Annotated in this window: 103 protein-coding genes, 1 rRNA gene and 1 other RNA gene (1 of these 105 cut by a window edge); 58 read left to right on the top strand and 47 right to left on the bottom strand. The window is 67.2% G+C overall.

Features of this window, described 5'->3' with window-relative positions:
- Nucleotides 1-1,050, bottom strand: partial view of an ABC transporter permease gene (locus tag HLA91_RS10435; RefSeq protein WP_170274613.1) — the 5' portion only. Its footprint begins 33 nt before the window's first position; only the first 1,050 of its 1,083 coding nucleotides appear in the window; the start codon lies at nt 1,048-1,050; its stop codon lies off the left edge, out of view.
- 5 nt (nt 1,051-1,055) lie between these two features.
- Nucleotides 1,056-2,612 carry an ABC transporter substrate-binding protein gene (locus HLA91_RS10430; protein ID WP_239557076.1) on the bottom strand — a complete coding sequence of 519 codons (1,557 nt, stop codon included), beginning with the start codon at nt 2,610-2,612 and terminating at the stop codon, nt 1,056-1,058.
- Nucleotides 2,613-2,841: 229 nt separating this feature from the next.
- Here HLA91_RS10430 and HLA91_RS10425 point away from each other — a divergent pair, with 229 nt between their 5' ends.
- Both HLA91_RS10425 and HLA91_RS10420 read left to right on the top strand, forming a co-directional pair.
- Nucleotides 2,842-3,021, top strand: a complete 180-nt coding sequence (locus HLA91_RS10425; protein WP_102163025.1) for a hypothetical protein — start codon at nt 2,842-2,844, stop codon at nt 3,019-3,021.
- A gap of 150 nt (nt 3,022-3,171) precedes the next feature.
- Nucleotides 3,172-3,591 carry a hypothetical protein gene (locus HLA91_RS10420; RefSeq protein ID WP_170274612.1) on the top strand — a complete coding sequence of 140 codons (420 nt, stop codon included), beginning with the start codon at nt 3,172-3,174 and terminating at the stop codon, nt 3,589-3,591.
- Here HLA91_RS10420 and HLA91_RS10415 read toward each other — a convergent pair whose 3' ends face one another.
- The 4 genes from HLA91_RS10415 to HLA91_RS10400 form a co-directional block, all read right to left on the bottom strand.
- Nucleotides 3,592-4,254: a GNAT family N-acetyltransferase gene (locus tag HLA91_RS10415; protein ID WP_102163023.1), complete on the bottom strand. Its 663-nt coding sequence runs from the start codon at nt 4,252-4,254 to the stop codon at nt 3,592-3,594.
- A 3-nt stretch (nt 4,255-4,257) separates the two neighbouring features.
- A complete protein-coding gene (locus tag HLA91_RS10410) occupies nt 4,258-6,138 on the bottom strand; it encodes an ABC transporter ATP-binding protein (protein WP_170274611.1) in 1,881 nt (626 codons plus the stop codon).
- 125 nt (nt 6,139-6,263) lie between these two features.
- On the bottom strand, nt 6,264-7,367 hold the full coding sequence (coaA, locus tag HLA91_RS10405; RefSeq protein ID WP_170274610.1) for a type I pantothenate kinase: 1,104 nt from the start codon (nt 7,365-7,367) through the stop codon (nt 6,264-6,266).
- 141 nt (nt 7,368-7,508) lie between these two features.
- A complete protein-coding gene (locus tag HLA91_RS10400) occupies nt 7,509-8,846 on the bottom strand; it encodes an APC family permease (protein WP_170274609.1) in 1,338 nt (445 codons plus the stop codon).
- 177 nt (nt 8,847-9,023) lie between these two features.
- On the opposite strand from HLA91_RS10400, the gene HLA91_RS10395 reads away from it, so the two are divergent.
- The 4 genes from HLA91_RS10395 to HLA91_RS10380 all read left to right on the top strand — a co-directional run bounded on the left by HLA91_RS10395 (nt 9,024) and on the right by HLA91_RS10380 (nt 13,571).
- Entirely contained in the window at nt 9,024-9,620 is a 597-nt protein-coding gene (locus HLA91_RS10395) for a TetR/AcrR family transcriptional regulator (RefSeq protein WP_165883470.1), read from the top strand.
- Nucleotides 9,520-11,055, top strand: a complete 1,536-nt coding sequence (locus HLA91_RS10390; RefSeq protein ID WP_275587825.1) for a flavin monoamine oxidase family protein — start codon at nt 9,520-9,522, stop codon at nt 11,053-11,055. The genes HLA91_RS10395 and HLA91_RS10390 overlap by 101 nt, the downstream gene beginning before the upstream one ends.
- A 116-nt stretch (nt 11,056-11,171) precedes the next feature.
- Nucleotides 11,172-13,043: a glutamine--fructose-6-phosphate transaminase (isomerizing) gene (gene glmS, locus HLA91_RS10385; RefSeq protein ID WP_170274608.1), complete on the top strand. Its 1,872-nt coding sequence runs from the start codon at nt 11,172-11,174 to the stop codon at nt 13,041-13,043.
- A gap of 15 nt (nt 13,044-13,058) precedes the next feature.
- Nucleotides 13,059-13,571, top strand: a complete 513-nt coding sequence (locus HLA91_RS10380; protein WP_170274607.1) for a holo-ACP synthase — start codon at nt 13,059-13,061, stop codon at nt 13,569-13,571.
- Between the two features lie 18 nt (nt 13,572-13,589).
- On the opposite strand, the gene HLA91_RS10375 is transcribed toward HLA91_RS10380, so the two are convergent.
- Nucleotides 13,590-15,494 carry an HNH endonuclease signature motif containing protein gene (locus HLA91_RS10375; RefSeq protein WP_170274606.1) on the bottom strand — a complete coding sequence of 635 codons (1,905 nt, stop codon included), beginning with the start codon at nt 15,492-15,494 and terminating at the stop codon, nt 13,590-13,592.
- 123 nt (nt 15,495-15,617) lie between these two features.
- Between HLA91_RS10375 and HLA91_RS10370 the strand changes: the two genes are divergently transcribed.
- From HLA91_RS10370 to HLA91_RS10330, 9 genes are all read left to right on the top strand, one after another.
- On the top strand, nt 15,618-16,952 hold the full coding sequence (locus HLA91_RS10370) for a M20 metallopeptidase family protein (RefSeq protein WP_170274605.1): 1,335 nt from the start codon (nt 15,618-15,620) through the stop codon (nt 16,950-16,952).
- Nucleotides 16,949-18,415 (top strand): NAD(P)H-hydrate dehydratase, encoded by a 1,467-nt coding sequence (locus HLA91_RS10365; RefSeq protein WP_170274604.1) that lies wholly within the window; start codon nt 16,949-16,951, stop codon nt 18,413-18,415. Before HLA91_RS10370 ends, HLA91_RS10365 begins: the two co-directional genes overlap by 4 nt.
- 88 nt (nt 18,416-18,503) lie before the next feature.
- Nucleotides 18,504-19,844 (top strand): alanine racemase, encoded by a 1,341-nt coding sequence (alr, locus tag HLA91_RS10360; RefSeq protein ID WP_170274603.1) that lies wholly within the window; start codon nt 18,504-18,506, stop codon nt 19,842-19,844.
- Nucleotides 19,841-20,491: a tRNA (adenosine(37)-N6)-threonylcarbamoyltransferase complex ATPase subunit type 1 TsaE gene (gene tsaE / locus HLA91_RS10355; protein ID WP_338076756.1), complete on the top strand. Its 651-nt coding sequence runs from the start codon at nt 19,841-19,843 to the stop codon at nt 20,489-20,491. The genes alr and tsaE overlap by 4 nt, the downstream gene beginning before the upstream one ends.
- Nucleotides 20,488-21,186, top strand: a complete 699-nt coding sequence (gene tsaB / locus HLA91_RS10350; RefSeq protein ID WP_170274602.1) for a tRNA (adenosine(37)-N6)-threonylcarbamoyltransferase complex dimerization subunit type 1 TsaB — start codon at nt 20,488-20,490, stop codon at nt 21,184-21,186. The genes tsaE and tsaB overlap by 4 nt, the downstream gene beginning before the upstream one ends.
- Nucleotides 21,183-21,782 (top strand): ribosomal protein S18-alanine N-acetyltransferase, encoded by a 600-nt coding sequence (gene rimI, locus HLA91_RS10345; protein WP_239557075.1) that lies wholly within the window; start codon nt 21,183-21,185, stop codon nt 21,780-21,782. The genes tsaB and rimI overlap by 4 nt, the downstream gene beginning before the upstream one ends.
- 50 nt (nt 21,783-21,832) lie before the next feature.
- The gene (locus HLA91_RS10340; RefSeq protein ID WP_170274601.1) at nt 21,833-22,357 is read left to right on the top strand and encodes an SRPBCC family protein; all 525 of its coding nucleotides are present in this window, start codon (nt 21,833-21,835) and stop codon (nt 22,355-22,357) included.
- A complete protein-coding gene (gene tsaD / locus HLA91_RS10335) occupies nt 22,354-23,499 on the top strand; it encodes a tRNA (adenosine(37)-N6)-threonylcarbamoyltransferase complex transferase subunit TsaD (RefSeq protein WP_170274600.1) in 1,146 nt (381 codons plus the stop codon). The genes HLA91_RS10340 and tsaD overlap by 4 nt, the downstream gene beginning before the upstream one ends.
- Nucleotides 23,480-24,061: an NUDIX hydrolase gene (locus HLA91_RS10330; RefSeq protein ID WP_239557074.1), complete on the top strand. Its 582-nt coding sequence runs from the start codon at nt 23,480-23,482 to the stop codon at nt 24,059-24,061. Before tsaD ends, HLA91_RS10330 begins: the two co-directional genes overlap by 20 nt.
- A gap of 84 nt (nt 24,062-24,145) precedes the next feature.
- On the opposite strand, the gene HLA91_RS10325 is transcribed toward HLA91_RS10330, so the two are convergent.
- Complete coding sequence (locus HLA91_RS10325; RefSeq protein WP_170274599.1) at nt 24,146-25,279, bottom strand: glutamate--cysteine ligase; 1,134 nt, start codon at nt 25,277-25,279, stop codon at nt 24,146-24,148.
- Nucleotides 25,280-25,362: 83 nt separating this feature from the next.
- On the opposite strand from HLA91_RS10325, the gene HLA91_RS10320 reads away from it, so the two are divergent.
- The 3 genes from HLA91_RS10320 (at nt 25,363) to HLA91_RS10310 (ending at nt 28,174) form a co-directional block, all read left to right on the top strand.
- Complete coding sequence (locus HLA91_RS10320; RefSeq protein ID WP_170274598.1) at nt 25,363-27,027, top strand: glycoside hydrolase family 3 N-terminal domain-containing protein; 1,665 nt, start codon at nt 25,363-25,365, stop codon at nt 27,025-27,027.
- Between the two features lie 152 nt (nt 27,028-27,179).
- Nucleotides 27,180-27,506, top strand: a complete 327-nt coding sequence (locus HLA91_RS10315) for a hypothetical protein (protein ID WP_170274597.1) — start codon at nt 27,180-27,182, stop codon at nt 27,504-27,506.
- A 56-nt stretch (nt 27,507-27,562) separates the two neighbouring features.
- Nucleotides 27,563-28,174, top strand: coding sequence for a mismatch-specific DNA-glycosylase (locus tag HLA91_RS10310; protein ID WP_170274596.1), 612 nt, complete (start codon nt 27,563-27,565; stop codon nt 28,172-28,174).
- Nucleotides 28,175-28,203: 29 nt separating this feature from the next.
- Here HLA91_RS10310 and HLA91_RS10305 read toward each other — a convergent pair whose 3' ends face one another.
- Both HLA91_RS10305 and HLA91_RS10300 read right to left on the bottom strand, forming a co-directional pair.
- Nucleotides 28,204-29,106 carry a sulfurtransferase gene (locus HLA91_RS10305; protein ID WP_170274595.1) on the bottom strand — a complete coding sequence of 301 codons (903 nt, stop codon included), beginning with the start codon at nt 29,104-29,106 and terminating at the stop codon, nt 28,204-28,206.
- A 93-nt stretch (nt 29,107-29,199) separates the two neighbouring features.
- Nucleotides 29,200-30,432, bottom strand: a complete 1,233-nt coding sequence (locus tag HLA91_RS10300; RefSeq protein ID WP_170274594.1) for a class I SAM-dependent methyltransferase — start codon at nt 30,430-30,432, stop codon at nt 29,200-29,202.
- Between the two features lie 71 nt (nt 30,433-30,503).
- Here HLA91_RS10300 and rsmA point away from each other — a divergent pair, with 71 nt between their 5' ends.
- The 4 genes from rsmA (at nt 30,504) to HLA91_RS10280 (ending at nt 34,688) form a co-directional block, all read left to right on the top strand.
- Nucleotides 30,504-31,454: a 16S rRNA (adenine(1518)-N(6)/adenine(1519)-N(6))-dimethyltransferase RsmA gene (gene rsmA / locus HLA91_RS10295; RefSeq protein ID WP_338076755.1), complete on the top strand. Its 951-nt coding sequence runs from the start codon at nt 30,504-30,506 to the stop codon at nt 31,452-31,454.
- Nucleotides 31,451-32,389 carry a 4-(cytidine 5'-diphospho)-2-C-methyl-D-erythritol kinase gene (locus HLA91_RS10290; protein ID WP_170274592.1) on the top strand — a complete coding sequence of 313 codons (939 nt, stop codon included), beginning with the start codon at nt 31,451-31,453 and terminating at the stop codon, nt 32,387-32,389. Before rsmA ends, HLA91_RS10290 begins: the two co-directional genes overlap by 4 nt.
- A 185-nt stretch (nt 32,390-32,574) precedes the next feature.
- Nucleotides 32,575-33,030 (top strand): DUF2871 domain-containing protein, encoded by a 456-nt coding sequence (locus tag HLA91_RS10285; protein ID WP_170274591.1) that lies wholly within the window; start codon nt 32,575-32,577, stop codon nt 33,028-33,030.
- The gene (locus HLA91_RS10280) at nt 33,030-34,688 is read left to right on the top strand and encodes an MFS transporter (RefSeq protein ID WP_170274590.1); all 1,659 of its coding nucleotides are present in this window, start codon (nt 33,030-33,032) and stop codon (nt 34,686-34,688) included. The genes HLA91_RS10285 and HLA91_RS10280 overlap by 1 nt, the downstream gene beginning before the upstream one ends.
- A 74-nt stretch (nt 34,689-34,762) precedes the next feature.
- Here HLA91_RS10280 and HLA91_RS10275 read toward each other — a convergent pair whose 3' ends face one another.
- Together HLA91_RS10275 and HLA91_RS10270 are read right to left on the bottom strand one after the other, a co-directional pair.
- Complete coding sequence (locus HLA91_RS10275; protein WP_170274589.1) at nt 34,763-36,589, bottom strand: ATP-binding cassette domain-containing protein; 1,827 nt, start codon at nt 36,587-36,589, stop codon at nt 34,763-34,765.
- A 35-nt stretch (nt 36,590-36,624) separates the two neighbouring features.
- On the bottom strand, nt 36,625-37,158 hold the full coding sequence (locus HLA91_RS10270; protein WP_170274588.1) for a MarR family transcriptional regulator: 534 nt from the start codon (nt 37,156-37,158) through the stop codon (nt 36,625-36,627).
- 351 nt (nt 37,159-37,509) lie between these two features.
- Between HLA91_RS10270 and HLA91_RS10265 the strand changes: the two genes are divergently transcribed.
- From HLA91_RS10265 to deoC, 7 genes are all read left to right on the top strand, one after another.
- Nucleotides 37,510-38,589 (top strand): BMP family lipoprotein, encoded by a 1,080-nt coding sequence (locus tag HLA91_RS10265; RefSeq protein ID WP_170274587.1) that lies wholly within the window; start codon nt 37,510-37,512, stop codon nt 38,587-38,589.
- A gap of 104 nt (nt 38,590-38,693) precedes the next feature.
- Nucleotides 38,694-40,265 (top strand): ATP-binding cassette domain-containing protein, encoded by a 1,572-nt coding sequence (locus HLA91_RS10260; RefSeq protein WP_170274586.1) that lies wholly within the window; start codon nt 38,694-38,696, stop codon nt 40,263-40,265.
- Nucleotides 40,265-41,557, top strand: coding sequence for an ABC transporter permease (locus HLA91_RS10255; RefSeq protein ID WP_170274585.1), 1,293 nt, complete (start codon nt 40,265-40,267; stop codon nt 41,555-41,557). The genes HLA91_RS10260 and HLA91_RS10255 overlap by 1 nt, the downstream gene beginning before the upstream one ends.
- Nucleotides 41,554-42,852: an ABC transporter permease gene (locus HLA91_RS10250; protein WP_170274584.1), complete on the top strand. Its 1,299-nt coding sequence runs from the start codon at nt 41,554-41,556 to the stop codon at nt 42,850-42,852. Before HLA91_RS10255 ends, HLA91_RS10250 begins: the two co-directional genes overlap by 4 nt.
- Nucleotides 42,853-42,881: 29 nt before the next feature.
- Nucleotides 42,882-43,289 (top strand): cytidine deaminase, encoded by a 408-nt coding sequence (locus HLA91_RS10245; protein ID WP_170274583.1) that lies wholly within the window; start codon nt 42,882-42,884, stop codon nt 43,287-43,289.
- 11 nt (nt 43,290-43,300) lie between these two features.
- Entirely contained in the window at nt 43,301-44,620 is a 1,320-nt protein-coding gene (locus tag HLA91_RS10240; protein WP_170274582.1) for a thymidine phosphorylase, read from the top strand.
- Nucleotides 44,621-44,685: 65 nt separating this feature from the next.
- Entirely contained in the window at nt 44,686-45,363 is a 678-nt protein-coding gene (gene deoC / locus HLA91_RS10235) for a deoxyribose-phosphate aldolase (RefSeq protein ID WP_102162993.1), read from the top strand.
- An 80-nt stretch (nt 45,364-45,443) separates the two neighbouring features.
- Here the strand turns inward: deoC and HLA91_RS10230 are convergent, their stop codons facing one another.
- Both HLA91_RS10230 and HLA91_RS10225 read right to left on the bottom strand, forming a co-directional pair.
- A complete protein-coding gene (locus tag HLA91_RS10230) occupies nt 45,444-47,243 on the bottom strand; it encodes a phospho-sugar mutase (protein WP_170274581.1) in 1,800 nt (599 codons plus the stop codon).
- Nucleotides 47,243-48,085 (bottom strand): purine-nucleoside phosphorylase, encoded by an 843-nt coding sequence (locus tag HLA91_RS10225; protein WP_170274580.1) that lies wholly within the window; start codon nt 48,083-48,085, stop codon nt 47,243-47,245. Before HLA91_RS10225 ends, HLA91_RS10230 begins: the two co-directional genes overlap by 1 nt.
- A gap of 58 nt (nt 48,086-48,143) precedes the next feature.
- Between HLA91_RS10225 and HLA91_RS10220 the strand changes: the two genes are divergently transcribed.
- Nucleotides 48,144-49,103 (top strand): GNAT family N-acetyltransferase, encoded by a 960-nt coding sequence (locus HLA91_RS10220; RefSeq protein ID WP_170274579.1) that lies wholly within the window; start codon nt 48,144-48,146, stop codon nt 49,101-49,103.
- On the opposite strand, the gene HLA91_RS10215 is transcribed toward HLA91_RS10220, so the two are convergent.
- The 10 genes from HLA91_RS10215 to HLA91_RS13910 all read right to left on the bottom strand — a co-directional run bounded on the left by HLA91_RS10215 (nt 49,079) and on the right by HLA91_RS13910 (nt 59,363).
- On the bottom strand, nt 49,079-52,972 hold the full coding sequence (locus tag HLA91_RS10215) for an FtsK/SpoIIIE domain-containing protein (protein WP_170274578.1): 3,894 nt from the start codon (nt 52,970-52,972) through the stop codon (nt 49,079-49,081). The two genes, HLA91_RS10220 and HLA91_RS10215, sit on opposite strands and share 25 nt — an antisense overlap.
- A gap of 133 nt (nt 52,973-53,105) precedes the next feature.
- The gene (locus HLA91_RS10210; protein WP_102162988.1) at nt 53,106-53,567 is read right to left on the bottom strand and encodes a pilus assembly protein TadG-related protein; all 462 of its coding nucleotides are present in this window, start codon (nt 53,565-53,567) and stop codon (nt 53,106-53,108) included.
- Entirely contained in the window at nt 53,564-54,016 is a 453-nt protein-coding gene (locus tag HLA91_RS10205; protein WP_165883441.1) for a hypothetical protein, read from the bottom strand. Before HLA91_RS10205 ends, HLA91_RS10210 begins: the two co-directional genes overlap by 4 nt.
- An 8-nt stretch (nt 54,017-54,024) precedes the next feature.
- Nucleotides 54,025-54,465, bottom strand: a complete 441-nt coding sequence (locus HLA91_RS10200; RefSeq protein ID WP_257995222.1) for a TadE family protein — start codon at nt 54,463-54,465, stop codon at nt 54,025-54,027.
- Between the two features lie 2 nt (nt 54,466-54,467).
- Nucleotides 54,468-54,764, bottom strand: coding sequence for a hypothetical protein (locus HLA91_RS14280; RefSeq protein ID WP_375544673.1), 297 nt, complete (start codon nt 54,762-54,764; stop codon nt 54,468-54,470).
- Between the two features lie 78 nt (nt 54,765-54,842).
- Nucleotides 54,843-55,820 carry a type II secretion system F family protein gene (locus HLA91_RS10190; protein WP_170274577.1) on the bottom strand — a complete coding sequence of 326 codons (978 nt, stop codon included), beginning with the start codon at nt 55,818-55,820 and terminating at the stop codon, nt 54,843-54,845.
- Between the two features lie 12 nt (nt 55,821-55,832).
- The gene (locus tag HLA91_RS10185) at nt 55,833-56,705 is read right to left on the bottom strand and encodes a type II secretion system F family protein (protein WP_170274576.1); all 873 of its coding nucleotides are present in this window, start codon (nt 56,703-56,705) and stop codon (nt 55,833-55,835) included.
- 6 nt (nt 56,706-56,711) lie between these two features.
- Entirely contained in the window at nt 56,712-57,938 is a 1,227-nt protein-coding gene (locus HLA91_RS10180; protein ID WP_102162984.1) for a TadA family conjugal transfer-associated ATPase, read from the bottom strand.
- A gap of 350 nt (nt 57,939-58,288) precedes the next feature.
- Nucleotides 58,289-58,762: a RidA family protein gene (locus HLA91_RS10175; RefSeq protein ID WP_102162983.1), complete on the bottom strand. Its 474-nt coding sequence runs from the start codon at nt 58,760-58,762 to the stop codon at nt 58,289-58,291.
- Nucleotides 58,763-58,904: 142 nt separating this feature from the next.
- Nucleotides 58,905-59,363: a GNAT family N-acetyltransferase gene (locus HLA91_RS13910; protein ID WP_170274575.1), complete on the bottom strand. Its 459-nt coding sequence runs from the start codon at nt 59,361-59,363 to the stop codon at nt 58,905-58,907.
- A gap of 138 nt (nt 59,364-59,501) precedes the next feature.
- On the opposite strand from HLA91_RS13910, the gene HLA91_RS10165 reads away from it, so the two are divergent.
- The 7 genes from HLA91_RS10165 (at nt 59,502) to HLA91_RS10135 (ending at nt 69,305) form a co-directional block, all read left to right on the top strand.
- Complete coding sequence (locus tag HLA91_RS10165; RefSeq protein WP_170274574.1) at nt 59,502-60,668, top strand: FAD-dependent oxidoreductase; 1,167 nt, start codon at nt 59,502-59,504, stop codon at nt 60,666-60,668.
- A 3-nt stretch (nt 60,669-60,671) separates the two neighbouring features.
- A complete protein-coding gene (locus HLA91_RS10160; protein ID WP_204514209.1) occupies nt 60,672-63,527 on the top strand; it encodes a DEAD/DEAH box helicase family protein in 2,856 nt (951 codons plus the stop codon).
- Between the two features lie 59 nt (nt 63,528-63,586).
- Nucleotides 63,587-64,717, top strand: a complete 1,131-nt coding sequence (gene prfB, locus HLA91_RS10155) for a peptide chain release factor 2 (protein WP_102162979.1) — start codon at nt 63,587-63,589, stop codon at nt 64,715-64,717.
- Between the two features lie 131 nt (nt 64,718-64,848).
- Nucleotides 64,849-65,538, top strand: a complete 690-nt coding sequence (gene ftsE / locus HLA91_RS10150; RefSeq protein WP_170274573.1) for a cell division ATP-binding protein FtsE — start codon at nt 64,849-64,851, stop codon at nt 65,536-65,538.
- Nucleotides 65,535-66,449 (top strand): permease-like cell division protein FtsX, encoded by a 915-nt coding sequence (gene ftsX, locus HLA91_RS10145; RefSeq protein WP_102162977.1) that lies wholly within the window; start codon nt 65,535-65,537, stop codon nt 66,447-66,449. Before ftsE ends, ftsX begins: the two co-directional genes overlap by 4 nt.
- A 44-nt stretch (nt 66,450-66,493) precedes the next feature.
- On the top strand, nt 66,494-67,702 hold the full coding sequence (locus tag HLA91_RS10140) for a peptidoglycan DD-metalloendopeptidase family protein (RefSeq protein ID WP_239557073.1): 1,209 nt from the start codon (nt 66,494-66,496) through the stop codon (nt 67,700-67,702).
- 407 nt (nt 67,703-68,109) lie between these two features.
- A protein-coding gene (locus tag HLA91_RS10135; protein WP_239557072.1) for an IS3 family transposase occupies nt 68,110-69,305 on the top strand; the annotation gives its coding sequence in 2 pieces (ribosomal slippage) (nt 68,110-68,394 and nt 68,397-69,305; 1,194 coding nt in all).
- Between the two features lie 32 nt (nt 69,306-69,337).
- Here HLA91_RS10135 and HLA91_RS10130 read toward each other — a convergent pair.
- Nucleotides 69,338-70,822, bottom strand: coding sequence for an HNH endonuclease signature motif containing protein (locus tag HLA91_RS10130; RefSeq protein WP_170274571.1), 1,485 nt, complete (start codon nt 70,820-70,822; stop codon nt 69,338-69,340).
- Between the two features lie 361 nt (nt 70,823-71,183).
- Here HLA91_RS10130 and smpB point away from each other — a divergent pair, with 361 nt between their 5' ends.
- From smpB to HLA91_RS10080, 10 genes are all read left to right on the top strand, one after another.
- Nucleotides 71,184-71,654, top strand: coding sequence for an SsrA-binding protein SmpB (smpB, locus tag HLA91_RS10125; protein WP_102162974.1), 471 nt, complete (start codon nt 71,184-71,186; stop codon nt 71,652-71,654).
- Between the two features lie 613 nt (nt 71,655-72,267).
- Nucleotides 72,268-72,644, top strand: a transfer-messenger RNA (tmRNA) gene (gene ssrA, locus HLA91_RS10120).
- 66 nt (nt 72,645-72,710) lie between these two features.
- The gene (locus HLA91_RS10115; RefSeq protein ID WP_204514208.1) at nt 72,711-73,163 is read left to right on the top strand and encodes a hypothetical protein; all 453 of its coding nucleotides are present in this window, start codon (nt 72,711-72,713) and stop codon (nt 73,161-73,163) included.
- Between the two features lie 156 nt (nt 73,164-73,319).
- On the top strand, nt 73,320-74,372 hold the full coding sequence (locus tag HLA91_RS10110; RefSeq protein ID WP_259835349.1) for an ABC transporter permease: 1,053 nt from the start codon (nt 73,320-73,322) through the stop codon (nt 74,370-74,372).
- Between the two features lies 1 nt (nt 74,373).
- Complete coding sequence (locus HLA91_RS10105) at nt 74,374-75,384, top strand: ABC transporter permease (protein WP_239557071.1); 1,011 nt, start codon at nt 74,374-74,376, stop codon at nt 75,382-75,384.
- Nucleotides 75,384-77,195, top strand: coding sequence for an ABC transporter ATP-binding protein (locus HLA91_RS10100; RefSeq protein ID WP_170274569.1), 1,812 nt, complete (start codon nt 75,384-75,386; stop codon nt 77,193-77,195). The genes HLA91_RS10105 and HLA91_RS10100 overlap by 1 nt, the downstream gene beginning before the upstream one ends.
- Nucleotides 77,192-78,178: an LD-carboxypeptidase gene (locus HLA91_RS10095; RefSeq protein WP_170274568.1), complete on the top strand. Its 987-nt coding sequence runs from the start codon at nt 77,192-77,194 to the stop codon at nt 78,176-78,178. The genes HLA91_RS10100 and HLA91_RS10095 overlap by 4 nt, the downstream gene beginning before the upstream one ends.
- Nucleotides 78,175-78,978, top strand: a complete 804-nt coding sequence (locus HLA91_RS10090) for a serine hydrolase (protein WP_170274567.1) — start codon at nt 78,175-78,177, stop codon at nt 78,976-78,978. The genes HLA91_RS10095 and HLA91_RS10090 overlap by 4 nt, the downstream gene beginning before the upstream one ends.
- 75 nt (nt 78,979-79,053) lie before the next feature.
- Nucleotides 79,054-80,103, top strand: coding sequence for a dipeptidase (locus HLA91_RS10085; protein WP_170274566.1), 1,050 nt, complete (start codon nt 79,054-79,056; stop codon nt 80,101-80,103).
- A complete protein-coding gene (locus tag HLA91_RS10080; protein ID WP_170274565.1) occupies nt 80,100-80,825 on the top strand; it encodes a type 1 glutamine amidotransferase in 726 nt (241 codons plus the stop codon). Before HLA91_RS10085 ends, HLA91_RS10080 begins: the two co-directional genes overlap by 4 nt.
- A gap of 78 nt (nt 80,826-80,903) precedes the next feature.
- Here HLA91_RS10080 and HLA91_RS10075 read toward each other — a convergent pair whose 3' ends face one another.
- The 3 genes from HLA91_RS10075 to speB form a co-directional block, all read right to left on the bottom strand.
- Nucleotides 80,904-82,367 carry a sodium:solute symporter family protein gene (locus HLA91_RS10075; RefSeq protein WP_170274564.1) on the bottom strand — a complete coding sequence of 488 codons (1,464 nt, stop codon included), beginning with the start codon at nt 82,365-82,367 and terminating at the stop codon, nt 80,904-80,906.
- Between the two features lie 202 nt (nt 82,368-82,569).
- Nucleotides 82,570-84,270: a thiamine pyrophosphate-dependent enzyme gene (locus tag HLA91_RS10070; protein WP_170274563.1), complete on the bottom strand. Its 1,701-nt coding sequence runs from the start codon at nt 84,268-84,270 to the stop codon at nt 82,570-82,572.
- Nucleotides 84,267-85,298: an agmatinase gene (speB, locus tag HLA91_RS10065; RefSeq protein ID WP_102162949.1), complete on the bottom strand. Its 1,032-nt coding sequence runs from the start codon at nt 85,296-85,298 to the stop codon at nt 84,267-84,269. Before speB ends, HLA91_RS10070 begins: the two co-directional genes overlap by 4 nt.
- 156 nt (nt 85,299-85,454) lie before the next feature.
- Between speB and HLA91_RS10060 the strand changes: the two genes are divergently transcribed.
- Nucleotides 85,455-86,969 carry a PucR family transcriptional regulator ligand-binding domain-containing protein gene (locus HLA91_RS10060; protein WP_170274562.1) on the top strand — a complete coding sequence of 505 codons (1,515 nt, stop codon included), beginning with the start codon at nt 85,455-85,457 and terminating at the stop codon, nt 86,967-86,969.
- A 43-nt stretch (nt 86,970-87,012) separates the two neighbouring features.
- Here HLA91_RS10060 and HLA91_RS10055 read toward each other — a convergent pair whose 3' ends face one another.
- From HLA91_RS10055 to HLA91_RS10030, 6 genes are read right to left on the bottom strand one after another with little or no spacing between them, the layout of a single operon-like run.
- On the bottom strand, nt 87,013-87,960 hold the full coding sequence (locus HLA91_RS10055; RefSeq protein WP_170274561.1) for a hypothetical protein: 948 nt from the start codon (nt 87,958-87,960) through the stop codon (nt 87,013-87,015).
- The gene (locus HLA91_RS10050; RefSeq protein WP_170274560.1) at nt 87,957-88,985 is read right to left on the bottom strand and encodes a vWA domain-containing protein; all 1,029 of its coding nucleotides are present in this window, start codon (nt 88,983-88,985) and stop codon (nt 87,957-87,959) included. Before HLA91_RS10050 ends, HLA91_RS10055 begins: the two co-directional genes overlap by 4 nt.
- The gene (locus HLA91_RS10045; RefSeq protein WP_170274559.1) at nt 88,982-89,968 is read right to left on the bottom strand and encodes a vWA domain-containing protein; all 987 of its coding nucleotides are present in this window, start codon (nt 89,966-89,968) and stop codon (nt 88,982-88,984) included. The genes HLA91_RS10050 and HLA91_RS10045 overlap by 4 nt, the downstream gene beginning before the upstream one ends.
- The gene (locus HLA91_RS10040) at nt 89,959-90,420 is read right to left on the bottom strand and encodes a hypothetical protein (protein ID WP_170274558.1); all 462 of its coding nucleotides are present in this window, start codon (nt 90,418-90,420) and stop codon (nt 89,959-89,961) included. Before HLA91_RS10040 ends, HLA91_RS10045 begins: the two co-directional genes overlap by 10 nt.
- Nucleotides 90,404-91,291 carry a DUF58 domain-containing protein gene (locus HLA91_RS10035; RefSeq protein ID WP_170274557.1) on the bottom strand — a complete coding sequence of 296 codons (888 nt, stop codon included), beginning with the start codon at nt 91,289-91,291 and terminating at the stop codon, nt 90,404-90,406. Before HLA91_RS10035 ends, HLA91_RS10040 begins: the two co-directional genes overlap by 17 nt.
- A complete protein-coding gene (locus HLA91_RS10030; protein WP_170274556.1) occupies nt 91,291-92,289 on the bottom strand; it encodes an AAA family ATPase in 999 nt (332 codons plus the stop codon). Before HLA91_RS10030 ends, HLA91_RS10035 begins: the two co-directional genes overlap by 1 nt.
- Nucleotides 92,290-92,913: 624 nt before the next feature.
- On the opposite strand from HLA91_RS10030, the gene nrdH reads away from it, so the two are divergent.
- From nrdH to HLA91_RS10000, 6 genes are all read left to right on the top strand, one after another.
- Nucleotides 92,914-93,165: a glutaredoxin-like protein NrdH gene (nrdH, locus tag HLA91_RS10025; protein WP_102162942.1), complete on the top strand. Its 252-nt coding sequence runs from the start codon at nt 92,914-92,916 to the stop codon at nt 93,163-93,165.
- A gap of 7 nt (nt 93,166-93,172) precedes the next feature.
- Nucleotides 93,173-93,586, top strand: a complete 414-nt coding sequence (nrdI, locus tag HLA91_RS10020) for a class Ib ribonucleoside-diphosphate reductase assembly flavoprotein NrdI (RefSeq protein WP_165883417.1) — start codon at nt 93,173-93,175, stop codon at nt 93,584-93,586.
- On the top strand, nt 93,556-95,718 hold the full coding sequence (gene nrdE / locus HLA91_RS10015) for a class 1b ribonucleoside-diphosphate reductase subunit alpha (RefSeq protein WP_170274555.1): 2,163 nt from the start codon (nt 93,556-93,558) through the stop codon (nt 95,716-95,718). The genes nrdI and nrdE overlap by 31 nt, the downstream gene beginning before the upstream one ends.
- A 48-nt stretch (nt 95,719-95,766) precedes the next feature.
- Entirely contained in the window at nt 95,767-96,741 is a 975-nt protein-coding gene (gene nrdF, locus HLA91_RS10010; RefSeq protein ID WP_102162939.1) for a class 1b ribonucleoside-diphosphate reductase subunit beta, read from the top strand.
- Between the two features lie 128 nt (nt 96,742-96,869).
- Nucleotides 96,870-98,108: a Fic family protein gene (locus HLA91_RS14090; protein WP_102162938.1), complete on the top strand. Its 1,239-nt coding sequence runs from the start codon at nt 96,870-96,872 to the stop codon at nt 98,106-98,108.
- 62 nt (nt 98,109-98,170) lie between these two features.
- Nucleotides 98,171-99,337 carry a GTP-binding protein gene (locus HLA91_RS10000; protein WP_204514207.1) on the top strand — a complete coding sequence of 389 codons (1,167 nt, stop codon included), beginning with the start codon at nt 98,171-98,173 and terminating at the stop codon, nt 99,335-99,337.
- Between the two features lie 6 nt (nt 99,338-99,343).
- On the opposite strand, the gene HLA91_RS09995 is transcribed toward HLA91_RS10000, so the two are convergent.
- The 7 genes from HLA91_RS09995 to HLA91_RS09965 form a co-directional block, all read right to left on the bottom strand.
- Nucleotides 99,344-100,216 (bottom strand): MurR/RpiR family transcriptional regulator, encoded by an 873-nt coding sequence (locus HLA91_RS09995; RefSeq protein WP_257995218.1) that lies wholly within the window; start codon nt 100,214-100,216, stop codon nt 99,344-99,346.
- On the bottom strand, nt 100,194-101,054 hold the full coding sequence (gene phnE, locus HLA91_RS09990) for a phosphonate ABC transporter, permease protein PhnE (protein WP_239557070.1): 861 nt from the start codon (nt 101,052-101,054) through the stop codon (nt 100,194-100,196). The genes HLA91_RS09995 and phnE (HLA91_RS09990) overlap by 23 nt, the downstream gene beginning before the upstream one ends.
- Entirely contained in the window at nt 101,051-101,905 is an 855-nt protein-coding gene (gene phnE / locus HLA91_RS09985; RefSeq protein WP_102162937.1) for a phosphonate ABC transporter, permease protein PhnE, read from the bottom strand. Before phnE (HLA91_RS09985) ends, phnE (HLA91_RS09990) begins: the two co-directional genes overlap by 4 nt.
- Nucleotides 101,902-102,759 carry a phosphonate ABC transporter ATP-binding protein gene (gene phnC, locus HLA91_RS09980; protein WP_102162936.1) on the bottom strand — a complete coding sequence of 286 codons (858 nt, stop codon included), beginning with the start codon at nt 102,757-102,759 and terminating at the stop codon, nt 101,902-101,904. The genes phnE (HLA91_RS09985) and phnC overlap by 4 nt, the downstream gene beginning before the upstream one ends.
- Before the next feature lie 45 nt (nt 102,760-102,804).
- Entirely contained in the window at nt 102,805-103,794 is a 990-nt protein-coding gene (locus tag HLA91_RS09975) for a PhnD/SsuA/transferrin family substrate-binding protein (RefSeq protein WP_102162935.1), read from the bottom strand.
- Nucleotides 103,791-104,495, bottom strand: coding sequence for an HAD family hydrolase (locus tag HLA91_RS09970; protein ID WP_102162934.1), 705 nt, complete (start codon nt 104,493-104,495; stop codon nt 103,791-103,793). Before HLA91_RS09970 ends, HLA91_RS09975 begins: the two co-directional genes overlap by 4 nt.
- Before the next feature lie 175 nt (nt 104,496-104,670).
- Nucleotides 104,671-105,663: an NAD-dependent epimerase/dehydratase family protein gene (locus HLA91_RS09965; protein WP_170274554.1), complete on the bottom strand. Its 993-nt coding sequence runs from the start codon at nt 105,661-105,663 to the stop codon at nt 104,671-104,673.
- Nucleotides 105,664-106,082: 419 nt separating this feature from the next.
- Between HLA91_RS09965 and HLA91_RS09960 the strand changes: the two genes are divergently transcribed.
- Complete coding sequence (locus HLA91_RS09960) at nt 106,083-106,418, top strand: hypothetical protein (protein ID WP_102162932.1); 336 nt, start codon at nt 106,083-106,085, stop codon at nt 106,416-106,418.
- A 67-nt stretch (nt 106,419-106,485) separates the two neighbouring features.
- On the opposite strand, the gene HLA91_RS09955 is transcribed toward HLA91_RS09960, so the two are convergent.
- The 5 genes from HLA91_RS09955 to HLA91_RS09935 form a co-directional block, all read right to left on the bottom strand.
- Nucleotides 106,486-107,256, bottom strand: a complete 771-nt coding sequence (locus tag HLA91_RS09955) for a crotonase/enoyl-CoA hydratase family protein (protein WP_170274553.1) — start codon at nt 107,254-107,256, stop codon at nt 106,486-106,488.
- Nucleotides 107,253-108,233, bottom strand: a complete 981-nt coding sequence (locus HLA91_RS09950; protein WP_170274552.1) for an NAD(P)H-dependent flavin oxidoreductase — start codon at nt 108,231-108,233, stop codon at nt 107,253-107,255. Before HLA91_RS09950 ends, HLA91_RS09955 begins: the two co-directional genes overlap by 4 nt.
- 147 nt (nt 108,234-108,380) lie before the next feature.
- A complete protein-coding gene (locus HLA91_RS09945; protein ID WP_102162929.1) occupies nt 108,381-109,157 on the bottom strand; it encodes an enoyl-CoA hydratase in 777 nt (258 codons plus the stop codon).
- Complete coding sequence (locus HLA91_RS09940; RefSeq protein WP_170274551.1) at nt 109,154-110,200, bottom strand: enoyl-CoA hydratase/isomerase family protein; 1,047 nt, start codon at nt 110,198-110,200, stop codon at nt 109,154-109,156. The genes HLA91_RS09945 and HLA91_RS09940 overlap by 4 nt, the downstream gene beginning before the upstream one ends.
- Nucleotides 110,201-111,367, bottom strand: coding sequence for an acyl-CoA dehydrogenase family protein (locus HLA91_RS09935; protein WP_170274550.1), 1,167 nt, complete (start codon nt 111,365-111,367; stop codon nt 110,201-110,203).
- Between the two features lie 280 nt (nt 111,368-111,647).
- Here HLA91_RS09935 and HLA91_RS09930 point away from each other — a divergent pair, with 280 nt between their 5' ends.
- On the top strand, nt 111,648-112,181 hold the full coding sequence (locus HLA91_RS09930; protein WP_170274549.1) for a putative immunity protein: 534 nt from the start codon (nt 111,648-111,650) through the stop codon (nt 112,179-112,181).
- A gap of 18 nt (nt 112,182-112,199) precedes the next feature.
- On the opposite strand, the gene HLA91_RS09925 is transcribed toward HLA91_RS09930, so the two are convergent.
- Nucleotides 112,200-112,703: a MarR family winged helix-turn-helix transcriptional regulator gene (locus HLA91_RS09925; RefSeq protein WP_170274548.1), complete on the bottom strand. Its 504-nt coding sequence runs from the start codon at nt 112,701-112,703 to the stop codon at nt 112,200-112,202.
- A gap of 72 nt (nt 112,704-112,775) precedes the next feature.
- Here HLA91_RS09925 and HLA91_RS09920 point away from each other — a divergent pair, with 72 nt between their 5' ends.
- Nucleotides 112,776-113,504 (top strand): SOS response-associated peptidase, encoded by a 729-nt coding sequence (locus tag HLA91_RS09920; RefSeq protein ID WP_170274547.1) that lies wholly within the window; start codon nt 112,776-112,778, stop codon nt 113,502-113,504.
- Nucleotides 113,505-114,142: 638 nt separating this feature from the next.
- Nucleotides 114,143-114,346, top strand: a 16S ribosomal RNA gene (locus HLA91_RS09915); the annotation flags it as partial.

The following is a 114,346-nucleotide window of genomic DNA, read 5'->3' as shown; positions in this document are numbered from 1 at the left end:
GTAGAGCACGTCGACGAGCAGGTTGATGGTGAGGAAGATGAACGCGATCAACAGGATCGCGCCCTGCAGCAGCGGGTAGTCGCGTGCGGCCACGGCGTCGTAGATGAGGCGGCCGAGGCCCGGGTAGGCGAAGACGACCTCGACGACGATGACGCCGCCGAGCAGGGTGGCCAGCTGGATGCCGGAGATCGTCAGCACCGGGATGAGGGCGTTGCGGCCGATGTGCTTGGCCAGCACCGTCCAGTACTTCAGGCCCTTCGAGGTCGCCGTGCGCACGAAGGTCGCATGCGAGACGTCGATGACGGCGGTGCGGATGAACCGGGTGAGGATCGCCGCCGAGACAACACCTGCGGTGATGGCCGGCAGCACCATGTGCTGGGCCCAGCCGATCGGGTCCTCGGTCAGCGGCGTGTACCCGGAGGAGGGCCAGCCGAAGCCGAGGGCGAAGATGCTGATGAGCATCATGCCCATCCAGAAGTCCGGGATCGAAACACCGAACTGGCTGATGACGCGGACGATCGAGTCGACCGCGCCGCCTTCGCGCAGACCGGCGATCGTGCCCAGCGGGATCGCGATGAGCAGGGCGACGAAGATGGCGCACAGAGCCAGGGAGATTGTGGCCGGGAGGCGTTCGAGCAGCAGCATCATGACCGGCTCGCCGTTGCGGAAGCTGACCCCCAGGTCGCCGATCAGCGCACTGCCGATGTAGGTGAAGAACTGGACGATGAGCGGTTTGTCGAGTCCCGATGCCTGCTGCAGGGCCTGGTAGGCCTCATCTGTGTAGCGGGTGCCCAAGGCGATGCGCACCGGGTCGCCGGGGACGAGCTGGATGAGGAAGAACACGACGACGATGACGCCGAGCAGGGTGACGAAGGTCAGCAGGATGCGCCGCAGGATGAAGGTCAGCAGCGGATGCCGGGTGAAGAAGCCCGCCTTCTGCGTCTGCTCGGTCTGGCTGGACTGGTTCGCGTCTGCAGAACGCGTGGTGTCTGCAGACCGGTCCTCCGCCTCGGGAGCGGTGCTGCTGCCATGGGTGTTCGGATCGCTCATGCCTATCAGTCCTCTGTCAGCTTCGCGTCGCGGAACCGCACGGCCCGATCCGAGCGGATCGTGTAGCCCTCCAGGCGCGAGGTGTGGGCCTGGATGACCGCCGGGTTGTACAGGTACAGGTAGGAGACGTCGTCGACGATGTGCTGGGCGGCCTGCTCGTAGAGTTCGTGCCGCTTGCCTGCGTCCATTTCGACGCGGCCGGCGTCGAGGAGCTCGTCGACCTCGGGGTTCGAGTAGCCCTGCGAGTTCGACGGGCCCTCGGAGTGGTGCTGGGCGTAGTAGTAGTCATCGGGGTCGATGTTGCCCAGCCAGCCGAGCATGAGCGCATCGAAGTCGCCCTGGCCCTGCCGGTCGAGCCAGGAGCCGAAGTCGAGGGTGGTGATCGAAACCGTGATGCCGACGTCGGAGAGGTTGTCGGCGATGACCTGGGCGGCGGTGACGGTCTCGGGGTACTCGTTGGTGACCATGAGCTCCATCGACAGATCTTCGACACCGGCCTCGTCGAGCAGCTGCTGGGCCTTGTCGGTGTCGCGTTCGAAGGGCGCGTAGTCGTAGGCCCATGGGCTCGATCCCGGGATCGCGGTCTGGTTGACCTCCGAGGTGCCGAAGCCGGTGGCCTGGGCGATCGAGTCGCGGTCGACGGCGTAGGCGATCGCCTGGCGGACCTTCGGGTCGCCGAAGGGCTCTTTCGCCTGGTTCATCGCCACATACCAGTAGTCGTTCGAGATGACCGATTCGATGTGCAGCGACTGGTCCTTGTCCAGCGTGCCGAACTGCTGGGGTGGGATCGAGTCGGTCCAATCGATCTCCCCGGAGCGCAGGGCGGCGACAGCCGTGTTGTGCTCGGTGATGTAGCGGAACTGCACGCCGGCGACCTCGGGTGCCCCGCCCCAGTAGTCCTCATTGGCTTTGAGCGTCACGGAGTCGCCGGGCCGGGCGGAGTCGACTGCGAACGGGCCGGTGCCGACCGGTTCGGTGGTGATGTCACCGGATTCGGCGTTGTCCTCCTCGACGATCGCCACGCCCTTGAACCCGCCGAGCGCTGAGAGCAGGGTGGGGCTGGGGGCGTCGACTTCGATCTCGACAGTGTGGTCGTCGACGGCGCGCACGTCTTTGAGCATCGTGAGCTTCCAGGCGTTGGCGAGTTCGCCGTCGATGATGCGCCGGTATGAGTAGACGACGTCGTCGGCGGTGAAGTCGGAGCCGTCGTGGAAGGTGACGCCCTCGCGCAGGTGGAACGTCCACGTCAGCTCGTCGTCGCTGACCTCCCAGGACTCGGCGAGTGCCGGCTGCATGTTGAACTCCTCATCGGGTTCGACGAGGGTGTCGTAGACGTTCTCGAGGACCTCGAAGGCGAAGTAGGAGGTGGTGGAGTGCGGGTCGAGCTGGTCGGGCTCACCGGAGATCGAGGCGACGATGACGTCGTCCGAGTCAGCGGTGCCGAGGTCGACGCTCTGACGCGAGCAGCCGCTGATGACAGCGAGGATCGCGACCGCCGCCGAGGCGGTCATCGCCTTGGCCAGGCGACGCAGGAGTGGTGCACGTGCTGGGGATCTCGTCATAGTCGTCATCTCTTCATCGCCGTCGATGCTGCTGTGCGTGCCATCCATTATGGGCACAGATGTGATGCATCTGCATGGAAGCTGAGCGAACAGTGGGGGATGAGACACGATCGTTACGGCCGCATCTGACGCTGTGGGCACGCTATGCAGGGCGGTTTTTCGACACCGCCCCGGTGGCTCGCGTTAGGGTGCAGGAGTCCCTGATCACTGAACTGGAGGTGTCACTGAGATGCTGCGCATCCTCATCGGCGCGGTCTTCGCCATCGTCATGCTCGTCCAGCTGCTGCCGCTGCTGCGCGGCGAATCGTGGGGTGTGCTCGAGGCGGTGCTGTTCTGCATCGGACTGGCTGGGCTCATCGCCGTCGGGCTCCTCTGGAACCGGATCAACCGGTCCGAGCGACGGCGCTGATACAGCGGCTCGCTGTGCATCACCCGGCCTGTCAGCCGCTACCGTAGAGGTATGGCTCAGACCCCTCCTGATTCTGCGTCGCCAGACCAGCCCGACCGCAGCGATCGTGCTCACGCCACTAGTGCGCCCCGGCACCTGCCTTTGCTGAATGTGGCGACCCCGCCGGTGCGTGCCGGCATCGTCGCCGCCGGATCGACTGCCGTCATCACGCTGCTGGTGACCGGCACCTCGGCGGCGGTGCAGGCCAGCCGCCCGGCTGGCGGCATCGCCTGGATCTTCGGCGAGCTGATGAACTCATTCCTGCTGCTGGGCATGGTCGCGGCACTGGCGAACTTCGCCATCGGCATCGTGCGGTGGAAGAACCCGGCTGGCGGTCTCAAGGGCACCCTCATCACCGCGGTGTTTCTCGCGCTGACCTTCCCTGTCATCGTCTACATGGTCAGCGTCGTGTGGATGCCGTCTGCGCTGTACGTGTTCATGTCGCTGCTGCTCATCTGCATCCCGGCAGGCATCCTGTTTGCGATCATCGCCCGGCTGCCCTTGGGGCCGCGTCAGCGCGACGTGCGCTGATCAGCTGCGCTTGGCCTGCCATTCGGAGGCGAGGATCGCATAGGAGTAGGCATCGACCCAGCCGTGATCGCGGTGGAGGGTCTCACCGATGTAGCTGCCTTCGCGGCGCAGGCCCAGCCGGTCGAGCAGCCGCCAGGAGGCGGTGTTGTCGGCCATGCAGAACGCCTCGATGCGCCGGATCCCGAGGTCGACGATGAGGTCGAGGACGGCGGTGACCGCTTCGCGGGCGAAGCCGTGCCCGGTGGCTTCAGGGTGGAAGGCGCACCCGATCTCAGCCTGGGTGCCACGGGCTAGGTGGGCGACCTCGGGGTGGGACCAGGCATTCTGCATCTTCACCAGCACCTCGCCGAGGATCGGGGCTGTCTCAGGGTGGCTGCTCTCATCGTCTCTGCGGCGCACGACGAGTGTGTTGCCGGCAGCCAGCCGCTCGGACATGAGCTCCTCGGCACTGGCCGGTCGCGATGACGTCCACTCCGAGGTCTCCGGCAGCTGCCAGTAGGACCACAGACCCTCAGCGTCGGATGGCGCCAGCAGGCTCAGGCTCAGCCGCTCAGTGTGCAGCGGGAACGCGACGCGCTTCGCCTCGGTCAGCTCCGCGAACGTGGCCGGGGCTGGGGCCGGCGAGGGCTCCGCGGTGCCAGTGTCGGCAGTCTCGGCGCTCATGTCTCATTCCTGGTCGGCGAACTGGGTGCGGTACAGCTCAGCGTAGCGGCCGCCTGCTGCCAGCAGCTGGCTGTGTGTGCCGCGTTCGACGATCCGGCCGTCTTCGACGACGAGGATCGCATCGGCCCCGCGCACCGTGGAGAGCCGGTGGGCGATAACAAGCGCGGTGCGTCCGCTCATCGCCTCCGACAGCGCATGCTGCACATGGGCCTCTGAAGTCGAGTCGAGGGCGGAGGTCGCCTCGTCGAGCAGCACGACCGGCGGGGCGGCCAACAGCAGCCGGGCGATCGTCAGCCGCTGGCGCTCGCCGCCGGAGAGCCGGTAGCCGCGCTCGCCGATGATCGTGTCGAGCCCGTCGGGCAGCTCGGCGAGCACGTCATCGAGCCGGGCCCGGGAGATCGCCGAGCGCAGCTCCTCTTCGGTTGCCTCCGGCTTGACGATGAGCAGGTTGTCGCGGATCGACTCGTGGAACAGGTGCCCGTCCTGGGTGACCATGCCGACAGCGGACTTGAGGTCATCGAAGCTGAGATCGCGGACGTCGACACCGCCGATGCGCACGCTGCCTTCGGTGGCGTCGTAGAGGCGCGGGACGAGCGAGGCGATCGTCGACTTACCGGCACCCGAGCTGCCGACGAGGGCGACCGTCTGCCCGGGTGAGATCTCGAAGCTGAGGTCATGCAGCACCTCGTGATCGGTGCGCTCATCGAGGATCGAGACCTCTTCAAGGCTGGCGAGGGACACCTCGGCGGCGGAGGGATAGGTGAACGAGACGCTGTCGAACTCCACGGGCAGGGGACCGGCCGGCAGGGCGCGGGGATGCTCGGTTTCGGCGATTATCGGCTTGAGGTCGAGGACTTCGAAGACGCGCTCGAAGCTCACGACGGCGCTCATGATGTCCATGCGGGCGTTGGCGAGCATGGTGAGCGGGCCGTAGAGGCGGGTGAGCAGCATCGCGAGTGTCACGACGGCGCCGGCGTTGAGGGTGCCGAGCACGGCCTGGACGCCGCCGAGGCCGTAGACAAGGGCGAGTGCGAGCGCGGAGACGAGCGTGAGGGCGGTGACGAAGCTCGTCTGCAGCATCGCGGTCTTCACACCGATGTTGCGCACCCGGGCGGCACGGGCGGCGAACTGCTCGGATTCGCGGGCAGGCCTGCCGAAGAGCTTGACGAGGGTCGCGCCTCCGGCAGCGAAGCGCTCGGTCATGCGGGTGGACATCGCGGCGTTGTAGTCGGCGGCCTCGTGCTGCAGGGCGGCAAGCCGGCCGGCGAACATGCGGGCGGGGATGAAGAAGATCGGCAGCAGCAGGATCGACAGCAGCGTGACCTGCCAGGAGACGGTCACCATGACGGCGACGGTCAGCAGCACGGAGACGAAGTTCGACACGATGCCTGAGAGCGTGTTGGAGAACGCGCGCTGGGCGCCGATGACGTCGGTGTTGAGGCGGGAGACGAGCGCGCCGGTGCGGGTGCGGTTGAAGAACGCGATCGGCATCGTCTGCACGTGGTCGAACACGGCGGTGCGCAGGTCGTAGATGAGGCCTTCGCCGGCGCGGGCGGACAGGTAGCGGCTGGCCAGGCCGAGTGCCGCGTCGGCCAGTGCCAGGCCGGCCATGATGAGGGCGATCGTGATGATCGCGGAGATGTCCTGGGTGTCGGTGATGGCGTTGACGACGCGGCCGGCGAGCACCGGGGTGATGACGCCGATGGCGGAGATGACGACGGACAGGACGATGAAGCCGATGAGCAGGTGGCGGTGGCCGGCCGCGAAGCGCCAGATCCGCTTGAGGATGTCGGCGGAGAGCCCGCCGGAGCGTGAGCCCTGGCCGTGCAGGCGCTGCGACGCCATCGTGCGGTGCATGAGCGCCAGGGGTGAGGGTGTCGTCATGGAGTCTCCTCAAGGGTGCGGGCCGGGCAGGGGTGGGCGCTGGTGCCGGCGGGGTGAAGGGGCGGCACGCCCAGTGGGTACAACTGCGGGGAGGCGCTCACGTGTTCCCGGCGGGGCTGCTCAGCTCAGAGCTTGCGCATCCGGATGCGGCGGATCGAGTGGTCGCGAGCCTTGCGCATGACGAGGTCGGCCCGGCCGCGCGAGGGCAGCACGTTCTCGGCGAGGTTCGGGGCGTTGATCGAATCCCAGATCTCGCCGGCCAGCGAGCGAGCCTCCTCGTCACCGAGCGTGGAGTAGCGGTGGAAGTAGGAGTCGGGGTCGCGGAAGGCACCGGCTTTGAGCTTCATGAACCGGCGGATGTACCAGTCGCGCACATCTGCGGTGTTGGCGTCGACGAAGACGGAGAAGTCGAAGTAGTCGCTGACGGACATGCCGACCCGGCCATCGAAGCGCGGGCGCGGGGGCTGCAGGACGTTGAGTCCTTCGACGATGAGCACGTCGGGGGAGCGGACGGTGACCTGTGCTCCGGGGACGATGTCGTAGGTGTGGTGCGAGTAGATCGGGGCCCGCACTTCGGGAGCGCCTGACTTGACCGCTGAGAGGAACCGCAGCAGGGCGCGCCGGTCGTAGGACTCGGGGAAGCCTTTGCGGCCGGAGAGTCCGCGGCGTTCGAGTTCGGCGTTGGGGAAGAGGAATCCGTCGGTGGTGATGAGCTCGACGCGCGGGGTCGAGGGCCAGCGGGCGAGAAGCTCACGCAGCACGCGCGCAGTCGTCGACTTGCCGACGGCGACCGAGCCGGCGACGCCGATCACGAATGGGGTGCGTTTGGGCGCGGGATCCTTGCCGGTGTTGCGCAGCGGGGCGAGGAACTCGCGGGTGAGCTGGTGCTTCTGGCCGCGGGCGGCGACGTAGAGGTTGAGCAGGCGTGAGAGCGGCAGGTAGATCGTCTCGACCTCGGCCAGGTCGATGGTGTCGCCGAGGCCGCGCAGCCGGTTGACATCGGCGGCAGACAGCGGCAGTTCGGAGTTCTCGGCCAGCAGCGACCAGGAGGCGCGGTCGAATTCCCAGTACGGGGTGGCGACGCTCTCAGCCTCACCGGCGCGCGCCGACGTCAGGCCGGCGAGTTCGCGTTCGGCGTCGAGGGACGATCCGGCAGGGCTGGCTGCGGTCGAGAAGTTGTCGAACCGGGTGCTGCCATCATCGTCAGGGGCGTGGGTGCCTGGGGTCATGCCGACATTGTTGCACGAGCAGCCCAGAAGCTGTGGCGCGGTTCCTCGGGTGGGCGGGTGCGAGGCTGGCAGATCTGCCGATACCAGCACAGGCACCGGTTATCGACTCGGCAACGGGGACCGACGGCCTAGCTGAAGCGGTTACTCCCGCAGGTTGAGGGATGGGGGCGGTTCGCGGAACCCGCGGGTGAGGACGGCCAAGTATCCGACGCCAAGCGCGACCCATAGCAAGCCGAAGAACAGCGTTGAACCTGAAAGGCTCGTCCACAGCCACAACGTCAGGCCGAAACCGACGACCGGCACGAGACCGTAGAGAAGGATCGACGGCGCTCCTCGGTGACGTTTCTGCACGAGGAAGATCGAGACGACGGCCAGGTTGACGACGGTGAAGGCAGTGAGCGCGCCGAAGCTCACGATGGAGGCGACGAAATCGACGCTGGCGAAGACGGCCGAGACTGAAATGACCGCGACGACGAGAATCGCTCCGACTGGAGTGCGGAACCGCTCGCTCAGGACACCGAAGATGCGACGCGGCAGCACGCCGTCGCGACCCATGCTGTAGAGGATCCGTGAGACGCTTGCCTGCGAGGCGAGGGCTGAGCCGAGGGCGCCAGTGACATACGCGGCTAGGAAGAGCGCGACGAGCAGGTTTCCGCCGATGTGCATGAGCATGGCGAGGGCTGCGGTGTCGGCGTTCTCTCCGGTGACGACGTTCGGATGGGCCACGTGTGCCAGCCAGGAGATGACGATGAAGATCCCTCCGCCTGCCAAGGTCGTGAGGATGACGGCGACGGGTACTGTCCGCCGTGGCTCCTTGGCCTCCTCCGACATCGTCGAGACTGCGTCGAACCCGAGGAATGACAGGCATAGGATCGCTGCTCCCGCCATGATGAGGGAAGCGTCGATATCCCCGCCGATGAACGGATCGAGAAGGCTGATGTTCGGGTCGAATGACCGCAGCGCCATGACAGCGAAGATGATGAAGAAGAGAACCTGCAGCGACACGAGCACAACATTGGCATGCTTGACGGCGTTGATGCCGACGATGTTGAGGACGAGGACGAGCAGGAGGGCAGCCTTTGAGAACATCCAGGCGGGTGCGGCGGGGAACTGTTCGTGGAGATAGAGGCCGATGAGCAGGTAGTTGAGCATCGGCAGGAGAATGTAGTCGACCATGATGACCCAGCCGGTCATGAAGCCGATATGGCCGCCGAAACCAGCGCGCGCATAGTCATAGGCGGCGCCAGCGGCGGGCACTTCGCGACTGAGCACGGCATAGCTGACCGCGGTGAAGACCATGGCGCTCAAGGTCACCGCATAGGCCAGTGACAGATGACCCTGAGTGATCTCGTTGACGATGCCGTATGTGGTGAAGACAGTCATCGGCACCATGTACGAAAGGCCGAACATGACAAGAGTCGGAATGCCGAGCGAGCGGCGCAGCGTCGGACTGTGGATGGTGGTGCTCTCAGGTGTCATGCGGAGAGTTCCTCTCGAGTGCGGTGCTGCGTTGCACCAGCTTCGACGTCGGTGTGAGCAGTGGTTGCCGGGTTGACGCGTCAAGCGGGAGCAGTCATATTGGTCAGGTGACCAATATGGCGTGTGTCACAACCTAGGCAACGTACAGGACGGTGTCAAGAGATGGCGGGCCCGAGAGTGCGCAAGTCTGCTGAGCAGCGTCGCGCCGAGATGCGCGAGGCTGCAGATGCCATTGCGGTGTCTGACGGTCTTGCTGCGGTCACGGTGCGCTCGCTGGCGCAGCGGATGGGTGTGGTGCCGGGGCTTATCGCCCACTACGTGGATTCGATGGACGTTCTGCGAGCCGAAACCGTCGGTCGCGTGCTGACTGCCGAGCTGGAAGATTTCCGCGAGGTGGTGGAGACAGAGACGAGCACGCGCAACCGGCTGCGACTGCTGACCGAGCTGCTCACGAGAGCGGGCCGCGAAGGGGCCTCAGCACTCTGGCTCGACGCGTGGAGTTACGGCCTACGGGTATTGCCCATCGCCGCAGAAGTACGTGCGCATATGGACGCGTGGCAAGCATTCATCCAACAGCTGATCGAAGCCGCCGTCGATGCCGGTGACGTTGAATGCAGAGATCCGGACGCCACCGCGTGGCACATCATTGCGGTGGCGGATGGCCTCAACGCGCATGGTCTCGTCCAGTACCGCGACCGCGAGGCTCTGCGACGTCAACTGGCAAAGGCAATTGGAGAGAGCCTGGGTCTCTCTCCCGAAGACCTGTGCAGCTGAGACACCTCCCCAGGACTTTCGCTCAGGGCATATGCAATGGGCATCTCAAAGATCGGAGACAGAGATTATGAAGACGCAGAACGTCGCGCCGGACCACGACGTGGTGGTCGTTGGCGCTGGGCTTTCCGGCCTCACCGCTGCGACACAGCTCGTGGAGGCTGGATACGACGTCATTGTGCTCGAGGCCCGAGACCGGGTCGCCGGCCGAAATGAGAACGGAACATTCTCAGGCGGGCTCTCGATCGAGCTCGGCGGGCAATGGGTCGGGCCGACTCAGGACGCCGTACTGGAGCTGATCGACGACCTCGGTTTGGAGACGTTCACGGTCTACGACGAAGGCAAGACGCTCCTGGCGATCGGCGGACAGATCTACTCCAGCGACGACGACGCGATCGGACTGACCGACGAACTGGCCGCTGAGTTCCAGTCCACCGTGGACATGATTGACCGCACCTGTGCTGGTATCGACATCGAGCGACCATGGCTGTCGGACAGAGCCATGGAGCTGGATCGCATGACAACACAGCAATGGCTGACGGAGAACGTCCCAACGCCTGAAGTTCGAAACGTGCTCGACGTGCTTCTCGCAACGATCTTCGCAGCCGAATCCGAAGAGTATTCCGCGTTGCACTGTCTCTTCTACCTTGCCGCTGGCGGTGGGCTGCATCGCATGATGGCGACGATCGGCGGGGCGCAGGAGGCGCGCGTGTCAGGCGGCACTCACCAGATCTCCGAGCGTCTGGCGAGCCGGCTGGGGAAACGTGTGCATCTCAGCACCGAGGTCACAGGACTGACATACGGCGACGACGGCGTCACAGTGCACACCACCACGAATGATGTGCGCGCTCGCCGGGCTGTCGTGACTTTGCCGCCGACGTTGGCAGGTCGGCTGCGGTACGACCCGCCGATGCCGCCGAACCGCGACGTTCTCACCTCCCAGATGCCCGGCGGAAACGTCATCAAGTTCCAGCTCCGGTATGCCAGGCCGTTCTGGCGCGATGCAGGCCTGCGGGGCACGGTGCTCAGCCTTGATCACGATGTAGCGCTCGTCTACGACAACTGCATTCCCGGCGAGGAGTCCGGGATCCTCGTAGCCTTCGTCGAGGGTCACCACGCGAAGGCCTTCGCCGGTGTTCCGGAGGATGAGCGCACCGCGCGAGTGCTTGAGTGCTTAGCCGACTTCTTCGGTGAAAATGCGCGCAAGCCGCTCGAAGTGCTGCAGCGTGACTGGAGTGCTGAGCCGTTCACGCGCGGTTGCTACGGCGGCCGGCTCGGAGCGGGGCTGTGGACGCACGTCGGTGAGGAGCTGCGCCGGCCCGTCGGCCCTGTGCATTGGGCCGGAGCGGAAACCGCAACCGAATGGAACGGCTACATGGACGGGGCAGTCCGCAGCGGCCGGCGGGCAGCCAACGAGGTCAGCGACGCACTCAGCTGAGCGCAATCACCGCCTCGGGAGCGGGATCGACCAGCCGGCGCAGAGTCGCAGACGTCACGCGCCGGGCGGGCGCGAAGGTGCAGGTGCTGGGCGCTGGCGGGTTTAGACTGAAATCTATGTGCGGAATTGTTGGATACGTTTCATCGTCAACCCCCGAAGCAGCGGGCCACAGCGCCCTTGACGTCGTGCTCGGCGGCCTCAAGCGGCTCGAATACCGCGGCTACGACTCAGCCGGCGTCGCGCTCGTCACCGATGAGGGCCAGGTCGCCAGTGCGAAGAAGGCCGGCAAGCTCTCGGCGCTGACCGAGGAGCTCGAAGCCCACCCGCTGCCGGCGGCGATGACCGGCATCGGCCACACCCGGTGGGCCACACACGGCGGGCCGACCGACGACAACGCGCACCCGCACCTTGCCGACGGCGGCCAGCTGGCGGTCATCCACAACGGCATCATCGAGAACTTCGCCTCCCTCAAGGCCGAGCTGCAGGCCGATGGCGTCGAGTTCCTCTCCGAGACCGACACCGAGGTCGCCGGCCACCAGCTGGCGAAGAACTACGCCACGACCAAGGACCTGACCGAGGCGATGCGCCTGACCGCCGGCGAGCTCGAAGGAGCGTTCACGCTGCTGGCCGTGCACGCCGACAAGCCGGGCACTGTCGTGGCTGCCCGCCGCAACTCGCCGCTGGTCATCGGGCTCGGCGAGGGCGAGAACTTCCTCGGCTCCGACGTCGCAGCCTTCATCGACCACACCCGCAAGGCTGTTGAGATCGGCCAGGACGAGATCGTCACCATCACCCCGGACTCCGTCGCCATCATCGACGCCGAGGGCAACCCTGTCGAGGGTACGAGCTTCAACGTCGACTGGGACACCGCCGCAGCCGAAAAGGGCGGCTTCGCCTCCTTCATGGACAAGGAGATCCACGACCAGCCGCAGGCCGTGGCCGACACCCTGCTCGGCCGGATGGATGCCGACGGCAAGCTGACCCTTGATGAGATCCACGTCGATGAGACGATCCTCAAGTCAATCGACAAGATGATCGTCATCGCCTGCGGCACCGCCGCCTACGCCGGCCAGGTCGCCAAGTACACGATCGAGCACTGGTGCCGCATCCCCGTCGAGGTCGAACTCGCCCACGAGTTCCGCTACCGTGACCCGGTCGTCAACGAGAAGACCCTTGTTGTCGCCGTATCGCAGTCCGGCGAGACGATGGACACGATCATGGCGGTGCGCCACGCCCGCCAGCAGGGTGCAAAGGTCGTCGCGATCTGCAACACCTACGGCTCGACGATCCCGCGCGAATCCGATGCGGCGCTCTACACCCATGCCGGACCCGAGGTGGCGGTCGCCTCGACGAAGGCGTTCCTGTCTCAGATCGTCGCCTGCTACCTGCTGGGCCTGTACCTGGCGCAGCTACGTGGGAACAAGTTCACCGATGAGGTGCGCGTCATCCTCGATGAGCTGCAGCAGATCCCGGAGAAGATCGAAAAGGTCCTTCAGCTCAAGGGGCAGGTCGAGCAGCTTGCCCGCAGTGTGCAGGACACCCAGTCGGTGCTGTTCCTCGGTCGGCACGTTGGCTATCCGGTTGCGCTCGAAGGTGCGCTCAAGCTCAAGGAGCTCGCCTACATCCACGCTGAGGGCTTCGCTGCCGGCGAGCTCAAGCACGGGCCGATCGCCCTCATCGAGGACGGGCAGCTCGTGTTCATCATCGTGCCGAGCAAGGAAGGCCGTGACTCCCTGCACGCGAAGGTCATCTCCAACATCCAGGAGGTCCGTGCCCGCGGAGCGAACACGATCGTCATCGCCGAAGAGGGTGACGAGGCTGTGCAGGAGTACGCCTCCGAGGTGTTCTACGTCCCGCAGACCCCGACGCTGCTCGCACCGCTGCTGACGACGATCCCGCTGCAGTTCTTCGCCATGGAACTGGCGACGATGAAGGGCCTGGACGTCGACCAGCCGCGCAACCTCGCCAAGTCCGTCACCGTCGAGTAAGACAGGCAGGCAGCTATGGGGATCATCGGAATCGGCCTCGACATCGCCGATGTGCCGCGCTTCGCTGAGCACATCGAGCGGGTGCCCGAGCTGCTCGACCGGCTGCTGACCCCTGCCGAGCAGCTCAAACGCAACGGCAAGCTGCGCACACCGGAGTCGCTGGCCGCACGGTTCTCCGCGAAGGAAGCGCTCGTCAAGGCGATGCAGTATCCGGGCATCATCGAATGGCAGCACGCCGAAGTCGTCTCCGCGCCTTCGGGTGCGCCGTCGTTCCGGCTCTCCGGGCCGGTGCTCGAGCACTTCCGGAAGATCGGCGGAGAGAACATCCACCTGTCGATCACCCATGATGCCCGGGTGACGATGACCTATGTCATCGTCGAAGGCTCCGGTGCGCCGCTGTCACCGCCGGTCGACCAGCCGCCTCCGCTGCTGCCGGGCAGCCCGGAGGCACTCGCCGCGTTGGAAGAGCGGCGGAAGCAGCGACGAGCCGAAAAAGAACGGCTAGCCGAAGAGAAGCGCCAGCGCTAAGCCGACTGAGCCTGCTGGTCAGAACGGGGGAGCGTCGTCTGACGGCGTTCCGCTGGTTCCCTCCTCTGAGGACCCGTCCTCCTGCGGTCCTTCTTCCTGCGTTTCCTCCCGCAGTGCTTCGCGCCTGGCGGCATCGCTGAGCTCGTCCGCCCGTGCCAGGCCCAGGTAATACTGGGCCAGCTCAGTGGCCGTATCGAGATACACCGCATCAGGCTCTGCCGGCGCGGTAGCAGTCTTTGCGTTGGCTGCCCGCTCGGCTTCGGCCGGTGGGCTTGTCGCCCAGTGCGAACCGGGTGTGGCGTCATCGTGCAGCAGGGTGCGCATCGGCTCCGGCAGTGCCTCACCGATGATCCGCGCCTGTCGCTGCTCGACCGGATTGCGCGGCTTGCGCGCCTCACCGGTGAGCCCGAACATCATCGTCCACCGCAGCACACCATCATCGCCCTTGACCACGCGCAGATGCCCGCGCGTCTTGAGGTCGTGATGGGTCTTGCACAGCGGCTGCATGTTCCCCACCTGCGTCAGCCCGCCAGCAGACGGGTCACGGTGGTTGAACGACTCGATGTGATCGGTCTCCGACGTCGAGGCCCGGCGGCTGCAGCCCGGTGCCGTGCACCACGACCAGGCCGCCTGCACCGTCGTGCGCACCGCCCGCGGCACCGCGTACTTCTGCGCGGGCTCATCGAGGACCTCACCGGTGAGCGGGTCGGTCAGCAACCGGTACAGCGTCGAGGACTCGGCAGCGAACTGCCGGGCCGTCACGGCTGGAATCGGATGCTGGCCCTCCAGCGAACCGGGCAGCTCGGCACGGCCGAGCAGTGTCATCACCGGCACGGTGACGTTGACGGTGGCCTGTCGGCGCAACCATTCGGCACTCGTGGGACACGACACCTCCAAAAGCTGCGTTCCGCCGTCGCCGTGTTCGACGCGCAGCTGGGTAGCTGGAGCCATCCCGGTGAGCATGTCGAACATCGTCTGCGGGATCGTGCGATCCTCCACCAGCTGCAGCTCCGCATCGTTGCCTGCCGTGTCACCGCGGTCGAGGCCGAAGGCGTCGAGCTGCTGGCGCACGACCCCGCGGGCACAGGCGAGCGTGCGCTTGTACAGCGCCGTCAGCGGAGCCAGCGGCCCGCGCAGGGTCAGCGTCGCACTGCCATCGGGCAGCGCTTCGAAGAGCACCGCCCGCTGCTCGTGGATCTGCTCAACGGCCTCGTCCTCGGGCTCGATCGTCGCCAGCTCCATGTCGACATGCCGGCGCACCTCGCGCATCGGCCGGTGTGCCGGGATCGCAGAGATAGACGCGTCCATCTCCTCCAGCTGCGCGAGCGTGAGGTCGCTGCTCTTGCGGGCGGTGTAGTCCAGCCGCTCGAAGGGCACCTGTCCACGCAGCACGAGCGCGGTCAGCCGCGGTAGGCCGACGAACGCTACAAGCGCCCGCGAGACCAGGGTGTAGGCCTTCTGCAGCGAGCAGTCGTGCATCGTCGAGACCACGACGCGTATCGCGTTCTCAGCCCGGTCATTGGCGCAGAACCACGACATGAGCGAGCCGCTGAAGCGCACCTGCCGCAGGCCTGCGGCGACGTCCGCAGGGGAGGGCAGCACCGCCTCGGGCGCCGTCACCCCGGGCATCGCGGGTACGAACCCGACCATGCGCGCGGGATCGAATGCAGGCGCGCATGCCACCGCCTCGGGGCCGGGTGGCCCGCCTGTCTCCGGTGGATCGGCCGGCCGATGCTGCAGCGGCAGGGTCGCGAGCCGGTCGTCGATGTTGAGCACCGCGAAGGCCAGCTGCGCCAGCCCGTACATCTGCACCGCCTCATAGCGGCCCAGCTGCCGGTTGTAGGCGGCCACATGATCAGCCAGCAGCGACACCGGGCTCGCCGGCACCTCGACGGCCAGCTGCGGGTCGTCATCGGGGTCCATTCCTCTCACCTCCTTGTGAGGGTGCAGCCGATCAGCGGCTGCTGATTTCGTCGTGGTTTCAGGCTATCGGGACCCACTGACATCGCTTCCGGATCGCGGGTGCGGCGGGGTTAGGCTGGGAGTATGTCAATCATCAGCGCCGCCGCAGCGGCTACCCTCCTGCCCGAACTCCAGCGCCTGCGCCGCGATCTGCATCGCGAACCCGAACTCGGCCTCGACCTGCCCAAGACCCAGGCCCGGGTCGCAGCCGGGCTCGACGGCCTCGATGTCGAGGTCACCTATGGGCAGTCGCTGAGCTCGCTGACGGTCGTGCTGCGCGGCGGGAAGCGCGACCCTGAGAAGCCGGTGGCGGTGCTGCTGCGCGGGGACATGGACGCCCTCCCGGTGACTGAGGCGACCGGCTTCGATTTCGCCTCCACCAACGGCGCGATGCACGCCTGCGGCCACGACCTGCACACCACCGGTCTGTACGGAGCGCTGCGGCTGCTCCACGATGTCCGCGACGAGCTGGCAGGCGACGTCATCTTCATGTTCCAGCCCGGCGAGGAGGGCTACGACGGTGCCGGTCACATGCTGCGCGAAGGGGTCCTCGAGGCCGCCGGAGTGCCGGTCATCGCCGCCTTCGGGGTGCACGTGTCAGCTGATCAGCCGCTCGGTAACCTGTACTGCCGGCCGGGCTCGTACATGTCGGCGTTCTCGATCATGAACATCACTGTGCGCGGCAAGGGCGGACACGCCTCCCGCCCGCACACCGGCCGCGACCCGATCCAGGCCGGCGCGATGCTGGTGGGCCAGCTGCAGGAGTATGCGACCCGCCGCTTCGATGCCTTCGACCCGGTCATCATCACCGTCGGCCAGTTCCATGCCGGCACCGCACCCAATGTCATCCCCGACACCGCCGAGCTCACCGTCGGGATCCGCTGCTTCTCCCAGGCCACCACCGCCCGCACCGAAGCTGAGCTGCCGAACCTCGTGTCCACCCTCGTATCCGCCCACGGCTTGGAGGCAGACGTCGACTACCGGTCGGTGCTGCCGCCGGTCATCAACGATGAGACCGAGACCGCGTTCTATCTCGACACCGCCGCCGAGGTGTTCGGCCCGAGCCGCACGCACCTTGTGACGGTGCCGAAACCGGGCTCCGAGGACTTCTCGCGCATCCTCCAACAGGTGCCGGGCACCTACGGCCACCTCGGCGCAGCACTTCCGGGCACAGTGGCCGAGGAACAGGATTCGAACCACTCACCGCGCGCCCGCCACACCGATGAGGGACTCGCCGACCACGCCCGCTTCCTCGCAGCGCTCGCCGCCGGCAGACTCCACCAGCATGCCGCCGCGGCACCCGCCTGGCCGGGTGCCGGTGCAGCTGTCGATGCGGGAGCAGCTGCCGGTGACGGTGCTGGGGCACGGAGCACCGATCCCGAGGCGGGGGAGACTGAGACCGAAGGGAACCTGACATGAGACTCGGGTACACCGCTGCCGCCGTCCGAGAGGCAGAGGCGCCGCTGCTGGCGGCAGGCCGCGGGGAGGCGCTCATGCGCGCCGCCGCTGCTGGGCTCGCTTCCGTGTGCCGCCGTCTGCTGAGCGAACGCGGCCAGATCCCCGGCAGCCGCGTCGTCATGCTCGTCGGTGCCGGCAACAACGGTGGAGACGCCCTCTACGCCGGCGCGAACCTCGCAGACCGCGGCGCCCACGTCACCGCCGTCGACGTGTTCGGCAAGCAGCACCCGGCCGGCAGCGCCGCCTTCATCTCAGCCGGTGGGCGGACCGAGGCCTTCAGCCCCGAAACCGCTGCCGTGATCGCTGCCCAGCTGCGGCGGGCCGATCTCGTCATCGACGGGGTGCTCGGCACCGGCGCCAAACCGGGCCTGCCCGAGGACCTCGTTTCTCTCATCCGCGACTGGCAGGGAAGTGCTGCCTCCTCCCAGTTCGTCGTCGCCGTCGACGCGCCCACCGGCGTCGACGCTTCGACCGGGGCCTGTGGGCCCACCCATGTGCGCGCTACCCACACCGTCACCTTCGGCGCCGACAAGGCCGGCCTCCTGTTGCCCGGCGGTGCCGATGCCGCCGGCGAGGTGACAATGGTCGACATCGGCCTCGACATGTCGCCCCATGTCCCGGCCGTCCACGTCCCCGACGATGCCGCCCTCGCGACCCTCTGGCCGCGCCCGCAGGCAGGCGACCACAAGTACTCCCGCGGCGTCCTCGGCCTCGTCGCCGGCTCCGCCCGCTTCCCGGGTGCCGGCGTGCTCACCGCCTCGGCGGCGGTCGCCACCGGTGTGGGCATGCTCCGGCTCCTCGCCCCGGCCGAGGTGACCGAGACCGTCCTGCAGACCTACCCGGAGGTCGTCACCGACGCCGGGCGCGTGCAGGCCTGGGCGATCGGGCCGGGTGCTCCGGACCGGCTGACGATGCAGCACGCGATCACCGCCGCCGAATCCCAGCAGCTGCCGCTCGTCATCGACGCCGGCGGCCTGTCGCTGCTCACCCGGCCGCTGGAGACGAGCTGCATCCTCACCCCGCACGCCGGTGAGCTCTCCGAGCTGCTCGCCCGGCTGGGCACCGGCGCGCCCAACCGCTGCGAAGTCGAAGCCGAACCGGTCACCCACGCCGTGCGGGCCGCCCAGGTGCTCGAAGCGATCGTGCTGCTCAAGGGCAACCGAACGATCATCGCCCGGCCCGACGGCACCGTCGTCGCACCGGAACCCGGGCCCGCTACGCTGGCCACCGCCGGCACCGGCGACGTGCTCACCGGTATCCTAGGAGCCCTGCTGGCCACCACCGCGGGAACCGATGTCGATCTGGCCGATTTGGCCGGGCTGGCAGTGCTCATGCACGCACGCGCAGGCGCGCACGCGACCCACGCCTCGCATCTGCCGGCTGTTCTCGAAGCCGACGTCCTCGCCGTGCTCGACCAGGCCTGAGACACGCTCCCGGCAGCACCACGACAGCCACGTGCACCCAGCCGCACCACCCGGCAGCACCACCCACCGACAACGAAGGAGACAGCCCATGGCAGCAGCGGCGCAGGCAGCGACCGGATCGGTCATGACCGCCCGCATCGACACCGCGGCACTCATCGACAACGCCCGCACCGTCGCCGCGCGCGTCGCTCCCGCCCAGCTCATGGCCGTCGTCAAGGCCGACGCCTACGGCCACTCCACCGACATCGTCGCCCCTGCGCTGTATGCCGCCGGACTGCGGGACTTCGCCGTGGCGACCGTGCCCGAGGCGGTGGCCCTGTCCCAGCTGCTCGGCCCGGATTCCGGGGCTCGGATCCTGTGCTGGCTCTTCGACCCGGCTGCCGACCTCACTGTTTGCACACGCGCCGGGATCGAACTGGGCATCTCCACCCCCGAAGCCCTCGAGGCCGCCATCGCCGCAGGCCGGGCGACCGGGCGCACTCAGGACGTGCACCTCAAACTCGACACGGGGCTGGGCCGCAACGGCCTCTCCCTGTCCCAGCTCGACACTGTCATCGAACGACTGCGCACGCTTGCCGCCGAGCCCAGCACCGCCGCCGGTGCGCAGGCAACGACCGGGACGGCCACCGCCGGAACTGCCCGAACCGCCGGGACGGCCGCCACCGGAACTGCCGGAACCGCCGAACCGCCCGCCTCGGCGCCGGTGCGGGTGACCGGCATCATGACCCATTTCGCCAACGCCGACATCCCCGGCGACCCGGCGACCGTCGACCAGCTGCACCGCTTCGACACCCTCTACGGCCGCCTGCAGGCCGAACTGCCGCACGCCCTGCGCGCAGACGACCTCATGGTGACCCTCGCCAACTCGCCGGCCGCGCTCTCGCTCGACCCGGTGCCCGGCAGCCACGTGCGCGCCGGCATCAGCCTCTACGGCATCAGCCCATTCGAAGACAAGACCGCCGCGCAGCTCGGCCTCACCCCGGTCATGACGCTCACCTCCCGGGTCCTCAACGTCAAGGACGTCCCCGCCGGTCACGGCGCCTCCTACGGCCTGACCTACCGGTGTGAGCGCGACACCCGATTCGCACTCGTCGCCGGCGGCTACGGCGACGGCCTGCCGCGCATCGCCGGCAACCGCGGCGATGTCGCCATCGGCGGGCGCCGCTACCCGATCGTCGGGCGCATCGCGATGGACCAGATGATCCTCGACATCGGCCCGGCCGTCGACGGCGGCCAGGTGGCGATCGGCGACGAGGTGATCATCATCGGTGACGGCACCACCGGCCCGAGCGCTGAAGAGTGGGCGGACTGGTGCGAGACGATCAACTACGAGATCGTCACCTGCATCAGCGCCCGCGTCGACCGCATCGCCGTGGGCGCGGATGCCGCCAGCGCGCCCGGTGACCGCGCCCGAGGCGGTGACCGGTGACCGACTCCACCCACCTTGCCATCGGCGACCGCGAGGACATGGAGCGCTTCGCCTCGCTGCTCGCCGCCCAGCTGCAGGCCGGTGACGTGCTCATCCTCACCGGCAACCTCGGTGCCGGGAAGACGACGCTCACCCAGTTCCTCGCCACCGCCCTCGGGGTGACCGGCCGGGTGTCCTCACCGACCTTCGTCATCGCCCGCGCGCACGCGAACCCGCACGACGACCGGCCGCCGCTCGTGCACGTCGACGCCTATCGCCTCGGCGACGCCGCCGAATTCTCCGACCTCGACCTCGAATACGGTCACGACGAAGCCGTCACCGTCATCGAATGGGGCCGCGGCCTGGCCGAAGAACTCTCGGCCGATCGCCTCGAGATCGTCATCACCCGCGCAGGCGAGGACCCCGAGGCGGCACCGGACGCCGACCCAGCCACGAGCGCAGACGACCCCGGCAGCGACCCGGCTGCCGGCCCCGACACCGGGTCCCTCGACGTCTCCGATCTCCTCGGCGACACCCCCGGCCCCGTCGACCTCACCGAGGCTGATGAGGACGAGACCCGCACGATCCGGCTCATCCCGACCGGGCCGAGCTGGAAGACGCGCATCAGCGCCATCGCCGCCGCCTTCGCAGAGCAGGAGCCCGCATGATCATCCTTGCGATCGACACCTCGGCCACCGCCACTGCGGCGCTGACCGACGGCGAGACCGTCCTCGCCGAGTGGAGTGCGGCCGCCGGCGGCAAGCATGCCGAGCTCACCGGCCCGGCCATCCGCTCACTCACCGCCGGCCAGCCGGCCCCTGAACTCGTCGTCACCGGAGTCGGGCCGGGCCCGTTCACCGGCCTGCGCGCCGGCATCGCCACCGCGATCGGCTACAGCCTCGGCGCCGGCATCACCGCTGCCGGGGTGCCCAGCCACCTCGCGCTCGCCGTGCGCGCCTACCGCAGCCTCGACCCCGCAGCCGCGCTGCTCGCCGCCACCGATGCGCGCCGCAGAGAGGTCTACTGGACCCGCTTCGCCGGACTCGACGAGCACGGCGTGCCCGTCATCGCTACCGGGCCCGAGGTGTCGGCACCGGCCGATCTGGCAGCCCGTCTGACCGAGACGGCAGGGGAGCAGACGCCGGCGGGCATCGGAGGCGGGTTCGAGCTCTATCCTGAGCTGCTCGCCGTGCCCGAGGTGGCCGACCCGATCCTCGACACCGCACCTCCGGCGGCTGCCGACCTCGCGATCGCCGCCTCCCGGATCCTGGCATCCGGCGGCGAGCTGTGGCCGACGACCCCGCTGTACCTGCGCGCCCCCGACGCCGCCCCGGCCGCCCGCCGCGAGACGAGCCTGCGATGAGCGACGACCCCGCCGCAGGAGCTGACCCCGCTGCAGGAACCGGCCCTGCCGCAGAAGCTGAGGCACAAGCCGAGGCGACGGGAGCCGACCCAGCCGCAGGAACCAACCCCGCCGCTGGCGCTGCGGCCACAGGTGCCGACGCCGGAGTGATCCGGCGGATGCGCTGGTTCGACATCGCACCCATCGCCGCCCTCGACGCCGCGATCTTCGGCGCTGATGCCTGGTCAGAGGCCTACTTCTGGTCGGAGCTGGCAGCCCCGGGCCGGCACTTCATCGTCCTCGACGCCGCAGCTGCCGGCAACGCCGCCAGCCCGGGACTCCTCGGCTTCGCCGGCCTGAGCGTTTCCGGCCCGCAGGCCGACATCCTCACGATCGCCTCCCACCCGGACGCCCGCCGGCAGGGGATCGGCCGCCGGCTGCTCGACGCCCTGCTCGACCACGCCCGCGCCAACGGCGTCGAAGCCGTCCACCTCGACGTCCGCGCCGACAACATAGCGGCCCAGGCGATGTACGCCGCCGACGGATTCGTAGAACTCGACCGCCGCCCCGGCTACTACCGCGACGCCGACGCCGTGCTCATGCGCGCACTGCTGTGACACTCCTCAACTGACCGAACTGCGCGGCCCGGAATTGGTAGCCTGAAGCCATGACATCCTCGCCTGTCCTGCGCTTCTCACTCGTGCCCTGGGAAGACGGCGTCGACCTCGACATCCGCACGACACTGCCGGTGACCGCCGCCGAGGTGTGGGCACAGATCGCAGACCCTGCCGCCTGTGGCGCGTGGTTCGCGCCGTACACGCGGGCAGGCGACACACTGACCTTCGACGCCGGCGACGGCGAGACCTTCACCGCCGAGATCATCCACTGCGCCGAAGAATCCGATGTCATGCTCGACTTCGCCGACTTCGGGCTCACCGGCTTCAGCCTCCGGCCCGCCGAGGATGACGAGAGCACCACCGAGGTCATCGTCACCCGCCCACACCCCGACTGCACGGCCGCCGCCGATTCGATCGACAGCCAGGTCGAAGGACTGTGGCCCTCCCACCTCGAGCTGCTGGCCGCACAGCTCGGCCATCCGATGGACCGCCAGGGCAACCCTGACGTCCACGCCGAGGCCTTCACCGCCCTAACAGATGAAGCCCGCGCCAACGCCGCTGAGGCGAGCCGATGAGCGCTGCTGGCCGCCCGCTCGTCCTCGGCATCGAATCCTCCTGCGACGAAACCGGCGTCGGGATCGTGCGCGGGCGCACCCTGCTGACGAACACCGTCGCCTCCTCGATGGACGAGCATGTGCGCTTCGGCGGCGTCGTGCCCGAAGTCGCCTCCCGCGCCCACATCCACGCCATCGGCCCGACCATCGACGAAGCGCTCACCGACGCAGGCGTCACCCTCGATGACATCGATGCGATCGCCGTGACCGCAGGCCCCGGGCTCTCCGGAGCGCTCATGGTCGGCGTCGCCGCCGCCAAAGGCCTCGCAGCGGCCACCAGGCTGCCCCTCTACGGCATCAACCACCTAGCCGCCCACATCGCCGTCGACCTCGTCGCCGACGATCTGCAGAACCCAGCCACCGCCTCGGGCCCGGTGACCCCGTCGATCGCGCTGCTCGTCTCCGGCGGGCACACCGAGATCCTGCGCATCGGCGACCTTGTCGACGACATCGAACTGCTCGGCGCCACCATCGACGACGCCGCCGGTGAGGCCTTCGACAAAACCGCTCGGCTGCTGGGCCTGAGCTATCCGGGCGGGCCGAACATCTCGAAAGCCGCCGCCGGCATCCTCGACGGCACCGGCCAGCCGGGCGATCCGGCCAGCGTGAAATTCCCGCGCGGACTCTCCGCCGCCAAGGACCTCCGCGACCCTCAGCGCCGCTACTCGTTCTCCTTCTCCGGGCTCAAAACCGCAGCCCTGCGCTTCGTCACCGCCTACGAGGCCGCACGCGCCGCCGGCAACCGGGAGACCAGCCGGCAGTTGACAGACCTGCGCTTAGCCGACGTCACCGCATCCTTCGAGACAGCCGTTGTCGACGTGCTCGTGACCAAGACGCTGCTCGCGTGTGAGGATCACGGCATCGACCACGTCATGCTCGGCGGGGGAGTGGCGGCCAACCGGCGGCTGCGCGAGACCCTGGCCGAACGCTGCAGCGAGGCCGGCGTCACCCTGCGGATCCCGCCGCTGAAGCTGTGCACCGACAACGGTGCGATGGTCGCCGCCCTCGGCGCCGAACTCGTCACCCGCGGACTGCCGCCCTCACCAGAGGACTTCGCAGTCTTCTCCTCACTGGAGGTGCGCGATGTCTACATCCGACCCTGACCGCAACGAGACCCCGACGCCAGACAGCAACCCGAGCCCAGCCGATGCGCCAACCCCAGCCGAGGCGCGCCGGTCCATGCCGCCGATCGACGAGCTGCGCGCCCGCCGCCGGTCCGGTGACGGCTGGATCGAAACCCCGCAGGGACGTTTCTGGGGCAGATTCGGTGCCGCAGGACTGCTCATCCACGACCGCGAACGCGGTGTGCTGCTGCAGCACCGAGTGCCCTGGTCAGCCCACGGCGACACGTGGGGGATCCCCGGCGGGGCGATCGACGCCGATGAGACTCCGACTGCCGGGGCGATCCGCGAATGCCATGAAGAAGCCGGTGTGCCGGCTCTCGACGGCTCAGGCATCAAGATCCTCGACACGCACGTCGTCGACAAAGACGGCTGGTCGTACACCACCGTCATCTCCGAAGCCACCGAACACCTCGAGGCGTTCATCGCCGATATCGAAAGCCTCGACCTGCGCTGGGTGCCCCTTGACGAGGTCGCCGACTATCCGCTGCACCCCGGTTTCGCGGCCGCCTGGCCGCAGCTGCGCGCAGTGCTCGACGACTGAAACACGGCACCCGGCGACCGGAAACCTGCCGGCGGGCGGAAACCTGCCGGCGAGCGCCTCGGGAACGGCGACCCGGCCCCGCGGTCAGAGCCTGCCGTGCACCCCGGCGTCGAATTCCTCAGCCAGCTGGCGGGCCACAGCGGTCAGCTTGCCGGTGCGGTAGAACTCCGCGCGCTGGCGCTGGTAGCTCGCCCCGGTCTCAGCGAACCGCAGCATGTCGGCCAGCTCGTCGACACAGCCGAGCCTCTCAGCCACCGGCTGCAGGCGCGCGACCTCATCGGCGATGACATCGGTGACGAGCCGCTCATCGGCGGCGGCGTTTTCGATGATGATCGCCTCCATCGCATAGCGCGCCGCCCGCCACTTGTTCTCCACATGGAACCAATCCGGCATCGTCGGCAGCGTCTCACCGGCATCGAGACGGGCGGAGAAGTCATCGACGAGGCACTGGACGAACGCGGTGACAGCGGCGACTTCGCGCAGGCTCGGCATCGCATCGCAGACCCGCACCTCGATCGTGCCCCACTTGGGCGCTGGGCGGATGTCCCAGCGGATCTCGTTGATCTCATCGATGATACCGGTGGTGAACATGTCGCGCGTATACGCCTCGTAATCAGCCCAGGCATCGAACTGATACGGCAGCCCGGCCGTCGGCAGCTGCTGGAACATCATCGCCCGGTTCGAGGCGTAGCTCGTGTCCTGCCGGGACCAGAACGGCGAAGATGCACTCACCGCCTGCAGATGCGGCACGTAGGCCAGCAGTGCATTCAGGATCGGCAGCACCTTGTCCCGGTCATCGATCCCGACATGCGTATGCAGCCCGAAGATGAGCATGTGCCGGCCCCACCACTGGGTGCGGTTGATGAGCTCGGCGTAGCGTTCGGCCTCGGTGACCTGCTGATCCTTCCAGCGGGCGAATGGGTGGGTGCCGGCTGAGAGCACCCGGATGCCCAGCGGCTCGGTGATCTCGTGCAGCTGGCCGATCGTCTCGGCCAGCTCCGCACTGGCCTGAGCGACGGTGCGGTGCACGCCGGTGACCGCCTCGACGGTGTTCGTCAGCATCTCCCCGACGATCCGCCCACGCAGCGCGGCGCGCTCCTCGACGGCAGCGAGCACCTCGCCGGCACGCGGCACGAGGTCGAGCGAGGCCGTATCGACAAGCCCGAGTTCCCATTCGACGCCGAGGGTCGACCGTGGAGAGCGCGCGAAATCAACCATGCGCAAATCCTACAGAACCCTTGTCATTTCCTGCCCATCCGCTCCTGAGGCGGTCGCCGCCTCGGGCCCGTTACGATGGCCTCATGGCTCGCACCTCTTCGATCGTCCTCGCCGGACTGCTCGCCGGCGCCCTCACACTCACCGGCTGCAGCCGTGGCGAAACTGACGGACCCCAGGAGCAGAGCAGCCCTGTGGCTGCTGAGACCCCGGCGGCGAATTCGCCGACGACGAGTGCCCAGCCCGACGCCCGGCCTGCCGACTTCACCGACGAGGCGAAGGGCATCGTCGCCGAGATGGACGACACGGCGCTGGCCGGGGCGGTCATCATGGGCTCCTATGACGGCACCGATGCCGCAGCCGGGGCCAAGCTGATCCGCGATGACAAGCTCGCCGGCGTCATCGTCATGCCCTACAACCTCCCGCAGGACGTCGACCGGCAGACGCTCAGGACGATGACCGACCAGTTCCGCACAGCTTCCGGTGAGCGCGGCTGGCAGACGATGATCGGCGTCGACCAAGAGGGCGGTCCGGTCACCCGTGCTGGCAGCGCGGCCGTCGAACTGCCGCCGCTCATGGCCCACGGTGCGGCAGACGATCCGGCGCTGACCAGCCAGATCACGGCTCTGCAGGGTCGTGATCTCATCGAACTCGGTTTCACCACCGACTTCGCCCCCGTCGCCGACGTCACCGTCGGCAAGGGCGATCCGGCCATCAGCGTCCGGTCCGCCGGTGACGACCCGCAGCGCGTCTCATCCGTCGTCGAGGCGGCTGTCACCGGTTATGACGACGCCGGCATCATCTCCTCGCTCAAGCACTTCCCCGGCCACGGGGCGCTGACCGAGGACTCCCACGAGACGCTCCCGGTGTCACAGAAGTCCCTCGACGAGCTCGCCGACCGCGATTTCGCGCCCTTCGCCGATGCCGCCGAGGCCGGTGTCGCGACTTCGATGATGGTCGGCCACATTGCCCTGCCTGGTGATGAGACGCTGCCGGCCTCGCTCAATCCGAAGGCCTACCAGGCGCTGCGCGAGGACGTCGGCTTCGAGGGGCTCATCGTCACCGACGCCCTGAATATGGGCGCGGTCACGGCCGGCAGCCCCGGCCAGGAGACCGTCAAGGCGCTCGCCGCCGGCGCTGACCTGGCGCTCCTGCCCCCGGACAGCGCGGCCGCGGCCGAGGCGGTGCGCACCGCCCTGGGCGACGGAACCTTGAAGCGTGCGGACCTGGAGGAATCGGCCACCCGGGTGGTGGCCGCCCAGCTGTGGCAGACCGCAACAGCTGGCGATGCCGGTGACGATGCCGGAAAGTCAGAGGACGACCAGCGCCAGCAACTCGCCGAAGCCGCGCTGACGGTCATGAACGGTGAATGCCGGTTCGCCGAACCCGTCGACGAGGTCTCGGTCACCGGCTCCGACCTGGGCGTCAAAGCCTTCACCGAGGCAGCGAAAGAAGCCGGACTCAACGTCACCGACGGCGCAGAGACGACGGTCGCGCTCGTGCCCGGTCCGCTGCTGGGCTCCGAGACCGTCAAGCAGGCCAAGGCTCGCAACTCGAAGAAGGCCGATGTCGCCGTCGCCCTGTCCGGGCCGTGGGAGCTCGACGGCTACGAATCCGGTACCCAGCTGGCGATCTACGACGACTGGCAGCCGGGCATGACCGCTGTGGCCCGCTATCTGACAGGTGACCTTGAGGCCACTGGCTCCCTGCCGGTGAAGGTCGAGGGAGTGAATCCGCCGGACTGCAGCTGAGCCGAAAGCCGCCCACACGACCGGCCGGCGGCAGCGCTGACCAGCGCGAATCATTGAGAGCCACGGAGCGGGGGAGTACAGTGAGGAGAACCCCAGGATCTGCCTGACCCGGGCAGATCAGCCCCGAATCCGCGAACGGACGTGACGGCATCATGGCAGCCCCGCACCACTCGGCCGAGCGGCAGCAGACCGCGAAAGAGAAGGGTCGCCTCGCCCGGTTCTTCACCCAGAGGCCGCGTCACAAGTCCGACTTCATCCTCATCTGGGCGACCCTGACCGCAGTCTCCTTTGCGATCACCGGCATCTACGCATGGATGGCACCGGACACGATGGCCTATCTGCAGGATTACGGCTTCCTCGCCGTCCTCGGCTCTGTCGTCCTGGCCGGAGTCCTCTACGCCTTCTACCGCGATGCGCAGAAGGAGAACGCTGTGCGCCGTCAGCGCCAGACCCCCACCCCGGCCGACAGCCCACGGTGAGCCGACCGGATCCTCAGGCCGTCCAGCAGGCGTCATCGTCACGGCGACCCTCACCGATGGGCGGCCGTAAACCGACGAAGGACGACCTGCCGGCCTTCGCCACCGACAACCCGGACTCGATCGACGATGTCCTGCCCGGGCCCGGCGACCCGCCGCTGCGGCTGCTGATCATCGGCATCAACCCCGGCCTGTGGACCGCTGCGGTCAACGCCCCCTTCGCCCGGCCCGGCAATCGGTTCTGGCCCTCCCTGCACCGCGCAGCGCTGACCGATCACCTCATCGACGCCTCACGCGGACTCGACCTCGCTGATGAACGCCACCTCATCGAGCGCGGCATCGGGATCACGAACATCGTCGGCCGAGCCACCGCCCGCGCCGATGAGCTGAACCGAGACGAGCTTCGAACCGGTGCCACCACACTCGTCACCCGCATCCAGACGCTACGCCCGCAGGCCGCAGCGATCGCCGGGATCACCGCCTTCCGCACCGCGTTCCGGCAGCCCAAAGCCGTGCTCGGGAAACAGGACACAACACTCATCGACGGGTGGCCGAAAGACACCCAGCTGTGGGTGGTTCCGCAGCCCAGCGGCCTCAACGCGCACGAGAACATCGACACGCTTGCCGCCAAATGGCGCGACGTGTGGCAGTCAACGCCTCCAGCGGGCTGAACGAGCGTCGGCCCGAACGAGTGCGGCGCTCAGCTGTCGACGGGCTCCTCGAATCCGGTGGCAGCCGGCCTCTCGGCATCCGATGACCAGCCCGACCAGCTCGGTGCGTAGAGCACCGAGTCAATGCCGAGTGTCGCCAGCGCCAGTGCGTTATGGCACGCCGTCACACCCGAACCGCAGTACACGCCCACCGGCGCTTGACCGCCCTCGCCGGCGCCGCTGCCGGCCTCGACATCGATGCCGAGGGCGGCGAAACGCTGCTTGAGCCCGTCTTCTTCTAAGAACATCCCATCGGAGAGGTTGCCTGGCGCAGGTGCTGACAGGGCGCCGGGAATGTGCCCGGCACGCGAGTCCATCGGCTCGGACTCACCGGCATAGCGCTCCGGGGCACGAGCGTCGATGACCGTGCCCGAAGCGGCGAGCTCGGCGATCCCATCGGCATCGGTGACCGGCAGCTGACCGGGCCGAATCTCGAAGGCCGAGGCCGGCACCTCGGCAGCGGCGTGCTCAGCAGACCCGGCCTCGACCTCGCGCTCGGCTTGCGTCCACGCGGCGTAGCCGCCGTCGAGCAGGCGCACATTGCCGACACCTGCCCAGCGCAGCAGCCACCAGGCGCGGGCGGCACCCAGGCCAGGGCCGGCGTCGTAGACGACAACCGGGGTGGCGGCCTCGATTCCCCACGAACGGACGGTCTGCTCGAACCGGCTCGGGCTCGGCAGCGGATGGCGGCCTTCGCGGGCGTCATCGCTGGACCCGGCCAGATCGTCATCAAGGGAGACGTAGAGTGCACCGGGGATGTGGCCGGCGGCGAATGCACCGGAGCCATCGGGCTGCTGCAGGCTCCATCGGACATCGAGCAGCACCGGCGGCGAGGCGGACATGCGCTCAGCAGCAAGCTGGTCGACGGTGATGAGGTGGTCGGCGCGGGACATCGGATTCCTCTCGCTGGGGGACAGTTCTGGTCAGGGACATGCGATCAGGGGAGGGGAGCACAGGACACAGGCGGGCTCGGTGCGGCGGGCAGGTCACGGCTCGGCCGCCGAACCCAGCTCGACGTCATCGGCCAGCAGCACCGCATGCTGCTCACCGATCCGGGTGAAGAACAGAGTGGCGGACTGACCGCCCTTGGGCAGCTTGAGCTGGCGGCGCACCTGATCGGGTGCGATATCAGCACCGCGCTTCTTGATGACGACCCGGCTGATGCCGCGTTCGATGAGCGCCCGGCGCAGCGGCTTGATGCCGGCCGGCAGCACATCGGCGATCCGCCAGGCCCGCACCGCCCGGGCGGCAGCTCCATCCGGCAGGGCGTCCCCGGTCAGATACGCGATCGGGGCGGAGATCCGCCGCACATCCAGCGGCGCGCAGAGCGCTCGCACGAGACCGGCGCGCACGATCGCACCATCGGGTTCGAAGAGGTACGCACCGAGCTCGCCGATGCCCTCCTCATCGTCTGCCGGCACCTCGGACTCGTGGACGGCCAGGGTCCCGCCGTCGCGCATGACGAGGGCGCTGCGGCCCGGCCGCTGGCACACCGCACCGTGATACAGCGCCACCTCGACCACATCACCGTCATGCGAGACCCACTGCGCCTCCCAGCCGTCGGGAACCAGGCCATGATCCAGCGCCGGGCCGAGCTTGATCCCAGCACCCGCTACCTCGGCGGCGGCCTTGAACGCCCACGACAGCGACGGCGAGAACGCCTCGGGATCGCTCAGGCGAGAGGCGCCGCTGGCCTTGCCCGAGGCGGTGTCGCGCCGGGCCGGGTCGAGCCAGAGCGCATCGGCGCGGGAGAGATCGTAGTCCTCGGCGCGGGCGTGGGAGACGGTGACGGTGTCGAGGTGCCGCAGGTTGAATGCCGCGATCGCCGCCGTCACCTCATCGGCATCGACAGCCTCAACGCTGGCGCCGAGACCAGCGAAGGCCAGCGCATCGGCGCCGATCCCGCAGCCCAGGTCGGCGATGACCTGCGCGCCCGCGGCGGTCATCCGGGCGGCATGATGGGCCGCGACCGGCAGACGGGTCGCCTGCTCCAGGCCAGGGCGGGTGAAGAGCATATCGGCTGCGAACGGCCCGAACTTCGCCTCCGCCTCCTGCCGCAGCTCGGCCTGGGCGAGCACCGCCGTCGCGGCCTCAGCGCTCAGCCCCTGCCTGCGCAGTCGCTCAGCGAGGGCGAGCTCACCGGCACGCGAGTACTCCAGCTCATCGAGCAGGCGGTACACCTCGGGGTCGAGCACGGCGGCCAGCGTCTGCGGATCCATAGATGCCACCCTATCGGGTGGCCTGGGCCGAGGTGGTGGACAGTGCCGCTGAGTCGTTTAGGGTAAGAATCGTGACGAACCTCCTCAGTGCCCGCGACATCCGGGCACTCGCCGTCGAGATCGGCCTGCGCCCCACCAAGCAGCGCGGGCAGAACTTCGTCATCGACCCCAACACGGTGCGCATGATCGTCACAGCCGCCGAGCTGCCCGAGCGCTGCCGGGTCGTCGAGATCGGACCCGGACTCGGCTCGCTGACCCTCGCGCTGCTCGAAGCCGGCCACGCCGTCACCGCCGTCGAAGTCGACCCGGCACTCGCCGCCCGGTTGCCGGCCACAATCGAGACCCACCACGGCACCGATGCCGACTTCGCGCTCGTCACCGCAGACGCCCTGCACGTCACTCACCTGCCCGATGCCGCCGGGAGTGCGGCACCTGGCCCGCAGGCGCTCGTGGCGAACCTGCCCTACAACGTCGCCGTGCCGGTGCTGCTGCACTTCCTCGCCGCCTTCCCCACCATCGACACGGTCCTCGTCATGGTCCAGGCCGAAGTCGCCGACCGGCTCGCCGCCGGCCCCGGCTCGCGCACCTACGGGGTGCCCAGCGCCAAAGCCCAGTGGTACGGCACCGTCACCCGGGCCGGCACCATCGGCAAGAACGTCTTCTGGCCGGCCCCCAACATTGACTCCGGGCTCGTGCGCATCACCCGTCACGCACACCCCTACACCGCTGAGAAGCAGGCGGTGTTCTCCTGCATCGACGCCGCCTTCGCCCAGCGCCGCAAGACCCTGCGCTCAGCCCTGTCCGGCTGGGCCGGCTCGCCCACCCGCGCCGAGGAGATCCTCACCGCAGCCGGCGTCGACCCGCGGGCACGTGGGGAGACGCTGACGATCACCGACTTCATCGCCATCGCCGAGGCGGCGGAGACGACCAGCGTCCAGGCGCCGGCCGCCTCGGGCGCGGCTCCCACGGCCTCGGGACCGGCGCCCACGGCCTCGGGAACGGGGGAGGAGGACCGGGTATGAACGCAGAAGTCTCCCAGCTCGGCGCCCGCTCGGTCACCGCGCGCGCCTACGGCAAGATCAACGTCTTCCTCTCCGTCGGCCCGCAGCGCGCCGACGGCTACCACGACCTCGTCAGCGTCTTCCAGACCCTCGACCTGGCCGAGACGATCACCCTGTCACCGGCGGCCGAGACCGCGGTGACGCTCACCGGCCCCCGGGCGGACACGACCGTCCCACTCGATGACCGCAACCTCGCCGTCCAAGCCGTCGCGGCACTGTCCGAGGCGACCGAGACGCACATCCCGGTCGCCATCACGATCGACAAACAGGTCCCGGTCGCCGGCGGCATGGGCGGCGGGTCAGCCGACGCGGCTGCGGCACTGGTCGCCTACGCCGAGCTCATCGGCTGCGATGACGCAGAGCTGCTCGCCAGGATCGCCGGGGAACTCGGCGCCGACGTGCCGTTTGCGCTCACCGGCGGCACCGCGATCGGCACTGGCCGCGGCGACGAACTCGTTCCCGTCGCCGGGTCCGGTGCATTCCACTGGGTGCTCGCCACCTCGGTGGCGTCCCTGTCCACACCCGAGGTGTACCGCACCCTCGATGAGCTGCGCCGCGAGACCTCGACAGCGACCGATGACACGCTGCGCGACCCCGATGACGTCGTCACCGCACTGACCGCAGGTGACCCGCACGCTCTGGCCGGCGTGCTGCACAACGACATGACCGACGCGGCGATCGAGCTGCTGCCCGGCATCGCCGATGTCATGGAATCCGGGCGGCAGGCAGGAGCCCTCGCCGCACTCGTCTCCGGCTCGGGGCCGACGGTCGGGTTCCTCGTCGCCGATCCGACGCATGCCCTTGACCTCACCGTGCTGCTCGAAGCCACCCGCGGAGTCCGTGACGTGGTGCGCACCACCGCGCCGGCCGGCGGCGCACACCTGGTGAATGGCTGAGCACCTGCGTCTGAGCGCTCGCCCGCCTCGTGACCGGCAGCACCGCTGTACGCCTGCAGCTGAGAATCGACCGTTCGGTTGACACCGGATTCGACCTCCTGCACGATCCCAAGCGTCGGTCATCCTGGTGGAATGGAATCGAACACTCCCGTACCCGCACCAGGATCACCAGAGAAGGGATGCCCATGACCGCACTGTTCAGAGCCGCAACCGCCTACCTCATCCTTGGGCTCGCCTCCGGCCTGTATTACCGCGAATTCACCAAGGCCAACGACTTCGCCGCAGGGGAGTTCACCCAGCTCTCGGCCACCCACACCCACCTGCTGGCGCTGGGCTTCATGATGTTCCTCATCTTCCTCGCCCTCGAGAAGCTCTTCGCGATCTCCCACAGCCGCAAGCTGTTCATCTGGTTCTTCTGGCTCTACAACGCCGGCGTGCTGACCACCGTGGCGATGATGGTCTGGCACGGCAGCCTCACCGTCCTCGGCCGGGAATCCAACGCCATGATCGCCGGCATCGCCGGCATCGGCCACATCCTCATCACTGCCGGACTCATCGTCTTCATCATCGCCCTGCGCCGGGCCATCTCCGCCCCGCTCACCGCCGCTCCTGCCGGATCCGGAACGGCCGTGAGCGCCTGATGACTGCTCCCGAGGCGGAGGGGGCCGGTCGGCGTCCGGAACGTCGCGACTGGCTCGCCTTAGCTGCGCTGTCGGTCGGGCTCGGACTCATCGTCCTCGACGGCACGATCGTCGGGGTGGCGCTGCCGGCGATCATCACCGACCTCCGCCTCGACCTGACACAGGCGCAGTGGGTCAACAGCCTCTATGCGGTGCTGCTGGCGGCCCTGCTGCTGCCAACTGGCAAGCTCGCTGACAGATTCGGCCGCAAGCGCACGTTCATCGCCGGCCTGGCTGTCTTCATCGCCGGCAGCATCCTCGCCGGGCTCTCGACAGCGGCCGGACCGCTCATCGCCTCGCGCGCTGTCCAGGCCGTGGGCGCGGCGCTCATCATGCCCTCGACGCTGTCGAGCGTCAACGCCATCTTCCGCGGCCGTTACCGAGCCGCGGCCTTCGGCGTCTGGGGTGCGGTGATCTCCGGTGCCGCCGCTGTCGGCCCGCTGGCCGGCGGTGCGCTGACCCAATGGATGTCCTGGCATTGGATCTTCCTTGTGAATGTGCCCCTCGGCCTGCTCGTGGCGCTCGCCGCAGTCTTCACGGTGCGCGAGACCCGCAGCGATCAGCGCCTGCCCGGTGCTGACATCGACGGTGCGATCCTGAGCATCCTCACCTTCGGCACCCTCGTCTTCGCCGTCATCGAAGGCTCCGACCTCGGCTGGTGGACACCCACGGCCGACCTCGTCATCCTCGGCTGGACCTGGCCGGCCAGCGCCCCGATCTCTGCCGTGCCGGTCGCGCTGGCGGTCTCCGTTCTCGCCTTCATCGTCTTCATCCGCTGGGAGAGGCGCCGCGAGCGCCGGCACCGGTCAGCCATCCTCGACCTCGGGCTGTTCTCCTACTCGACCTTCTCGTGGGGCAACGTCACTGCCGCAATGGTCGCGATCGGCGAGTTCGCCATCATCTTCGTCCTGCCGCTCTACCTCATCAACGCCCTGGCTCTCAGCGTCATGAGCGCCGGCCTGGTGCTTGCCGCAATGGCACTCGGCGCGTTCTTCTCCGGGGCTGCTGCGCGGCACGTCGCCGCCCGGCTCGGGGCTCCGGCCACCGTGCTCATCGGCCTCGGACTCGAAGTCAGCGGCGTGCTCGTTCTCACGTTCGTCATCGGCGGCCAGACACCGGCCTGGATCATTGCGGCCCCGCTCGTCGCCTATGGACTCGGCCTCGGCCTGGCATCAGCGCAGCTGACCAGCACCGTGCTCAATGAGATCCCGGTCGGCAGCTCCGGGCAGGCCTCGGCCACCCAGAGCACCGTCCGCCAGGTCGGCTCGGCACTCGGCACCGCGTTCGCCGGTGCTGCCCTGTCCCTGTCGCTGGCCCTCACCCTGCCGAGCGCCCTCGGCTCTGCCGGCATGCCCGGACAGGCCGGTGACGCGCTTGCCGAGGCGACACGCCAGTCAGCCGGCGGCACCATCGTCCAGCTGCGGGCCGAAGGATCTGGCAGTCAGTTCGGGGAGCACACTTTCGCCGTCGTCGACGCGCTCGCGACCGGATTCGCCGACGCCACCCGGTGGACGCTGCTGACGGCGACTATGTTCCTCATCCTCGGTTTCATCGGCGCCGTGAACGTCCGTCAGGCTGCGGCGGCACATGCAGATGGGCAGTCGGTGCACGGATCCTGACCGCGTCGAGGCCACCCGGCAGCGCGGCGGCCGCCGCATCGACCGTGCCCCGAAAGCAGGAGCTCAGCGTTCAGTCAGCCCAGTTCCTCCGAAAGCTCCAGCCACCGGTCTTCGAGTTCGGACGATTCCGTTTCCAGCTCCCGCAGCTCATTCGTATAGGACTGCAGCCCCTCGAAGTCCGTCTGGTCGTGATCAGCCATGCGCTCATGCACCCGGCTGATCTGCTGACTGAGCTTGTCCAAGCGCCGCTCGAGCGAGGCCAGCTCCTTCTCCGCTGCCCGCCGCTCGGCACCGGTGAGTCCCGTCGGCTCCTCGGCGCTATCAGTCCTGATCCCGTCGCCACCGCCGCCGGCACCTGCGCCAGCACCGCCTCGGGAGCGGGAAGCCTCGGCCGGACCGGCCTGGCGCTGCAGCTTGAGGTACTCATCGACTCCGCCGGGGACGTGGCGGAGCTTGCCGTCGATGATCGCGTACTGCTGGTCGGTCACGCGCTCAAGCAGGTAGCGGTCGTGGGAGACGACGAGCAGGGTGCCCGGCCACGAATCGAGCAGGTCCTCCATCGCAGCGAGCATGTCGACATCGAGGTCGTTGGTCGGCTCATCGAGAATCATGACATTCGGCTCATCGAGCAGCACGAGCAGCAGCTGCAGGCGCCGGCGCTGCCCACCGGAGAGATCCCCGACCCGGGCGGAAAGGTGAGCATTCGAGAACCCGAGGCGTTCGAGCAGCTGCGCAGGCGTGAGCTCCTTGCCCTCGACTTCGACCGAGCTCTTCTGCCTGCCGAGCACCTCGCGCACCCGCTCGCCTCCGATCTCAGCCAGCTGGGAGAACTGCTGATCGAGCACAGCGAGCTTAACCGTCTTGCCGCGCTTGATGCGGCCGGCGCTCGGTGTGATCGTGCCGGCGATGAGCCCGAGCAGCGTCGACTTGCCCGCCCCGTTCGCGCCGAGGATCCCGGTCCGCTCACCGGGGCCGATCCGCCACGTGACATCGCGCAGGACCTCGCGCTCGCCGAAGGACACCGAGGCGCCCTCGACATCGATGACGTCCTTGCCCAGCCGGGCGGTCGCTAAGCGGGTGAGCTCGATCGGATTGCGCACCGCCGGCACATCGGCGATGAGCGCATTGGCCGCATCGATGCGGAACTTCGGCTTCGACGTCCGTGCCGGTGCCCCGCGGCGCAGCCAGGCGAGCTCCTTGCGCATGAGGTTCTGCCGCTTCGCCTCGGCCACGGCAGCCTGCCGGTCGCGTTCGACACGCTGGAGGACGTAGGCGGCGTACCCGCCTTCGAACGGCTCGACGATCCCATCGTGGACCTCCCACGTCGTCGTGCACACCTCATCAAGGAACCATCGGTCATGGGTGATGACGAGCAGCGCCCCGGACCCAGCCGGCCAGCGCCGCTTGAGGTGCTCGGCCAGCCACGCGATGCCCTCGACGTCGAGGTGGTTGGTCGGCTCGTCGAGGGCGAGGATGTCCCAGTCGCCCACCAGCAGCTTCGCCAGCGCCACCCGGCGGCGCTGCCCGCCGGAGAGTGCGCCGACCCTCGCCTGGAAGTCGATGTCGCCGGTCAGCCCGGCGAGCACATCGCGGATCTGCGGATCTGATGCCCATTCGTGTTCGGGCGCATCGCCGACGATGGAGGCCTGCACCGTCGCCGAGGTGTCGAGGTCGTCGGTCTGGTCGAGGAGTCCCAGCCGGGTGCCGCCGCGGCGGGTCACCCGCCCGGCATCGGGGGCGATGGTGCCGGCGAGCATGCCCATGAGGCTGGACTTGCCGTCGCCGTTGCGGCCGACGATGCCGATCCGGTCACCGGCGTCGATGCCGAGGGTGACGGAGTCGAAGACTGTGCGGGTCGGGTATTCGAGTGCGATCGCTTCCGCGCCGAGTAGATGTGCCACGGCCCCATGGTACGCGTGGCCCGGCGCGCTGGAATCTATGCCCCGTTGCCGTTGCGGCTGAGTGCGGCCGCGCAGCGGGCATTGCCGGCGTCGAGGGCATCGACGACCTCGATGCAGGCGGCGAGTGCCGGCCCGGACCGGGCGGCAAGCACCTCGGCGTAGGAGCGGGTGAGCAGCCGGTGGTGCCGCTGCAGCAGGGCAGTGGCCGCCTCAGTGGGCCGCAGTGCGGTGCGCCGCCGGTCGGAGGCCTGCCGCTGCCGGTCGACGAAGCCGGCCGCAGCCAGACGCTCGGTGATCGACGTCAGCGTCGAGGCGGAGATGTCGAGCTGGCGGCAGATCTCCTGGGGCCGGGCCGGGCGCGCTTCAGCGGCGGACATCGAGATGAGCTGGAGGACGTGGAAGTCCGTCACGCTCAGCCGCTCGCTGCGCAGGAACCGGGCGGTCGCCGAGCGCAGGCTGATGAGCTGACGCTGGTTGGCCCGCACGATCGACTCGATGGCCGCGAGTCTGCGCGTGGCCTCCCCAGACGGCGGTGAGGCCACGCGCCGGGTGCGGCGTGAAGCGGTCATCAGCAGGCCTTTCGAACAGGCAGCCGAAGCTGCACGACGGGGTGAGTGGAACTGGTCTTGTGGAACTGGTCCTATCGGGCACACTAGCCTCACCGCGACGCCGCAGACAGGGCAGACCGCCCGTTATGGCAGGATTGCGCACCCGGCGTTACAGGACTGACACACCCGAGGCGCCGCCGCCGGGCGTCGGCGCAGGTTACGGCTGGGCAACGTCCGCCCGACACCCGCTCCGAAAGCATGAAAGTGTGCAAAAATGACTCATGATAGGTGCAGACCGTTCTCACGAAACGGCCAGGTACACCTGTTTGCAGAACACACGAGACTGGGAGACATCCTGTGAAGAAATCGATCATGGTTCCGGCCACTGCCTTCGCGGCAGCGTCTGCACTGCTGCTGTCGGCCTGTGGTGAGGCTCCGGAGGAATCCTCCAACGGCGGGGGAGAGGCAAGCGACTTCAAGGCATGCATGGTCTCCGACTCCGGCGGCTGGGACGACAAGTCCTTCAACCAGTCGAGCCGCGAGGGTCTCGACAAGGCCAAGGAGGACTTTAATATTCAAGAGGCTCTTGCCGAGTCAACTGATGACTCAGACTATGGTCCGAACGTCGACAACATGGTCCAGCAGGGCTGCAACCTGACCTTCGGTGTCGGCTTCCTCCTCGAAGACGCACTGCAGGAGGCCGCTGAGGCCAACACCGACATGCACTTCGCGCTCATCGACTCCACCTTCACCGACACTGACGGCAAGCCGGTCGAGCTCGAGAACGCCAAGCCGCTCGTGTTCAACACCGCTGAAGCCTCCTACCTCGCCGGCTACCTGGCCGCGGGCATGAGCGAATCGGGCAAGGTCGCCACCTTCGGCGGCATGCAGATCCCGTCGGTGTCGATCTTCATGGACGGCTTCGCCGACGGTGTCGACAAGTACAACGAGGACAAGGGCGAAGACGTCCAGCTCCTGGGCTGGGACAAGGAGAAGCAGGAGGGCTCGTTCTCCGGTGACTTCGAGAACCAGGGACAGGGCCAGGCACTGACCGAGCAGTTCATCTCGCAGGGCGCTGACATCATCATGCCGGTCGCCGGACCGGTCGGCCTCGGCGCCGCCTCGGCCGCATCGAAGTCTGATGGCACCAAGATCATCTGGGTCGACTCCGACGGCTACGAGTACGCTCCTGAGTACAAGGAGCTCATGCTGACTTCGGTGAAGAAGGAAATTGCTCGGGCCGTTTATGAGACTGCGGAGTCAGCGAAGGACGGCAATTGGGACTCCAAGCCCTACGTCGGCAGCCTGGAGAACGACGGTGTGAGCCTGGCTCCGTACCACGACTTCGAGGACCAGGTCGACGACGGCCTGAAGAAGGAAGTCGAAGATCTCAAGCAGCAGATCATCGACGGCGAGATCACCGTCGAGTCGCCCTCGACCCCGCAGCAGTAAGTTCCTTCCCACGCCCGAGGCGGTGCTCGCCTGACCGCGTGCGCGCGCCAGCGCACACGCTTACGGTGAGCACCGCCTCGGCTGCGGAATAAAGGAGAGTCCACGTGAAACTCGAGCTCCGCGGGATCACCAAGGTGTTCGGATCCCTCGTCGCCAACGATGACATCAACCTCGTCATCGAACCCGGCGAGATCCACGCCCTGCTCGGTGAGAACGGGGCCGGCAAGTCGACGCTCATGAACGTCCTCTACGGCCTCTACGCCCCAGACGGCGGCCAGATCCTCATCGACGGCACCGAACGCCGCTTCACCGGCCCCGGCGATGCAGTCGCCGCCGGCATCGGCATGGTCCACCAGCACTTCATGCTCGTGCCCGTCTTCACCGTTGCCGAATCCGTCGCTCTGGGCTATGAGCCGACGAAGGGCCTCGGGCTGCTCGACCTCAACCAGGCCCGCGAGAAGGTCCGCGAGATCTCCGCCCGGTTCGGCTTCGACATCGACCCCGATGCCGTCATCGAGGACCTGCCGGTCGGCGCCCAGCAGCGCGTCGAGATCATCAAGGCGCTGTCCCGCGATGCCGAGGTCCTCATCCTCGACGAGCCGACCGCGGTGCTGACCCCGCAGGAGACCGACGAGCTCATCGAGATCATGCGCCAGCTCAAGGCTGAGGGCACCTCGATCGTGTTCATCACCCACAAGCTGCGCGAAGTCCGGGCGGTTGCCGACCAGATCACCGTCATCCGCCGCGGGGCGGTCGTCGGCGAGGCGGAGCCGACGTCCTCGGAACAGGAGCTCGCCAGCCTCATGGTCGGCCGCGACGTCAAGCTCGCCACCGAGAAGACCCCTGCCGACCCCGGTGAGGAGTCCTTCGTCGTCAAGGACCTGACCGTGCTGTCGAAGAACGGCACCGTCACCGTCGACAACATCTCCTTCTCCGTCGCCCGCGGCGAGATCTTCGTCATCGCAGGTGTGCAGGGCAACGGCCAGACCGAGGTCGCCGAAACGATCATCGGCCTCGACGAGCCGCACGCCGGCTCCATCACCCTCGAGGGTACGTCGCTGCTGGGCAAGTCAGTGAAGAAGCGCCTCGACGCCGGGATCGGGTTCGTGCCCGAGGACCGTTCCACCGACGGCGTCATCGCCGGCTTCTCCATCCGCGAGAACATGATCCTCGACCAGTACGACCGCGAGCCCTACGCCAAGGGCCTGGCGCTGCGCCCGACAGTCATCCGCGAGAAGGCCGCTGAGAAGGTCGAGGAGTTCGACATCCGGCTGACCTCGATCGACGACCCGATCTCAACCCTGTCCGGCGGCAACGCGCAGAAGGTCGTGCTCTCCCGTGAACTCGGCCGCAAGCTCAGCCTGCTCATCGCCAGCCAGCCGACCCGCGGCCTCGACGTCGGTTCGATCGAGTTCGTGCACAAGCGCATCATCGCCGAACGCGACGCCGGCACCCCCTGCATCATCGTCTCCACCGAGCTCGATGAAGCTCTCAACCTCGCCGACCGGATCGCGGTCATGTACCGCGGCACGATCATCGGCATCGTCCCCGGTGACACCCCGCGCGACGTGCTCGGCCTCATGATGGCGGGCGTGCCCGCCGATGAAGCCCTTGCCCGCTACCGCGACGGCTCAGGTGCCACCGCCGTGTCTGCAGCAGCGAAGGAGGAGCTCTGATGACGGACCAGCCCACTGCGGCAGCCACCGGCACGGACACCGCCACCGGCCCCAGCGGCCCGAAGAGCCCCGCAACCCCCGACGGTCCCGGCTCCGGCGGCGGCTCGACCGCAGCCAGCGGCCCGGGTGCCACCCAGGGCACGATCATCCGCCGCATTCTGTCGTCCTCGGCGATGGTCTCGGTGCTCTCGGTCGTCATCGCCCTCATCCTCGGCGGCATCCTCATCGCCGCTGCCAACCGCGAGGTCCAAGCCACCCTCGGTTACTTCTTCGCCCGCCCGACCGACTTCTTCGTCACCGTCTTCCGCACCGTCAGCGAGGCCTATCTGGCGCTCTTCCGCGGCGCGTTCATCGACTGGCAGGCCTCCAGCTTCGTGCGCGCGATCCGCCCGCTGACCGAGACGATGGTGAACGCCACCCCGCTCATCCTCGCCGGCCTCGGCATCGCCCTGGCCTTCCGGTCGGGCCTGTTCAACATCGGCGCCCAGGGCCAGCTCATCCTCGGCGCGATCCTCGGCGGCTACTTCGGCTACGCGGTCGGCCTGCCGCCGGTCATCCACTTCCTCTTCGCCCTCCTCATGGGTGCCGTCGCCGGCGCCTGCTGGGGCGGTATCGCCGGCTTCCTCAAGGCCCGCACCGGCGCCAACGAGGTCATCGTCACGATCATGCTGAACATGATCGCCGGCTACCTGCTGGCCTATCTGCTCAAGCAGAGCTGGTTCAAACAGACCACCTCGGCCAACCCCGCCACCCGCAACATCGACGAGTCCGCCTTCCTCCCGCAGCTGCTGCCGGACCCGTTCCGCCTGCACTTCGGCTTCATCGTCGCGCTGCTGGCCGTGCTGTTCGTCTGGTGGCTGCTGGAGCGCTCCACCCTCGGCTTCGAATTCCGCGCCGTCGGCGAGAACCCGAACGCCGCCCGCACCGCCGGCATCTCCGTCGGCCGGGTCACCCTGCTCGTCATGGTCACCGCCGGCGCCCTGTCGGGACTCGCCGGCGCCTCGCTCATCCTCGGCACCGAGGCCAAGCTCACCGGCGGCATCGCCGGCACGCTCGGCTTCGATGCCATCACCGTCGCCCTGCTCGGCCGGTCCCGGCCGCTGGGCACCCTGCTCGCCGGTCTGCTGTTCGGCGCCTTCCGCGCCGGCGGCTACCTCATGCAGTCCCAGACCGGCACCCCGATCGACATCGTCCTCGTCGTCCAGTCCGTGATCGTGCTGCTCATCGCCGCACCTCCGCTGGTGCGCACGATCTTCCGCCTGCCGGCACCCCTTGCAAAGGAGGCGCGATGAACGCCAAGAAGGCCACCGCGGCTGCTGAGAGCCTCGACCACGCCGCAGCCGACGTCCGGGCGCCGATCGCCTGGAAGTTCCCCATCATCTTCGGCGTCCTCGCCGTCCTCGCGCTGCTGTTCTTCGGCCTGCTGGCCGCCGCCGGCAAGCACACCACGTTCGCCTTCGCCTCCTCCGGTGACTTCTTCGCCATCCCCGAGGTGACGGTCCCGACGAAGCTCACCGGCATCGTCCTCGGCGTGGTCCTGCTGGCATTGGCCGCCTACGCCATTTTCGAGGCCGCAAACCGGCGCCGCATCCCCGCCTGGGTGATGGTGTCCTTCGGCATCATCTTCGTCCTCAGCTTCCTCAACTGGGCCGGCGGAGACACCGGCCGCATCCCGATCACCGCGCTGCTGGCCGGCTCGCTGGCCCTGTCAGTGCCGCTGATCTTCGGTTCGATGTGCGGGCTCGTCGGTGAGCGCTCAGGCATCATCAACATCGCCATCGAAGGCCAGCTGCTCGCCGGTGCATTCCTCGCCGCCGTCGTCGCCTCGCTGTTCTCCAGCCCGTACGCCGGCCTCATCGCAGCCCCTGTCGCCGGCGCGCTCGTCGCGGTCGTGTTGACGTTCTTCGCGGTGCGCTACTGGGTCGACCAGATCATCATCGGCGTGGTGCTCAACGTGCTCGTCATCGGCGTCACCAGCTTCCTGTTCTCCACCGTCCTCACCGCCAACGCCGAGAAGTGGAACTCACGCCAGCAGCTGCCGAACCTGCCGATCCCGCTGCTGTCCGACATCCCGGTGCTCGGCAACGTGCTGTTCAATCAGAACATCCTCGTCTACCTCATGTACATCACGGTGATCCTGCTGCAGATCTTCGTGTTCCGCTCCCGCTGGGGCCTGCGGATGCGCGCCATCGGCGAGCATCCGAAGGCCGCTGACACCGTCGGCATCAACGTCAACCTCAACCGGGTGGCCAACACGATCTTCGCCGGTGCGATCGCCGGCTTGGGCGGGGCGTTCTTCACGATCGGCTCCGGCCTGGCCTTCGGCAAGGAGATGTCGGCTGGGCAGGGCTACATCGCCCTGGCTGCGATGATCCTCGGCAAGTGGAACCCTGTGGGCGCACTGGCAGCGGCACTGCTGTTCGGATTCTCGAAGAACCTCGGCAACACGCTCTCGGCCATCGGCACCCCGGTGCCCAGCGAGCTGCTGCTCATGCTGCCCTACATCGTCACGATCCTCGCCGTGGCCGGATTCGTCGGCCGCGTCCGCCCGCCGGCCGCCGAAGGCAAGCCGTACTCCACCCAGTGACCCTGCCCAGGCAGGGAAGGAGGCTGCACATGCGACAGTTCGACGCCGAGGTGTGGCAGCAGCTGCATGACGCCGCCACCGTGGCGATGGAGCGCGCCTACGCACCGTACTCCGGCTACCCCGTCGGGGCAGCCGCACTTGTCGACGACGGCCGGATCGTCTCCGGCTGCAATGTCGAGAACGCCTCCTACGGGCTCGGCCTGTGCGCCGAATGCGGACTCGTGAGCGAACTCGCCCGCACCGGCGGGGGACGGCTCATCGCATTTGCCTGCGTCGACCAGAACCGTGACAAGCTGGTGCCATGCGGCCGCTGCCGCCAGCTGCTCTACGAGTTCGGCGGCCCCGACCTCGTCCTCGACATGCCGTCGGGCATCCGGCCGCTGGCAGACGTCCTGCCCGAGGCGTTCGGCCCGGACCACCTCGACACCACCTCGTGAAAGGACTCCCCATGACCGCAGAGACCACCACGGAAGCCTTCGACGCCGTCGACATCATCCGCACCAAACGCGACGGCGGCACCCTGAACGATGACCAGATCGCCTGGATCATCGACGCCTACACCCGCGGTGTCGTCGCCGATGAGCAGATGTCGGCCCTGGCGATGGCGATCTTCCTGCGTGGCATGAGCGATGCTGAGACCGCCCGCTGGACGCAGGCGATGATCGACTCCGGTGAGCGGATGAGCTTCGACTCGCTGTCCAAGCCGACTGTCGACAAGCACTCCACCGGCGGTGTCGGAGACAAGATCACCCTGCCGCTGGCCCCACTCGTCGCCGTCTTCGACGTCGCCGTCCCGCAGCTGTCCGGCCGCGGCCTCGGCCACACCGGCGGCACCCTCGACAAACTCGAATCGATCCCCGGCTGGCAGGCCGATATGAGCAACGAGGAGCTGGTCGCCCAGCTCGAGGACCTCGGCGCCGTCATCTGCGCCGCCGGCTCCGGCCTGGCACCAGCGGATAAGAAGCTCTACGCGCTGCGCGACATCACCGCCACCGTCGACTGCCTGCCGCTCATCGCCTCGTCGATCATGTCGAAGAAGATCGCCGAGGGCACCTCCGCCCTCGTCCTCGACGTCAAGGTCGGCTCAGGAGCGTTCATGAAGGACGAAGCCTCCGCCCGCGCACTGGCTGAGACGATGGTCCGCCTCGGCACCTCTGCCGGCGTCGACTGCACCGCGCTGCTGACCGACATGTCGACCCCGCTCGGGCTCACCGTCGGCAATGCGCTGGAAGTCCGCGAATCGGTTGAGGTGCTCGCCGGTGGCGGGCCCGCCGACGTCGTCGACCTCACCGTCGCGCTGGCTGAGGAGATGCTGCGCATGGCCGGCAAGCCCGACGCCGACGTCCGCGCCGCCCTGGCCGACGGTCGCGCGATGGACAAGTGGAACCAGATGATCCGCGCCCAGGGCGGCGACCCGGAGGCCGCGCTGCCGCAGGCAGCCGAGACCGAGGTGGTGCGCGCCGAATTCGCCGGCGTCCTCACCGGCCTCGACGCGCTGTCGGTCGGTGTGGCCTCCTGGCGCCTCGGCGCCGGCCGTGCCAAGCAGGGCGATGAGCTCTCGCTCGGCGCCGGTATCGAACTCCACGCCAAGCCCGGCGAAGCCGTCACCGCCGGTCAGCCGCTCATGACGCTGCACGCCGACAACCCGGCGCTCTTCGCCCGCGCCCAGGAAGCACTGGCCGAAGCCGTCGAGATCACCCCGGCCGCCGAAGGAGCCGACGCCGAGGCGGCTGCCGGTTCGATCGTCATCGGCCGCATCACCGCCTGAGCCTGAACTCCAACCCGAACCACCCCTGACATCCGTTACGAGACCCCGAACCTGAAGGAGATGCGATGACCGCACGCACCGACGTTGCCCGCATGATCGACCACACCCTGCTCAAGCCCCAGAGCACCGCCGAGGACGTCGCGGCACTCGTCGCTGAAGCCCAGGAGCTCGGTGTGCTCGCCGTGTGCGTCTCACCGAACATGCTGCCGCTGATGAACACCGGCGATCTCGTCGTCGCCACCGTCTGCGGTTTCCCCTCCGGTGCCCACCACGGTGAGGTCAAGGCCGCCGAGGCCGCGCTGTCGGTGCGTCAGGGGGCGGCAGAGGTCGACATGGTCATCAATCTCGGTCTCGCGCTCGCCGGTGACTTCAAGGGAGTCGAAGCCGAGATCCGCGAAGTCGTCAACGCCTGCGCCGAATCCAGCCGCGCCACCGGCTCCGAGGCGATCGTCAAGGTCATCATCGAATCTGCGGCACTGAACGACGATCAGATCGTCGCCGCCTGCAAGGCCGCCGAAACCGCAGGCGCCCACTTCGTCAAGACCTCGACTGGTTTCCACCCGGCCGGCGGCGCTTCGACGCATGCGGTCAAGCTCATGCGCCAGACCGTGGGCGACCGCCTCGGTGTCAAGGCCTCCGGTGGCATCCGCGATGCTGAGGCCGCTCAGCAGATGATCGACGCCGGTGCCTCCCGCCTCGGGCTCTCCGGTTCCGCGGCCGTGCTCGACGGCTTCGTGAACTGATCGCCCACACTCCGCCCAGATCGCGGAACGCGCCCGAGGAAATCCCTCGGGCGCGTTCGCGCGCGGTGGCTTTGCCGAGGTCAGAGCCCGAAGAACAATGTCAGGTCCGCCCGCATCTGCTCCAGTCGTGCACGGGCCGCTTCGATCTCCTCGAGCGCCCCGACTGCTTCGAGGTAGCACTTGAGCTTCGGTTCAGTGCCCGAGGGCCGGATGATGACCCGGTCACCGGCAGCCATCAGCAGCATGATCCCATCAGTCGGCGGCAGCTGTCCTGAGCCCTCAGCCAGGTCGATGACCTCGGTGACGTCATGGCCGGCCAGCTGCTCAGGCGCCGCAGCTCGCAGGCGGGCCATCGCCTCGCCGATGAGAGAGGTGTCGGTCAGCCGGAACGTCAGCGGCTGCGTGACGAACGCGCCATCACGCGTCCGGATGCGCTTCAGCTCATCGTCGACATTGCGGGCCTGCTCGGCCAATGCTGAGACCAGCGAGGCGAACACGACGCCGGCCGAGATGCCGTCCTTATCGCGCACGACATCCGGGTCGACGCAGTAGCCCAGCGCCTCCTCATAGCCGAACGCCACACCCGGAACACGGGAGATCCACTTGAAGCCGGTGAGCGTGGCCGCATGCTCCAGCCCATGGGACTTCGCCGCAGCGGCAAGCGCGCGAGACGACACGATCGAATTGGCCAGCACCGCATCCTGTGGGCTGCGGGCAGCGATGTGCTCACCGAGCAGCAGACCGACCTCGTCACCGGTCAGCTGCCGCCAGCCGCTTGTACCTTCCTCAGCACCGGCAGCCGGATGCACCGGCACAGCTGCCGACATGCGGTCGGCATCCGGGTCGTTGGCGATGATGAGATCGGCACCGACCGCATCGGCCAGGGCAATCGCGGCATCGAGGGCACCGTCCTCCTCAGGGTTGGGGAAAGTCACCGTCGGGAAGTCCGGGTCCGGCTGCTCCTGAGAGGCCACCGCATGGACATCGTCGAAACCGGCGCGCTCGAGTGCCGCGCACATCGTCGCCCCGCCGACCCCGTGCAGGCTCGTGATGACGATCCGCACCGGTGCTGTGCGCACAGCACCGAGCCGCTGGCCGAGCGCATCGATCGAGGCGAGATAGTCCTCGACGATCTGCTCACTGACCGTCTTCCAGCCGGACTCGGCACGCGGGGTGTCAGCGACCGTGGCGATGCCGGCGATGTGGGCGGCGATGAGGTCATCGAAGGGCGGGACGATCTGCGCACCAGCCCCCGCCTCGGCGGCGGCAGCAGCCTGCGCATCACCCTGCCGGTCCAGGACCGCCTGGAGGGGGCGGGCGCCGAGGTAGACCTTGTATCCGTTGTCCTGCGGCGGGTTGTGGCTGGCGGTCACCATGACCCCGGCATCGCAGTCGAGATGACCGAGCGCGAAGGCGAGCACCGGGGTGGGCAGCTTGTCGGGCAGCAGCAGCGCCTGCCCACCGGCGGCGGTGACGACAGCAGCGGTGTCGCGGGCGAAGTCAGCTGAGCCGTGGCGGGCATCGCAGCCGATGACAACCCGGAATCCCTCACCGAGGGTGTCGCGCAGGAACCCGGCCAGACCGGCGGCCGCGCGGATGACGACGGCCCGGTTCATGCGGTTCGGCCCGCCGCCGAGTGCCCCGCGCAGCCCGGCGGTGCCGAAGGTCAGGGGAGCGGCGAACCGGTCCTCCAGCTCCGCGATCGCGGCCGCATCGCCGGCCGTTGCAGATTCCAGCAGTGCGGCCAGTTCCGTGCGGGTCTGCTCGTCTGGGTCGTCGGCGATCCAGGACTCGACGATGTCGGCATCGAAGCCGTCGGTGAAGACCGTCGGCGCAGGTGGCTGTGGGGGCTGCGACTGTGGGGGCTGGGCGGGGCTCATCAGTCCTCCTGGGCGATCTTGCCGACGATCTCGGCCAGCAGCCGCGAGATCCGCGGTCCTGCGGCCTTGCCGGCGGCGATGACCTCTGAGTGGTCGAGCGGCTCGGCGCTCACACCGGCGGCGAGGTTCGTCACGAGCGAGATGCCGAGGATCTCAAGCCCCGCCTCACGGGCGGCGATCGCCTCGAGTGCGGTCGACATGCCGACGAGGTCGGCGCCGAGCGCACCGGCCATCCTCACCTCGGCCGGAGTCTCATAGTGGGGTCCGCGGAACTGGGCGTACACACCCTCGGGCAGGTCGCTGTCGATCGAGCGGGCGAGCTCACGCAGCCGCGAGGAGTACAGGTCGGTCAGGTCGACGAACGTCGCGCCCTCCAGCGGGGAGGCGGCGGTGAGGTTGATGTGATCGGAGATGAGCACCGGGGTGCCGGGGCCCCATTCGGGGTTGAGCCCGCCGCAGCCGTTGGTGAGCACGAGCGTTTGGCAGCCGGCGGCAGCTGCGGTCCGCACACCGTGGGCGACTGCACGCACGCCGCGGTCTTCGTAGAAGTGGGTGCGGGCTCCGAGCACGAGCGCATGCTTGGCCTCAGCACCGGAGCCGGGGTCGTCGATGCGCAGGGTGCGCAGGGTGCCGCCGTGGCCGGCGACGACGGGGGAGTGGAAGCCGGGCACCTCGGCGGCCAGCACCTCGGAGATGGTCTCACCGATGAGCTCGGCGGCCTCACCCCAGCCCGAGCCCAGGACGAGGGCGATGTCGTGGTGGTCGATGCCGGCAGCGTCGTTGAGGACGGTGGCTGCCTGCTTGGCGGCGGCGGTAGGATCGCTGATGTGTGAGTCGCTCATGGTCTGAGATTATCAGCGGCGCTCGCAGCCTGCCGGAACTGAGGAAAGGAACGCGCCCGTGCACATCCGCCCCTTCACCGACGGTGATGACCTGCGGCTCAACGACGTCCTGCACGACGCCGCGAACCCCGCCGAGCATGCCGCGCGCAACCTCTTCCGCGCCGACTCCGAGTCCCCGCTCTCCCGCTGTGTTGTCGCCTCGCTCGAAGACGAAGGCCCTGGGGCCGAGGTGCTCATTGGTGCCGCTGCGATCGCCGCCTCTCCTGCCCATCCTCACCGTGCGTGGGCGCACGTCGAGGTCGCAGAGACCGAACGTCGCCGAGGCGTGGGTTCAGCTCTGCTGCAGGCCGCGCGCGAGGCGGTGGCTGGCACGGATCTGATCGACCTGCCGCTGCGTGGCCGGGTGGCCGCTGATTCCGTCGGTGCGGACGCTGCCGAAAGCCAGGGTGCCGACCTTCTGTTCACGACCCGGGTCATCAAGGTCAAGCCCTCGGCACTCGGTGGGCTGGGCGCTGACCGGCTGGAGGACTTCGAGGTCACCGCCACCGGTTCGGTGGCGCTGACCCAGGCGTTCGCTGCCTGGTATGCAGGCGTCAACGCCGCTGACCCGGCAGCTGAGATGTCGATCGGCGAGGTCAACCGCCGGTTCCTCTCCGAACCGACCGGCGCCCACGGTGCTGCCCTCATGCGCCGTGACGGCGAGGTCTCGGCATTCGCGGTTTCCTACCCGCACGAGGACGGCGCCACTGAGCTCACCCTCGCGGCCGCGTATGACGGCAAGGTGGGGGCGGCCAATCGTGGTGAGAACGCCGCGGAGTTCACCGTCGACCGCAACGACCCTGGCTTCCAGGCAGGTCTCGAGGACACCGGTGCGCTGCTGGCCCGCCTGTCCACCGACAGTGAGGTCGTCGTCGAGGTCACCGACGAGATGCCGGTGGTCTCCGAACTCATGGACGGGCTCATCTCCGCAGGTGTGGCCGAGGTGCTCTACACCTACAAGACGATCTCACTGTCCTGACCGGCAGCAGGCCTGATATCGACAGGCAGGGCGAGTGACCCGGAGACGAACCACGCCCAGCCCGCAGGCGGCAACGGCAGGTCGCGCATCCCCAAAGCTGCAAGCTCCCCTTGTTGTCGCAGCCCGAGCAGCAGCTGTGGCCCGGTTTTCGTGATGGCCGCCAGCGGAGAACCGTAGGGCAGCTGACCCGTCAGGGGATAGCTGATCGCGCAGTACTCTGCCGAGGCGGCGAGCGCGGCGGCAGCCGGGTCTGCCTCATGCGCATCGATGAGCGCCATGACCTCCGGGGACTGACCATCGGCCGGTGGCTGAGCGAGGTCCGCCAGCAGCGGATGGCACAGTTCGGCCGGACCGCGCAAGCAGAGCACAGGCCCGTCGACGTCGGGGACCCACAGGATGTCCTCACCAAGCGGCCCTCGCCCGAGCCGGAACGACGCCGCTCCGGTCTCGGTTCGCTGGAACCCTCCGTCACCGCATCCACCCATCCAGACTGAACCAACACGGTCCGCCCGGTCGGCCTGGGCCGTCTGGCTGCCGGCTGGTGGGTCGGTGCGTGGCTGTGCGAGCTGGACGGCAACACCCTCTCGCGCGTTTGCCGGGGCCGGTTGGCTGCGGGCCGCCGGGCCGAGCACGACGGCACGGCCCGGCGGCCACACACCAGCGAAGCGCCCAGCAGGCAGTCCGTAGTGCAGGGAATCCTGGGCGTCATTGGTCGGGAAGACGATCCGGGTGGCAGCTCGTGCCGCGACCGGGGAGTGGAGGAACCGGCGCCCAGCCACCACGACGAACATCGGTGCCGCCGTGCCTCCGGCTGTCAGCAGCTGTGTGAGCCTCTCCAGTCGTCGCGAGGCTTCATGCCGGGCTGCCAGCGCCTCATAGTCGTCGATGCACAGACACACATCACCTGGGTCGAGGGCGCCGATGTCGAAGAGTGCCAGCAGATACTCCAGCGTCCACGGTTCGTTGTGGCTGAACGTCACGAACCCGGAACCAGCCGCCTCTGAGGAACCGGACGGCCCTGACGACAGCATGATCACTGACTTCCCGTGTGCTGCGGCCGCCTGCCCGCACCGCAGCAGCGCACTCGTCGCTCCCGCACCACTGCCGCCGGTGATGACCACAGACCCATCACGACCGGGGTCGTAGTGCCACGGTTCTGTCACTCCGTCGTCGGGGAAGTCGAGGATGCCGAGCAGCGTGGGCTCTCCGTCATAAGTGACGCGTACCGGCAGCGGCGGCGGGATGACGCGGTGGGGCGCAGGCAGATGGCGTGCGGCCTCATGCGAGGCATCGGCAAGCGCACTGACGGTCAGCGCCGGCGGTTCGGGTGGTGGCACGAATCGTAGCCGTACACAACCAGCCGTCACACCTCCTGACGCTGACTGCCCGTCGCCCAGGCGCGTCCACTGGACTTCGCAGTGCTCAGCCGCCGGGCCACCGGGAGCTTGCGCGCCCGTCTGTGCCCGCGCCTCGTCAGCGGCGATATCGATGGTCGCGGTGCGAAACGGGACCGGCGCACCGCCGTCGCTGAGGAACCCGAGGCCCGGCTGGTCAGGCGGGATGCCGGCAGCGTCCTCACACTCGATGACCTCACGCGAATCGACGCCGTCGCGCACCCGCAGGGCGATGCGCAGATTGATATTAGCTTTCATCCGCGGGGTGACGATCCCGGCCGGCCGCTGGGTGGCGAGCACAACGTGGATGCCCAGCGACCGGCCCACCGCAGTCAGCGACTCCAGCACCTCGGTGCCAGCCGGATGCTCGGTGATGAGCGCGTGGAACTCATCGATGATGACGACCAGACGCGGCAGACGCTGCTCCGGTGACCCAGTGCCGGCGCCGGCGTTGAACGCGTCGATGTCAGCCGCGCCGTGGTCGGCGAGCAACCGCTCCCGGCGCAGGATCTCAGCACCGAGGTTGCGCAGCGTGCGCATCCCGGCCGCCGGATCGAGGTTGCTCACCACCGCATCCGTGTGGGCGAACGCGGTGAAGGGCGCGAAAGCCGCCCCGCCCTTGAAATCGATGAGCACGAAGCGCAGCTCGGCGCTGCTGTACCGGGCCGCCAGCGATGCGATCCAGGTCTGGAGCAGCACAGACTTGCCGCTGCCGGTCGTGCCGGCCAGCAGCGCATGCGGGCCGGAGGCGAACAGGTCGATGAGCGCAGCCCCGCCCGGACCGCGCCCGAGCGGCACCGCCGACCGGCGGGCGGCGGCATCAGCAGTGCCGCCGGTCAGCTCCTGCTGGGCGAGTAGCTCACCGAGCGTGCACTCCTGCTGCCAATCAGGCAGCGGAGGCTGCCACGCCCGGTTGAGAGTCAGGAACCGCTCCGGCCGCATCCGCGTCGGCTCAATCTCGCCGGTGAGCGGACGGGGGAGGTCCTCGGGTGCCTCTGCCAGCACCCGGAGGTGTGCCGCACCGTCGTCGCCGAGGCGCAGCAGCCAAGTCTCGACGCTGCGAACCGGATCGCCGCCCGGCCCGATCTGCACCTCCCACTGCCCGTCCTGAGCATCTGCCGCTGGCCGGCCGCTCACTTCGACGGAGGCTTCCCCACCGTCTAACGACAGGGGGAGTGCTGCGAGCTCCGGGCAGACGGCCAGCAGCTGCGCAGTCGTCACGTGGACCGCGAGCCCTCGGCTGGTGAGCTGTGAGAGCACCGCCCGCAGCACCGCAGAGACCTGCGCCAGCGACCCCTCGGCCCGGAGCTGCAGGCAGGTGAGGTCGATGATGAGCGGCACGGTGTCAGCCGCCGAGTAGTGGCGCTGCCCGAACTGCGCACCTGTCGACAGGTACTGGTCCAGCTGCTGGCGTTCGGCCAGGGCAAGCGGATCCTCCGTCGCCGAGGTGGTGGTCTCCTGGGCAGTGATCGGGATGTCGCGGATACCGCCGGGCAGCAGCGCGGGACCCATTCCGATGGTCGTCTCCCCGCCGGTGAGTCTGCGCCGGTGGGCGGCGTCGAGCGTCAGCCGGTTGGACTCTGCAAGACGGTACAGGCACTCCCGGACCGCTGTTCGGTAATCCTGGCAGGCGCACAGCACGTCGCGTCGGTAGCGGCGCCGACCGGTGACGTACATGATCCCAGCGGTGATGGGCCCGGAGATGCTGAAGAGCAGGAACATCCACATCTGTGTGAAGACCGCCAGCGCAATACCGATCGCGATCGGTGCTGCGTACATCAGCCACGAGGGCGCACGCGGCCGGGCGACGGTGGCGATCCGCGGCCAGCTGACCGGTGAAGTGCTGGTCGACTGACCGGCGTGGGGCAGCGTCTGCGGCGGGATGAGGCGTGCAGCGGTGCTGCCGAATGCCGTCACGGCAGCAGTGGACGCCAGTGGGATGCTTCTCATCCCGCCCGAATCGCTCACCTGGATGCCCGAGGGCGCGTTTCGCAGGGTGAGGAGTTCGCGCGAGAGGTACGGGTCGGCGACTGCGATATCGGCCGCAGGTGTCCGGCCCATCGTCCACGCGCCGATTGGCAGCGGGTGAGCAAAACCGGAATCCGGGCCGGTGAGGTATTCGATGATGCCGGTGCGTTCGGCTGGCAGCACGGCGACGGGAGCGAGCTGGTCGGCAACCGGACCAGGCGGAGGCGCGGCGACCGCGTCGCCGGTGGCGGGGCCGTCATCGAAGATAACCAAGGTGGCTGCCGCTGCCTGCGCCCACGTGCGCCACGGATCGGTGAGCACCGGCGGCGGTTCGGCCCCGCAGGGCACGACTCGTGGCTGCCCGGTGAGGTGACCTAATCCGACGCGCGGCAGGAAGTCATCGAGGAACGCGCCGAGCACCGATTCGGCACTCGGCCGCCCAGCGGCGACGACGCGCGCGCTGTGCAGCGAGAACTCGGCGATGACGTAGACGATTCCACTCGGCATGCCTGCACGATAGGAACGCGGCCACCCCTCCGGTCACCGAGACGAGAGCGCTGTGGACGACCGGGAGTGTCCACACCCGCGCGCACACCAGCCAGCTCGACGGTCCACAGCCAGTTACCGCCTCGGCGGCGGATCACCGGTCGAGACGCAGGCCGCCGCGGGAGGTGGCCGTGGCCTCCAGCGGGATCCCATCCGGGACGAACGGTGAGAGCGCCACCGGCCGGAACCGCGTCGAGATCGACACTTCGACAGTCGAGTCATCGACCGCCCGGCCGCGCACGCCCACCCGGTAGAACCTCTCGGACCGGGGCACCTGCCGCAGGTAGTCATGGGCCCGGGCCTGCACCTCGGCGTCGGAGAACTCGATCCGCGGTCCCGAGCCCTGATAGGAGGGCTGGAAGCTGTCAGCGGCACTGAGCGCAGCCGAGTCCGCCAGCGCGTAGAGCTTGCGCTGGGCGAGATAGATGTCGCTGATGACGACGGCGAGGAAGATGAGTGCCAGGCCGATCGCGGTGAACCCGATCGCCAGCGGCGTGATCGACCCGTCGTCGCTGGTGAGCCTGAGTCTCCCGGGCTTCGGGGCGTGGGCGATCATGGCTGCGCGCCTGCATCGCGGTGCGGGTAGATGACGTCGGAGTGCTCGGCGGTGACCGTCAGGTGCGGGGTGCGCTGCGGGCCGAAGATCGCCGGCACGCCGGGGACCGGGATACGCGCCCGGACGTGCGCGGTGACGATGCCGCCTGCTTCGGTGCACGAGTCCGAGCAGCGGAAGGTCACGTCATAGGTGGCGTCCTCGACACCGAAATCGGTGAAGTGCATCTGCGCCAGCGCCTCGGCTCGGGCCTGTGCGCTGCCGGGGTGTTCGGCTGCCACGCGGGCGGCGTTGATCGCCGTCGTGTTCGTCGCATAGGACCCCGCTTGCAGGTGCCCGAGAGTGAGAATGAGGTAGATGAGCGGGATCAGCAGCACGACCGAGGCGAAGATGAACTCAATCGGCGCGGTTCCCTCATCATCTCTCAGCCGCTGGCGCAGCGCGGACGTCATCGGCGACCTCATCCGTCGATGTCCTCAACGAGAGCGCGGCCACTGAGCTGCCAGGTGCCGGTGGGTCCCAGCAGACCGATGACCGGCACAGGCGTAGTGACCGTCACGGTGACGATGTCCTCTCCGCCGACGGTGCTGTAATCGACGTCGATGCGCTCGGCATACCGGCTGCTGACAGCATCGCTGATGAGCTGCTGGGTCAGCTCGGCGCCCTCCCGTGGTGCGGCGTCAGGCAGGGAGGCGAGCCGGGCCCCGGCGACGGCCGAGTCGATGACAGTGTTGCGCACATGCATCGCCAACCCGAGCTGAATGACCGCAAGGAACACCAGACTCAGCAGGGCAGCCACCATGACGAACTCAGCGACAGCGACACCATCGTCGCTGCCGAGACCGAGACTGCGGTGACTGCTGCGGCCGCTGCCGGGGAGGCTCTCAGCTGTGCGGGCCACACTCACCCGCCAGAACCGCGCACCTTCGACATCGAGTCCTCGAACATCGACGTGAAGGCATCCCCGGCCAGCGCCCACAGGGCCACCACAAGCCCCGCGGTCATCATCGTGATGAGCACCCAGCCGGGCACGTCGCCGCGGTCTGGGCTGGTCTCCCTGCGGCCCCGCTCGTCCCTCCCGGGCAGGTAGGCGAAGGGGTCGATCACGAAGGCGATGACGAGCAGGTGCCAGCTGGTCCACCGGCGGGTGGGCGCCTCGGCAGGGGAGTGCGCGGCCGGGGTGCGTGTCGGGGTGGTCATGGTTTCTCCTTTCGGTGTGCCGCCGGCTGGCGGCCGGTATCAGGTGCCGCGGCAGACGCGCGCGGTCAGGACAGAAGGTCAGTAGGACAGATTCAGCACCGCCAGGGACGGGAAGATCGCGAATAGGACGGTGATGGGCAGCACGAAGATGACGACGGGAACGAGCATCCCGACTTCCTTCTTGCCGCTGAGCTCCATGAGCTGCCGGCGTCCCTCATCGCGGACATCGGTGGCCTGGGCGCGCAGCACCTCGGACAGCGGAGTGCCGCGGGCGATCGCGACGGCCATCCCGTCGACGAACTGCGCGATCGACTGGATGCCGGTGCGCTTGCCGAGGTGGTCGAGCGCCTCAACGAGCGGAGTGCCGGTGCGGGCCTCGGCGAGGGTGTAGGCCAGCTCCCGGCTCAGTTCGCCTTCGGTGGCCCGGCAGGCTCGGTCGAGCGCATCGACTGTTCCCTCACCGGCGGTGATGGACAGGGCCAGCAGCTCGGCGATCGTCGGGAACTCCGCGAGGATCCGCGCTTCCCGCTGCCGCACCCGGTGCGAAAGCCACCAGTCGTTGAGCAGATGCCCGGCGACGGCACCGAAGATGAGGCAGCCGAGGATGATGATTGGGTGTGGGCCGCGGCTGACGGACACGAACGCCGCCAGCAGCGCCCCGGCTCCGAACCCGCCGGCGATGAGCAGCAGCTGGTGCGCCCGGAACCGCTCGATCGTCTCTCCGGGCCCGAGGCGGTCGAGGCGTGCCGTGATCCCGGCATTGGTCGTCAGCCTGGAGGTCAGCCAGGACCCTCCGCGGTTGAGCCAGGAGGTGAGGATGCCGCGCACACCGGCATCGGCGGGTTCGGTCTCTGCGAACAGGGCCGCGATCCGCGGCTGATCGCGCAGATACGGGGCGATACGGTCAGCGAGCGTGATGCGGTTGAAGATCGGCCAGCTGGTGACGAAGAACGCGAGCGACAGCCCGAGCACCAGCCCGGTGACGATGATGACAGCAGGATGCGTCGGATCGATGCGCACTGATCCGAGCGGGCCGAAGGGAATCTCAAAGGGCATGGTGCACCGTCCCTATCGCAGCACTCGCGGTTCAGCGGGCAGCCGGCCGATGCGCTTCATCGCGCTGTAGGCGACCAGTGAGATGGCGAGGCCGACGAGCAGCAGCAGTGTGCCGGTGGCCGAGTTGTATGCCTGGGCGGTCTCCGGCCGGGTGGCCAGCAGGGCGAGCACCACCCATGGGGCGGCGACGGCAAGCCGGGCGCCGGTGACCGTCCAGCTCTGTCTTGCCTGCATCTCCGCACGGGTGCGGGAGTCATCGCGCAGGAACTGGCTGAGCGTCTTGAGCATCGTGCCAAGATCGGTGCCGCCGACCTCGCGGGTGACTGCCAGTGCGGCGACGATGCGATCGGCGACCGGGTCGGCACAGGCGGACTTGAAGGCGGTGAGCGCCATGGAGAACGATCCGGTTGCCCGGTACTCCTCAGCGAAGACAGCGAACAGCGGACGCAGCGGCTCGGGCCCGCGCTGGGCGAGCCCGCCGAGCGCCTCGGGCAGGGCGAGACCGGCCCGCACACCGGAGTTGAGGTGGTCAATCGCCTCCGGCCACAGGGCCCGGCGGGCTACGGTGCGCGACCGTGCCCGGTGCCGCACCGCGTACGACGGCACGAGTGCGGCGAAGAAGGCGAAGCAGCCGGCGATCGCGATCGCGTTCGTGACGGCATAGGCGAAGAGGAACGCGATCCCGGCAGCCCCCAGTCCTCCGAGCACGAGGTGGTAGGGCCGCAGCCTGGGCAGGCCGGCGGTGGTGAGCATGTCCTGGGCGTCGCGGATGAAGCGCGGCGGCTCGGTCTGGCGTGGCGGGGACTCCCAGCACGACCACCAGATGAGGAACAGCCCCACCCCGATGCCCAGCCCGCACAGCGCTCCGCTCAGCGACGTCGTCATGGGCGATCACGCCGCCTCGAGCACGGTGTGGATGTCATGGCCGAGCTGCGCAAACCGCTCACCGAGGTGGGTATAGCCGTGGCCGCGCACCAGCCGCCGGTCGGCAGTGGAGGTGAAGACGGTTTCGAGTTCGATGACCTCGCCTTCGATGCCGCCGGGCACGGCGACGATCTCCTCGACCCGGCGCTGCCCGCTGCGATCGAGCCGCATATGCACGACGAGGTCGACGCAGCTGGCGACAGTCGGGGTGACGAACGACGAGCCGATGTTCGGGCCGGCCAGGAGGGGGAGCGTGCACAGCTTCGTCACTGCCGCGCGCGCGGAGTTCGCGTGGATCGAGCCCATCGACGGCAGCCCTGAGTTCATCGCCACGAGCAGGTCGAAGCTCTCAGCCTCGCGGACCTCGCCGACGATGACGCGGTCGGGCCGCATTCGCAGTGCCTCCTTGACCAGGTTGCGCAGCGTCACCTCGCCGGTGCCCTCCAGGGAGGCCTGCCGGCACTGCATCGGCACCCAGTCGCGGGAGGGAACCGAGAGCTCGAAGACCTCCTCGCACGTCACCACCCGGTCGCGGACCGGGATCGCCCCGGTGAGCGCGTTGAGCATGGTCGTCTTGCCGGCCTGGGTGGCCCCGGAGACGAGCACATTGGCACCTGCTGCCACGGCGATGGAGAGGAACTGAGCCGCCGCCGAGGTGAGGGTCCCGAGTGCGACGAGGTCGCCGAGGTTGCGGGTGCGGGTGATGAACTTGCGGATGTTGATCGCCGGATGCTTGCGCGTGATGTCCGGCAGCACGACATGCAGCCGTGATCCGTCGGGCAGCGAGGCGTCGACGAAAGGGCTGGAGAGATCGACGCGCCGGCCGGTTGTGCGCAGCATCCGCTCGATGAGCTCGTCGACATCCGCCTCACTCAGCACGGTGGTCGTCAGCTCGCTGACTCCGCGCCGGCTCACGAAGATCTGGTGCGGGGAGTTGAGCCAGATCTCCTCGACCTCGGGGTCGTCGAGGTACTGCTGCAGCGGCCCGAAGCCCGAGACCTGGTCGAAGATCTCCCGGCAGGTCTGTTCGACGTCGGCAAGCAGAGGAAGGGAGCCTGCCAGCGTCCGCTCGTCGTAGTCGTGGACGGCCTGCACGACGAGCTCTCGGGTCGGCGCCGGTTCGGTGCGCGGGTCGATGCCGCGTCTGCGGATCTCCTCGCGCACCTCTGCGGCGATGATCTCAGCTGCGTTCATCTGGGGTACCTTCACTGTTTGAGGGGAGACCTATATGCCATCAGACATATAAGGGTGTTAATCAAATTAACGGGTGTCTCCCAGCCTTTCAAGAGGCTGCGCCCAAACTGTGGAAAGAAGTCGCGACCGGCGTCCCTGCTGTCGCGGCCCTGTCTCCCCCGGTTGAAGCGGCAGGCTGGAACTGGGGCCACAGCGAAGAGTCTGGTCGGAAGGACTCGGATCGGGCGCAGGCGCCACCGCAGGACTGCCCGCTCATCGCGTCGTCCACGGTTCAGGCGGTATGGGCTCCTTCATCGCCCGCCACCGCGACTACACCGGAGTTGTCCCGCCGGACCGCCGGGCGCTGAGCTTCAGCGCAGCTCTGCCACGCACTCCACTTCGACGCAGATGTCGAAGGGCAGCTCTGCCACCCCGATGGCCGCCCGCGCATGCGGGATGCTCTCCGGCCACAGCTCGTTGATGAGTGAGGAGAACCCGTCGATGATCGGCGGCAGGTCGATGAATCCCGGTGCGCAGTTGACGTAGCCGTTGACCTTGACGAACCCGGCGACTGCCGACAGGGAACCGCAGTGTGCCTCCAGCGAGGACAGTGCATTCAGGCACGTGAGGTAAGCAGCATGCTGCGCCTGCGCGAGGCTGACATCGCGGCCGACCTTGCCGGTGACCGGAACACCCTCCGGCGCATTCGTCGGGCCCATCCCGGAGAGGAACACAAGGTTCCCGACCTGCCGGACAGGACTGTACTGACCTGCCGGCGACAGCGGCAGCGGCAACGTGATCTCCTTCTGCCGCAGCACCTCGGCCGGATCTGTCATCAGTGTCATCGGCACTCCCTCTTCTCAGCGCACACCACGCACCTGCGAGGACTCCATCGTCGCACCGCCTCCAGCCGCTGGCCATGACTGGCGCCCACGATGTGTCTGATGAACCGGAAGGCTGGGTCACAGCTACACCTGCGCATGTGGGTCATGTCAGGCAGAACGTGAGTTCAGGCGGCATGCGCCCTGGAATCGACCCGCTGGGTGCTTCACCGATCCGAATCGCGCCATGATGGGCATAGAACGGTTCGGCCCCGGGGTCGGCTTGAAGCGTCAGCGACGTGAAGCCTCGATTTCGTGCAATCTTCAAAAGGTGCTGGAGCAGCCCTCCGCCGACCCCGCGGCCCATTGCGCCGATGTCGACAAAGAGCGCTTCCAATTCGCCGTCGGGTGGAGTTCCGTCGATCGCTGCAAAGCCCAGAACCTGGCCGTCCTGTTTGGCGACGAAGACGTCTCCCGATGCACACTTTTCGGCCGAATAGGTGAGTTCATCTCGACACAGTTCGAGGAAGTCCTCGCTGTAGTTCCAGTGGCCTTTCGACCGCAGGGCTAGAGCCGACAGAGTCGCTGCCTCGCCAGCTCGCGCGAATCGAATGGTGTAGGTCACCCACGGAGTCTACGAGGGCGCAAAGATCTGGGGCTTTCCTCTGGACACATGCGCATGCGTTCGCAGAAGATGGGACACAGGCCTGCAGCTTCGGCTGCCGGCCCGCATCGTGACTGGCCACCAGCAAGGGGGCCCCGCGTGGATTCCGCCGAATACGTCGTCATCGGAGCCGGGCTCGTCGGTGCATCGATTGCCCGCAGCCTCGCCAAGCGCGGTCGCGAGGTCATCGTCGTCGACCAGCACGAACCTGCCGGCCCGCGCGGCAGCTCCCACGGTTCGGCCCGCATCCTGCGCATCACCTACCCTGAGACCTTCTACTCCGACATGGCGCTGCGGGCACGCCGCCTGTTCGACGAACTCGCCGACGAAACCTGTCACCAGCTCATCACCGCCACCGGCACGCTCGACCACGGCCAGGTCCGCCAACCTGATCGCCTCGCCGAAGTCCTGGCCGACCTCGGCGTCGACTACGAACTCCTCACCGCGGAGGCGGCGATGGAGCGCTGGCCGCAGTTCCGCTTCGACGGGCCCGTCCTCTTCCACCGCGACGCCGGCGTCATCGACGCTGGGACAGCGGTGACCGCCTCACTCGAATCTGCGCTCGCCCACGGCGCGCAGCTGCGCACCCAATGGCAGGTCGACAACGGCTCCCGCGCTCGAGGCGGGCCTCCGCCCGGTGCCAACCTCACCCTCACCTCGGCGACGGGGGAGCAGCTGGGTGCCCGCCATGTCATCGTCGCCGCCGGAGGCGGGCTGCCCGGGCTGTGCTCCGGGCTGCCGGTCTGTGATCGCGCGCAGAGCGCGCTCAACCGGGTCACTGTCCGCCAGGAGCAGGTCTACCATTTCCCCATCGCAGCCGGGATGCCGACCGACTGGCCGACCTTCATCCACAAGGATGCTGCGATGCAGGCCTACGGGCTGCCCGGCGGCCGCGACGGCGCCTACACCGATACGTCTGGCACCGCCCGCCTGGGCATCAAGCTCGCTGAGTTCAACGGCGGGCAGGTGATCGGCGATGCCGAGGAGCAGACCGGACGGCTCGACGAGGCCGGGCAGGCGCGGATGATCGACTTCGTCAGCGACCGCATCCCCGGGCTGGTGGCCGAGCCGTACGCCGGGGCCACCTGCCTGTTCACCTCAACACCTGACCAGGACTTCATCATCGACACCGCCGAGGACATCACGATCGTCTCCGCGTGCTCTGGCCACGGCGCCAAGCTCGCCCCAGCCACCGGCGAGGCGGTCGCTGCAGCGCTCGCCGAGCGCACCGCTCTGCCGGAGCGCTTCGCCTTCGTCCGGGACTGATCGATGACACACGCACCACGGCTGTACGGCGAGACGCTTGCGCGTAGAGTGGCCCCGGGCATCTCGACGAGAGGGGAGATGATGACGGCAGGAGCTCTGCCGCCTCTGCGCCGGCACCAGCGGGAAGCGCTCGCCGCTCTCGCCGCCGCGAGCGCTGCTGATCAACGCCGGTCGTGGATCGTCCTGCCTCCCGGTGCCGGCAAGACACGCGTCGGGATCGAGCACGCTCAGACGCTACTGGCTCAGCACACCGTTGACACCGTGGTCGCCTTCGGTCCCAACACCGCGATCCAAGGCCAGTGGGCGCATGCGTGGAACGGTCGCGGCGATGACGATTTCGGCGCCGCCGGCACGGACCGGGGGCTGCACGCGACATTCACTGCGCTGACCTATCAGTCACTGGCTGTGTTCGATGACGAGCGCAGCATGGGCAGCCTGCTCGAAGAGCTCGCGCCGGGCGGCAGGGCGCTCGTCGACCGGATCGCAGCTGCCGGCTCGGTGCTGCTCATCCTCGATGAGTGCCATCACCTGCTCGACGTGTGGGGTTCGCTGCTGGCTGAGCTGCTCGACATGCTTCCCGAGGTGTGGGTGCTCGGGCTGACCGCCACACCTCCGGCGACGATGACGCGACAGCAGAACGAGCTGGTGGACAGTCTCTTCTCCGAGGTTCGCTACGCAGCCTCGATCCCGGCTGCGGTCAAGGAAGGCGATCTGGCGCCCTTCGCCGACCTCGTCTGGCTGACAACCCCAACCCGCGAAGAAGCGGACTGGCTGGCAGCGACCAGCGTTCACTTCGACGAATTCATCACCAGCATCCTCAGCCTCGGCCACACCCATGGCAGTTCGGGATTCCTCACATGGGCCGATCAGCGGTTCCTCGGCACCCGCGCTGAAACAGTCAGCTGGACGGACCTCAGCAGGGCCGCTCCCGAACTGGCCGACGCAGCTCTGCGCCTCCACCACGCGGGACTGCTGGGTCTTCCCCCGGGTGCCAGAGTCGGCGAACAGCATCGCCGGGACCCCGACATCGACGACTGGATGAGGCTGGTCGACGATTGGATGCGCAACAGCCTGCGCGTCTCCGGTCACGCCGGTGATGCGGCCAACGCCGAGGCGATCCGCCGCGCGCTGCCGGCCCTCGGCTACCGGTGGACCCGGCACGGCATCCGTGCCGGTCGCTCGCCGGCCGACCGGGTCATCGCCCGCTCGGCTGCCAAGCCGCAGGCGTGTGCCGACATCATCGCCATTGAAGCAGCCGAGCTGTCCGAGCGTCTGCGGATGCTCATCCTGTGTGACTTCGAATCCGCCACCGCGCGATTGTCTGCTGACGTCAGCGCCGTGCTGAGCGAACAATCCGGTTCTGCACTCCTCGTCCTCGAAACGCTCATCGCCGATCCGCGCACCGAGCCGCTGCGCCCGCTGCTGGTGTCCGGGCGCACGGTCGCCGGCGCTGCCGGTGTGCTGTCCGACCTTCACGCGTGGATCGCCGAGAGCGACACAGCTCTGGCGTCACGGCTGGCCATGAGCGAGCCGTCGAACGGGGTCAGCCGCCTCGAAGGAGGCTGGACCGCCCGCACCTGGCTGCCGCTCATCACCGAGTACTTCAGCCGCGGGCATGCTCAGATCCTCATCGGCACCCGGGGGCTGCTCGGCGAGGGCTGGGACGCCCCAGCGGCCACCGGGATCATCGACCTGTCCACCGCGACCACTCCGACAGCAGTCACACAGACCCGCGGACGTGCGCTGCGAAAGGACCCCGCATGGCCGGAGAAGGTGGCACTCAACTGGACTGTCGTCTGCTCCAGCTCGAACCACCCGCGCGGAGACCAGGACTGGATCCGACTCGTCCGCAAACACGACGGCTTCTTCGGCACTGATGCCGACGGAGACGTCGTTGACGGCGTCGCCCATATCGATCCGTCGTTCTCCGCCTTCGAACCTCCCGCCGACGCGATGTTCGACGAGATCAACGCTCGTATGATCACGCGAGCTCAGGCGCGGTCTGAGGTGGCCCAGCGCTGGAACGTCGGCGGAGAGTATCGGGACGAGCCGATCAGGACGGTGCGCATCGTCTCCGCGCCCGATGCCGGGAACCGACCGAACAGCGACGCTTCGGGCATCGACGCCATCACCGTGTCGCCTCGTCACCGTTCCGGCGACCCCGGGAACCTGCTGCCATTCCGCCTCGGCTTCGGAGCCCTGAGCGCATGGAGCGGCATCGGGTTGCTTGCCGCTGTCGGCGCGGTCGCGAGCAGTGGTCTGCTCGCCGCAGCGCTGAGTGTCATCGCTGCACTCACACTCGCCAGCCTGCCGGTGACGTTGTCTGTCGCTGGACATCGGCGCCGGCGTCTGTATGGGCGTGCACCGACTGTCGCTGAGATCGCTGGAGCAATCGCCGATGCTCTGCACGACACAGGTGCAAGCTCCGCAGGTGCGGACGCGGTGCGTGTGAGCATCGATGCCTGCGGGGACCAGCGGATCCATCTCGACGCCGATCCTGGATCAGCTGAGGTCTTCGCGCTTGCCCTCGACGAGGCCGTCTCGCCGATCTCAGATCCGCGCTATCTGATTCCCAGCTGGCATCTGGAACCGCGGCGTCCAGGGCTGCGTGGGCTCTGGGAGGATCTGCGCTCCGGGGCCGGAACGGCACATGAACACACACCGGTGTGGCATCCCGTGCCGGCAGTGCTGGGAGCGAACCGATCCCGGGCAGAGGCCTATGCACAAGCGTGGGAGATGTGGGTCGGAGGCGGGGCACCGGTCTACACTCGCAGTCCTGAGGGAGCCGGCATCCTCACCGCGGTGCGCTCCCACGCGCCGCTGGAGCTGACGACGGTGCTGCGCACAGCGTGGCGCTGAAGCAGCAACCGGGTGAGCCACCGCGGCCGCAGGCATCATGCACTACGCTAGGGAGCACTATGGCCATTGACTTTTCTTCCGAGATCGCTGCCCTCAAACAGACCTACGCCTCGATCCGCGATGTCTCCGACATCGACCAGCTGCGCTCCGAGGTCGCAGAGCTGACCGAGGCTGCGGCGGCACCGGACCTGTGGGACAACCCGGATGAGGCACAGCAGGTGACCTCGAAACTGTCCCACCGGCAGGGGCACCTGGAGAAGCTCGAGAAGTTCGACTCCCGCATCGAGGACGTCGAGCTGCTCGTCTCGATGGCCGAGGACGAAGACGACGCCGACACCCTTGCCGAAGCCGAAGACGAGATCGGCAAGCTGCGCCGCGAACTCGACTCCCTGGAGATCGCCACGCTGCTCTCGGGCGAATACGACGAGCGCGCCGCGGTCATCACCGTGCGCTCCGGCGCCGGCGGCGACGACGCCACCGACTTCGCCCAGACTCTGACCCGCATGTACATCCGGTGGGCTGAGAGCAAGGACTACAGCGTCCAGGAACTCGACACCTCGTACGCGGAAGGCGCCGGCGTGAAGTCGGCGACCATCCAGATCAACGCCCCGTACGCCTACGGCACGCTCTCGGTCGAGGCCGGCACGCACCGGCTCGTGCGCATCAGCCCGTTCGACTCGAACGCCCGCCGCCACACCTCGTTCGCCGCCGTCGAAGTCATCCCGCTCATCGAGGCGACCGACCACATCGAGATCGACGAGAACGACCTGCGCATCGACGTCTACCGTTCCTCAGGCCCTGGCGGCCAGTCAGTCAACACGACTGACTCGGCGGTGCGCATCACCCACGTGCCGACCGGCACTGTGGTGAGCATGCAGAACGAGAAGTCCCAGATCCAGAACCGTGCCGCTGCGATGCGCGTCCTGCAGTCCCGCCTGCTGCAGCTCAAGCACGAGGAGGAGGAACGGGAGAAGAAGAACCTCGCCGGTGACATCAAGGCCAGCTGGGGCGATCAGATGCGCTCGTACGTCACCCACCCGTACCAGATGGTCAAGGATCTGCGGACTGGGCACGAGGAGTCCAACCCGCCTGCCGTCTTCGACGGCGACATCGACGCGTTCCTCGAAGCCGGTATCCGCTGGCGCAAGGAGCAGCAGAAAGCCGCCGAAGCCGAGGCGGAACTCGCCTGATCTGACCGGTCACCGCAGGCGATCTCACACCGAACCGTGAGCGACTCGCCAGATGAGGTGCGCGCATTGGCCGGTGGAAGTTCGTACAGTGGGAGCGATTGCCACTGTCCCTCTGCGATTGCGAACCTCATTTGATCACCTTCGAATCGGTCACCAAAGTCTACGATTCCAAGGCTCAGCCAGCCCTGAACGACATCTCCTTCACCGCTGAGGCCGGCGACTTCGTCTTCCTCGTCGGCGCCTCGGGTTCGGGGAAATCGACCGTCATCCGCCTGGTGCTGCGCGAAGAGGTGCCCACCAGCGGCCGGATCCGAGTGGCTGGGAAATCCGTCGTCAAGATGCCCTCCTGGCGGGTGCCGTATCTGCGTCGCAACATCGGCACCGTCTTCCAGGACTTCCGTCTGCTGCCGAACAAGACCGTCTTCGACAACGTCGCCTTCACCCTCCACGTCATCGGCAAGACCCGGGCTGCGATCTCGACTCTCGTGCCCGATGTGCTCGAAACCGTTGGTCTCGAGGGCAAGCATAAGCGCTATCCGCACGAGCTTTCCGGTGGTGAACAGCAGCGCGTGGCCATCGCCCGTGCCGTTGTCAACAAGCCGGCGATCCTACTTGCCGACGAGCCGACGGGCAACCTCGACCCGATTACCGGCGACGAGATCATGGAGGTCCTCCAGCGCATCAACCGCGCCGGGACTACCGTGCTCATGGCCACCCACGACGGGGACATCGTCAACCGGATGAACCGCCGCGTCATCGAGCTGAGCAAGGGCCGGATCGTCCGCGATGACGAGCACGGCAGCTACGGGGTGAGCGCATGAGGTTCTCCTTCATCCTCTCCGAGACGTGGAACGGCCTGCGCCGGAACATGTCGATGGTCGTCTCGGTCATCCTCGTCACGTTCGTCTCCCTGCTCTTCGTCGGCGCGGCCGCACTGCTGCAGATGCAGATCTCGGGCATGAAGGACTACTGGTACGACCGTGTGCAGGTGGCGATCTTCCTGTGCCCGCCGGATTCCGAGGCACCGACCTGCGCGACGGGTGAGGCGACGGCCGAGCAGAAGCAGCAGATCGAGACGGCGCTCGAAGGTGCCGACCTGAGTCCCTATGTCGAAGACGTCATCTTCGAGGACAAGGCGATGGCCTACAAGCTCTTTCAGGAGCAGTTCGCGGGTACGTCGCTGGAGGGCTCCATCCCACAAGACCAGATGCAGGAGTCCTATCGCGTCAAGCTCGCTGATGCTGAGCAGTACGAGATCATCAACGAGTACTTCTCCGCCACGCCCGGTGTCGAGGAGGTCGTCGATCAGAATCAGCTGCTCGATCAGCTGTTCTCCGTTATGAACGTCATGACGGCGATCGCTATCGGCATCGCCGCGATCATGCTGCTGTGCGCTGTCCTGCTCATCGCCACGACGATTCGATTGTCGGCTTTCTCCAGACGCAGAGAGACGGGCATCATGCGACTGGTCGGCGCATCGAACATGTTCATCCAGCTGCCGTTCGTGCTCGAAGGCGTGATCGCCGCGGCGATCGGATCCCTGATGGCAGCCTTGGGATTGGCTGTGATCGTGCACTTCGGCATCACTGGTTGGCTACAATCGCAATTGGCGAGCTTCGACTTGGTCTCAGTCGCCGACGTCGCTCTCATCGCACCGTTCCTGGTGCTGGTGGGCGTGCTCATGGCTGGACTGTCCTCGCTTGTGACACTGCGCCGGTACATGAAGGTCTGAGTGGGATGCTGAAGACGAACGGACGAATCCTCCCCGCGCTACTGTTGGCAGCGATCGCCATGTTCCTCACCCTGCTCATGCCCGTGACCTCGGCAGTGGCGAATCCCAAGGAGCAGAAGAACCGCATCGACAAGCGTGTCGAGGAGCTTCAGAAGGAGTTCCGCGATCTCGACGATGACCTCGCCCGTACCATTGCTGAGAAGGAAGCGGCCGAAGAGGAGATGCCCGGGGCGGAGGAAGCCCTCGACAAGGCGCAGGAAGAACTCGAAGACGCACAGCGCGAAGATGAAGAGCTCGGCGCCCGTCTGACGTCGGCCGAGAACGCTCAGTCCAGCCTGCAGGATGACATCAACAAGGGCGAAGCCGACCTGGACAAGAAGCAGAAGTCGGTGACGAAGATCGCCCGCCAGGCCTATCAGAACTCCGGTGTCACCTCAGATGTCGCGATGCTGCTGCAGATGGCCAGCAAGCAGAACGGAGCCTCGGGGGCCACACGCGTCGACTCGGCGGTGCGCGCCCAGCAGCGCAGCATCACCCAGCTGTCGGAGCAGCGCTCGCTCAACATGAACAACAAGGACCGCCTCGATGCAGTCACCGACGAGATCGCCGACCTGAAAGAAGAAGCTGCGAAGGTGGTGCTGCGCAAGGAAGCCGCTGAGCGCGACGCCAAGCAGAAGCGCGACGACCTTGACTCGCTCATCACCACGAAGGACGAGGCGTCCAAGCGCATCGAGGACAGCCGTGACGAGGCCGAACGGCAGCTTGAGGAGCAGCAGGCAGAGCAGGACCGGCTTGCCAAGGAAGTCGAGGAGTGGGAGAAGGAGCAGGAGAAGAAGGGACTGCCCACCGGCAACGGCGATCTCATCAACCCGGCACAGGGCTACCCGATCACCTCACCGTTCGGCTACCGCATCCACCCGATCTCCAAGCGGCGCAAACTGCATACCGGCACCGACTTCGGCATGGGCTGCGGCTCGCCGGTGCGCGCATCCGGTGATGGTGTCGTCGTCTCAGCCGGCTGGGCTGGTGGCTATGGCAACCGGGTCGTGATCTCCCACGGTAAGATGAAGGGCTCCAAGATCGCATCGACCTACAGCCACAACTCCAGCCTGAAGGTGCGATCCGGTTCGCGGGTCAAGCAGGGCCAGGTTATCGCCTCCTCTGGCACGACTGGTGCCTCCACTGGCTGTCACCTGCACTTCGAGATCATGCAGAACGGCTCGTACGTTAACCCGATGCCCTGGATCAGCTGATCCTGCCTATGGGTGCGGCCGAGCCGGAAAGCCGGCCCAGCCACACCCGAAGGGCCACGTGTTTCACTGTGCGGTTTTCAAACAACGGTCGCTCAGCCCCTGTCCTGCGCTGCTGCGACATCGGCTGACACTGGCTGTGCCGACGTGTCGCTGCGGGCCCAGGTGTGAGGGCGGCGAGGTTTTCATGACGGGCATGCTTCGGCAGGGGAGAAGAGCCCGTCGTTTGGTTCGTTGTGTGGGTCTGGCGAGCCTGGCTGGTGGGGTTCAGCTGGTGTGGTGCTGGCGATGAGTTCGGCATGCCGGCGGTGCAGCACTGACCCTGGTGGATGGGTCGTTCTGGGGGCTGATGCAGGGATAGGTGACAACTGATCTGGCTCGGTCACCCCGTGCCTGGAAGGATTGTCATCATGCCCAAGCCTTACCCGAAGGAGTTCAAAGACGATGTGGTGCGTGTTGCTCAGCAACGCGATCATGATGTCACGATCGCTGAGGTCGCTAAGGACTTCGGCATCCATGAAGGCACGTTGACCAAGTGGATGCGCCAAGCCGATCTAGACTCCGGCAACACTGAGCGCCGTAAGCCTGGACCGACTACCGATGAGAAGTCCCAGCTGGCTGCTGCCAACCGCAAGATCCGACGCCTGGAGCAGGAGCTAGAGGTGATGCGCCGGGCTGCGGCCTACTTCGGTCAAGCTCAGATTCGGTCAAAATGAAGTACCCGCTCGTACGCGATCTCGCCGCTGCGGGAATCCCTGTGGCGGTGACGTGCCGGGTGCTGAAGATCGCCCGCCAGCCCTACTACCGGTGGCTGGCCAACCCCATCAGCGATACCGAGTGGGAAGAGGCCCACCGGCTCAATGCCCTGATCGATGCTCACCGAGAGGATCCTGAGTTCGGGTATCGATACCTGGCCGATGAAGCAGAAGCAGCCGGCTACCCGATGGCCCACCGCACCGCCTGGCGGCTCTGCCGCTCTCAGGGGGTGTTCTCGGTGATCAGCCGTCGGCGCAAGGGTAAGGGCACTCGCCCCGGGCCACCGGTTCACGATGATCTAGTGGCCCGGCAGTTCAGCGCCGTGAAGGCTCTGAACGAGGTGTGGCTGACCGATATCACCGAGCACCACACCGGTGAGGGAAAGCTCTATCTCTGTGCGGTCAAGGACGCCTGCTCACGGCGGATCATCGGCTACAGCATCGATAGCAGGATGAAGGCCTCGCTGGCGGTACGGGCACTGAACAACGCCATTGCCAACCGGGCCCGCACCGGGGCTGAGGTGGCCGGATGCATCGTCCACAGCGATCGAGGATCGCAATTTCGAGCGAAGAAATTCCTCCGCGCATTGGAATACCACGGCCTAGTCGGATCCATGGGTCGAGTCGGTGCCGCCGGGGATAACGCAGCCATGGAATCCTTCTACAGCCTGTTGCAGAACAACGTGCTCGACGCGCAGCCGTGGCGGACCAGGGAAGAGCTGCGGACGCGGATCGTCTCCTGGATCGAGAGGACCTATCACCGAAGGAGGAAGCAGAAGGGGCTGGAGAAATTGACCCCGGTCGCCTACGAGGAGAAACTACTCACGCAGGCGCTGACGCTAACGGCCTGAACAGGAAACTGCATCTGTCACCCGTTCCTGCATCAGCCCCCTGTTGTGCCTCCTGGCAGCGTCCATGTCAGCACCCCTGCTCGGGGCTCGCGTCTGAGTCTGAACACCCCTTGCGTCTTGAGCTGATGGTGCTGCTTGCACAAAGGATGCAGGTTTTCCATGGTTGTTGGCCCACCGCGGGTGGGGTGCCGATGGTTGAAGGGTTCGATGTGATCGAGTTCTGCTTTTGTTGCTGGCCGGTCGCAGCCGGGGGCTGTGCAGTATCGCCAGCGAGCCACGAGTGCGTGCCGCATGCGTGCACCGATCGTGTAGGTGGTTGCGACATGGTCGAGGACTTCACCGGTGTTCGGGTCGGTGAGCAGCCGGTAGACGGTATCACCGGCGGAGCCGACCAGCTGGCGGGCCACATCAGCGCTGACGGGGCTACCGTCGACCGAACCGGGCAGCTCGTCAGCGGCTGGACCGTCGGTGAGTGCCATGGCCGGTACGGTGATGGTGATCTTGGCCTGGCGTGCCAGCCATTGGCCGCTGGCCGGGCATGAGACGGGCGTATCACTGAGCAGGTCGGCGAGATCATCCGCCAGCGGATCCAGTGGCGAACCAATGTGTCCCGAAGCTTCCTGCCGTTTGGCCAGCGCCTCCTGTGCGAGGTCGAGGGTGTTGACATCCCCGCCGATCGTTGCGCCGATGAGGAAGTCGTACTTCAGCTGCTCAAAGGAGCGGGAGTCAGCGAAGACATGGTTGTCCGGCAGGTCGAAGCCGGCAGTGTAGCCGCGGACCACACAGCGGGCCATGCCTTCGAGGCGGGCGTGCAGCAGTGCGATCTCATGGGACGGGCCCTGCACGATGAGTGTGCCGCGGCCATGTTGGTCGTAGAATGCCTCGACGCGGCGGCGCTCCCGGATCTGCTGAGCCTGTTCGGCGCGCGTGACCAGCGCGGCAATGGCGGCCTTGACCTCGGAGAAGTACACGCTCTTCTTCGTCGCGGTGATCGAGGCGAGCAGCGTGTCGAGCTGCCCGAGCAGGGCCGGGTCGACTGATGCTGCCTGCCCGGCGGCGAAGACGAAGCGATCGAAGCTCAATCTGCCCGCGCGCACCTGTGCGGTGAGTTTCGGCAGTCCGATGAAAGCCGTGGCAGCACCGGTCACCCGTGACCATGCCGTGTTGGAGGTAACGTCGAGAGCATGTGCGAGGGCGGTCAGGGTCGGTGTGCCGATGCGCTCCCGCAGCCAGGTCAGCGCCTCCGCGCGCGCTGCGTCGGAAGCCTCGCCTGCCGTTTGCGGCTCAGCAGTGGCGTCGGTCGGGTCGGCACTGGCAAGGGAATGCAGTGCATCGACCTGGGTGTCGATGTTGTCGCGGCTGTCGGCGCGCACTCGTTCGAGCACGACGCCGAACATCTCCTCATAACCCTGCAGCTGGACTCGCTCGAGCGCGCTGAGGGATTTCTCGAAGGCGCAGAACCGGGTCCGGTACGCCCCAGCAGCCACCGCCACGGGCGCTTCAACTGTCGCAGTCATCGCCGTCGCCTCCCTCCGCTTACCGGTGCAGTGGTTCCATCACACCACGAGGCACTGACAGCGCCCCCTGACCAGGGGAGACGCCGGAAAGCAGCACCCGTGACGGCCACTGGATTCACGATCATGGCCACCACTCCTTTGTGCTCCTGGCTTCCGTGCTTCTCCTGCCTTGCTTCCATCACAGCACGAGGCACTGACATCGCCACCTCACCAGCCCAAACACACGAAAACGACAGCGAGACCGCACGCCGGCCACCGCCTCGGGAGCGGCCCGCCCAGCGAGCACAGGGCCCCGCGAGCCATCCGGTACAATGGTGCCTTCGTGCGCACACACGTGCGCCCAAGACGTGAGAGGAGGAGCATGGCCAAGGAACAGGGCAGGAAGACGATTGCCAAGAACCGCCGCGCCCGATACGAGTACCACATCGAGGACACTTATGAGGCCGGGCTCGTCCTTACCGGCACCGAGGTCAAGTCGCTGCGCGAGGGACGCGCTTCGCTGACCGACGGCTTCGGGCTTATTTTCCAGGGTGAGGCGTGGCTGGAGAACGTCTACATTCCCGAGTACCTGCAGGGCACGTGGACGAATCACTCGGCCCGCCGTAAGCGTAAGATGCTGCTGCACAAGGACGAGATCCTCAAGATCTCGCACAAGCTTAAGGAATCCGGTCGCACGCTCGTTCCGCTGGAGCTGTACTTCGACGGTTCTAGGGCGAAGGTCGAGATCGCGGTCGCGCGCGGTAAGAAGGACTGGGACAAGCGCGAGACGCTGCGCCGCAAGCAGGATGAGCGCGAAGCTCAGCGCGCAATGTCGCTGCGTCGCCAGGCCTGATTCTGAGGAGGCGGCAGTGGCGCTGCCGCCTGGTCCATACGTGCCTGTGACCTCTCGTGGGGCCGTTCCCGAGGCGGGCCATCCACAGCATGCCATCCCACCTCTGGCCTGTGGTTAGGTGTGGATTGCAGACATGTTGTCCACAGTATCTGTGGATATGTGTGGATAACATCCTCGCTGCTGTGTATGAGCTCATCCGGACTCATCCCAGCTAAGCGCAGACCCCCACCTGACAGTTCTCTGACCAGTATCGATGCAGGATTTCGCGGGCTGTGATAGAGGCCGACGCTGAGGTCGAGTGCAAACGCCGCAAAGCCTTGCCCTGTAAGGAAACAGCCGGGTTTCCACAGTTTTGAACGGGGGCTGTGGACAGTGGGCTGGCTTGTGGAAAAGAGTGTGACCTATGGTCGTCTGCGCCACCTGCGGACGTGGGAATCGAACCAGCGGTTCTGACTGCCGCCGCCCGTCGCGGTGATGCAATGCACCGGCCGGAACCCTACCGCCAGGAATAGACTTGGGCGGCCGCATGTTGTGCTGATAGACTCACGGTCTGCCGTTGACGGACAGTCGCCCCAGGGTGGCCCCGCCAGCGGGTTGTTTGGAAAGTGAATACGGGGATGATCGGTTTCGACGTCGTTCAATGCGTCGGGAGAAGCGGGCCGAGAATGTAGAGTCATCTCGTTAACGTTCTCTGCAAAAAAATAAGTGCTAAGTCTAACGACCGCACCGAATTCGCCCTCGCTGCCTGATTTCAGCGAGCTGCGATTCTGTCAGCCTAGAGTCGCTTCCGCTCTAGTTCCTGGCATCAGCTAGGGAGCCACTGCCGCTGGCATATGTTGGGGATGTCAGTGGAACACTTACTCAACTCCGTTCGTTGGCCACCGTGTTCGTGCGAGGGCCAGGACCTAAGAGACGTTTTCACGAACTGCGCCCGGAGAAGTCCCGATAACTTGCCGACGGACGCGGGTTCGATTCCCGCCATCTCCACTTTCGAAAAGCCCTGTGGGCCGGTGCATCACCGGCCCACAGGGCTTTTGTCATGTCCGCTGGGCCGCGATGCTCACCCGGACCGAGGCGGTGGTCGCCTCACCATCCCGGCGGCCGGTTCATCGCCGCGTACGCCTGCTGACGCGCCCGCGCATTGTGGTTGCCAGCCGCGACGCCAGCCCAGATCGCACACACCGGCCAGGTGAGGAACAGCCCCAGGCCCTGCAGCAGCACTATGACGACGTCGCGCAGATCACACTGTGGTACCCCAGCCAGCTCGAGGCCTTCCGCTCGGACCGCTTTACTGGCTTCACCACCCAGCCCACCGACGGCGGCGTCATCGGCAACCAGTCCGGTTATTGGGGCTTCCTGTCCGCCGAACCGGCCGCTGAGGCCGACACCGGTGACAGCGGGGGAGGACTCTCCGCGATCGCCTGGGTGGGCATCGGCATCGCTGTGCTCGCCGGCGCCATCGGCATCCCGCTGGCGCTGCGCCGCCGCAAGGCCGAGGACCGCGCCTGACCAGGTGGCCGGCTGATCCGGTGACAGGACACCCCGTGCCGGAGGCGGTGGGCGGCACCCGCGTGCGCCCCGCCTCGGGACCGGGCTCCGGTCACTATGAGCACCATGACTGCGCTGCGCACGTGTGCGGCAGCGTGTGGAAGGCAGGAGACTGACGTGTCAGTGAACGCAGAGACCGAGGCAGCCGACCCGCAGTCGGCCGACGGGCGGGAGGACATCGACGCACCCCCACCGGGGCAGTCGTTCGGCGGATACCTGCTGCGCAAGGTCGGCGGGGCGCTCATCAGCCTGCTGATGGTCGTGCTGCTGGGCTTCTTCGCCTTCAGGATCCTGCCCGGCGACCCGGTGCAGAAGATCGCCCGCGAACGCCAGATGAGCCCGGAGCAGATGGAGTTGCTGCGCGCCGAGTACGGCCTCGACAAGCCGCTGGTCGTGCAGTTCTGGGACTACCTCGTGGGCATCTTCACCGGCAATCTGGGCACCAGCTACGTCTACCGGCAGCCGGTCAGCCAGCTCATCGCCGAGTACGCCTGGCCGACCCTGCTGCTCACCGGCACGGCGGCGATCCTCGCGATCGCCCTCGGGCTGTGGATGGGACAGCTGGCGGCCTGGAAGCGCGGTTCGCTGTTCGACAAGCTCACCACCTCGACCAGCCTCGTGTTCTGGTCGGTGCCGACCTTCTGGCTGGCGCTGCTGCTGCTCATGATCTTCGCCGGCCGGCTGCAATGGCTGCCGACCGGCGGAATGGTCTCACCTGGTGTCGAGTCCGGCAGCCTCGAATACGTCGTCGACGTCGCCAAGCATCTGATCCTGCCGGTCATCACGATGACCGCTGTCGTCTACGCCCAGTACCTCATGGTCATGCGCGCCTCGCTGCTCGGCGAGATGAGCGCCGACTACCTCACGACCGCCCGCGCCAAGGGCCTGCGCGAGGATGATGTGCGGCTCAAGCATGCGGTGCCCAATGCGCTGCTGCCGACGGTCACACTCGTGTTCATGCACATCGGCGGGCTCATCACCGGTGCGGTTACCGTCGAGACGGTGTTCTCGTGGCCGGGGCTGGGGAAGCTGACCTATGAGGCGATCTCGGGTCCGGACCTGCCGCTGCTGCAGGGCACCTTCGTCGTGTTCTCCTCGGCGATCATCATCATGAATCTGCTCGCCGACCTCATCTACCGGCAGCTCGACCCGCGTGTCAGGAGGGCATGAGATGGCACATTCCAGCACCAGCCAGCCCAGCACCAGCCAGCCCAGCACCAGCCAGCCCGGCGCTAGTAAGACCAGCCAGCCAGGCACCAGCAGGACCGGCCCAGCCACCGCCTCGGGTCCGGCCAGCCCGCGGGCACTCGCCTGGAACCGCCGCCTGGCCGCCGCACAGAAGAACTGGAAGGTCTTCTTGGAGGACCGCGCTGGAGCCGCCGGCGGGATCGTCCTCATCCTCGTCGTCCTCGTCGCCGCATTCGCCCCGCTCATCGCCGACCGGTCCATGCTCGACGTCACCCAGAACCTCGACCAGCCGCGCTACGCACCGCCCTCGGCCGAACACCCGCTGGGCACCGACAACTACGGCCGCGAGCTGTGGGCCCGCCTCGTGTGGGGCGCCCGGGTCTCCCTCATCGTCGGCCTGGCTGCGACTGCGATGTCGATGGTCATCGGCACCATCATGGGCATGGCCGCCGGCCATTTCTCAGGGCTGTTCGGCGGGCTCATCATGCGCATCATCGACTTCTTCCTGGTGCTGCCCTCCCTGCTGCTGGCGATCGTGCTGTCCTCAGTGCTCGAACGCGGCGTCCTCACGATTGTCATCGCCATCGGCATCACCTCCTGGGCCGGCACCGCGCGCATCGTGCGCGCCCAGACGCTGTCGGCTGAGTCCCGGCTCTACATCGAACGGGCCAAAGTGCTCGGCGCCGGGCACTGGCACATCATCCGCACCCACCTGCTGCCGGCCGTTATGCCGCTCGTGCTCGCCAACACCACCCTGACCGTCGGCTCGGCGATCATCGCCGAATCGACGCTGGCCTTCTTGGGCCTGGGCGACACCACGCAGCAGTCGTGGGGCACGATCCTGAAGAACGCGATGGACGTCTCGGCCGCGACCTCGGGCTACTGGTGGTACATCCTCACCCCCGGGCTCGCCATCGTCGCGGTGGTCCTGGCCTTCACCCTGGTGGGCCGGGCCATCGAAGCCATCGCCAACCCGACCCTGAGGAGCCGCTGATGAGCAGAACCGACCCAGCCACCGCCTCGGGAGCCCAGCCGGCCGGCAGCGACCTCGTCTTCGACGACGTCTCGATCCTGTACTCCTCGCGCACCTCCCGCGGCGACATCGCCGCGGTCAAGAACGTCACCCTCGAACTGCCTGCCGGTGGCACCCTCGGCATCGCCGGCGAATCCGGTTCCGGGAAATCGACGCTCATCCTTTCGGCGCTGCGGCTGCTGCCGCACAATGCGGCGCTGACCGGTCAGGTGCGCTTAGGCGGCACCGACATCGCGGAGCTGAACTTCGGGCAGATGCGCGCGGTGCGCTGGTCGCAGGCCGCGATCATCTTCCAGGGCGCCCTGCACTCGCTCAACCCGGTCCGCCCGGTCGGCAAGCAGATCCTCGAAGCCCTTGAACTCCACGTCAAGGACGACTGGCGCACCGATGCCGCCCGCAGCACGCGCATGCACGAGCTGCTCGGCCACGTCGACCTCGGACCCGAGATCGCGAAATCGTATCCGCATGAGCTCTCCGGCGGGCAGAAGCAGCGCGTCATGATCGCGATGGCGCTGGCCTGCGACCCGGACATCATCATCGCCGACGAGCCGACCACCGCCCTCGACGTCATCGTCCAGGAACAGATCCTCACCCGCCTGCGCGCACTCGTCGAAGCCCGCGGTATCTCGCTGCTCATGATCTCCCACGACCTGTCCGTCCTCGCCGCCGCCTGCGACCGGCTGGCGATCATGCGCGATGGCGAGATCGTCGAACTCGGCCCGTCTGAACAGGTGTGCAACGACCCCAAGGAGGAGTACACCCGGCAGCTGGCCGACGCGTTCCCCACCATCGGCGACCCGGACTCCCGGCTCAACCCGATGACCCGCAACCCCGCCCGCATCACCACCGACACCCCACACGAGATGACCGACGAGGTGATGCTCGCCGCCGAGAACCTCAACGTCACCTTCTCCGCCCGCGGGCGCACCGTGCGTGCTGTGCGCAACGTCGACCTCACCCTGCACCGCTCGGAGATCCTCGCCGTCGTCGGCCAGTCCGGTTCGGGCAAGACGACCCTGGCTCGCGCACTGCTCGGTCTGCAGCCACCGGATCGCGGCTCGACGCTCACCTTCCGCGGCAAGCCGCTGCCCACCTCGGCGAAGGGTCTGCGCGCGTTCCGCCGGGACGTGCAGATGATCCTGCAGGACCCGTCAGGATCACTCAACCCGGCATTGTCGGCGTACGAATCGGTCGCTGAGGGTCTGCGGGTGCAGAAGTTCACCGGCGATGAGCGCGAGCGCGTGCGCGAGAGCCTCGAATCGACTGAGCTCATCCCCGGTGAGGACTTCTTCGAACCGATTCCGCAGGAGCTCTCCGGCGGGCAGCGTCAGCGCGTCGTCATCGCCAGCGCGCTCGCCCTCAACCCCGACATCCTCATCGCCGATGAACCGGTCGCCTCCCTCGATGCCTCCGTGCGCGGGGAGATCCTCTCGCTCATCCTCGCGCTGAAGAAGAACCTCGGGCTCACCGCGCTCGTCATCACCCACGACCTCGGCCTGGCCTGGAACATCGCCGACACGGTCGCGGTGATGTACCGCGGTGAGATCGTCGAGCGCGGGCCGGTCGAACAGGTGCTGCTCGATCCGCAGCACGACTACACCCGCCAGCTGCTGGCCGCCGTGCCGAGCTTCCGTTCCCAGCGGGTCGCGATGACCGCGTCCGAGGCGCCGGGCACCCCCTGGCGCCCGGGTGCCTCCCAGCACAGCGCCACTGAGCGCACGGGTGCCTCCCAGCACTCCGGCGGTGTCGCGCAGGCGGTGAACCCGCAGTGACGGACCCCACCGGGCACACCGCTCAGGCACCCCTGGCAGCCGGCGACCGGGTCTGGCTCATCGCACCCTCCGGGCCGGCACCTGAGGGCACCGTCGAACCGGCCATCGCCTGCCTCGAAGACTGGGGTCTGGAAGTGAAGGCCGGCACCCACCTGCGGTCAGTCGACCGGCGGGCGAGCTACCTTGCCGGCAGCGACGCCGAACGGTCAGCAGACCTCATCGAGGCATGGACCGACCCAGATGCGGCCGCGGTCATCGCCTTGCGCGGCGGGTTCGGGGCGATGCGCCTCATCGACGGCCTCGACTTCGACGCCCTCGCCGCTGCTGCGCTGCGCCCGGACGGGCGGGCGAAGCTGCTGACCGGCTCGAGTGACCTCACCGCTCTGCACCAGGCCTGGGCGCACCACCTGAGAATCCCGACCCTGTTCTGCCCGATGGTCGGCAACGACGTCTTCCGCAGCAGCGAGCGGATCCGCACCGACGTGCATCGCTGGCTGTTCAGTCCATGGGCCGACCAGCCGGTCAGCCTCGGTGAGCACGCCGAGGCGCTCGTGCCCGGCGAGCACTTCGGCATCACCTACGGCGGCAACCTCAGTCTGCTCGCCGCCGGCCTCGGCTCCCCGGAGTTCGCGCCCGGCGCCCCGGAGGAACCGGGCATCCTCATCCTCGAAGACGTCGACGAGGAGGTCTACCGGCTCGACAACCTGCTGCTGCAGCTGAAGCGCGCCGGCTGGCTCGCCCGCGCCGGTGCGGTGGTGCTCGGCTCCTGGGAGAACTGCGGGGAGAAGCCCGCCCAGCGCGAACTGCTGCGCGAGTACTTCGCAGACGCCGGTATCCCGGTGGTGTGGGAGGCCGAGCTCGGCCACCATCCGCACGCCGGTTCGATACCGTTGGGAGTGCCCGCCCAGCTCACCGCCGGCAGCCCAGCCACCGACTCGGGCGCGGTGAGCCTCACGATCGCCCCGATGGAAAGGACTCGATGACCGACATCTTCACCCAGCTCGACGGGGTCGAATTCTCCGCCCGCGCCATCGACATCGACACCGGCTATGAGGTCTTCAGTCACCAGCCGGACCGGGTGCTCTCGACCGCCTCGATCGCCAAGATCTTCTTACTCCACGCCGCACTGCGGATGCGCGAGGCCGGCGAGCTGCGACTCGAGGAGCGCCTCACCCGCACCGCTGCCGAGCGGGTGCACGAATCCGGGCTGTGGTACCTGCTGGATCAGCCGGACCTCACGGTCCACGACATCGGCATGCTCATCGGCGCCTTCAGCGACAACTACGCCACCAACGTCCTCATCTCCCGCATCGGCCTCGACCGCGTCGCCGAGGAGGTCGCCGCACTCGGCTACACCGACTCCGCCCTGCACGACTTCCTGCGCTGGCCGCGTCCGGCAGGCGCCCCGGCTCGCCTGTCGTCTGGGACCGCCGGTGAGCTGAGCGACTACATGGCACGGCTGTCGCTCGATGAGCTCTTCGACTCCTCGACCTCGGAGATCATGCGCCGGTGGCTCGGCGCCGGAGCCGACACATCAATGGTCGCCTCCTACTTTGAGCCCGACCCGCTGGCGCACTACTACTACACGCGCGGGGAGTGGATCGTGAACAAGACCGGCACCGACGACACCGTCCGCGCCGACACCGGCATCGCCTTCACCCGCCAGCGCCGGGTGGCCTACGCCGTGTTCGCCAACTGGGCGCCGGGCACCGACCGGGTGCTGGAGGTCATGCCGCTCATGCGCGCAGCCGGCGGCCTCATCAGCGACCATCTGCACGCCTGAACCGCGCCTGATTCGCACACCTGACCTGCGCCGGCTCCAATCCCCACACCTGCGCCACCGACCGAAAGGACCCCGATGACCGCAGAGCCCATCCCGATCTTCGACGGCCACAACGACCTGCCCTACTACCTGCGCGAGACCCGCGACTCCTCCGTCGCCGGGCTCACTGATCCTGCGACCGCTCCGCAGACGGTCATTCCGCAGCTGCGCGCAGGCGGTGTCGCCGCCCAGTTCTGGTCAGTGTTCGTCCACTCCGATGTCACCGGGGATGAAGCCGTGCGCGTCACGCTCGAGCAGATCGACCTCGTCGACCGGCTCATCACCGCCTACCCCGACGAACTCGCCTGGGCGACGACCGCCGAGGCGATCCGTGCCGCCCGCACCTCCGGGAGGATCGGCGGGCTGCTCGGCATCGAAGGCGGCAACCAGATCAACGAATCCCTCGGCGCCCTGCGCATGTTCGCCCGGCTCGGCGCCCGCTACATGACCCTGACGTGGTCGACGACCCACAGCTGGGCGGATTCGGCCACCGACGATCCCGTCCACGGCGGTCTCAGCGACTTCGGCCGCGAGGTCGTTGCCGAGATGAACCGGATCGGCATGATCCTCGACCTTTCGCACGTCGCCCCCACCGTCATGGACCAGGCCTTGGAGATCAGCGAGCTGCCGGTGCTGTTCACCCATTCGAACGCCCAGGCGCTGTGCTCGCACCCGCGCAACGTCCCCGATGAGATCATCGACCGGCTGCCGGCCAACGGTGGCGTCCACATGCTCACCTTCGTGCCCTCCTTCGTCTCCGAAGCCCGCTACGCATGGGTCAAAGACGGCGAGAAGGGCACCGCCCCAGAGGTGACGATCGCCGATGTCGCCGACCACATCGACTACGTGCGCGAACGCATCGGCGTCGACCACCTCGGGCTCGGTTCCGACTTCTGCGGCACCGACGCCTTCCCCACCGGCCTCGACAACGCCGGCACCTACCCAGCACTCATCAACGAGCTGCGCAACCGTCGCTGGTCCGAGGCAGACCTCACAAAGCTCGGGTTCCACAATGTGCTGCGGGTACTCGAGGCCAACGACGACAACTACCGCCGCTTCATCGCCGCAGGTCAGGAGTTCGCATGACCCGGGTCCTCATGATCGTCAACGACATCGACTCCCAGCCGCGCCGGCTGCTCACCCGGCTCATCGCCCACCACATCGACGTCGACATCCGCATCGGCCCCGGCCGTGACGGCACGTGGAATGCGGTGCCCGGGCCCGAGGCGGTGGACGCCTACGACGGGTTCGTCTACTTAGGCGGTGGGCTCATGCCCGATGAGACCGACCGGGCGCCGTGGCTTAAGAACGAGGCAGCGCTCGCCCAGGCCGCACTGGACGCTGACAAGCCGCAGCTGGGCATCTGCCTCGGCGGGCAGCTGCTGGCCCACATCACCGGCGGTGAGGTCCGCGCCCAGACCGGCGCCCCGGAGAAGGGCGCGACAGCAATCACGATGCTGCCAGCCGCAGTCGAGGATCCGGTGTTCGGCCAGGTGAGCCGGCGGACGCACTTTATCGAAAGCCACGTTGACCGGATCACCGCACTACCGCCGGAGGCGACCCTGCTGGCCAGCAGCGAACTGTGTGAGGTCCAGGCGTTCCGCGTCGGCCGGTCGTGGGGCATGCAGTTCCACCCCGAAGCCTCGGCCGAGTCCGTGCGCGGCTGGGAGGCTGACAAGCTCGCCGCCCTCGGCTTCGACAAGGACACCCTCGTCGCCGAAGCCGACGCGGTCGAAGCTACCAGCGCCCGCGACGCCCAGGCACTCTTCGACGCGTTTGCGCAAGAGGTCATCGGCACCGGCAGCTGAGACGACAGCGGGCCCGGTGACTTCTGAGAGTCACCGGGCCCGCCTGCATTCACGCCAGCAGCGGCGCGCAGCGCCGTATCAGCGTGCCAGGCGCTCCCGCCACGCGGTCATGACCGCAGGATCGGTGGGCTTGGAGGCAAGCGAGCCGATGACGTAGGCGACAGCTGAGGCGGTGAGCGCCAGGTAGATCGCGGAGTTGGCGAACACGTCGACGAAGGCCATGATGCCGATCGCGGTGGCCGCACCGGCGACCATTGCCGCGAGCACGCCGACGATGGTGCCGCGCTTCCAGATGAGCCCGCCGACGATCGGGACGAACAGGCCGCCGACGAGCAGGTTGTAGGCGACCGTGAGCGCCATGACGACATCGGGCATCGCGATCGCCAACAGCAGGGTGACGATGCCCAGCAGGACGAGGTAGACGCGGGAGTCGCGGACCTCGTCGCCGGTCTCGCGCACGAGTGCACCGGCCAGCTGGCCGCCGAGTCCGCCGTCGGAACCGGACTTGGCGATCCGGCGGCTTTCGAAGACGGGCTCGATGACGTCCTGGCGGAACACTGTCGAGGCCGCCAGCAGCGCACCTGAGGACGTCGACATGACAGCTGAGAGTGCGGCGGCGAGGACGAAGCCGGCGATGAGCGGTGACATCGTGGCGTCGACGACGGCGGGGAAGACGTCATCGCGTTCGGCGATGCCGGGCACGATCTTCTGTGTGGCCACACCGACGAGCGCTCCGGCCACCGCATAGAACAGGCAGTAGACACCGGCCGAGACGCCGCCCCAGCGCGCCACGCCGGGGGTGCGGGCGGTGAAGACGCGCTGCCAGATGTCCTGGCCGATGAGCAGGCCGAGGCCGTAGACGAGGAAGTACATGAGGATGGTGTCCCAGCCGGTGGCCAGCGGGTTGAACATCTCGTCGGGCAGCTCAGCTTTGAGCGTGCCGAGGCCGCCGGCTTTCGTCAGCACGATCGGCAGCAGGATGAGGAAGATGCCGATGGTCTGGATGATGAACTGCACGAAGTCGGTCAGGGTGATCGACCACATGCCGCCGAGCATCGAGTAGATGATGACGATCGAACCGCCGAGCAGGATCGCCGGGACCTTGTCGATGCCGAACAGGGCGTGGAAGATCGTGCCGTAGGCGACTGTCGAGGTCGTCGAGATCATGAGCCCGTAGCCGGTCATGATGATGCCCGAGACCATGCGCGAACCCTTCCCGTAGCGCAGTTCGAGCATCTGGGAGACCGTGTAGATCTCCAGACGCTGGATGCGCGGGGCGAAGAGCAGGGATAGGGCGATGATGCCGAAGCCGATGAAGAAGACCAGCCACATGCCGGAGATGCCGTTCATATAGCCCAGCCCGATGCCGCCGACGGTCGAGGCCCCTCCGAGGACAACGGCGGCCATGGTGCCGGTGAAGAGCAGGGGACCGAGGCGGCGGCCGGCGACGAGGTATTCCTCTTGGTTCTTCGCCCGCATGCGTCCCCAGACGCCCACGGCGAGCATGCCGATGAGGTAGAGGACGACGACTGCAATGTCCATGGTGTGTCCTTTCTGTGCCCGGAGGCAGCGGGTCGGTGGTGCGTGGCGTGCCCGCAGGCGGGTGTTCGCGCCGGGGGATGGAGCTGTGAACGACGCAAGCGCCGGTGCTCAAGGGGTGAGCTGCGGGCACCGCAGGCCCGGGTCCGTCAGCCTGAAGCTGTCAGCCCGGGGACTGCCGGCCCGGGGACTGCCGGCCCCGCGGTCAGGCACCGGGCAAGGTGACCCGGATGACGGCCGGCCGGTCGCCGGCCAGGGTGGTGCGGATCGCCTCGGCGAGCTCGGTGTCGATGGCATCAGCGCTGATCGTCACACCGCGGGCGCCCATCGACTCGCCGAGGGCGGCGAAGTCGGGCCGGTGCAGCCTGACGGCATAGGGGTCCATGTCCCGGTCCTCCATCTGGTGTTCGATCTCCGCGTAGCCGCCGTTGTCGACGATGACGAAGGGGATCGGCAGCCTGAGTTCGACGGCGGTGACGATCTCCTGGATGGAGAACATCGCCGCACCATCGCCGACGACGCACACGACCGGCCGAGGCGGGGCGGCGAGCTTCGCTCCGATCGCTGCCGGGATGCCGTAGCCCAGGGTTGCGAAGCCTGGCATGTACAGCAGCTGGTCCGGGGTGTGGGCAGTCAGCGCGTGCACCGTGCCGTCGTAGGTGATCTGCGAGGAGTCACCGGCGATGATGACATCGGCACCGGCGGCTGCGGTGATGACCTCGTGCAGGTGCACGTTCGTCGACGCGAAGTCGAAATCGGCCTGGTAGGCCTCGGTGAGCGCCGTGGACCGGTTCTGTCCGTGGCGCTCGCCGGCACCGTGCAGCGCTTCATGCTCCAGCAGCGCGGTGAGGAAGTCGGTGCAGTCGGCGAAGGCGTGGATGTTGCCGCGCAGGTTCTTGTTCAGCTGATCGGGGTCGATATCGCAGCGGATGACCGTCTGCGCGGCCGTGGAACCGGCCCCAGCCTCCGCGCCGTCGGCCGCACTGTCGCCATCGGTACCGATGCGCCCGCCCCACAGGTCGGAATCTGCCAGCTCGGAGCCGAGCACGAGCAGCACATCAGCCTCGGCCGAGGCGCGCTGGATGGCCGGGAACCTGACGTTGGCGCCGAGTGAGAGTGGATGGTCCTCATCGAGGATGCCCTTGCCGTTGGCGGTCGTGACGACCGGCGCGTCGAGCGCCTCGGCCAGCGCCCTGACCTCGGCAGCAGCCCGGCGCGCCCCGCCGCCTGCGACGATGAGCGGCGTCCGGGAACCGGCCAGCGCCTCGGCGGCGGTGGCGACCATGTCCATGTCGAGTACCGGGCGGCGCGGGGCCTGCGGGGCCGGGACGGCACCCCACCACTGGCCTTCGAGCACGTCGAGGGGCACCTCGATGTGGACCGGTCCGGGCCGTTCGGAGGCGAAGAGCGCGAACGCATCGGCCACCGCCTGCGCGGCGCCCTCGGCGGTGCGGGTGCGACGCGAGGACACGAGCAGGTGCGACAGCGCCCCGGAGGAGTCCTTCGTCTCGTGCAGCATGCCGATGTCAGCGCGTTCCAAGCCGATCGGCACACCGGGGGAGAGGATGAGCATCGGCCGCGATTCGGCGTAGGCGGTCGCCGCGGCGGTGATGACGTTCGTCAGCCCCGGCCCCGAGGTGGTGATGACGACCCCGGGCTTGCCGGAGACGAGGAAGTACCCGTCGGCCCCGTAGCCGGCGCCCTGTTCGTGGCGCGGGGTGATCGCCCGGATCCCGAAGTCGGGCAGGTGCCGGTAGAACTCCAGGTTGTGGGTGCCGGGGATCCCGAAGATCATGTCGACGCCGTGGGCGGCCAGCGCTGCGACGACGGCCAGGCCGCCGTTGTGGAAGCGCTTTTCCGTCGCCGAGGCGGTGGTCGCCGCGGCCAGTGTGGTCTCCTGGGTCATGCGTCCTCCTTCCCGAAGCCGAGGCCGGTCGCGGCCGGGCCGCTGGGTTCGCTGTGTCCGCCGGCATCGGCGGCCCACAGGCTCAGCAGCTCGTAGCCGAGCTGGGCTGCGGCCAGGCCGGTGATCTCGGCGTGGTCGTAGGCGGGGGCGACTTCGACGATCTCAGCGCCGACGACGTTGAGGCCCTGCAGTCCGCGCACGGCGTTCATGAGCTCACGGCTCGTCAGCCCGCCGGCTTCCGGGGTGCCGGTGCCAGGTGCTGCGGCCGGGTCGAGGACGTCGATGTCGATGGAGATGTAGACCGGGGCATCGCCGAGGCGGCGGCGCATCCGGGCGACGATGTCGGAGACCGGGGAGAACTGGAAGTCATCGGAACGGATGATCTGGAAGCCGAGCACCTCATCGTCTTCGAGGTCTTTGGCACCGTAGAGCGGGCCGCGGATGCCGACGTGCATGCAGCGCTCCAGATCGAGCAGACCCTCTTCGCTGGCGCGGCGGAACGGGGTGCCGTGCGTGTACGGGGCACCCATATAGGTGTCCCAGGTGTCGAGGTGGGCGTCGAAGTGCAGCACGGCGATCTTCCCGTGGGTCTTGGCCACCGAGCGGATGTTCGGCAGGGCCAGGGTGTGGTCGCCGCCGAGCGTCAGCAGCTTCGCGCCATCAGCGCGCAGCGCATCGGCGTTGTTCTCGACGGTGGTGATGGCCTCTTCGATGTTGAAGGGGTTGACGCCCAGGTCGCCGCAGTCGGCGACCTGCTGAGCGGAGAACGGGTGCATGCCGGTGGCCTGGTTGTATGGGCGCAGCAGCTTCGAGGACTGGCGGATGTGGGCCGGGCCGAAGCGGGCGCCGGGCCGGTAGCTGACACCGGCGTCGAAGGGCACGCCGAGGACTTTGACGTCGATCGGCGCGCCGGGTCGGGCGGCCTCGACCTCGTCGATGCGCGGCAGCAGCCCGAAGGTCGGCGGTCCGGCAAACCGGGGTGTCAGGCTGTAGTCCGCTGGACCCAGCGGGGTGGTCTCATTCGTCATCGCGAATCCTCTCTCGTCTCGGAATGCTCGGCCGCGTGCGCAGGCAGCTCTGCCCGCTGACGGCAGACCCACCCTACGGGTATGTGCACAACCACCGATATGTCCACCATGGCAGGGTGTGGGCAATCACAGTCCACCACGGATAGAATCAGCGTTGTGGTCACTCTTGGACAGCTGCTCTCCCTGCCCGAACTGCACCTGCAGGTCGTCTCCGATCCGCCAGGCTGCCGCAGCGCACCGGTGACGATCGTGCACTCGTCCGAGCTGCCCTCGGTCGACCAGTGGCTGGCCGGCGGCGAGGTGCTGCTCACCATCGGCGCGCTGCAGGACCTCGACTCCCCGGACGCCGCCGACTACATCCGCCGCGTCCACGCCGCAGGAGCCGTCGCACTGGGCATCGGGCTCGGCGAGCACCTGCCGAACGCCCGCGCGCCCGAGCAGCTCATCACCCACGCCCGCGCGGTCGGGCTGCCGCTGTTCATGGTGCCCGAACCGGTGCCCTTCGTCGCTGTTGTCGAGGCTTTCACCCGTCTGCGCGAAAGCGAATCCGCCCACGAGGTCTCAGCGCTCGTGCGCACCCAGCGCCGCTTCGCCACCGCCTTGGCCGCCCGCGGCACGAACGCCCTGCTGGCCGAGATCTCCCGGGCGCTTGGCGCCCCGGTCGCGCTCGCCTCACCGACCGGCCGGCTGCTCGGCACCACCGAACGTGTGGCCGCCCGCCAGGGGCTGCCGGGCCTGTTGCGCGAGGAGCTCATCACCGCTGCCGCCGCCGGTGGGACCGCGCCCCGGCTGCTGCGGGCCACCGCGCCCGAGGTGGTGGCCGGTTCGGATCTGGAGGCGATCCCGGTCGGCTCGGAGACGGTGACCGGTTGGCTGCTCACCCCGGTCGCCGGCACCCGGCCCGGTGGGGACCGGCACAATTCTCGCACCCTGCTGCTGGCGACCGCGGCAGCGCTGCTGGCGCTGCAGGACACCCGGCTGGCCGATCGCCGAGAGCTGGCCGCACAGCTGTGCACCGGGCTCATCGGGGCCGATGAACTGCCTGAGCGCTTCGCAGATTCCACCGGCTTCAGCCTGCCAGCCGCGCTGAGCTTCGCGATTGCCGGCGGCGAGCGGGCGGCAGAGCACAGCGAGGAAAGCGGGGCGAACTCCCGATTCGACGCGCTTCTCACCGATCTCAGCCCGGGCGTGTTCCACCATCCCACCACCTCGGGAACGGCGCTCATCTGCCCGCCAGGGCTGCGCGGCTTGGTCGAGGCCATCTGCCGTGCGCTCGGCATCCCGGTGACCGATTGGTCGGACGGCACCCCCGACCAGGTGCATGATCGGTGGCATGAGTGGCGCTACGGTGCTGGCGATCGCCGCTCACAGCTGGGGCAGCTGCTCGCCTCTGTCAGCCGCGAGGCCGCCGCCGATTTCGTCCAGCGCACCCTCGGCCCGCTCACTGCAGCCGATGACGACGGGATCCTCATGCGCACTTTAGAGCACTTCGCCTCAGCTGGCGGCAACCGTGATGCGGTCGCTCAGGCCCTCGGCGTGCACCGCCACACGGTGCGCGCCCGGCTGGAGCGGATCCGCCAGATCCTCGGCTACGACCCGCGCGAACCCGGCCACCTGCAGGCGATCGGCATCGCCTTCCTGCTGCGCGAGACCACCACAGCCCACCGCTGAGACCCGGCCCCGGCCGCAGCCATGCGGCTGTGCGGGCGCCTCGTCACCAGGGTTTGGTGTCGCTGCCGCTGCTGTTGTCGCCCCGGTCGTCCTCATCGTCGCGCTGACGCTGGTCGGCCTCCCGGTTGCGCTCCTCGAGCTCACGCTGTTTGCGTTCGGCTTCGGTCTCCTGACCACCACCGTCGCTGCCATCGCCGCCAGAGCCCTCGCCGTCACCGGGCTCGCCACCGCCGCCGTCGCCGGAGTCGTCTCCGCCGTCACCGCCTTCGTCGTCTCCACCGGAGCCGTCACCGCCATCGTCGCCGCCGTAGCCACCGTCGCCGGGGTTGTTCATGTCCTCCTGGGACTCATCGATGCGCTGTTCGGACTCGTCCATCTGCTGGTCGCTTCTGCTGCCTTCCGGCCGACACTCCTCAGGAGCCTCCTGGAGGGTGGTGCGGGCCAGATCGAACTTCTCATTGGCCTCATCAGTGCTCTCAGCGGTCTTGAACTCCTCGGCCTGCTGCTCGTAGACGTAGGAGAGGTTGACCCGCACAGCGCACTCATCGCGCACCGGCGTGAGGTCGAGGGCGCGTTCGAGCAGGGGCTGGGCATCGTCGTAGCGGCTTTCGGCGGCTGCCACGGTGCCGATGTTGAACGGCGGCTTGTGGTGTTCGAAGAGGCTGATCTTCTCGAACCGCTTTGAGAGCCGGACAGTCTCGTCGTAGTCCGCCTGCTTGTAGGCCCGGGATGCGCTGTGCAGCGTCCAGACGCACACAAGACTGTAGATGCACACGAGCGCCAAGGCAGCGCCCAGCGTCCCGCGGATGAGGTGCGGCCACAGCCGGCGGCGCGGCTTCTTCTCCGGTTCCGCGGTCGGCTTCGCCTGTGCATCAACCTTCGTTTCGCCTGGCTTTGTCTCACCCGGTTTCGCCTGCGCGGACTCTGCCGGCTGCTGTGCAACCGGATGCTTCTTCGGGTCCTGTGGCTGCCGGTCAGTCGAGTTGTTCACCGTGACCTCCTCAGCAGTGCGTAGAGTCGGTTGAGGGACCGGAACTGGCCCAGGGATCGCCCGGCGTCGACGGTCAGCAGCGCGATGACGCCGAGCAGCGGAATCCAGAAGTAGTCGCTGCGGCCGTCTGCGACGTGCTCGTCGTTGTGCTGCTCTTCCAGCTCCGGCATCGTCACCGCCGCCTTCAGCTCGGTGCCGGCGGTGCGGTGGGTGTAGTCGACCCCGAGGTCCTTGGCGATGGCCTTGAGCTGGTCCTCATCGATGACCGACAGGGCATCCTTGCCGGTCTCCGGGTCCTGGATGTACTCAGGTGGTTCCGGATCGGTCGTGCTGCCGTCGATCGACCAGTCGAAGCCGGCGGTCTCCAGCATCCGCCCACCAGCAGAGGTACCGTAGCCGAACACCCCGCCGCCGTCGATGCGGTCGCCGATGTCGGCCAGCGACTCGGGCTGCTGATCGGAGGTCTGCTCACCGTCGCCGAAGTAGAACACGAACCGCTGGTTGTCCGGATGGTTCTCCTCGCTTTTGTCCAGCCGGGAGGCCAGCTCACCGCGGGCGGCGGTGACCGAGCTGCCGGTCGACGAGGTGGTCCGCTCCGGGCGCATCACCTCGAAAGCGGAGCGCACTGCGGCATGATCGGTCGTCAGCGGTACCCGCACGCTGGCACGGGAGTCGAAGGTGATGACGCTGACGCGCGCGCCTGGCAGCTGTTCGAGCAGCGCGTCGACATCGGCGCGCACACCCTCGAGCCGCGGCTTGTCGCCGTCCCAGTCTTCGGCCACCGCCGAGGCGGTGGTGTCGACGAGCAGGAATACGTCGGCTGCCGCGACGGGCACCTCGGTGGTGACCTCGGTCGGTACGCCCGGTCGCAGGCATGCGCCGATGAGGAGGGCGGCAGCGACGGCGCGCAGGATCCAGGCGATGCGCCGGCGGCGGATGAGGATCGCCAGGGTGATGCACCCGCCGATGAGCAGCACGGCGAGCACGGCCAGCAGCGGCCACGGCATGATCGGGGCGATGCTCATAGCCGGAACCTCCATGCGAAGACGAAGGCGATGATGACGCCGATGAGTGTGAGGGTCAGCGGCACGACTGGCCGGTCGTGGACAAGCGTGACCGGGGTGGCATCGGTCAGCTTGGCCTCCTCTTCCTGGATCGAGCGCACGATGCCGTCAACGGCGGACTGCCCGCCGAGTGAGTAGTGCTCCCCGCCGGTGCTGTTCGCGGTGTTCTTCAGCTCGTCCATCGGGCCGGCGCCGAGGAAGGAGAACGGCGGGGCGAGGGTGTAGACGCGGATGTCGCGTTCGACGGCGAGCTCGGTGGCCTCATTGAGCTGGTAGATCGGCACTCCGGCCAGTTCGTTGTCGGTGGCGAAGATGATCGAGCGGGAGCGCTCCTCGTCCTCCTTCTTGTCGAAGGAGCCGATGCAGGAGGCCAGCCCGTCGCCGATGAGTGAGGATCCGCTGACGTTCGGGTCGATGGTCCCGGCCATGAAGCCGGTGCCCTCGGTGCCCCAGGACTCGAAACCGTCCTTGGCCTCTTCGAGGAATTCGCGGACCATGTCGTAGTCGTCGGTGAGCGGGAAGACGGTCACGGCGGTGGAGTTGAAGACGGTCATGCCGATGCGCTCGCCTTGGAAGGAGTCGAGCATCTGGATGTAGGAGTCGACGATGTCGGCGTCGTAGGTGAGCATCGACCCTGAGGCGTCGAGGCAGAGTACGACGTCGCGGCGGTGCTGATCAGGGGTGATCGTCTGCACGGTCGAGGGCCGGGAGACTCCGACAAGCGCGCTGAGCAGCGGCAGCAGCGTGACGAGGAAGACCGCGAGTGCGCCGAGCAGCAGCCGCTTGCGGCCGCGGGCGAAGGCCGGCAGGGCGGTGAGCCGGCCGATGTGGGCAACCGGGACGCGGCCGTGGCGCTCGTGCTTGCGCGGCCGGGAGAGCAGCCAGATGAGCACGGCCAGGACGGGCAGGAGGGCTAAGGGCAGCCACCAGAATGTCAGGACCATCTGTCGACCAGCCCCCTCACACGCGCAAGCTGAGTGCCGGCGTTCGTCGGCTCCTCGCGGGCGAACTCATCGGCATACAGGCGCTCGACGACCTCGGCGACGGTGCCCAGCCGGAAGGCCTTGAGCTCGCGCAGGGTCATGTGCCGGATGTTGAGGTTCCAGGCGTCGCGGGCGAAGTCGCGCACGATCTCCGAGAGCCGGTGGGCGACCTCGCGGTCGGACAGCTCGCCGGCCTGCCAGGACTTCCCGACCTCGTCGACGGTCACCAGGTACTTGTGCCGGACGCGCTCCGGGACTCTGGCGGTGCCGCCACCGCGCAGCCCGGCGCGGTAGACGCGCGCGCCCAGCGGCCACAGCAGCAGCACGGCAGCGGCCAGCGCGGCGAACACGACTGCGGCATACCACCAGTCGCTGGGTCCCAGGGCCGGGTGCAGGCTAGCGGCGAAGAGCATGCTGTTTCCTCATGAGCCGGCGCAGCTGGCGCAGCGCGTGCCGGGAGTCGTCAACACGGACATGGGCGATGCCGGCCGAGCGGAGGAACCCCTCGGTGCGGTGCTTGCGTTCGGCCTCGGCGTGGGCGTACTGCTCAGCGAGCTCCTTGCCGCCGAGCAGCTCGTGCGGGATCGGCAGGTGCCGGTCATCGGAGATGTCGAAGGGCACCGCGCCGCGGCCGAAGCCGGTCAGCTGCGCATCGGAGACTGTCAGCCACATCATCTCGTGCTGGGCGCTCAGCCGGCGCAGCAGCGGCATGTCCTCACGCACCAGGCCGATGTCATCGGCGATGACGAGGAGCATCATCCGCCGCCTGAGGTGCTCTGCCGCCCAGGTCAGCTGCCTGCGCACATCCGAGGGGCGCCCGCGGCCGCCGGCGGACTGGATGCCGCGCAGCAGCTGCTCCAGGTGAGCTTCGGTGCCCTTGAGCCGGCTGGCCGCGGTGTGCTCGGCATCGCCGTGCATGAGCATGACGTCATCGCCGTGGCGCACTGCCAGATACCCGGTCATGCCCGCGAGCAGGATCGCCAGTTCGCGCTTGCTCTCACCGCTGGCGGCGATGGCATCGAAGTTGCGCCCGGAGTCGGCGATGATGCCCAGGGCGTGCCGGCGGTGGGCGACATAGCGCTTGACCAGGGGAGAGGTGTGCCGGGCGGTGGCCTTCCAGTCGATGTCGCGGATCTCGTCGCCGACGACGTATTCGCGCAGGTCATCGAAGTCCATGCTGTGGCCGTGGTAGATCGAGGCGTACTCGCCTTCGAGCAGCCCGCGCATCTTGCGGTGCGCGTGGATCGTCATGTTCGCCTTGACCTTCGTCAGCAGGGCAGTCATCACGGAGTCCTGATCGCAGCGAGCAGGTCGTTGATGATCCGCTCGACCTTGACGTCCTCGGCCACGGCCTCGAAGTTCAGCAGGATGCGGTGGCGCAGCACGCGGTGGGCGATGTCCTTGACGTCTTCGGGGATGACGTAGTTGCGCCCGCGGATCATCGCCAGAGCACGCGAGGCGTTGGTGAAGGCGATCGAGGCGCGCGGGGAGGCGCCGCACTCGATGAATCCGGCCAGCGGCCCGATGTAGCGGCCGGCTGAGCGGGTGGCGGTGACGATCTCGACGAGGTAGCGGCTAATCGCCGGGTCGATGTAGATGCTGCGCGCATAGCTGCGCAGCATGTGCACGTCTTCAAGCGAGCACGCCGGCGGCATCTTCGCGGCCTTGTCGAACACCCCGGCATCGAGCCGGCGCAGGATCTCCATCTCCTGGTCCGGGTTCGGGTAGTCGAGCAGATCCTTGAGCATGAACCGGTCGAGCTGGGCCTCGGGCAGCTGATAGGTGCCCTCCTGCTCGATCGGGTTCTGGGTGGCCATAACGAGGAACGGTTCGGGCAGCGGATAGGTCTTCCCGCCGATCGTCGTCTGCTTCTCCTGCATCGCCTCGAGCATCGCCGACTGCGTCTTCGCGCTCGAGCGGTTGATCTCATCGAGCAGCACGAGGTTGGCGTGCACCGGGCCGAGCTGCGTTTCGAAGGCACCGGTCGAGGAGTTGTAGATCTGGGAGCCGATGATGTCGCTGGGCAGCAGGTCGGGGGTGCACTGGATGCGGTTGAAGGAGGCCTCGACCGAATCGGCCAGCGCGGCAGCCGCCGTCGTCTTCGCCAGTCCCGGCACGCTTTCGAGCAGCAGGTGCCCGCCGGTCAGCAGTCCCAGCAGCAGGGTCTCGCGCAGCCGCACCTGTCCGACGACAAGTGAGTCGAGGTACTTCTGGATCCGTGACAGGATCGCCTGTGCCTGGGTGATCTCCTGCGTATTGGCCGGACGCTCATCGGGTGCCATGGTGCTCCTCATGTTGCCTGCCCGGGCCCGGCCCGGCGCAGCGGGGTCATCTGCGTGGTTCCCACACTATCGGCCGGCACTGACGTCTGGCTGACCGTGGTGTGACAGGCCTGCCACATGTGTGACATGGTCGGTTTTCCGGTCCCGAGGCGGTGGTCGCCTGCTGTGGCGCCGGCTGCGTGCCCATTGTGGGTCCGGTCACGCACCGACGGCGGGTCCGGTCACAGGATTCATGCCTGGCGGAGGGTCTGCGACACGCGGCTGAAAATATTCGCGAGAATTTTCAGCTGTGGATAGAGCGGCTCGTCAGGCGTGGGTGTTTGCCAGGCGCGGTTCGTGCCTGCCCGCATGTGTGCTGGTAAGCGAACTACACGCGTGTTGTTCACATGGTGTGGATGCCCGGTGTGGGCGGTGCGCACCGCTTGTGCAAAACCGTTGACCTGCCTCAAATCACACTGGTGTAACACATGATCTAGGGGTACGCTGGTGGGCAGACACAACATCTAGTGGTTGAACTGCCGGCGCGGGTCGATAGCTCCGATCACCGTCAGGACGGGGAGAGCACCGGATGGCCGCCCATCAGAACACCGCATCAGACACCGAATTCCTCTGGAGGAAGACGCCATGATCACCGTGTACACCAAGCCAGCATGTGTGCAGTGCACCGCAACTTTCCGCGCGCTTGATTCGCGGGGAATCGACTACCGAGCCGTCGACCTCACTGAGGAGCCCGGTGCGCTCGATGTCGTCAAGGCAATGGGCTACATGCAGGCTCCGGTCGTCGTGACCGACAGCGATCACTGGTCGGGCTTCCGCCCGGACAAGATCGCGACTCTCGCCGGCAGCGGAGCCGCTGCCTCTGTCGTGGCCTCGTGATGCAGTCGTGCTCGTCGTCTACTACTCAAGTGGATCTGAGTACACCCACAAGTTCGTCAACAAGCTGGACCATCCCGGCCTGCGGCTTCCCCTGCTGACAAAAGAGCCGACTCCCATCGTGGGTGAGCCCTTCGTGCTCATCACCCCTACCTACGGGGCGGGCAAGAACCGGGGAGCGGTGCCCAAACAAGTCGTCAAGTTCCTCAACGTCGAGGAGAACCGCAATCGTCTCGTCGGCGTCATCGGCGCAGGCAACACCAATTTCGGTGAGTACTACTGCGCTGCGGCCTACAAGGTCGCTGCCAAGTGCCAGGTGCCGCTGCTGTACAACTTCGAGTTGCTCGGCATGCCCGAGGACGTCGAGAAAGTCAACAAAGGATTGGATTCACTGTGTCAACAACCGTTGAAGACCGCGACCTAGAAGCGATCATCCGCGAGGAGACCGACCTCGACTACCACGCGCTCAACGCGATGCTCAACCTCTACGATTCCGAGGGACGCATCCAGTTCGCACGCGACCGTCAGGCGGCCCGGCAGTTCTTCCTGCAGCACGTCAACAACAACACCGTCTTCTTCCACGACCTCAAGGAGAAGATCGACTACCTCGTTGAGCACGACTACTACGAGAAGGAAGTCCTCGACCAGTACTCGTTTGAGTTCATCGAGAAGCTGTCGAAGCAGGCGTATGCCAAGAAGTTCCGCTTCCAGACCTTCCTCGGCGCGTTCAAGTTCTACACCTCGTACACGCTCAAGACCTTCGACGGCAAGCGCTACCTTGAGCGCTTCGAGGACCGCGTCGTCATGGTCGCGCTGTTCCTCGCCCGCGGTGACGAGCAGCTGGCGACCCAGCTGATGGAGGAGATCATCTCCGGTCGGTTCCAGCCGGCCACCCCGACCTTCCTCAACGCCGGCAAGCGCCAGCGCGGCGAGCTCGTCTCGTGTTTCCTGCTGCGCATCGAGGACAACATGGAGTCGATCGGCCGCTCGATCAACTCTGCTCTGCAGCTGTCCAAGCGCGGCGGCGGTGTGGCCTTCGCCCTGACGAACATCCGTGAGTCCGGTGCCCCGATCAAGAAGATCGAGAACCAGTCCTCGGGCGTCATCCCGATCATGAAGCTGCTGGAGGATTCCTTCTCCTACGCCAACCAGCTCGGCGCACGCCAGGGTGCCGGTGCCGTGTACCTGCACGCCCACCACCCGGACATCTACAGCTTCCTCGACACCAAGCGCGAGAACGCCGACGAGAAGATCCGCATTAAGACCCTCAGCCTCGGCGTCGTCATCCCGGACATCACGTTCCAGTTGGCGAAGAAGAACGAGGACATGTACCTCTTCAGCCCGTACGACGTCGAACGCGAGTACGGGGTGCCGTTCAGCGAGATCTCGGTGACCGAGAAGTACTACGAGCTCGTCGACAATCCGCACATCAAGAAGAAGAAGATCAACGCCCGTGAGTTCTTCCAGACTCTGGCAGAGATTCAGTTCGAGTCCGGCTACCCGTACATCATGTACGAAGACACCGTGAACCGCGCGAACCCGATCGACGGCAAGATCATCATGTCGAACCTGTGCTCGGAGATCCTCCAGGTCTCCTCGCCGAGCACCTACCATGCTGATCTGTCCTACGACGAGGTCGGCAAGGACATTTCGTGCAACCTCGGTTCCCTCAACATCGCCATGACGATGGACTCGGAGAACTTCGGTCGCACCGTCGAGACCGCCATCCGCGGCCTGACGGCAGTGTCGGAGGCTTCGAACATCGACTCGGTGCCTTCGATCGCCCGCGGCAACGACATGTCGCATGCGATCGGGCTCGGGCAGATGAACCTGCACGGCTACCTGGCTCGTGAGCGCATCCACTACGGCTCCGACGAGGGCCTGGACTTCACGAACATGTACTTCTACACCGTCGCCTATCACTGTGTGCGCGCCTCAATGCTGCTTGCCAAGGAGCGTGGCCGCGCCTTCGAGGGCTTCGAGCGCTCGAAGTACGCGACAGGGGAGTACTTCGAGAAGTACATCAAGGGCGACTGGACGCCGCGCACCGATCGCATCGCGCAGCTCTTCGCCGACGCCGAGGTGCACATCCCGACCCCGCAGGACTGGGAGGAGCTCAAGGCGCAGGTCGCCGAGCACGGCATCTACAACCAGAACCTGCAGGCCGTTCCGCCGACCGGCTCGATCTCCTACATCAACAACTCGACCTCGTCGATCCACCCGGTCGCCTCGCGGATCGAGATCCGCAAGGAGGGCAAGATCGGCCGCGTGTACTACCCGGCTCCGTTCATGACCAACGACAACCTGGAGTACTACCAGGACGCCTACGAGGTCGGCTACGAGAAGATCATTGACACCTACGCTGAGGCCACTCAGCATGTTGATCAGGGGCTGTCGCTGACGCTGTTCTTCAAGGACACCGCGAGCACCCGCGACGTCAACAAGGCGCAGATCTACGCGTGGCGCAAGGGCATCAAGACGGTGTACTACATCCGCATCCGTCAGCTCGCCCTGCAGGGGACGGAAGTCGACGGCTGCGTCTCCTGCATGCTGTGAGTCGGCACGAGGCAACCTCACCACATCTTTGAGTTATCAGGAGTGAACATGACCGAGCAGCTCAAGCTCGTGTCCCATGTGGACGCAATCAACTGGAACCGTATCCAGGATGATGTCGACCTCGAGGTCTGGGATCGGCTGACAGCCAACTTCTGGCTGCCGGAGAAGGTGCCGCTGTCCAACGACGTGCAGTCGTGGGCAACGCTGACCGAGGATGAGAAGACGCTGACGATGCGCGTCTTCACCGGACTGACCCTGCTCGACACCATCCAGGGCACCGTCGGCGCAGTCTCCCTGCTGCCGGACGCACGCACCCCGCACGAAGAGGCGGTGCTGACGAACATCGCCTTCATGGAGTCGGTGCACGCCAAGTCGTACTCGTCGATCTTCTCGACGCTGGCCAACACCCGCCAGATCGACGACGCCTTCCGGTGGTCGACGGAGAACCAGTCGCTGCAGAAGAAGGCGCAGATCATCCTCAAGTACTACCGTGGGGACGATCCGCTCAAGCGCAAGGTCGCCTCGGTGATCCTGGAGTCCTTCCTCTTCTACTCCGGGTTCTACCTGCCGATGTACTGGTCGAGCCGGGCGAAGCTGACGAACACCGCTGACCTCATCCGCCTCATCATCCGCGACGAGGCCGTGCACGGGTACTACATCGGCTACAAGTACCAGCGCGGAATCGCCGAGGTCGACGACGCCCGCAAGCAGGAGCTCAAGGACTACACCTTCGAGCTGCTCTTCGAGCTCTACGAGAACGAGGTGCAGTACACCCACGATCTCTACGACTCCGTCGGGCTGGCCGAGGACGTCAAGAAGTTCCTGCATTACAATGCCAACAAGGCGCTGATGAACATGGGCTACGAGGCGATGTTCCCGTCATCGGTCACCGACGTGAACCCGGCGATCCTGTCGGCGCTGTCACCGAATGCCGATGAGAACCATGACTTCTTCTCCGGCTCCGGTTCGTCCTACGTCATCGGCAAGGCCGAAAACACCGAAGACGAAGACTGGGATTTCTGATTCCTGGCTCAGCGGCTCACCTCCTCAGCGGGGTGGGCCGCTTTCGTCATTCAGTCCTGAACGGCAAGCTGAGGGCACGCTATCGCGTTACCAACACTTATTCTCTTAAGTGTTGGTAAGATCAGATCATGTCGTCAGCCTCGGACACGGTCGTACCGATCGACCCGGTCTCTTCGGAGACGTTCGGCTGGGTGCCTCGGGCGCCCGGTCTGTACTCCCGTGTTGAGGTTCGACGCCAGACAGGTCCCTATGACGCAACTGTTCCGGCCGCTATCGCCAGCTGGGAACCCCACATGGCCGGTGAGATGACAGCCGACATCGAGGACGCGACCCGGCAGCTCGTCGAATTCGACGCGTACGCACAGAAGCGACTCGGAACAGACAGCCCGGCACTCGGCCCGATGACCGCCATCCTGCTGCGCACCGAATCAGCATCGAGCTCACAGATCGAGCAGCTGACGACATCCGCAAAGCAGCTCGCGCTCGCCGAGATCCACGAAGGAGACAAGACGAACGCCGTCACCGTGCTGGGCAATGTGCACGCGATGGAAACCGCACTCCAGCTTGCAGGCGACATCACAGCCGAGGACATCCTCGGCATGCACGCCGAGCTCATGCGCCATCAGCACGAGTTCGCACCTGTTGATGCGGGACGTTTCCGCGAACAGCAGGTCTGGATCGGACGCGGAGATGCCGGCCCGCGAACTGCGGACTTCGTCGCTCCGCACCACGCACGGGTTCCGGACGCAGTCGAGGACCTTGCGGCATTCATCCGGCGTGAGGATCTGCCTGTGCTCGCTCAGGTGGCAGTCGCACACGCCCAGTTCGAGACCATCCACCCGTTCACGGACGGCAACGGGCGCACCGGACGGGCCTTGGTCCACGCAATGCTGCGCCGGACCGGCTTGGTGACGTCCACTGCCGTTCCGGTCTCAGCTGGCCTGCTGACCGACATCGACCGGTACTTCGCAACCCTCGGTGCCTACCGCCTCGGTGACGCCGGCCCCATCATCCGCGCCTTCACACACGCTGCCCGAACGGCTGCCGTCACAGGTGCAGACCTCGTCGACAACCTGGCAGCCGAACTGGAGAACTCCCGAGCCAAGCTCGCCGGCCTGCGCGCAGATGCCGCCGCCTGGACGATCCTGCCCGTCCTCATCGGACAGCCGGTGGTCAACACCCGTTACATCATGAACCGGCTCGGCCTGGGGGAGATGACTGCGCTGCGCGCCCTGGCCACGCTGACCGAACGCGGAGTGCTGACCGAGATCTCCGGCCGAGCGCGCGGCCGCGTCTGGCAGCACCGCGGCATCCTCGACGTCCTCGACGACTACGCCGCCACCATCTGCCGCATGGCCAGCCGCTGACCCAGCACATATGCCGCCAGCCGCATTCCCCTCACCAGCTGGCGGACACTACCCTGGACAGCGTGCGACCCGAGGAGACGACGAACAGCCCGCGGACAACGGCGACAGATCAGCTGCCGAACGCCCGCGCCGCCGTGCCCGTCATCGTGCTCACCGGCTACCTCGGTGCCGGCAAGACCAGCGTCCTCAACCACCTGCTGCGCCATCCAGCCGCCCGCATCGGTGTCATCGTCAACGACTTCGGCGAGCTCAACGTCGACGCCGGACTCATCAGCGGCCAGGTAGACGAACCGGTCTCGATCTCCGGCGGCTGCATCTGCTGCCTCACCGACGCCGGCGGCATGGAAGACGCCCTCATCGCCATGGCCGCACCCGCGCTCGCCCTCGACGCGATCATTGTCGAAGCCAGCGGATTCGCCGAACCCCTCATCCTCGCCCGCATGATCTCCCGCTGGGGCCGCAGCCGCTTCCGCCTCGGCGGGCTCATCGACGTCATCGACGCCTGCGAGCACTTCACCACCATCGACGACGGCGACCTCCCGCCGGTCCGCTATGCCGCGGTCACCCTTGCGCTGGTGAACAAGCTCGACCTCGTTCCCGAAGCCGAACGCGGTGCCCGTCTTGATCGCATCCGCGACCGGGTGCATGCCCGCAATCCGCGTGCCGCGGTGCTGGGCACAGTGCTCGGCCGCATCGACCCGCACCTGCTCTTCGACGGGGCTCCCGCGCCCGAGGCGGAGGGCACCACAGCAGATCGGTCACCTGACGGCGCAGAGAGTTGGCAGCAGGGGGAGCTGCCGTTGCACGAGCTGTTCATGGATGCTTACACCGCCCGTGACGAGGCGATGCTGGCCGAACTGGACACCCCAGTCCACGACCACATCCATGCACACGCCGTTACCGTCGAAGTCCCCGGCGCTGTCGACGCCGATGCCGTGCTCGACCTGTTGGAGAACCTGCCGGCCGGTGCCTACCGGGCCAAGGGTGTCATCGCTGTGCCGACAGGTCGCGGGACGCGCTCGTATGTGGTTCAGGCTGTCGGCCCGAACGTCTTCGCCGCCGTCTCCGACGGGCCGAGTGAGGGCAGTGCGCTCGTCATCATCGGCGCAGAGTTGGATGAAGAGGCGGCCCGGGAGGCGGCGACTACTGCGCTGACCGAGCTGCCAGCAGATGGCCCGGCGACACCGGGATTGGAGCGGATCCGCTCGCTCATCCGGCTGCACAGCTGAGCGGACTCACTCCTCTTGGAGCATGCCACCGAGCACACCGAGCATCTGGGTGCGTGCCGCACGGCCGCGCTCACCGCGATGCTCGTGGAACACGTCGATGAGATTCTCGATGAGCAGCATGAAAGACGCCCGCGAGGTGTGCAGCAGCTCATCGTGGAAACTATCGCTGTCAGACGGCAGCAGCAGAAGCACGTCGGCAAGATCGGCGACGGGGGAGCCGGCAAACGATGTCAGCGCGATTGCCGTTGCCCCGCTGTCGCGTGCACTGCGCATCGCTTCGACCGTCGAACGGTTGATCCCAGAGCCGGAGATGACAACGCAGACTGAATCTCTGCCGAGCTGGCGGGCGACAATCTGCTGAGCAACCGGGTCGGCGAAGTGCTCGGCTGAACGTCCGGCCGCCGTGAGCCGCAGAACGAGGTCGAGCCCGAGGGGGCTGGAGAGACCATTGGCGACGACGAGCACCCGGTCGGCGTTGTCGACGGCGGTGATGAACTGTTCCACCGCTTCCTCAGTCAGTGCCGAGATCGCATGCGGCAGCTGGGCGGCGAACCGCTGAGTCCGCGCACGAAGCTGGTCGAGTGCAGAGCCACTTGTCACCTCGGCTCCAGCGTGGGCCGAGGAACCGAGCGCGAGCTCTTGTGCGAGAGCGACCCGCAGCTGCGGATACCCGTCATAACCGAGTGTCTGCGCTGTGCGCACGACGGTTGAGCGGCCGACGCCGACCCGGGTCGCGAGTTCCTGCGCGGTGTTCTCGATGCAGGCCGCCGGATCAGCGCGCACCGCTTCGGCGACCTGTCGCTCGGTCGGGTGCAGGGAGGGCGCCAGCGTCATGATGCGCACGCTGGGCAGGGTGTCAGGAGCTCCGTTCCATGCCACGAGGTTTGGCTCCTTCCATGATTCGGCGGCGAATGGCACCGGAAATGGTGTCCATGAGCATCGTCGCCAGGACGACGACGATGAGCAGCATGCCTACAGTGTCCCACTGCCTGTAGTTGGTGTAGTTCGACAGCATGCTGCCGATGCCGCCGGCACCGATGAGACCGAGCACCGCGGAGGTTCTGATGTTGATCTCGAAACGATAGAGCGCAAACGACAGCAGCGATGCCTTCGCAGCTGGCCAGAGTGCCCAGCGAGCCACCTCCGCTGTGGATCCGCCGGCGGCTCGAACCGCTTCAGCGGAGCCGTCCTGCACTGATTCGATCGTTTCGTAGACCCATTTGCCTTGGGTGCCGATGCCGGCGATGCCGAGCGCGAGTGCACCGGTGAACGGCGTCAGGCCGGTGACGGCGAGCAGCAGAAGCGCGATGATCACCTCGGGTACGGCGCGGATGACGGCGAAGAGACCGCGCAGCACGAACCTCAGCCAGGCCGGGCCGATGCCGTGCGCGGCGAGCATGCCGAGCGGGATTGAGATGACCACGCAGATGATCGCCCCGACCCATGCCATGGAGATCGAACGCCACGTCTCTTCGAGCGCACGCGGCAGCTTCTCCCAGTTTGGCGGGCCGAACATGAGCTGCAGGTAGTGCACGACCTGCGCGGGCACCCGGCCCAGATCTGTCCAGTCGATGCGCAGACCGGAAGCAGCGGCAAGGATGATGACGCCGACGATGACGGTGATGATCGTCTGGCGGCCACGGCTGGGGCGTGCCGGTGCCTCCGGCATGGCCGTGTGTGCGGCGGGCTGGCGTGCGGTGGTGGTTGGAGCGCTCATACCAGCCTCCGGCGCAGCAGGTTCGAGATGACTTCGATGATGATGACGACGACGAGGATTTCGAGGATGATCGCCGATACATCGTCATAGCGGAAGAAGGAGCGTCGTTCTTCGATGAGGCGGCCGATGCCGCCTGCGCCGACGAGCCCGAGGATCGCGGAAATGCGGACGTTGAGCTCGAGGACGTAGAGCCATTGATTCGCGAACAGAGGCATCACCTGCGGCAGGGCCGTCAGCCGGTTGATCTGCAGCTGGCTTCCCCCGGCTGCTCGCCCGGCCTCCATGTACCCGTGCTCCGAAGAATCGATGGCCTCGGAGACGAGCTTGACGATGATGCCGATGTCGAAGAGGAAGAGCGTAAGCACACCAGGCAAGGCGCCGGTGCCGACCATGACAACGAGGATTGAGGCGTAGACGAGGTCTGGAATCGAGCGGATGACATTGATGACCGTGCGTACGAACGTGCGCACGGGCCAGGACGGGTTCGTTGGTTTGGCGGCCCACAGGGTCAGTGGCACTGAAACGAGCGCGGCAGCGAAAGCGCCGACGATGGCCATCTGCAGAGTTTCCAGCATCGGGCCGACGGTCCGCGGCAGAAACGCGAAGTTCGGCTGCAGCAGCTGAACGAACTTGTTCCAGCCGTTGCGCCAGTGCTGGACGAAGGCGCCCAGATCGATATCGACCCCGCCGATCGCCGGTGTGCAGGCAAGCACGGTGAATGCGACGAACGCCGCGGCGATGAAGGCTGTCCGAACGTGGTTGCGCGGCTTCGGCGGCACGGTTGGCGTCGAACGCGCTGACGGCGCCGAAGATGCGTTTGCCGGGGCTGTGGCGGGGAGCTGGGAACTCATGGATGCTCTCCCAAAGAGGCGGCGTCGACAGGTTCGTCGCCGAGGGTGTCGCGGGCCTGGATCGGACGATCGTAGATCTCTTCGAACACCGCATCGGTGGCGTCTGCGGTTGGACCGTCGTAGACGATCTCTCCAGCGCGAAGCCCGATCATGCGGGTCGTGTACTGGCGGGCGAGGTCGATCATGTGGATGTTGACGAGCACGGTTAGGTGCCGCTCGGCGTTGATGCCCTGCAGATCGGCCATCACCGCATGCGCGGTGGGCGGATCTAGGCTGGCAACCGGTTCGTCAGCGAGCATCACCTGCGGTTCCTGTGTCAGCGCGCGGGCGATGGCCACCCGCTGCTTCTGCCCACCGGAGAGCGCGCCGGCGCGGCTCCATACCTTCTCCAGCATCCCGACCGAGTCGAGGGCGCGCAGCGCGAGGTCCCGGTCCGCTTGGGTGTGCAGGCCGAACAGGCTGCGATACCACGGCGTATAGGCGAACCGTCCGACAAGTACGTTGTCCATGACGGAGGTGCGCTCGGCGAGATTGAAGCCCTGGAAGATCATGCCGATTCCGCCGCGCGCTCGACGCAGGGCCGAACCGCTGATGGAGGTGATCTCGTGCGGACCGACGTGCACGGTGCCCTCTGATGCGGCGACGAGACCGTTGATCGTGCGGATGAGGGTCGACTTGCCCGATCCGGAAAGACCGACGATCGAGACGATTTCACCGGGAGCAATGCTCATCGACACATTGCGCAGCCCGCGCGTGCCGTTGGGATACGTCACGGAGACGTTGTCGAGTTCGATATGCCACGGTGCGGCGGCCGGATTGCTTCCGGCCGCCGCACGGCCTGCATCAGAGTGCATGCAGAATGCCCTTCTTCAGGTGCCGCGTCTGGGACGGCAGAATGATCACTGCGAGAACTCCTCGAGGATCTCGCCGTAGCGCTGAATCTGGTCTTCTTCCAGCTCAGTGGTCCAGTCGGAGAGGTTGACGAGATCCTGCATGACGGTCTTGGCCTCATCGGAGGAATCCGCGTAGTTGTCCATCAGATCGGTGAGATTCTTCTTGAGGTCCTCTGGCAGATCCTGGGCCACAGCAACTCCGCCGTTGGGAATCATGTCCGAGTAGGCGAAAGCGACCGCCTTATCGCCGATGTCCGGGGTCTCCTGGAGCACCTCTGAGCGGGCGTCCCAGAAGGCGAACCCGACTTCGGCATCTCCGTTGGCCACAGCGATGACGGCGTTGTTGTTGCCCTCGACCGGGATCTGCTCGATATCGGAGTCAGGATTGAGGCCCTGTTCCTTCATCGCAACGACCGGGTACTGGTAGCCCGCTGGCGAGGTGGTGGCCTGGACTGCGACCTTCGCACCCTTGGCCTTCTTGAGAGCTTCGAGACCCTTCGGCCCCTGTCCCGAGGCGGTGGAACCGGCCTCTTCGAGGCCGTTGCAGTACGTCAGCTCGGCATCTGCCGCCTGGTACGTCGCCTTGACCGGCTCGTCTTCGCAGTACTTGTCAGGGTCGTTGGTGACGGCCATCGAGGCATAGGAGGTGGCTCCGAACCGGACGTCGCGAAGGATGAGCTCGGCGTTGTACTGGTTCATGGCGTTGTAGATCGAGCCAGCATCGGTGATGATGACCTGCGCCTGATCCGAGCCGAGGGCTTCGACGGTGGCGGCGTAGTCGTTGGCGACGACTCCGTTGACCTCAATGTCGAGCTCTTCGCTGAGGTACTTCGTCAGCGGGTCGAGGGCTTCAGCAAGATCTTCACCCTGAATGGAGGGGACGAGCGAGATCGTGATGGAGTCGGGGTTGTCGGATGCGCTGGAGGCCGAACCGCAGCCTGCTGCGGTGACGGCAAAGGCGAGTGCTGCGGTGGAAGCGAGCAGAGGACGGATCATGACAGCCTGCTTTCTTTGGTTTGCAGTGGAGTGGAGGAAACTGACGCGGAGTGGGCCCGAGCCCAATTGAGGATTCCATCGCGCAGATCGGCCAGCGAGCTTCCGCGCATGGTGACGGGAGCTGCACTGTCGAACGCGGTCGCCCCGACGAGGGCGGTGTCTGCGCCCATCGCCCAGGCGGGCGCGAGATCGAACTCGACGATGTCGCCGATGGCGAGTACAGGACCGCGCACATAAGCATGCCGGGCGATGTCGACGAGCCCCAGGGGTTTGCCGACGTTGAAGTGCACGGCGTCGAAGCGCTCGCGCACTCCCCAGGAGTCGAGCACCTGATGGATGCTCTGCTCAGGGGCGTTGGTCGCCAGGGTGAGTTCGGCGTGCGGTGCGAGCGCGGCCAGGAAGCCATCGAGGTCCTCGATGGTTCTCACGGGTGCATCGGCGGTGCCGAGCTTCACCCGACTGCGTCGATACGCACCGGACAGCGTGTCCTCATCGACTCCATCAGCTGCAGCCAGCGAGCCGACGATGTCATAACCGTCGCGGTAGGTGCGGTCGCCGGAGTCGAAGTCCGCAAGTGCTTCATCGACGCGCGAGCGAAAATCCGCGCCGGCGAATGCGGCGGCTTCGTCGGCGTAGGCCAGGACAGGGCCATGCCCGATCGCCAGAGTGCCATCGAAGTCGAAGATGATGCTTGCTGCCACGGGGCTCCTTTGGGTTGTACGACCACAGCTGTGGACGTACCGTCCACGATAAATAGACTATGTGAACGGAGCGACCACGGGAAGGTGAATTTGCGGTGACAGTGTCCAAACCGCATAGAAATGCCCCGGCAGACGGAATCAGCCGGGGCAGGTGCAGCACATAGGAGGTGGCGGGTCAGTCCCCGCGCGCCAGCCGGCGAAGCGTCTCCTCCGTGTCATCGCTCACCCCCGCAGCGCCGGCAGAGATCGGACCACCGCGGGACTCTTCGAAGGCCAGGGCGTCGGCAAAGGTCTGTTCCAGCGGTCGGTGTGTCAACCCACGGGCGCGTGCGGCATCAGCGCCGACGGTGCCGATGAAAGGCATGTCCGGGATCTCGGCCCACAGCGGCAGACTCTCTGGCCCCATCCACATGCCCGCGCCGGCATCGGTGAGGAGACCAGCGTCCACGGGCACGAACTCCACCTCCGTGCCGGCCGCCTGCTGTGCGGCGTCAAGCAGCTCTCCGAGGGTGGCTGTGGGGCCGGCGGCATTGAAGATCCCCGTCGTCCGATGCTCAGCGCAGTGGACGATCCAGTCGGCCAGGTCGGTGACGTCGAGCAGGCTGAGGGGGAATCCGATGTCCATCAGAACCACCACCTCGGGCCCGGTGGGATGTGCGAACCGCCACGGGTAGTAACCCGAGCGGCCGGTGTCATCGCCGGCGCCGCCGAGCAGGCCGGGGCGGATGATGAGGTGCTGGGCAGCAAGCCGTTCGACAGCTGCCTCGCAGGCTGACTTCGCGGCACCGTAGTCGGTCATGGATTCGAGCTTGTCGTTGGCCATGGCCGGGTGGATCGGGGCGGTCTCGTCAGGTTCGAAGATGTCGCCGCGCGCGTAGACGCTGGCCGAGGAGATGTAGATCCAGTGCGCGGCGTCGACGGTCCCGAGCGCGTCGCGGACGAATCCCGGGTGGCTCGTCAGGTCGATCGCGACGTCCCAGGTGCGGCCGGCCAGTGGCTTCAGCGCGTCAGCGGAGTCGCGGTCGACGGTGATGAACTCGGCGGCCTTGTCCACGGGAGTCGTGCCGCGGCAGGCACACGTGACGTGATGACCGGCGTCGGTGAAAGCGGTGACGAGCTGACGGCCGAGCATGCCGTTGCCGCCGAAGAGAAGCACTGAGAGACTCATGCCCTCACGCTAGGGCTCGGGGCGACCAGTCACAATGCCGATCCGCTGTCAGCAGAAGGCGGGAGGCGATAGAGCGGATCAAAGCGGTACCGGTCGAAGCTTCCTTCTCGCGGACGGGTTGAACGAGGGATATCCACAGATTTGTCCGATGCGTTGCGGTGCAGGTTTGGGAAAGTACCGTTTTGGAGTATGGGGCGATACTGGAAGAGGCATCCGCAGAAGGAGCTCGAAGCGCTGCTGGGAGAGTTTCATGAAGCAAACTGGAAGATCGTTGACCCGCGGAAGAAGTACTATAAGGTGAAGTGCCCCTGCGGCAAGCACATTCGAACCATCCACCTCTCGCCGAGTAATCCGAACTACGTCAGGGACACACTTGGGTGGTTGTACAGACAGCCTTGCTATCCCTGGGAGGAGGGCACATGAGTCAGCAACAGAGCGTCATGGTAGTTTCCGAGATCGAGTTCCGCGTCTCCATCAGTGGCGATACTGATCTGGAATCAGTCTTCGATGCCCTCGCCGATGAGCTTGCGTCGTTGGAGGACGCGACAATGGGTCTGCTCGATTCGACCGTCTCCATGGACGCGAACGAAAGTCTCATTGCCGCCACCGTCACGACCGAAGGTGACACTTTCGAAGCGGCGGCTCAGACAGCCGACTCCGCAGTTCGGGCAGCCGTGCACGCGGCCGGCGGCGCGACGCCGGGCTGGAACGCCATCACCGTCAGAGACACCTCAGAGCTCGTCTCGAACTCGTGAATGAGCAAAGCGCCTCGCACTGAACACAGTGCGGGGCGCTTCGTCGTTCAACAGGTGCGGGTGGTTCTCACCGTCCGGTCCAGCGCGGCGCGCGCTTCTCGGCGAATGCCGTGGCGCCTTCGCGGGCATCGTCGGATTCCATGACCGGGTCGCTGATGGCAGCCTGGCGAGTGAACTTCTCACCGGCCGGCCAGCCGGGGCTGTCGCTGATGATCTGCTTCGAGGCGCGCACAGCCAGCGGCCCGTTCGCGGCGATCCGCTCAGCCAGCGCGAGCGCTCCGTCGAGTGCCTGGCCCTCAGGCACCAAGGCGTTGACGAAGCCGTGCTTCTCACCGAAGGCCGCCGGGTAGATGTCACCGGTGAGCGCCATCTCCATCGCCACCGCCCGGTGGGTGCGCTCCGGCAGAGTCACGAGACCACCGGCTGCAGCGACCAGGCCGCGCTTGACCTCTGGGATGCCGAACTTCGCCGACTCCGAGGCGACGACGAGATCGCAGGCGAGCATCGTCTCGAACCCACCGGCCAGCGCGTAGCCTTCGACCGCGGCGATGAGGGGCTTGGCAGGTGGTGCCTCGGTCAGCGCCAGGAACCCGCGGCCGGGCAGGCCGGGCAGCTCACCGCGCACGAATCCCTTGAGATCCATCCCGGAGCAGAACGTTCCGCCGGCACCGGTGAGCACGGCGACGCTGAGGCTGTCGTCCGCATCGAAATCGTCGATGATCCCGGCCATGAGCCGGACCATCTCGGCGGTCGCTGCGTTCTTCGCCTCGGGCCGGTTGAGGGTGATGACGAGGACGCCGCCGCGGACCTCGGTGAGCACCGCGGGCTGCTCGGTCATGATCCGGCCCCGAGGGTGGCGAGAATGTCGGCCTTGGCAGCCTCGTACTCATCGGCCAAGCGGGCGACGAGCTCACCGGCGGGCAAGGACTCATCGATCGTGCCGATGCCCTGGCCGGAGCCCCAGATGTCGCGCCAGGCCTTCGACTTCTCCGAGCCGCCGGAGCCGAAGTTCATCTTCGAGGGGTCGGATTCGGGCAGGTTGTCCGGGTCGAGGCCGGCGGCTTCGATGCTGCCGCGCAGGTAGTTGCCGTGCACACCGGTGAAGAGGTTGGTGTAGACGATGTCGCTGGCCGTGGAGTCGACGATCATCTGCCGGTAGCCGTCGGTCACCTGCGCCTCCGGGGTCGAGAGGAACGCCGAGCCGACATAGGCGAAGTCGGCACCGGCCGCCTGGGCGGCGAGGACCGACCGGCCGTGGGCGAGAGCTCCGGAGAGTGCGATCGGGCCGTCGAACCAGGCGCGGACCTCGTTGAGGAAGGCGAACGGCGAGAGCATTCCGGCATGTCCGCCGGCGCCGGCGGCGACGAGGATGAGCCCGTCGGCGCCCTTCTCGATCGCTTTGTGCGCGAAGCCGTTGTGGATGACGTCATGGAGCACGATGCCGCCGTAGGAGTGCACGGCGTCATTGACCTCGGTGCGCGCGCCCAGCGAGGTGATGACGATCGGCACCTGGTGCTTGACGATCGTCTCCAGGTCGGCCTCGATGCGGTTGTTCGACCGGTGCACGATGAGGTTCGCGGCCACCGCGCCGACCGGCTTGTCCGGGTTCGCTTTGGCGAAGGCCGCATTGGATTCTTCGATCTCGTGCAGCCACTCGTCGAGCAGCTCGGCCGGGCGCGCGTTGAGCGTGGGGAACGCGCCGATGACACCGGCCTGGCACTGCGCGGTGACGAGCTGGGGGCCGGAGGCGATGAACATCGGCGATGCGATGACCGGCAGCCGCAGGGGACGGGTGAGGACCTCGGGAAGAGCCATGTTTCTCCTCGGAAATATCGGGGTGACCGAACGATTGTTAAGCACTGTCGCCCACTACTGTAACCCACACCACGCGCAAGGCGGCGGCCACCCGTTCAGGTGACCGCCGCCTCGGGCGCGGTTGCCGGCTGAAGCCGGCGGGACCGATCAGGTGTCGGTGAAGTTCGGGTCGCGCTTCTCGACAAAGGCGGCCATGCCCTCAGACTGGTCGTTGGTCGCCAGCGAGGAGTGGAACAGACGGCGCTCGAAGAGCAGACCCTGCTGCAGCGTCGTCTCGAAGGAAGCGTTGACGGCCTCCTTGACCATCGCCGAGGCGATGCGCGACTTGCTAGCGATCGTCGCGGCGATCTTGCGGGCCTCGTCCATGAGCTCGTCGTGCGGGACGACGCGGGCCACAAGCCCGGAGCGCTCGGCTTCCTCGGCGTCCATCATCCGGCCGGTCAGGCACAGGTCCATCGCCTTGGCCTTGCCGATCGCCCGGGTCAGGCGCTGGGAGCCGCCCATGCCCGGCAGCACGCCGAGGTTGATCTCCGGCTGACCGAACTTCGCCTTCTCCGAGGCGATGAGGATGTCGCACATCATCGCGACCTCGCAGCCGCCGCCGAGCGCGAAGCCGTTGACGGCAGCGATCGTCGGCTTGCGCACCGAGGTCAGGCGGCTCCAGCCGGCGAAGAAGTCGGTCTTGAAGGCGGTGGCGAAGTCGAGCTCGGCCATCTGCTTGATGTCGGCACCGGCGGCGAAGGCGCGGTCGGTGCCGGTGATGATGATCGCCTTGACGGAATCATCGGCATCGAACTGCTCGGCGGCGGTGGCGATGTCCTCGAGCACCTGCTGGTTGAGCGCGTTGAGCGCCTTCGGGCGGTTGATCGTGATGACGGCGATGCCGTCGGCGGATTCGGTGAGGATCGTCTCGAAGTCGGTCATGAGAAAACCTTCCTGTCCTGTTCGGTGTTGAGGATCGCGTCGACCTCGGCCTGCTCGACCTCGCCGAGGGTGGCCGGGTTCCACCGCGGGTTGCGGTCCTTGTCGATGACCTGGGCGCGGATGCCCTCGCGCAGATCCGGGCGGGCGGCGATCTCGGTGCCGGCGCGCAGATCGCGTTCGAGGACCTCCTGCAGGGTCATCGTCTTGGCGGTGCGGATCATCTCGAAGGTCACCGCCAGCGACTGCGGCGACTTCGACTTGATGACCTCGGCGGTCTTCGCGGCATCCTCATCGCCGTGGGCGAGCAGGGCTGCGATGATCGCCTCGACGGAGTCGTGGGCGAAGCAGGTGTTGATCCACGCCTCGGCTTCGGCCAGCTCATTGGCCGGCGCGTCTGCCGCGAAGGTCGCCAGGGTCTCGACGGCCTTCGTGCCGTCGGCCTCGAGGGCTGCGACGAGCTCGTCGACCTTGTCCTGGGGGACGAAGGTGTCGGCCAGCCCATAGGCCAGTGCCGCACCCGGTCCGATCGGCAGGCCGGTCAGGCCCATGTACATGCCGATCTCACCCGGGGTCTGGGCGAGCAGGTGGGTGCCGCCGATGTCGGGGAACAGGCCGATGCCGGTCTCGGGCATGCCGAGCTTCGTCGTCTCGGTCACCACGCGGTGCGAGCCGTGGACGGACACGCCGACGCCGCCGCCCATCGTGATGCCGTGCATGATCGCGATGTAGGGCTTGGGGTAGTTGGCGATGTCGAAGTTCATCCGGTACTCCTCAGCCCAGAAGTCCTGGGATTCGGAGGTGCCGGCGACCAGATCCTGGTAGATCGCCTTGATGTCGCCGCCGGCGCACAGGCCGCGGTCGCCGCGGCCGGTGATGAGCACAGCGGCCACCGCGTCATCGTCGCGCCATTCGTTGAGCGCGTTGTCGATGGAGGCGACCATGTCGCGGCCGAGGGCGTTGATCGCCTTGGCCTTGTTCAGCTCGATGCGGCCGAGGCCGTTCACCACGCGTGTGATGACGAGCGCGTCGTCAGATGACGTCATTTATCCCACTCCTGTGCTCTTGCGGGAGATGATGACCCGCATGATCTCGTTCGTGCCTTCGAGGATCTGATGGACGCGCAGATCGCGCACCAACTTCTCGATCCCATACTCGTTGAGATAACCGTATCCGCCAAACAGCTGCAGGGCGTCGTTGGCGACCTCGAAGCCGGCGTCGGTGGCCGCCAGCTTCGCCATCGCCGCCAGCAGCGAGGTGTTGGGGTCCCCGGCATCGTAGGCGGCCGCTGCGCGGCGCAGCAGCGAGCGGGCGCCTTCGAGCTTGGTCTGCATATCGGCCAGGCGGAAGCGCAGTGCCTGGAAGCCGTTGAGCTCGGTGCCGAAGGCCTGCCGCTCACCCATGTAGGTGATGGCCTTCTCAAGTGCCGACTGCCCGCCGCCGAGCGAGCAGGCGCCGATGTTGAGGCGGCCGCCGTCGAGGCCGGACATCGCGATCTTGAAGCCCTCGCCTTCTTCGCCGAGGCGGTTCTCGACGGGGACCTGCACGTTCTCCATGAACACCTGGCGGGTCGGCTGGGCGTTCCAGCCCATCTTGATCTCATTGGGCCCGAAGTCGAAGCCCTCGGTGCCCTTCTCGACGATGAACGTCGAGATGCCCCGCGATCCCTCCTGGCCGGTGCGGGCCATGACGAGGTAGATCTCCGAGGTGCCGGCACCGGAGATGAACTGCTTGACGCCGTTGAGCACGTAGTGGTCGCCGTCGAGGCGGGCGGTGGTGCGCAGGGCTGCGGCGTCGGAGCCGGCGTTGGGTTCGGTCAGGCAGTAGGAGCCGAGCTTCTCGAAGGCCACGAGCGGCTGGAGGTACTTCTCCTTCTGCTCCTCATTGCCGTACTTGTCGACCATCCACGCGACCATGTTGTGGATGGAGATGTAGGAGGCCAACGACGGGCAGCCGGTCGACAGGGCCTCGAAGATGAGCGCGGCATCGAGCCGGCCGAGGCCCACGCCGCCGGATTCCTCGGAGACGTAGATGCCGCCCATGCCGAGCTCGGCAGACTTCTGGATGACGTCGACGGGGAAGTGCTTGTTGGCATCCCAGTCAAGAGCGTGCGGAGCGATCTCGGCATCGGCGAAATCGCGGCACATATTGGACAGTTCGATCTGGTCGTCGGTCAGCCCGAAAGTCAGAGCGGACGCGGTTGAGCGTGCCATCGTGGCTCCTTCTGCTGTGGGTCGTGCCGTGCACCAGCGGGTGTGCGGCAGCCGCGGAATGCACGACCGGTCTGTGTCCAGGGTAGTGAAGATTACTTGGACGTCCAACTAATTCTGCTTTGGCACCATTGTGCCATCCGCCCCGAGGCGGTGGTCACCCAGGTGCTGCGGACTGGGGTCTGGCAGGTGGTGGCGGTAGGCTGTCGGTGCGACCGCGGTCACCCTGCCGCAGTCTGCCGGCCCACTCGATCCCCAGAGACATCCCCGGAAGGTCATCCCCATGGTCTCCTCGCAGACTCTCAGCCTCGCCCACCGGCGGGCAGCCGCCGCCTGGGCTGCCGACTGCGCCGCGCGTGTGCTGCCCTTGTTCGAGGCCGAGACATCCGATGAGCGGATTCGCGATGCGATCGAGCGCGCCTACGCCTTCAGTCGCGGCGAGCTCGGGGCCGCCGGTCAGATCCAGTGCCGCGTCGACGCCGTGCGCGCGGCCAGCTCCGCGAGTTCACCGGCGGGGGCGGCTGCAGCCCGGGCTGCAGCGCAGGCAGCTGCGGTGGCGCATATGGGAGCCCACGCCCTCGGTGCTGCCGCTTATGCGGCACAGGCCGCCGGGCTTGCACTGCCGGCCGATCCCGAGGCAGTCGATGACGAGGTGCGCTGGCAGCTCGGCGTCTTGACACCCCATGCCCGCACTGCGCTGCGTCAGCTGCCGCGGCTGGGCACCGACGACGGCGGGCCGCTGGGCTCCGGGCTGCTGACGACCGGCGTGCGCGGTCAGGTCATCTCCATCATCCAGGCCTACGCCTGCGCGCATTGATGCGCCCGATGAGGGGCATCAGTCCCGGGCGGAGCCGTCGAGACCAGCGCGCAGAGCGCTGAGCTCACCGAGCAGCCGGCTGACATCGGCTGGTGCGAGACCGGGCTGTTCGAACACGTCCCGGTTGAGGTCGGCAGTCGCCTCGGTCACGAGCTGACGGCCGGCCTCAGTGATCTCGACGAGCGTCGTGCGCCCGTCGGCCGGATGCGGGCGGCGGGCGACCAGGCCGGCGGCCTCCAGTCTGTCGACCGAGTTCGTCGTCGAGGTCGCGTGCACCTGAAGGCGCTTGGTGATCTTGTTCATCGGCAGGCTGCCGCGACGGGTGAAGGACAGCAGAGCAAGCACTTCATAGCGGGAGAAGGTCAGCCCCAGCGGCCGCAGCGTCTGATCGACCCGGGCGAGCAGCAGCTGGTGGGCGCGCATGATGGAGATGACGAGCGTCATGCCGTCGGCAGCGTCGGTCCAGCCATGGGCAAGCCACTGCCTGCGCGATTCGTCGATCGGGTCGAACTCCCGTTCCACGTCGTTCCTCCTGCTGGATCTGCTCACCTGCGAACACTTGGCACCAGCATACTGACGTGGCACGATCAACATATGTGCGGACGACTGAACATGGCGACCGATCCACACGACATCGTCGGTGAGCTCGGCATCGATGTCGTCGACTACACGTTCGCGCCTCGGTACAACGTCCCTCCTGGCGCCGCCCTGCCGATCGTCGCCGAACGGGTCGAGGACACAGGAGAGGTCATCCGCCGGCTGGAGACCGCCCGCTGGGGACTCGTGCCCGGCTGGGCGAAAGAGGAGAAGATCGGCTTCAAGGCCTTCAACGCCCGCGGTGAGACCGTGCACGAGAAGCCGATGTTCCGTCATGCTTTCGCCTCCCAGCGCTGCATCATCCCAGTCACCGGCTACTACGAATGGGAGAAGACCGAGACCGGCAAGCAGCCGTGGCTCATGCAGGCTCAGACCGAGCGGCCCCTCTATATGGCCGGGCTCTTCGAGTTCCGGCGCCGCCCTGACCTCGACGGACAGGTCGTGACAGACCCGGCGATCAAGAACGGATGGCTCGTCTCGACCACGATCATCACCTGCCCCTCGACAGGGCACCTGGCCGATGTGCATGACCGCATGCCGGTGATGGCCGAGCCCGAGGCCCTCGGTGACTGGCTGGATCCATCGCATGAGCGCGAAGGCGCGCGCACGGTTCTCGACGGCCTCATCGCAGGCTTCGACCCAGCATCGGTTGGACGCGTCAAAGTCGGAGCAGCGGTCGGAAACGTGAGAAACCAAGATCCTGAGGTCGCGCAACCTGTCGAATGACACCCGCCCGGCAGGCGCAAATGGCGTCAGCAAGCCGATCGTGGCGGTGTATCCGCAGCCTGCGGCCACTCCTGTGACGAAGGGCACAGCGTTCGGAGTTGCATCGGCGCTTCGCAGGGGTCTAAGTTAGTACTCGTTGCCCAGCGCGACGGACGCAAGTCCAAGTGCTCTGACCAGGCAAAACGCTTGGAAAGACGGGTAACTCTGCTCCATGTCGGAGGGGATGGAAACATCACCCGGAAGACGGACCAACAGGCAGGTGAGCGAGACCGCAGACAGCGACTTGCACATCGGGTCGCAGATCGTCTAGAGTAGAAAACCGCCCGCCTCGCAGGGCGGCTGCGGAAACGCAGCGAAAGCGGGGCCACCCACACGAACTTCAAAACCCGGCCGAGTGTCGAGTTGGCAAAGTCTGAGTGGGAGGTAAGATAGAGAAGTTGCCTCGATGAGGCCGGCGCAAGCCAGGCGGAGTCGATGAGCGTCTGTTCTTTGAGAACTCAATAGCGTGTTTGTTTTTTTTTGTGATGCCAGAATGTTTTTGTTTCTGGTTGAAGCAAGGATGTAATGACATTTGATGACCATTTTTGGTTTGTCTCTTGTCTTTTTCTTTGATTTCGGCTGGGATTGTTTTTCATATTTTTATGGAGAGTTTGATCCTGGCTCAGGACGAACGCTGGCGGCGTGCTTAACACATGCAAGTCGAACGCTGAAGCGCCCAGCTTGCTGGGTGTGGATGAGTGGCGAACGGGTGAGTAACACGTGAGTAACCTGCCCCTGACTTCGGGATAAGCCTGGGAAACTGGGTCTAATACCGGATATGACTACTGGCCGCATGGTCTGGT

Source organism: Brevibacterium luteolum (assembly GCF_013004595.1).
GTDB lineage: Bacteria > Actinomycetota > Actinomycetes > Actinomycetales > Brevibacteriaceae > Brevibacterium > Brevibacterium luteolum.
The sequence above is the reverse complement of the archived record's forward strand: the minus strand, read 5'-3'. Positions and strand labels throughout refer to the sequence as shown.

Bases quoted from the DNA above. Each gene is read 5' to 3' on its own strand.
- HLA91_RS10430 (WP_239557076.1), bottom strand. From the start codon at position 2,612: ATGACGAGATCCCCAGCACGTGCACCACTCCTGCGTCGCCTGGCCAAG.
- HLA91_RS10425 (WP_102163025.1), top strand. From the start codon at position 2,842: ATGCTGCGCATCCTCATCGGCGCGGTCTTCGCCATCGTCATGCTCGTC.
- HLA91_RS10415 (WP_102163023.1), bottom strand. From the start codon at position 4,254: ATGAGCGCCGAGACTGCCGACACTGGCACCGCGGAGCCCTCGCCGGCC.
- HLA91_RS10410 (WP_170274611.1), bottom strand. From the start codon at position 6,138: ATGACGACACCCTCACCCCTGGCGCTCATGCACCGCACGATGGCGTCG.
- coaA (WP_170274610.1), bottom strand. From the start codon at position 7,367: ATGACCCCAGGCACCCACGCCCCTGACGATGATGGCAGCACCCGGTTC.
- HLA91_RS10400 (WP_170274609.1), bottom strand. From the start codon at position 8,846: ATGACACCTGAGAGCACCACCATCCACAGTCCGACGCTGCGCCGCTCG.
- HLA91_RS10390 (WP_275587825.1), top strand. From the start codon at position 9,520: ATGGTCTCGTCCAGTACCGCGACCGCGAGGCTCTGCGACGTCAACTGG.
- glmS (WP_170274608.1), top strand. From the start codon at position 11,172: ATGTGCGGAATTGTTGGATACGTTTCATCGTCAACCCCCGAAGCAGCG.
- HLA91_RS10380 (WP_170274607.1), top strand. From the start codon at position 13,059: ATGGGGATCATCGGAATCGGCCTCGACATCGCCGATGTGCCGCGCTTC.
- HLA91_RS10375 (WP_170274606.1), bottom strand. From the start codon at position 15,494: ATGGACCCCGATGACGACCCGCAGCTGGCCGTCGAGGTGCCGGCGAGC.
- HLA91_RS10370 (WP_170274605.1), top strand. From the start codon at position 15,618: ATGTCAATCATCAGCGCCGCCGCAGCGGCTACCCTCCTGCCCGAACTC.
- HLA91_RS10365 (WP_170274604.1), top strand. From the start codon at position 16,949: ATGAGACTCGGGTACACCGCTGCCGCCGTCCGAGAGGCAGAGGCGCCG.
- alr (WP_170274603.1), top strand. From the start codon at position 18,504: ATGGCAGCAGCGGCGCAGGCAGCGACCGGATCGGTCATGACCGCCCGC.
- tsaB (WP_170274602.1), top strand. From the start codon at position 20,488: ATGATCATCCTTGCGATCGACACCTCGGCCACCGCCACTGCGGCGCTG.
- rimI (WP_239557075.1), top strand. From the start codon at position 21,183: ATGAGCGACGACCCCGCCGCAGGAGCTGACCCCGCTGCAGGAACCGGC.
- HLA91_RS10340 (WP_170274601.1), top strand. From the start codon at position 21,833: ATGACATCCTCGCCTGTCCTGCGCTTCTCACTCGTGCCCTGGGAAGAC.
- tsaD (WP_170274600.1), top strand. From the start codon at position 22,354: ATGAGCGCTGCTGGCCGCCCGCTCGTCCTCGGCATCGAATCCTCCTGC.
- HLA91_RS10330 (WP_239557074.1), top strand. From the start codon at position 23,480: ATGTCTACATCCGACCCTGACCGCAACGAGACCCCGACGCCAGACAGC.
- HLA91_RS10325 (WP_170274599.1), bottom strand. From the start codon at position 25,279: ATGGTTGATTTCGCGCGCTCTCCACGGTCGACCCTCGGCGTCGAATGG.
- HLA91_RS10320 (WP_170274598.1), top strand. From the start codon at position 25,363: ATGGCTCGCACCTCTTCGATCGTCCTCGCCGGACTGCTCGCCGGCGCC.
- HLA91_RS10315 (WP_170274597.1), top strand. From the start codon at position 27,180: ATGGCAGCCCCGCACCACTCGGCCGAGCGGCAGCAGACCGCGAAAGAG.
- HLA91_RS10310 (WP_170274596.1), top strand. From the start codon at position 27,563: ATGGGCGGCCGTAAACCGACGAAGGACGACCTGCCGGCCTTCGCCACC.
- HLA91_RS10305 (WP_170274595.1), bottom strand. From the start codon at position 29,106: ATGTCCCGCGCCGACCACCTCATCACCGTCGACCAGCTTGCTGCTGAG.
- HLA91_RS10300 (WP_170274594.1), bottom strand. From the start codon at position 30,432: ATGGATCCGCAGACGCTGGCCGCCGTGCTCGACCCCGAGGTGTACCGC.
- HLA91_RS10290 (WP_170274592.1), top strand. From the start codon at position 31,451: ATGAACGCAGAAGTCTCCCAGCTCGGCGCCCGCTCGGTCACCGCGCGC.
- HLA91_RS10285 (WP_170274591.1), top strand. From the start codon at position 32,575: ATGACCGCACTGTTCAGAGCCGCAACCGCCTACCTCATCCTTGGGCTC.
- HLA91_RS10280 (WP_170274590.1), top strand. From the start codon at position 33,030: ATGACTGCTCCCGAGGCGGAGGGGGCCGGTCGGCGTCCGGAACGTCGC.
- HLA91_RS10270 (WP_170274588.1), bottom strand. From the start codon at position 37,158: ATGACCGCTTCACGCCGCACCCGGCGCGTGGCCTCACCGCCGTCTGGG.
- HLA91_RS10265 (WP_170274587.1), top strand. From the start codon at position 37,510: ATGGTTCCGGCCACTGCCTTCGCGGCAGCGTCTGCACTGCTGCTGTCG.
- HLA91_RS10255 (WP_170274585.1), top strand. From the start codon at position 40,265: ATGACGGACCAGCCCACTGCGGCAGCCACCGGCACGGACACCGCCACC.
- HLA91_RS10250 (WP_170274584.1), top strand. From the start codon at position 41,554: ATGAACGCCAAGAAGGCCACCGCGGCTGCTGAGAGCCTCGACCACGCC.
- HLA91_RS10245 (WP_170274583.1), top strand. From the start codon at position 42,882: ATGCGACAGTTCGACGCCGAGGTGTGGCAGCAGCTGCATGACGCCGCC.
- HLA91_RS10240 (WP_170274582.1), top strand. From the start codon at position 43,301: ATGACCGCAGAGACCACCACGGAAGCCTTCGACGCCGTCGACATCATC.
- deoC (WP_102162993.1), top strand. From the start codon at position 44,686: ATGACCGCACGCACCGACGTTGCCCGCATGATCGACCACACCCTGCTC.
- HLA91_RS10230 (WP_170274581.1), bottom strand. From the start codon at position 47,243: ATGAGCCCCGCCCAGCCCCCACAGTCGCAGCCCCCACAGCCACCTGCG.
- HLA91_RS10225 (WP_170274580.1), bottom strand. From the start codon at position 48,085: ATGAGCGACTCACACATCAGCGATCCTACCGCCGCCGCCAAGCAGGCA.
- HLA91_RS10215 (WP_170274578.1), bottom strand. From the start codon at position 52,972: ATGCCGAGTGGAATCGTCTACGTCATCGCCGAGTTCTCGCTGCACAGC.
- HLA91_RS10210 (WP_102162988.1), bottom strand. From the start codon at position 53,567: ATGATCGCCCACGCCCCGAAGCCCGGGAGACTCAGGCTCACCAGCGAC.
- HLA91_RS10205 (WP_165883441.1), bottom strand. From the start codon at position 54,016: ATGACGTCCGCGCTGCGCCAGCGGCTGAGAGATGATGAGGGAACCGCG.
- HLA91_RS14280 (WP_375544673.1), bottom strand. From the start codon at position 54,764: ATGACCACCCCGACACGCACCCCGGCCGCGCACTCCCCTGCCGAGGCG.
- HLA91_RS10190 (WP_170274577.1), bottom strand. From the start codon at position 55,820: ATGCCCTTTGAGATTCCCTTCGGCCCGCTCGGATCAGTGCGCATCGAT.
- HLA91_RS10185 (WP_170274576.1), bottom strand. From the start codon at position 56,705: ATGACGACGTCGCTGAGCGGAGCGCTGTGCGGGCTGGGCATCGGGGTG.
- HLA91_RS10180 (WP_102162984.1), bottom strand. From the start codon at position 57,938: ATGAACGCAGCTGAGATCATCGCCGCAGAGGTGCGCGAGGAGATCCGC.
- HLA91_RS10175 (WP_102162983.1), bottom strand. From the start codon at position 58,762: ATGACACTGATGACAGATCCGGCCGAGGTGCTGCGGCAGAAGGAGATC.
- HLA91_RS10160 (WP_204514209.1), top strand. From the start codon at position 60,672: ATGACACACGCACCACGGCTGTACGGCGAGACGCTTGCGCGTAGAGTG.
- prfB (WP_102162979.1), top strand. From the start codon at position 63,587: ATGGCCATTGACTTTTCTTCCGAGATCGCTGCCCTCAAACAGACCTAC.
- ftsX (WP_102162977.1), top strand. From the start codon at position 65,535: ATGAGGTTCTCCTTCATCCTCTCCGAGACGTGGAACGGCCTGCGCCGG.
- HLA91_RS10130 (WP_170274571.1), bottom strand. From the start codon at position 70,822: ATGACTGCGACAGTTGAAGCGCCCGTGGCGGTGGCTGCTGGGGCGTAC.
- smpB (WP_102162974.1), top strand. From the start codon at position 71,184: ATGGCCAAGGAACAGGGCAGGAAGACGATTGCCAAGAACCGCCGCGCC.
- HLA91_RS10115 (WP_204514208.1), top strand. From the start codon at position 72,711: ATGCTCACCCGGACCGAGGCGGTGGTCGCCTCACCATCCCGGCGGCCG.
- HLA91_RS10105 (WP_239557071.1), top strand. From the start codon at position 74,374: ATGGCACATTCCAGCACCAGCCAGCCCAGCACCAGCCAGCCCAGCACC.
- HLA91_RS10100 (WP_170274569.1), top strand. From the start codon at position 75,384: ATGAGCAGAACCGACCCAGCCACCGCCTCGGGAGCCCAGCCGGCCGGC.
- HLA91_RS10090 (WP_170274567.1), top strand. From the start codon at position 78,175: ATGACCGACATCTTCACCCAGCTCGACGGGGTCGAATTCTCCGCCCGC.
- HLA91_RS10085 (WP_170274566.1), top strand. From the start codon at position 79,054: ATGACCGCAGAGCCCATCCCGATCTTCGACGGCCACAACGACCTGCCC.
- HLA91_RS10080 (WP_170274565.1), top strand. From the start codon at position 80,100: ATGACCCGGGTCCTCATGATCGTCAACGACATCGACTCCCAGCCGCGC.
- HLA91_RS10075 (WP_170274564.1), bottom strand. From the start codon at position 82,367: ATGGACATTGCAGTCGTCGTCCTCTACCTCATCGGCATGCTCGCCGTG.
- HLA91_RS10070 (WP_170274563.1), bottom strand. From the start codon at position 84,270: ATGACCCAGGAGACCACACTGGCCGCGGCGACCACCGCCTCGGCGACG.
- speB (WP_102162949.1), bottom strand. From the start codon at position 85,298: ATGACGAATGAGACCACCCCGCTGGGTCCAGCGGACTACAGCCTGACA.
- HLA91_RS10050 (WP_170274560.1), bottom strand. From the start codon at position 88,985: ATGAGCATCGCCCCGATCATGCCGTGGCCGCTGCTGGCCGTGCTCGCC.
- HLA91_RS10045 (WP_170274559.1), bottom strand. From the start codon at position 89,968: ATGGTCCTGACATTCTGGTGGCTGCCCTTAGCCCTCCTGCCCGTCCTG.
- HLA91_RS10040 (WP_170274558.1), bottom strand. From the start codon at position 90,420: ATGCTCTTCGCCGCTAGCCTGCACCCGGCCCTGGGACCCAGCGACTGG.
- HLA91_RS10035 (WP_170274557.1), bottom strand. From the start codon at position 91,291: ATGACTGCCCTGCTGACGAAGGTCAAGGCGAACATGACGATCCACGCG.
- HLA91_RS10030 (WP_170274556.1), bottom strand. From the start codon at position 92,289: ATGGCACCCGATGAGCGTCCGGCCAATACGCAGGAGATCACCCAGGCA.
- nrdH (WP_102162942.1), top strand. From the start codon at position 92,914: ATGATCACCGTGTACACCAAGCCAGCATGTGTGCAGTGCACCGCAACT.
- nrdF (WP_102162939.1), top strand. From the start codon at position 95,767: ATGACCGAGCAGCTCAAGCTCGTGTCCCATGTGGACGCAATCAACTGG.
- HLA91_RS14090 (WP_102162938.1), top strand. From the start codon at position 96,870: ATGTCGTCAGCCTCGGACACGGTCGTACCGATCGACCCGGTCTCTTCG.
- phnE (WP_239557070.1), bottom strand. From the start codon at position 101,054: ATGAGCGCTCCAACCACCACCGCACGCCAGCCCGCCGCACACACGGCC.
- phnE (WP_102162937.1), bottom strand. From the start codon at position 101,905: ATGAGTTCCCAGCTCCCCGCCACAGCCCCGGCAAACGCATCTTCGGCG.
- phnC (WP_102162936.1), bottom strand. From the start codon at position 102,759: ATGCACTCTGATGCAGGCCGTGCGGCGGCCGGAAGCAATCCGGCCGCC.
- HLA91_RS09975 (WP_102162935.1), bottom strand. From the start codon at position 103,794: ATGATCCGTCCTCTGCTCGCTTCCACCGCAGCACTCGCCTTTGCCGTC.
- HLA91_RS09965 (WP_170274554.1), bottom strand. From the start codon at position 105,663: ATGAGTCTCTCAGTGCTTCTCTTCGGCGGCAACGGCATGCTCGGCCGT.
- HLA91_RS09960 (WP_102162932.1), top strand. From the start codon at position 106,083: ATGAGTCAGCAACAGAGCGTCATGGTAGTTTCCGAGATCGAGTTCCGC.
- HLA91_RS09955 (WP_170274553.1), bottom strand. From the start codon at position 107,256: ATGACCGAGCAGCCCGCGGTGCTCACCGAGGTCCGCGGCGGCGTCCTC.
- HLA91_RS09950 (WP_170274552.1), bottom strand. From the start codon at position 108,233: ATGGCTCTTCCCGAGGTCCTCACCCGTCCCCTGCGGCTGCCGGTCATC.
- HLA91_RS09945 (WP_102162929.1), bottom strand. From the start codon at position 109,157: ATGACCGACTTCGAGACGATCCTCACCGAATCCGCCGACGGCATCGCC.
- HLA91_RS09940 (WP_170274551.1), bottom strand. From the start codon at position 110,200: ATGACGTCATCTGACGACGCGCTCGTCATCACACGCGTGGTGAACGGC.
- HLA91_RS09935 (WP_170274550.1), bottom strand. From the start codon at position 111,367: ATGGCACGCTCAACCGCGTCCGCTCTGACTTTCGGGCTGACCGACGAC.
- HLA91_RS09930 (WP_170274549.1), top strand. From the start codon at position 111,648: ATGGTCTCCTCGCAGACTCTCAGCCTCGCCCACCGGCGGGCAGCCGCC.
- HLA91_RS09920 (WP_170274547.1), top strand. From the start codon at position 112,776: ATGTGCGGACGACTGAACATGGCGACCGATCCACACGACATCGTCGGT.